Origin of the sequence: Flavobacterium taihuense (assembly GCF_019351435.1) — a bacterium.
Lineage (GTDB): Bacteria > Bacteroidota > Bacteroidia > Flavobacteriales > Flavobacteriaceae > Flavobacterium > Flavobacterium taihuense.
Genome location: NZ_JAHWYN010000007.1, coordinates 1 through 115,343, shown reverse-complemented (window position 1 = coordinate 115,343; position 115,343 = coordinate 1). Strand labels below are relative to the sequence as shown.

At 33.8% G+C, this 115,343-nt stretch carries 102 protein-coding genes (1 of these 102 running past the window's edge); 28 read left to right on the top strand and 74 right to left on the bottom strand.

Annotation, left to right across the window (positions count from 1 at the left end):
• Positions 1–31: the 3' end of a glycosyltransferase gene (locus KZH69_RS09855; RefSeq protein ID WP_219317273.1), read on the top strand. Its footprint begins 1,106 nt before the window's first position; 31 of the gene's 1,137 nt are visible here — the last part of the coding sequence; its start codon lies off the left edge, out of view; its stop codon occupies positions 29–31.
• Between the two features lie 11 nt (positions 32–42).
• Here the strand turns inward: KZH69_RS09855 and KZH69_RS09850 are convergent, their stop codons facing one another.
• Genes KZH69_RS09850 through KZH69_RS09840 form a run of 3 tightly spaced genes read right to left on the bottom strand, consistent with a single transcriptional unit; the run spans position 43 to position 3,801 of the window.
• On the bottom strand, positions 43–2,082 hold the full coding sequence (locus KZH69_RS09850; protein ID WP_219317272.1) for a glycosyltransferase: 2,040 nt from the start codon (positions 2,080–2,082) through the stop codon (positions 43–45).
• Positions 2,082–3,005 carry a glycosyltransferase family 2 protein gene (locus KZH69_RS09845; RefSeq protein ID WP_219317271.1) on the bottom strand — a complete coding sequence of 308 codons (924 nt, stop codon included), beginning with the start codon at positions 3,003–3,005 and terminating at the stop codon, positions 2,082–2,084. Before KZH69_RS09845 ends, KZH69_RS09850 begins: the two co-directional genes overlap by 1 nt.
• A gap of 1 nt (position 3,006) precedes the next feature.
• Complete coding sequence (locus tag KZH69_RS09840; RefSeq protein ID WP_219317270.1) at positions 3,007–3,801, bottom strand: glycosyltransferase family 2 protein; 795 nt, start codon at positions 3,799–3,801, stop codon at positions 3,007–3,009.
• A gap of 84 nt (positions 3,802–3,885) precedes the next feature.
• On the opposite strand from KZH69_RS09840, the gene KZH69_RS09835 reads away from it, so the two are divergent.
• On the top strand, positions 3,886–4,647 hold the full coding sequence (locus KZH69_RS09835; protein WP_219317269.1) for a Kdo domain containing protein: 762 nt from the start codon (positions 3,886–3,888) through the stop codon (positions 4,645–4,647).
• 4 nt (positions 4,648–4,651) lie between these two features.
• Here the strand turns inward: KZH69_RS09835 and KZH69_RS09830 are convergent, their stop codons facing one another.
• The 3 genes from KZH69_RS09830 to KZH69_RS09820 all read right to left on the bottom strand — a co-directional run bounded on the left by KZH69_RS09830 (position 4,652) and on the right by KZH69_RS09820 (position 7,556).
• Positions 4,652–5,425, bottom strand: a complete 774-nt coding sequence (locus tag KZH69_RS09830; RefSeq protein ID WP_219317268.1) for a glycosyltransferase family 2 protein — start codon at positions 5,423–5,425, stop codon at positions 4,652–4,654.
• The gene (locus tag KZH69_RS09825; RefSeq protein ID WP_219317267.1) at positions 5,422–6,393 is read right to left on the bottom strand and encodes a glycosyltransferase family 2 protein; all 972 of its coding nucleotides are present in this window, start codon (positions 6,391–6,393) and stop codon (positions 5,422–5,424) included. The genes KZH69_RS09830 and KZH69_RS09825 overlap by 4 nt, the downstream gene beginning before the upstream one ends.
• Positions 6,394–6,479: 86 nt before the next feature.
• A complete protein-coding gene (locus KZH69_RS09820) occupies positions 6,480–7,556 on the bottom strand; it encodes a glycosyltransferase family 9 protein (protein WP_219317266.1) in 1,077 nt (358 codons plus the stop codon).
• Positions 7,557–7,627: 71 nt separating this feature from the next.
• Here KZH69_RS09820 and KZH69_RS09815 point away from each other — a divergent pair, with 71 nt between their 5' ends.
• Together KZH69_RS09815 and KZH69_RS09810 are read left to right on the top strand one after the other, a co-directional pair.
• Complete coding sequence (locus KZH69_RS09815) at positions 7,628–8,341, top strand: polysaccharide deacetylase family protein (RefSeq protein WP_219317265.1); 714 nt, start codon at positions 7,628–7,630, stop codon at positions 8,339–8,341.
• A 148-nt stretch (positions 8,342–8,489) separates the two neighbouring features.
• Positions 8,490–9,242, top strand: a complete 753-nt coding sequence (locus tag KZH69_RS09810) for a glycosyltransferase family 2 protein (RefSeq protein ID WP_219317264.1) — start codon at positions 8,490–8,492, stop codon at positions 9,240–9,242.
• 106 nt (positions 9,243–9,348) lie between these two features.
• Here KZH69_RS09810 and KZH69_RS09805 read toward each other — a convergent pair whose 3' ends face one another.
• Positions 9,349–10,164, bottom strand: coding sequence for a 2,3,4,5-tetrahydropyridine-2,6-dicarboxylate N-succinyltransferase (locus tag KZH69_RS09805; protein ID WP_219317263.1), 816 nt, complete (start codon positions 10,162–10,164; stop codon positions 9,349–9,351).
• 305 nt (positions 10,165–10,469) lie between these two features.
• Between KZH69_RS09805 and ruvX the strand changes: the two genes are divergently transcribed.
• Both ruvX and KZH69_RS09795 read left to right on the top strand, forming a co-directional pair.
• On the top strand, positions 10,470–10,880 hold the full coding sequence (ruvX, locus tag KZH69_RS09800) for a Holliday junction resolvase RuvX (protein ID WP_116797640.1): 411 nt from the start codon (positions 10,470–10,472) through the stop codon (positions 10,878–10,880).
• A gap of 110 nt (positions 10,881–10,990) precedes the next feature.
• Positions 10,991–12,484 carry a malate:quinone oxidoreductase gene (locus KZH69_RS09795; RefSeq protein WP_219317262.1) on the top strand — a complete coding sequence of 498 codons (1,494 nt, stop codon included), beginning with the start codon at positions 10,991–10,993 and terminating at the stop codon, positions 12,482–12,484.
• Positions 12,485–12,728: 244 nt separating this feature from the next.
• Here KZH69_RS09795 and KZH69_RS09790 read toward each other — a convergent pair whose 3' ends face one another.
• On the bottom strand, positions 12,729–14,942 hold the full coding sequence (locus tag KZH69_RS09790) for an FUSC family protein (protein ID WP_219317261.1): 2,214 nt from the start codon (positions 14,940–14,942) through the stop codon (positions 12,729–12,731).
• 195 nt (positions 14,943–15,137) lie between these two features.
• Between KZH69_RS09790 and def the strand changes: the two genes are divergently transcribed.
• From def to mazG, 3 genes are all read left to right on the top strand, one after another.
• On the top strand, positions 15,138–15,725 hold the full coding sequence (gene def / locus KZH69_RS09785) for a peptide deformylase (protein WP_219317260.1): 588 nt from the start codon (positions 15,138–15,140) through the stop codon (positions 15,723–15,725).
• A 67-nt stretch (positions 15,726–15,792) separates the two neighbouring features.
• Positions 15,793–16,275: a DUF5606 family protein gene (locus KZH69_RS09780; RefSeq protein ID WP_219317259.1), complete on the top strand. Its 483-nt coding sequence runs from the start codon at positions 15,793–15,795 to the stop codon at positions 16,273–16,275.
• Between the two features lie 124 nt (positions 16,276–16,399).
• Positions 16,400–17,173, top strand: a complete 774-nt coding sequence (gene mazG, locus KZH69_RS09775; protein ID WP_219317258.1) for a nucleoside triphosphate pyrophosphohydrolase — start codon at positions 16,400–16,402, stop codon at positions 17,171–17,173.
• Positions 17,174–17,220: 47 nt separating this feature from the next.
• Here the strand turns inward: mazG and KZH69_RS09770 are convergent, their stop codons facing one another.
• On the bottom strand, positions 17,221–17,901 hold the full coding sequence (locus KZH69_RS09770; RefSeq protein ID WP_219317257.1) for a Crp/Fnr family transcriptional regulator: 681 nt from the start codon (positions 17,899–17,901) through the stop codon (positions 17,221–17,223).
• A gap of 108 nt (positions 17,902–18,009) precedes the next feature.
• On the opposite strand from KZH69_RS09770, the gene KZH69_RS09765 reads away from it, so the two are divergent.
• The 8 genes from KZH69_RS09765 (at position 18,010) to KZH69_RS09730 (ending at position 26,857) form a co-directional block, all read left to right on the top strand.
• A complete protein-coding gene (locus tag KZH69_RS09765; RefSeq protein WP_219317256.1) occupies positions 18,010–20,388 on the top strand; it encodes a heavy metal translocating P-type ATPase in 2,379 nt (792 codons plus the stop codon).
• A gap of 117 nt (positions 20,389–20,505) precedes the next feature.
• Complete coding sequence (gene ccoS / locus KZH69_RS09760; protein ID WP_100430019.1) at positions 20,506–20,685, top strand: cbb3-type cytochrome oxidase assembly protein CcoS; 180 nt, start codon at positions 20,506–20,508, stop codon at positions 20,683–20,685.
• Between the two features lie 63 nt (positions 20,686–20,748).
• Positions 20,749–22,926 carry a cytochrome-c oxidase, cbb3-type subunit I gene (ccoN, locus tag KZH69_RS09755; protein ID WP_219317255.1) on the top strand — a complete coding sequence of 726 codons (2,178 nt, stop codon included), beginning with the start codon at positions 20,749–20,751 and terminating at the stop codon, positions 22,924–22,926.
• 17 nt (positions 22,927–22,943) lie between these two features.
• Positions 22,944–23,111, top strand: a complete 168-nt coding sequence (locus KZH69_RS09750; protein ID WP_219317254.1) for a CcoQ/FixQ family Cbb3-type cytochrome c oxidase assembly chaperone — start codon at positions 22,944–22,946, stop codon at positions 23,109–23,111.
• A 28-nt stretch (positions 23,112–23,139) separates the two neighbouring features.
• Positions 23,140–24,072 (top strand): cbb3-type cytochrome c oxidase N-terminal domain-containing protein, encoded by a 933-nt coding sequence (locus KZH69_RS09745; protein WP_219317253.1) that lies wholly within the window; start codon positions 23,140–23,142, stop codon positions 24,070–24,072.
• Between the two features lie 86 nt (positions 24,073–24,158).
• Entirely contained in the window at positions 24,159–25,577 is a 1,419-nt protein-coding gene (ccoG, locus tag KZH69_RS09740) for a cytochrome c oxidase accessory protein CcoG (RefSeq protein WP_219317252.1), read from the top strand.
• 55 nt (positions 25,578–25,632) lie between these two features.
• On the top strand, positions 25,633–26,085 hold the full coding sequence (locus KZH69_RS09735) for a FixH family protein (protein WP_219317251.1): 453 nt from the start codon (positions 25,633–25,635) through the stop codon (positions 26,083–26,085).
• A gap of 70 nt (positions 26,086–26,155) precedes the next feature.
• Positions 26,156–26,857: a sulfite exporter TauE/SafE family protein gene (locus KZH69_RS09730; RefSeq protein ID WP_219317250.1), complete on the top strand. Its 702-nt coding sequence runs from the start codon at positions 26,156–26,158 to the stop codon at positions 26,855–26,857.
• A gap of 230 nt (positions 26,858–27,087) precedes the next feature.
• Here the strand turns inward: KZH69_RS09730 and hemN are convergent, their stop codons facing one another.
• The 8 genes from hemN to KZH69_RS09690 all read right to left on the bottom strand — a co-directional run bounded on the left by hemN (position 27,088) and on the right by KZH69_RS09690 (position 37,184).
• Positions 27,088–28,452, bottom strand: coding sequence for an oxygen-independent coproporphyrinogen III oxidase (hemN, locus tag KZH69_RS09725; RefSeq protein WP_219317249.1), 1,365 nt, complete (start codon positions 28,450–28,452; stop codon positions 27,088–27,090).
• 126 nt (positions 28,453–28,578) lie between these two features.
• Complete coding sequence (locus KZH69_RS09720) at positions 28,579–29,049, bottom strand: hypothetical protein (RefSeq protein ID WP_219317248.1); 471 nt, start codon at positions 29,047–29,049, stop codon at positions 28,579–28,581.
• A 112-nt stretch (positions 29,050–29,161) separates the two neighbouring features.
• A complete protein-coding gene (locus KZH69_RS09715; protein WP_219317247.1) occupies positions 29,162–29,509 on the bottom strand; it encodes a hypothetical protein in 348 nt (115 codons plus the stop codon).
• A 136-nt stretch (positions 29,510–29,645) separates the two neighbouring features.
• Complete coding sequence (locus KZH69_RS09710; protein ID WP_219317246.1) at positions 29,646–31,658, bottom strand: DUF349 domain-containing protein; 2,013 nt, start codon at positions 31,656–31,658, stop codon at positions 29,646–29,648.
• 288 nt (positions 31,659–31,946) lie between these two features.
• Complete coding sequence (locus KZH69_RS09705; RefSeq protein WP_219317245.1) at positions 31,947–32,696, bottom strand: shikimate dehydrogenase family protein; 750 nt, start codon at positions 32,694–32,696, stop codon at positions 31,947–31,949.
• Positions 32,696–34,093, bottom strand: a complete 1,398-nt coding sequence (locus KZH69_RS09700) for a tetratricopeptide repeat protein (protein WP_219317244.1) — start codon at positions 34,091–34,093, stop codon at positions 32,696–32,698. The genes KZH69_RS09705 and KZH69_RS09700 overlap by 1 nt, the downstream gene beginning before the upstream one ends.
• Positions 34,094–34,296: 203 nt before the next feature.
• Complete coding sequence (locus tag KZH69_RS09695) at positions 34,297–35,478, bottom strand: aspartate aminotransferase family protein (RefSeq protein ID WP_219317243.1); 1,182 nt, start codon at positions 35,476–35,478, stop codon at positions 34,297–34,299.
• Between the two features lie 74 nt (positions 35,479–35,552).
• Positions 35,553–37,184, bottom strand: a complete 1,632-nt coding sequence (locus KZH69_RS09690) for an OstA-like protein (protein ID WP_219317242.1) — start codon at positions 37,182–37,184, stop codon at positions 35,553–35,555.
• Positions 37,185–37,472: 288 nt separating this feature from the next.
• Between KZH69_RS09690 and KZH69_RS09685 the strand changes: the two genes are divergently transcribed.
• On the top strand, positions 37,473–39,344 hold the full coding sequence (locus tag KZH69_RS09685; protein ID WP_219317241.1) for an alpha-amylase family protein: 1,872 nt from the start codon (positions 37,473–37,475) through the stop codon (positions 39,342–39,344).
• Positions 39,345–39,402: 58 nt separating this feature from the next.
• Here KZH69_RS09685 and KZH69_RS09680 read toward each other — a convergent pair whose 3' ends face one another.
• The 7 genes from KZH69_RS09680 to rsfS all read right to left on the bottom strand — a co-directional run bounded on the left by KZH69_RS09680 (position 39,403) and on the right by rsfS (position 44,980).
• The gene (locus KZH69_RS09680) at positions 39,403–40,179 is read right to left on the bottom strand and encodes a superoxide dismutase (protein ID WP_219317240.1); all 777 of its coding nucleotides are present in this window, start codon (positions 40,177–40,179) and stop codon (positions 39,403–39,405) included.
• 13 nt (positions 40,180–40,192) lie between these two features.
• Entirely contained in the window at positions 40,193–40,459 is a 267-nt protein-coding gene (locus KZH69_RS09675) for an acyl-CoA-binding protein (protein ID WP_219317239.1), read from the bottom strand.
• Positions 40,459–41,112 carry a phosphatidylserine decarboxylase family protein gene (locus KZH69_RS09670; protein ID WP_219317238.1) on the bottom strand — a complete coding sequence of 218 codons (654 nt, stop codon included), beginning with the start codon at positions 41,110–41,112 and terminating at the stop codon, positions 40,459–40,461. The genes KZH69_RS09675 and KZH69_RS09670 overlap by 1 nt, the downstream gene beginning before the upstream one ends.
• Positions 41,102–41,953, bottom strand: a complete 852-nt coding sequence (locus KZH69_RS09665) for a phosphatidate cytidylyltransferase (RefSeq protein ID WP_219317237.1) — start codon at positions 41,951–41,953, stop codon at positions 41,102–41,104. Before KZH69_RS09665 ends, KZH69_RS09670 begins: the two co-directional genes overlap by 11 nt.
• A 1-nt stretch (position 41,954) precedes the next feature.
• On the bottom strand, positions 41,955–42,557 hold the full coding sequence (locus tag KZH69_RS09660) for an LUD domain-containing protein (protein WP_219317236.1): 603 nt from the start codon (positions 42,555–42,557) through the stop codon (positions 41,955–41,957).
• Positions 42,558–42,667: 110 nt separating this feature from the next.
• On the bottom strand, positions 42,668–44,593 hold the full coding sequence (gene ftsH / locus KZH69_RS09655; protein WP_219317235.1) for an ATP-dependent zinc metalloprotease FtsH: 1,926 nt from the start codon (positions 44,591–44,593) through the stop codon (positions 42,668–42,670).
• A gap of 15 nt (positions 44,594–44,608) precedes the next feature.
• Positions 44,609–44,980, bottom strand: coding sequence for a ribosome silencing factor (gene rsfS, locus KZH69_RS09650; RefSeq protein ID WP_219317234.1), 372 nt, complete (start codon positions 44,978–44,980; stop codon positions 44,609–44,611).
• Positions 44,981–45,076: 96 nt separating this feature from the next.
• On the opposite strand from rsfS, the gene KZH69_RS09645 reads away from it, so the two are divergent.
• Positions 45,077–45,805: a biotin--[acetyl-CoA-carboxylase] ligase gene (locus KZH69_RS09645; protein ID WP_219317233.1), complete on the top strand. Its 729-nt coding sequence runs from the start codon at positions 45,077–45,079 to the stop codon at positions 45,803–45,805.
• A gap of 75 nt (positions 45,806–45,880) precedes the next feature.
• Here the strand turns inward: KZH69_RS09645 and KZH69_RS09640 are convergent, their stop codons facing one another.
• Together KZH69_RS09640 and pyrE are read right to left on the bottom strand one after the other, a co-directional pair.
• Complete coding sequence (locus tag KZH69_RS09640; RefSeq protein WP_219317232.1) at positions 45,881–46,273, bottom strand: SRPBCC family protein; 393 nt, start codon at positions 46,271–46,273, stop codon at positions 45,881–45,883.
• 65 nt (positions 46,274–46,338) lie between these two features.
• Positions 46,339–46,980 carry an orotate phosphoribosyltransferase gene (pyrE, locus tag KZH69_RS09635; RefSeq protein WP_219317231.1) on the bottom strand — a complete coding sequence of 214 codons (642 nt, stop codon included), beginning with the start codon at positions 46,978–46,980 and terminating at the stop codon, positions 46,339–46,341.
• Between the two features lie 7 nt (positions 46,981–46,987).
• Here pyrE and KZH69_RS09630 point away from each other — a divergent pair, with 7 nt between their 5' ends.
• Positions 46,988–47,590: an NUDIX hydrolase gene (locus KZH69_RS09630; protein ID WP_219317230.1), complete on the top strand. Its 603-nt coding sequence runs from the start codon at positions 46,988–46,990 to the stop codon at positions 47,588–47,590.
• Positions 47,591–47,597: 7 nt separating this feature from the next.
• Here the strand turns inward: KZH69_RS09630 and KZH69_RS09625 are convergent, their stop codons facing one another.
• Positions 47,598–49,328 carry a M14 family metallopeptidase gene (locus KZH69_RS09625; RefSeq protein WP_219317229.1) on the bottom strand — a complete coding sequence of 577 codons (1,731 nt, stop codon included), beginning with the start codon at positions 49,326–49,328 and terminating at the stop codon, positions 47,598–47,600.
• Between the two features lie 128 nt (positions 49,329–49,456).
• Here KZH69_RS09625 and KZH69_RS09620 point away from each other — a divergent pair, with 128 nt between their 5' ends.
• A complete protein-coding gene (locus tag KZH69_RS09620; protein ID WP_219317228.1) occupies positions 49,457–50,806 on the top strand; it encodes a DEAD/DEAH box helicase in 1,350 nt (449 codons plus the stop codon).
• A gap of 288 nt (positions 50,807–51,094) precedes the next feature.
• Positions 51,095–51,535 (top strand): hypothetical protein, encoded by a 441-nt coding sequence (locus tag KZH69_RS09615; protein ID WP_219317227.1) that lies wholly within the window; start codon positions 51,095–51,097, stop codon positions 51,533–51,535.
• A 96-nt stretch (positions 51,536–51,631) separates the two neighbouring features.
• Here the strand turns inward: KZH69_RS09615 and KZH69_RS09610 are convergent, their stop codons facing one another.
• From KZH69_RS09610 to KZH69_RS09595, 4 genes are all read right to left on the bottom strand, one after another.
• Complete coding sequence (locus KZH69_RS09610; RefSeq protein WP_219317226.1) at positions 51,632–52,210, bottom strand: PhnA domain-containing protein; 579 nt, start codon at positions 52,208–52,210, stop codon at positions 51,632–51,634.
• Between the two features lie 139 nt (positions 52,211–52,349).
• Positions 52,350–52,814 carry a pantetheine-phosphate adenylyltransferase gene (coaD, locus tag KZH69_RS09605; RefSeq protein WP_219317225.1) on the bottom strand — a complete coding sequence of 155 codons (465 nt, stop codon included), beginning with the start codon at positions 52,812–52,814 and terminating at the stop codon, positions 52,350–52,352.
• A gap of 11 nt (positions 52,815–52,825) precedes the next feature.
• Positions 52,826–53,398, bottom strand: coding sequence for a TMEM175 family protein (locus tag KZH69_RS09600; RefSeq protein ID WP_219317224.1), 573 nt, complete (start codon positions 53,396–53,398; stop codon positions 52,826–52,828).
• A 76-nt stretch (positions 53,399–53,474) separates the two neighbouring features.
• Complete coding sequence (locus KZH69_RS09595; RefSeq protein WP_219317223.1) at positions 53,475–54,446, bottom strand: D-alanine--D-alanine ligase; 972 nt, start codon at positions 54,444–54,446, stop codon at positions 53,475–53,477.
• 117 nt (positions 54,447–54,563) lie between these two features.
• On the opposite strand from KZH69_RS09595, the gene KZH69_RS09590 reads away from it, so the two are divergent.
• Both KZH69_RS09590 and KZH69_RS09585 read left to right on the top strand, forming a co-directional pair.
• On the top strand, positions 54,564–55,184 hold the full coding sequence (locus tag KZH69_RS09590; protein WP_219317222.1) for a PASTA domain-containing protein: 621 nt from the start codon (positions 54,564–54,566) through the stop codon (positions 55,182–55,184).
• Positions 55,174–56,214 (top strand): RluA family pseudouridine synthase, encoded by a 1,041-nt coding sequence (locus tag KZH69_RS09585; protein ID WP_219317221.1) that lies wholly within the window; start codon positions 55,174–55,176, stop codon positions 56,212–56,214. The genes KZH69_RS09590 and KZH69_RS09585 overlap by 11 nt, the downstream gene beginning before the upstream one ends.
• A gap of 51 nt (positions 56,215–56,265) precedes the next feature.
• Here the strand turns inward: KZH69_RS09585 and KZH69_RS09580 are convergent, their stop codons facing one another.
• From KZH69_RS09580 to KZH69_RS09560, 5 genes are all read right to left on the bottom strand, one after another.
• Positions 56,266–57,507: an ATP-binding cassette domain-containing protein gene (locus KZH69_RS09580; RefSeq protein WP_219317220.1), complete on the bottom strand. Its 1,242-nt coding sequence runs from the start codon at positions 57,505–57,507 to the stop codon at positions 56,266–56,268.
• A 162-nt stretch (positions 57,508–57,669) separates the two neighbouring features.
• Complete coding sequence (locus KZH69_RS09575; RefSeq protein ID WP_219317219.1) at positions 57,670–58,644, bottom strand: DUF2167 domain-containing protein; 975 nt, start codon at positions 58,642–58,644, stop codon at positions 57,670–57,672.
• A 257-nt stretch (positions 58,645–58,901) separates the two neighbouring features.
• Positions 58,902–60,320, bottom strand: coding sequence for an amidohydrolase family protein (locus KZH69_RS09570; protein ID WP_219317218.1), 1,419 nt, complete (start codon positions 60,318–60,320; stop codon positions 58,902–58,904).
• Between the two features lie 194 nt (positions 60,321–60,514).
• Entirely contained in the window at positions 60,515–61,792 is a 1,278-nt protein-coding gene (locus KZH69_RS09565; protein ID WP_219317217.1) for an MFS transporter, read from the bottom strand.
• Entirely contained in the window at positions 61,792–62,316 is a 525-nt protein-coding gene (locus KZH69_RS09560; protein WP_219317216.1) for a GNAT family N-acetyltransferase, read from the bottom strand. Before KZH69_RS09560 ends, KZH69_RS09565 begins: the two co-directional genes overlap by 1 nt.
• Before the next feature lie 169 nt (positions 62,317–62,485).
• Between KZH69_RS09560 and yaaA the strand changes: the two genes are divergently transcribed.
• Positions 62,486–63,244 (top strand): peroxide stress protein YaaA, encoded by a 759-nt coding sequence (yaaA, locus tag KZH69_RS09555; RefSeq protein ID WP_219317215.1) that lies wholly within the window; start codon positions 62,486–62,488, stop codon positions 63,242–63,244.
• 318 nt (positions 63,245–63,562) lie between these two features.
• Here yaaA and KZH69_RS09550 read toward each other — a convergent pair whose 3' ends face one another.
• From KZH69_RS09550 to KZH69_RS09390, 33 genes are all read right to left on the bottom strand, one after another.
• Positions 63,563–65,146 carry an MDR family MFS transporter gene (locus tag KZH69_RS09550; protein WP_219317214.1) on the bottom strand — a complete coding sequence of 528 codons (1,584 nt, stop codon included), beginning with the start codon at positions 65,144–65,146 and terminating at the stop codon, positions 63,563–63,565.
• A gap of 58 nt (positions 65,147–65,204) precedes the next feature.
• Positions 65,205–66,284 (bottom strand): HlyD family secretion protein, encoded by a 1,080-nt coding sequence (locus KZH69_RS09545; protein WP_219317213.1) that lies wholly within the window; start codon positions 66,282–66,284, stop codon positions 65,205–65,207.
• A 14-nt stretch (positions 66,285–66,298) separates the two neighbouring features.
• Positions 66,299–67,618: a TolC family protein gene (locus KZH69_RS09540; protein WP_219317212.1), complete on the bottom strand. Its 1,320-nt coding sequence runs from the start codon at positions 67,616–67,618 to the stop codon at positions 66,299–66,301.
• Positions 67,608–68,234, bottom strand: a complete 627-nt coding sequence (locus KZH69_RS09535; RefSeq protein ID WP_219317211.1) for a TetR/AcrR family transcriptional regulator — start codon at positions 68,232–68,234, stop codon at positions 67,608–67,610. The genes KZH69_RS09540 and KZH69_RS09535 overlap by 11 nt, the downstream gene beginning before the upstream one ends.
• Before the next feature lie 223 nt (positions 68,235–68,457).
• Positions 68,458–68,931: a GyrI-like domain-containing protein gene (locus KZH69_RS09530; protein WP_219317210.1), complete on the bottom strand. Its 474-nt coding sequence runs from the start codon at positions 68,929–68,931 to the stop codon at positions 68,458–68,460.
• Between the two features lie 9 nt (positions 68,932–68,940).
• The gene (locus KZH69_RS09525; RefSeq protein WP_219317209.1) at positions 68,941–69,393 is read right to left on the bottom strand and encodes a GNAT family N-acetyltransferase; all 453 of its coding nucleotides are present in this window, start codon (positions 69,391–69,393) and stop codon (positions 68,941–68,943) included.
• Between the two features lie 126 nt (positions 69,394–69,519).
• A complete protein-coding gene (locus KZH69_RS09520) occupies positions 69,520–70,530 on the bottom strand; it encodes an XdhC family protein (protein ID WP_219317208.1) in 1,011 nt (336 codons plus the stop codon).
• A gap of 31 nt (positions 70,531–70,561) precedes the next feature.
• Positions 70,562–72,088 carry an alkaline phosphatase family protein gene (locus tag KZH69_RS09515; RefSeq protein WP_219317207.1) on the bottom strand — a complete coding sequence of 509 codons (1,527 nt, stop codon included), beginning with the start codon at positions 72,086–72,088 and terminating at the stop codon, positions 70,562–70,564.
• A gap of 281 nt (positions 72,089–72,369) precedes the next feature.
• Positions 72,370–73,419 (bottom strand): deoxyribonuclease II family protein, encoded by a 1,050-nt coding sequence (locus KZH69_RS09510; RefSeq protein ID WP_219317206.1) that lies wholly within the window; start codon positions 73,417–73,419, stop codon positions 72,370–72,372.
• Between the two features lie 123 nt (positions 73,420–73,542).
• On the bottom strand, positions 73,543–74,976 hold the full coding sequence (locus KZH69_RS09505) for a hypothetical protein (protein WP_219317205.1): 1,434 nt from the start codon (positions 74,974–74,976) through the stop codon (positions 73,543–73,545).
• A gap of 52 nt (positions 74,977–75,028) precedes the next feature.
• Positions 75,029–79,657 (bottom strand): molybdopterin cofactor-binding domain-containing protein, encoded by a 4,629-nt coding sequence (locus tag KZH69_RS09500; protein ID WP_255557786.1) that lies wholly within the window; start codon positions 79,655–79,657, stop codon positions 75,029–75,031.
• Positions 79,658–80,565: 908 nt separating this feature from the next.
• On the bottom strand, positions 80,566–81,327 hold the full coding sequence (trpA, locus tag KZH69_RS09495; protein WP_219317204.1) for a tryptophan synthase subunit alpha: 762 nt from the start codon (positions 81,325–81,327) through the stop codon (positions 80,566–80,568).
• Positions 81,328–81,384: 57 nt separating this feature from the next.
• Positions 81,385–82,122 carry a carbon-nitrogen hydrolase family protein gene (locus KZH69_RS09490; RefSeq protein WP_219317203.1) on the bottom strand — a complete coding sequence of 246 codons (738 nt, stop codon included), beginning with the start codon at positions 82,120–82,122 and terminating at the stop codon, positions 81,385–81,387.
• Positions 82,123–82,152: 30 nt separating this feature from the next.
• Complete coding sequence (locus KZH69_RS09485) at positions 82,153–82,473, bottom strand: gamma-glutamylcyclotransferase family protein (RefSeq protein WP_219317202.1); 321 nt, start codon at positions 82,471–82,473, stop codon at positions 82,153–82,155.
• Positions 82,474–82,564: 91 nt separating this feature from the next.
• On the bottom strand, positions 82,565–83,746 hold the full coding sequence (gene trpB / locus KZH69_RS09480) for a tryptophan synthase subunit beta (RefSeq protein ID WP_219317201.1): 1,182 nt from the start codon (positions 83,744–83,746) through the stop codon (positions 82,565–82,567).
• A gap of 23 nt (positions 83,747–83,769) precedes the next feature.
• Positions 83,770–84,405, bottom strand: coding sequence for a phosphoribosylanthranilate isomerase (locus KZH69_RS09475; RefSeq protein ID WP_219317200.1), 636 nt, complete (start codon positions 84,403–84,405; stop codon positions 83,770–83,772).
• Between the two features lie 73 nt (positions 84,406–84,478).
• Complete coding sequence (gene trpC, locus KZH69_RS09470) at positions 84,479–85,258, bottom strand: indole-3-glycerol phosphate synthase TrpC (protein WP_219317199.1); 780 nt, start codon at positions 85,256–85,258, stop codon at positions 84,479–84,481.
• 79 nt (positions 85,259–85,337) lie between these two features.
• Positions 85,338–86,330: an anthranilate phosphoribosyltransferase gene (trpD, locus tag KZH69_RS09465; RefSeq protein ID WP_219317198.1), complete on the bottom strand. Its 993-nt coding sequence runs from the start codon at positions 86,328–86,330 to the stop codon at positions 85,338–85,340.
• 110 nt (positions 86,331–86,440) lie between these two features.
• Positions 86,441–86,734: a GNAT family N-acetyltransferase gene (locus KZH69_RS09460; protein ID WP_255557781.1), complete on the bottom strand. Its 294-nt coding sequence runs from the start codon at positions 86,732–86,734 to the stop codon at positions 86,441–86,443.
• A gap of 159 nt (positions 86,735–86,893) precedes the next feature.
• Positions 86,894–87,733, bottom strand: a complete 840-nt coding sequence (locus tag KZH69_RS09455) for a c-type cytochrome (protein ID WP_219317197.1) — start codon at positions 87,731–87,733, stop codon at positions 86,894–86,896.
• A 40-nt stretch (positions 87,734–87,773) separates the two neighbouring features.
• Positions 87,774–88,340: an anthranilate synthase component II gene (locus KZH69_RS09450; protein ID WP_219317196.1), complete on the bottom strand. Its 567-nt coding sequence runs from the start codon at positions 88,338–88,340 to the stop codon at positions 87,774–87,776.
• 78 nt (positions 88,341–88,418) lie between these two features.
• Positions 88,419–89,819 (bottom strand): anthranilate synthase component I family protein, encoded by a 1,401-nt coding sequence (locus KZH69_RS09445; protein ID WP_219317195.1) that lies wholly within the window; start codon positions 89,817–89,819, stop codon positions 88,419–88,421.
• Positions 89,820–90,111: 292 nt separating this feature from the next.
• Entirely contained in the window at positions 90,112–90,678 is a 567-nt protein-coding gene (locus KZH69_RS09440) for a YceI family protein (protein WP_219317194.1), read from the bottom strand.
• Between the two features lie 297 nt (positions 90,679–90,975).
• The gene (locus tag KZH69_RS09435) at positions 90,976–92,253 is read right to left on the bottom strand and encodes a beta-helix domain-containing protein (protein ID WP_219317193.1); all 1,278 of its coding nucleotides are present in this window, start codon (positions 92,251–92,253) and stop codon (positions 90,976–90,978) included.
• A 253-nt stretch (positions 92,254–92,506) separates the two neighbouring features.
• Positions 92,507–93,073 carry a YceI family protein gene (locus tag KZH69_RS09430; protein WP_219317192.1) on the bottom strand — a complete coding sequence of 189 codons (567 nt, stop codon included), beginning with the start codon at positions 93,071–93,073 and terminating at the stop codon, positions 92,507–92,509.
• A 51-nt stretch (positions 93,074–93,124) separates the two neighbouring features.
• The gene (locus KZH69_RS09425) at positions 93,125–93,757 is read right to left on the bottom strand and encodes an NAD(P)H-dependent oxidoreductase (protein ID WP_219317191.1); all 633 of its coding nucleotides are present in this window, start codon (positions 93,755–93,757) and stop codon (positions 93,125–93,127) included.
• A 7-nt stretch (positions 93,758–93,764) separates the two neighbouring features.
• Positions 93,765–94,226 (bottom strand): MarR family winged helix-turn-helix transcriptional regulator, encoded by a 462-nt coding sequence (locus tag KZH69_RS09420; protein WP_219317190.1) that lies wholly within the window; start codon positions 94,224–94,226, stop codon positions 93,765–93,767.
• Between the two features lie 447 nt (positions 94,227–94,673).
• Entirely contained in the window at positions 94,674–96,071 is a 1,398-nt protein-coding gene (locus KZH69_RS09415) for a DUF2252 domain-containing protein (protein ID WP_219317189.1), read from the bottom strand.
• A 196-nt stretch (positions 96,072–96,267) separates the two neighbouring features.
• Positions 96,268–96,819: a MarC family protein gene (locus KZH69_RS09410; protein ID WP_219317188.1), complete on the bottom strand. Its 552-nt coding sequence runs from the start codon at positions 96,817–96,819 to the stop codon at positions 96,268–96,270.
• Between the two features lie 367 nt (positions 96,820–97,186).
• Complete coding sequence (locus KZH69_RS09405; protein WP_219317187.1) at positions 97,187–99,544, bottom strand: arylsulfatase; 2,358 nt, start codon at positions 99,542–99,544, stop codon at positions 97,187–97,189.
• 192 nt (positions 99,545–99,736) lie between these two features.
• Positions 99,737–100,348, bottom strand: a complete 612-nt coding sequence (locus tag KZH69_RS09400; RefSeq protein ID WP_219317186.1) for a hypothetical protein — start codon at positions 100,346–100,348, stop codon at positions 99,737–99,739.
• Positions 100,349–100,380: 32 nt separating this feature from the next.
• On the bottom strand, positions 100,381–100,863 hold the full coding sequence (locus KZH69_RS09395) for a hypothetical protein (RefSeq protein ID WP_219317185.1): 483 nt from the start codon (positions 100,861–100,863) through the stop codon (positions 100,381–100,383).
• A gap of 43 nt (positions 100,864–100,906) precedes the next feature.
• Positions 100,907–101,605 carry a hypothetical protein gene (locus tag KZH69_RS09390; protein ID WP_219317184.1) on the bottom strand — a complete coding sequence of 233 codons (699 nt, stop codon included), beginning with the start codon at positions 101,603–101,605 and terminating at the stop codon, positions 100,907–100,909.
• A gap of 255 nt (positions 101,606–101,860) precedes the next feature.
• Here KZH69_RS09390 and KZH69_RS09385 point away from each other — a divergent pair, with 255 nt between their 5' ends.
• A complete protein-coding gene (locus tag KZH69_RS09385; RefSeq protein ID WP_219317183.1) occupies positions 101,861–102,601 on the top strand; it encodes a helix-turn-helix domain-containing protein in 741 nt (246 codons plus the stop codon).
• Positions 102,602–102,664: 63 nt separating this feature from the next.
• On the opposite strand, the gene KZH69_RS09380 is transcribed toward KZH69_RS09385, so the two are convergent.
• The 5 genes from KZH69_RS09380 to KZH69_RS09360 all read right to left on the bottom strand — a co-directional run bounded on the left by KZH69_RS09380 (position 102,665) and on the right by KZH69_RS09360 (position 109,238).
• A complete protein-coding gene (locus KZH69_RS09380; protein ID WP_219317182.1) occupies positions 102,665–102,850 on the bottom strand; it encodes a YgaP family membrane protein in 186 nt (61 codons plus the stop codon).
• An 18-nt stretch (positions 102,851–102,868) separates the two neighbouring features.
• A complete protein-coding gene (locus KZH69_RS09375; RefSeq protein ID WP_219317181.1) occupies positions 102,869–103,174 on the bottom strand; it encodes a hypothetical protein in 306 nt (101 codons plus the stop codon).
• A gap of 172 nt (positions 103,175–103,346) precedes the next feature.
• Positions 103,347–106,538, bottom strand: a complete 3,192-nt coding sequence (locus KZH69_RS09370; protein WP_219317180.1) for an efflux RND transporter permease subunit — start codon at positions 106,536–106,538, stop codon at positions 103,347–103,349.
• 215 nt (positions 106,539–106,753) lie between these two features.
• A complete protein-coding gene (locus KZH69_RS09365) occupies positions 106,754–107,872 on the bottom strand; it encodes an efflux RND transporter periplasmic adaptor subunit (RefSeq protein ID WP_219317179.1) in 1,119 nt (372 codons plus the stop codon).
• A 55-nt stretch (positions 107,873–107,927) separates the two neighbouring features.
• Positions 107,928–109,238 carry a TolC family protein gene (locus KZH69_RS09360; protein ID WP_219317178.1) on the bottom strand — a complete coding sequence of 437 codons (1,311 nt, stop codon included), beginning with the start codon at positions 109,236–109,238 and terminating at the stop codon, positions 107,928–107,930.
• Between the two features lie 358 nt (positions 109,239–109,596).
• Here KZH69_RS09360 and KZH69_RS09355 point away from each other — a divergent pair, with 358 nt between their 5' ends.
• Both KZH69_RS09355 and KZH69_RS09350 read left to right on the top strand, forming a co-directional pair.
• Positions 109,597–111,612: a PAS domain-containing protein gene (locus KZH69_RS09355; protein ID WP_219317177.1), complete on the top strand. Its 2,016-nt coding sequence runs from the start codon at positions 109,597–109,599 to the stop codon at positions 111,610–111,612.
• A 230-nt stretch (positions 111,613–111,842) separates the two neighbouring features.
• Positions 111,843–115,151, top strand: a complete 3,309-nt coding sequence (locus KZH69_RS09350) for a PAS domain S-box protein (protein WP_219317176.1) — start codon at positions 111,843–111,845, stop codon at positions 115,149–115,151.
• Positions 115,152–115,343: the final 192 nt, after the last annotated feature.

Sequence of the window (115,343 nt, the reverse complement as noted above, 5' to 3'; positions counted from 1 at the left end):
TTATAAAAAAATTGATGCTATTTTTAATTAAATAGAAAAAGTTTATTTTATTGTTAAAAGAGTGTCTTTTAATATTTTTCTTGAAAAAGGCAATAAACTTTTTTCAGAGTTATCTTGTAGTTTTTTCCATAATTCTTTATTGTCATATAAGTTAATTATGGCATTTGCAAACCCCTCTTTGCTATCTTCAATCAAAGCATTTTCATTGTTTGTTAGATGCATTCCTTCAGCACCTATTGATGAGGTGACAACAGGTAGGTAATATTCAAAAGCTTGCCCAATTTTTCCTTTGACACCGGCTCCATATCTTAGTGGCGCAATCATAAATTTATTCGAAATAAAAAAATTGTCAATATTTTCAACATATCCCCAAAAGATAAAATTTGGGTGATCAATATCCTTTATTTCATTATCTACTGACCCAATAATATTTACATTTAAGTCAGGGATTTTATTCCAAACCAAAGGCATTATTTCGTTATATAAATAATAAAGAGCATCTACGTTTGGTGTGTGTGCAGAACCTATAAATAAGACATCTTTTCTTTCCTCAAATGGCAAAGTTTTATCACTATTTATTTTTGGATAATGAATATTTGAAATCGTTATTATTTTATTTTCATCACAGACAGATTTCATATAGTCCTCTTCAAATTTTGAAATAGTGATAACATAATCGGCTAATTTTGAGGATTTATATTCTAGGTTTTTGTAGCGAATGTATTTTTTTCTGAACGATATTTTAGTAGGCTCCAGCTCAATAGCTCTTTTGTATCTTAAATGATGAATATCTACCATGTCATAAACGAATTTAGCCATTGGAAATATTTTTTTAGCTACTTTATAAAAATCAATGAATTCCATTGGACTGTGAAACCAGGCAATAGATGCTTTTATTTTTTGATCGAGTAGATATTTTTCGAAACCCGTAAATTTTTTGTGCTCATAAAATACATTAACGCCCAATTTTTCATAAGCAGAAATGTAATTATTGTCTTTGTAAACAAATTTGCATATTAATGTTACGTGATAATCGAGTTCTATATAGCTGGTTATTATTTCTTTCAGTCTGTTGGAACCAGAATCTTTATCATATTCAGGAATTATTCCATTAAAAAAGACTATCGATTTATTTTCGTATATTTCTTGGATTCTACCTTCTATGGTAGTCTCTTTTATTTCTTGAAGCTGTTTGCTCCATTTCGTTTTGAATTTTTCTGAATTGGTTTTAAAAAGAGCATCTTTTTTTTCGTTTTGGCCTAAGACTTTATTTTTAAGAGAATTGTAAGTTGTTCCGTTGTAATGTACTACTTCTGAAAATGGAGTGTAGTATATTTCTTTTTTTTGTATATATTTCAAATTGAAACAAAAGTCAGTCTCTTCAAAATATGCTGGAGCAAATTGTTCGTCAAATAAATTAAGATTCCCATTGTCGTCCAATTTCTTAAATAGCAGACTGCAACCGGAACAATAATCTACTTTTACAATATAGTTTACCTCAGGATAGAACGTTTTCTTATTCGTAACAATTTGCCTAATATTAAAGTCCTTCATGAAAACTGAGCCCGCTTCTTGAAGACTCCAGTTTGGATTGATTAATTTTGATCCAACAGCACCAACATTTTTAAAATTCTCGAATACATAAAATAATTCTTTTAAAAAATTCTCCTGTACTTCAGTGTCATTGTTTAGGATATAGATGTACTCTCCTTTGGCTAATTGAATCCCTTTATTAATATTTTTTAAAAAGCCTAAATTCTCATTGTTTCTATGAATTGAAATGCCTTTTATTAAAGAAAAGTCATTTTTTTCAGTACTATTGTCATCAAATAACAAAATCTCAAAAGGGATTTCATTTGTCAAATATTTGTTTAAAAAAAGGAGGCAATTCCAAGTGTAAATCTCTTCATTATAAAATGGGATTATGATAGAGACTTTAGGTCTGTTAGATGAATCAAAGAACAAAGGTACTCGGTTTAATTCATCCAAAGGTTTAACCACTATTTTAGAATTCTCTTTTTCAAGCTGACTAACGCGTCGAATTCTTGTTAAATAATGTTTTATTTTTTTGGTGATTTTCATTATACTGTTATTATTTTTTGTTCTGTTTTTAATGATTTACTTATGGGAGCTCCGCTTAATAATAAAAGGAAAAGAGAACGGTTTTTTAGTTTAAAAACACTACTGATAAAGTACTTTAATATCAGGTAAATTAAAACGATTTTATATCCTAAGTAACCATAGTGTTTTCTTAATATATAGAGTAATGAAATTTTTAATTCTTTTTTTATCGCAATCGATTTTTCTGTGCTGGCACCATGTAAATGAATAAATTCAGCTTCTGGAATTAAATAGGCATATTTAGTTTTTTTGGCTAATCTTAAACATAAATCGGTTTCCTCATAGTAAAGAAAGATTGTGGTGTCAAAGCCACCAATTTCATTAAAATCAGTAGCTCTTAAGAACATAAAACTACCAGGTATAAAGTTAACTTGTATTGGAGCAGAATATCTTTTTTTTCTTTTAGGATGTTTTTTAGGATTGATGAATTCAAGGAAATTTCTACCAAGAATTTCCCTTGATGGTGAAGCAAAATGATCTAGCGAAATCATAAAATCTCTATTCTCTTTATATGCTTGAGCGCCAGCAATTCCAATACTTGGATTATTGTCTAAGGCGGTTTTAAGAATTAATAAGCAATCATTTAAGAATAGAGTGTCGTTATTAATAAAGGCATAATATTTTGCATTTGTATAGCGGAGTGCAAACATATTTCCTCCGCCAAAACCTGTATTTATGTTGCTTCGGTGGAGTTCAAGATTAGAAATAGATATACTATCACAAAAGGCTTTAAGGGCTAAATAATCTTCCTTTTTTGAGCAATTATCGGTTATGATAATTTGATAGTTTATTTCCTGGGAAGTCTTGTTTATAATGGATTGAATACAATTTATAGTATGTTCACTAGAATTATAATTAATTAGAATTATGGCTATGTCAAACATGTTATAAATATTGGTTGATTCCTTTTTCGATGAAAGTTAATTTTTTTTCGGTTGTTTGTTTTAAAATTTCATCATTAATGTCAAGTTGGCTCCTTGATTGTTCTTTGTGATAGATATGATAGGCAATTCCGCAATGTTTTAATCTTTTTCCTAGTATTCCAACATTATGCATGCGTTGTATCATTTCTGAATCGTCAATTCCCCATCCAACTAAGTTTTCATTAAACCCATTGATTTTTATAAAATCGTTTTTCCAAAAAGACATATTACATCCTCTTAATTTAGAGGAACGCTTAGTAACACTTTTAGAAAAACGCATTAAAAATGGTATTCTGATAGTTCTTCCTCTTTTTTTAATTCCTTTAGAAAGTAAGTTGAATTGAATCGTTTTTTTTGAAAATAATTCAGTTAAAAAGCTTTTTTTTATATTAACACGAGAACCAAATAGATAATGACCTTTTTTTGCAAAAGTTAAATGATCTTCTATGAAAAATTTGTTCATTATAATGTCTCCATCGATTTCAATAATATAATCACATTTTGCAGCAGCAATGGCTTTATTCATTATTGCTGGCTTTCTGTTTCTGATATCTTCGTGCCAAATATGAAGTAACGGTACAGGAAATGTTTTTTGAAATTCGGATATTATTTTTTTTGTATCTTCAGTGGAACCGTCATCAGCTATAATTACTTCGTTTGGCAAAACAGTTTGTTCTAATATGCTAAGAAGTAATAAGTTTAAAGCTTCGGGCCAATTATAGGTAGGAGTGACTAAAGTACAACTCGGGTAAATCATAGGTTGAAATTTGAGCAAAATTACATAAAATATTTGAAGTCTAGAAAGCAATACCTACTTTTGTCTACCTAACTATTTATTTTCATGAAATATATATTGTCTCCATCTGTTAAATCCATAGAAAATCAAATCTTAATTTTTATATCTGAATTCAAATACAGAGGGCAACTATTTGGCGATGGAAAAAGAAATACTATTAAGTTATTTGAAATTGACGGAAGAACAATCAATATCAAGTCATTCAAAGTACCCAATTTGATTAATAAAATTGCCTATGCTTATTTTAGAAAATCTAAGGCAAGACGTTCTTTTGAATATGCGACTCTTTTATTGAAAAAAGGAATTGGTACACCAGAGCCTATGGCATATCTTGAAAATTACAATTGGATAGGTTTAAAAGATAGTTATTATGCAAGCGAACATCTTCAATGTGATTTGACGTATAGGGAGCTGGTGGAAATTCCAAATTATCCTGATCATGAAAACATCTTACGTCAATTTACTAGGTTTTCATATAACTTGCATCAAAAAGGTATTGAGTTTAAGGATCATTCTCCCGGGAATACTTTGATTAAGAAAGTTTCTGAAGATAAATATGAGTTTTTTTTAGTCGATTTGAATAGAATGGAATTTCATAAATCGATGTCTTTTGAATTGCGAATGAGAAACCTTTGTCGATTGACACCTCTCAAGGAAATGGTAGCCGTGATGAGTAATGAATATTCAAAATTGTCTGGTAAACCAGAGAATGTAATTTTTGAAACACTCTGGAAATACACGTATGATTTTCAAGAAAAATATTATAGAAAAAAAAGAATAAAGGCAAAAATTAAATTTTGGAAGTGAGAAGTTAATTTTGGCTCCAAAGTTTTTTTAATTCTCGGTATCGAACAGTAATGGAATAGGCATTAAGGTAGCATATGATAATCCCTTTTTTACCATCAAGAATCCCTAACCTAATTACATAATTGTAAATGAAATTATAGGTGGGATGCAAAAGTTGATGCAAAAATGTAGGCTTAATTTTTTTTATGAATTTTTCTTTCGCTTTAAATTTCCCATACAAAATAATTTTCTCTTTGTAGTCTCGGTAGCTTGCATAAGAATAATGTATTAGTTTGTTTTTTAAAAAACCGATTTTGCCGTTTACTATTAATTTTTCATGAACGAGTCTTCTTTCGTCATATCTTACAAAATTTTTATCAAAAAGGCGAAATATTTTATCGGTCTGATTCCCGCTATATTTTAATATTGTATTCTCGAACATAAAAATTCTTTCAAAAAAGTAAGCAGAATAGTAATGGTTGTTATGTAACGTTTCAATAATTTCGTTCTTTAATTCTGGTGTTAACCGCTCATCAGCATCAAGAAATAATATCCAATCGTTTTTTGATTGTGAAATAGCAAAATTTCTTTGTTTGGAGAAATTTTCAAATCTATTTTGAATGAACTTTACTTTAGAAAATGATTTTGAAATAATCTCAGTATTATCTGTACTAAAGGAGTCGACAATTACTATTTCATCAGCAAAATCAAGATCAGATAAAAGAGCATTTAAATGTTCCTCTTCGTCTAAAGTTATGATTAGTACTGATAATTTTTTTGTGAGACTATTCGTTTTCATTTTTGATAGTTTACGGATCTTGGGCTCAACCAAGTCTGTTTTTTGGTGGCATTATAATAATAAAGACAAAGATTTCTAAGAATGTATTTGTTTGTTTTTAACTTTAAATTTAAAAAAAGAAATAAGCTTAAAAAAGACAAAATAATTTTTTCAGAAAGAATTCCGATTATTAGTAAAAAGTGCGATATGTTTTTATTAAAACTATTAAAATGGTTGTTTATATATACGTGATTAGAAATGATAACTTCAGTTTTGCTGATGCACTCTGTTTCAAAATCAATTCTTGATGCTCCTCCGTGCTCATGAAAAATTGTTACATCTCGAGTCACTGCAATTTTGCCTTTATTTTGAGCTATTTTTTTACAAATAGCTACATCTTCAAAGTACAGCCAATAATCGTCATCCCATTCGTTAACTTTTTGAAACCAATCTTTACTTATAAAAATCACTGAACCAGTAACCCAATCTGGGTAAAATAAATTGTCATGAGTGTTGAATTTTTTTTGTAATCTTTTTTTATTGAGTTTTCTATAAAAAAATCTAGTTATTCCTAAGACTTGAGTAAAAGAAGGGAAAATCTTTTTTTGATTAAAATAATGATTTTTTTTATCTATTTGCAAACATGATAAAATTCCTATTTCGGGATATTTTTTGTAAGTTTCATAGAGGATGCTTAGAGCATTAAGAGAAATTGTTGTATCGGTATTAAGGAAGAACAGATAGCTTCCTTTTGCATTTTTTGCACCAATATTGCAACCATTTGAAAAACCAGTATTACTATTGTTTTTGATAAAAATAAAGTTTGAATATTTGTTTACGAAATGGTCAAACAGTCCATCATTTGAAAAATTATCTACAATTATAACTTCAAATTTTAATTTTGGAGAGGTTATTTCTGAGATTGAATCTAAACAGACTTCTAATGGCTTCCAACTACGGTGGTTAACAATAATAATTGAAATGTCCATATAATATTGATGAGATTATTATTTTAGATTTAAGAGGTGTGATTTTAAAAAGGTATAATTAAAAACAAGTATATATAAACTCAATTTTATATACTAACTAGATTTTGTTCCAAGAAGAACTTAATCTGTTCCTTAAATAATTCTGGAGGAAATTGTTGATATACTGAAAATGCATTTTTCTTTATTTCATCATGGTGAACATCAACAATTAACTCGGGTTTGAAATCGTTAATATGAACTGATATGTTTTTTAAACCGTCTTCAAAAGTAGCCCAAATTTTCTTTTCTACAAAAGGGGAGAAAATCGTAAAGGAAGGCTTGTTTAATGCTTTGGCCATATTTATCGCTCCACCATCATTTCCAATAATTACATCACATTGGTTCATTATAGCAATGAACGATCTTAAATCGTCACCTAATAGGTCAAAATGTATTTTTTCTTGAGTGTCTTTTGAACAGGAATTGTATATTTTCTTGGCATCTTCAATCTGATTTTGAAAATAATTGAAAAGAATAGTCACATCGTTATTGTTAGCAACATAATCAACAACTCTAGCCATGTATTCTAATGGATATGTTTTGTTTTCCTCACTTCCCAACAAGCTTATCATTATGATTTTGTTGTTTTTGTTTACTCTATGTTGTTCAAAAAGAGAAAGAGTGTCCTCATTTTCTTTATCACTTACAAATAATTTTGGGTATGGATCTATTATGTTTTTATCAATGTTAAATGGTGCCAATAATAAAAGTCTATTTTCAATTGCAAGACCGTAGTTAGTGTTTTTTGTATTGTCAAACCGCTTTAAATTATGAGTGTAAAATAAAGAGGTGTACCATTTGTGATAGGCAACTTTTATATTAGCACCAGTAAATAAGGTGATTAGATTTGTTTCTAATTTATTGTAAACATCAATTACGGCATCGTATTTTTTGGCTCGAATTTCAAAAATAAATTTAAATAAAGAAAAGTAGGATTTTCTAACTTTATGGGATAAAACAATTACATTGTCAATGTTTTGATTTCCAATTAGTACATCAACGCTATTCGCATAACACATGAAATCTATTGTAGAATTAGGGTATTTTTTTTTTAAGTTATTGCAGATAATTGTACTAATCAATACATCTCCAACTCTTTTTTGTTGAATTACTAAAAACTTCATTATAGATAGGGTTAATTATAAAAAAAAAATTACTTTTGAGGGTTCAACAAAACTACAAAAAAAATATCTAAATGTCTAAGTTGCCCATTTTAATGTACCATAATGTTGTTGAAGATGACGCTAAATCTTTAAATTTAAATATTTCCATATCGAAATTAGAATCACAATTTAAATTTTTACACGATAATAATTATACAACATTCCATTTCAAGGATTTAGAAAAATTAGAAAAATTACCAAAAAAAAGTATTATTCTTACTTTTGATGATGTTACCGAATGTCAATTAATATATGCAGTTCCTTTACTTAAAAAATACCAATTAAAAGCTTCTTTTTTTATACCATTTTCTTTCGTTGGAAATTTTGATTATTGGATTGAAGGGAAAGAAAAAATAATGAGTGTAGAACAATTAAAAGAATTGGATAGCAATTTTATTGAATTAGGTTATCATTCATTTGAGCATAAAAGATATAGTTCATTGTCTAAAGAGGAATTGGAAATTGATTTTGTAAAGTGTAACGATTTTGTAAAAGATAATCGATTAAATATAAGACCTATTTTGGCATATCCTTTTGGGAACTATTCTAGAAAAAAAACTGAATTTGGTGTTTTTGAAAAAATAATGCGTGAAAATGGAATAAAATATGGTTTAAGAATAGGGAACAGAGTGAATGATTATCCGTTTAAAAATAATTATTTAGTAAAAAGAATAGACATAAAAGGAGAAGATAGTTTATTTAAGTTTAGATTAAAGTTAAGAATAGGAAAGCTAAAATTATTTTGAAAACAGCGCTTCTGTAATGAATATAATCTGAATGGATGGCAATTGAATATCATCGAATATCAAAATATTATAGTAGCCTATCTGTAAACAATGAATTAGATGATATGGTAATTACGGACTCAAATAGAAAAACAAATATTATCTACATATGAAAATTAGTGGACTAGTAATAACCTATAACGAAGAAAAACATATAGGAAAATGTATTGATGCGCTTTTTAGAGTGTGCGATGAAGTAATCATTATAGATTCACTAAGTACTGACAATACAATAAAAATTGCTGAAGAGAAAGGAGTAAAAGTTATATCACAAAGTTTTTTGGGAGATGGACCTCAAAGAATTTTCGGGCTTCCTTATTGTAAAAATGATTGGATTTTAAATCTAGATGCCGATGAGATTTTAGCTGAGGATGCTGAAGAATTTATTTTGTCTGGAAAGTTTGAAAACCAGAGTTTTGATGCTTATGCGTTTAGTATGTATAATTACATGGGCAATAAATTAATCGATTTTTCGGGCTGGTATCCTGATAGAACTGTACGTTTTTTTAATAAAAAAACGGCTTCTCCATCAAAAGATATGGTTCATCAAAAGGTTTTTGGGAAAAATAAAATTAGTGTAAATGTTCATATAAATCATTATGCTTGGGAGAGTCTGGGGCAATTAATTAATAAGAAAAACTTATACTCTACTTGGCACGCTCAACAACTTTATGATGATGGAAAAAGAGTTAATAGCTTTAAGCCAGTTTTAAATGGGTTGACTACTTTTATAAGATGTTATTTTTTTAAAAAAGGAATATTTAATGGCATTGATGGAATTACTATTGCATTAATTCAAGGTTTTTTTACTCATATGAAATATGTTAAACTCATTCAGATTCAGAATAAAAATAAAGAATAATTCTAAATTTTTGTAGTTCTAATTTTTTAAATTATCGCTAAATAAAAAATTCCAAATATCTATTTTAATAGAGACTTGGAATTTTTTTATTTAAGTATCAGGATTTTTACACCGCTACATCATATTCGCGTAAAGCGTTATTCAAAGATGTTTTTAAATCAGTAGATGGCTTGCGGGTTCCAATAATTAATGCACAAGGCACTTGGAATTCACCAGCTGCGAATTTCTTGGTGTAACTTCCAGGAATTACTACTGAACGAGCAGGAACAAAACCTTTCATTTCAACAGGAGTATCACCTGTAACGTCAATAATTTTAGTAGAAGCAGTCAAACACACATTAGCACCAAGAACAGCTTCTTTACCTACGTGAACACCTTCAACAACGATACATCTTGATCCAACGAATACACCATCCTCAATAATTACAGGAGCAGCTTGCAAAGGTTCTAAAACACCTCCAATTCCAACACCACCACTCAAGTGTACGTCTTTACCAATTTGAGCACAGCTTCCAACAGTCGCCCAGGTATCTACCATTGTTCCGGCATCTACATAAGCTCCGATATTTACATAGCTTGGCATCATGATTACACCGCTAGAAATGTAAGCACCATAACGAGCAGATGCTCCGGGAACTACACGAACTCCTTTTTCAGCATAATCTCTTTTTAATAACATTTTGTCATTGTATTCAAAGATTCCAGCTTCCCAAGTTTCCATTTTTTGAATTGGGAAATACATTACAACGGCTTTCTTTACCCATTCGTTTACTTGCCATCCATCACCAACAGGCTCGGCAACTCTCAATTTTCCTGCATCTAATAATGCTATAACTTCTCTGATGGCATCAGTTGTTGTTGTCTCTTGCAATAAAGCACGGTTTTCCCAAGCTTGTTCTATTATTGTTTGTAATGGATTCATATGAAGATAATATTTGTTTTTTTATTGGTCCCGATAGCTATCGGGGGGTATCGCCATTCTACCTGCATTTTTGATTGGGAATCATGGCAATTTTATTTTTGATGGATTCTTGGCAAAGATACCATTTTTAACCAATAGCAAAAAAGAGAATTTGTATGGAAAATGTTATAGATTTAACTTGTGGATGTTTAATTGTCTTAAATTGGGCAAACGAAAAAAAGGCAAGGTGTATAATACGACTATTCCTTTTTTCTTGTTGTTCAGAATTGGGAAATTAAAATAGTTACCTTTGATAAAAAAATAAAATGCCAAGAATACTCTCTATAGATTACGGACAAAAACGTACCGGAATAGCCGTTACCGATGAATTGCAAATTATTGCTTCGGGCTTGACTACGATTCCATCGCCAACTGCAATTGCTTTTTTGAAAGATTATTTTGCTAAAGAAAAAGTCGAAGCTGTTCTTATTGGCGAACCCAAACAAATGAATGGTGAACCTTCTGAAAGTGCTTCAATAATCAAAGGTTTTGTTACTCATTTCACCAATCATTTTCCAGATATGAAAGTCATTCGTGTAGACGAACGTTTTACTTCCAAAATGGCTTTTCAAACAATGATTGATAGTGGTCTCAGTAAAAAACAGCGTCAAAATAAAGGCCTTATCGATGAAATTTCAGCCACTATTATGCTTCAGGATTATCTGAATAGAAAATAGCAGCCTTAATTTAACAAACTGTTATGTCTTTTTGGTGTTTTGTAACCAAAAAATAATTTTTTTTTGTGGTTTTTAGAGTTAATTTTGCAACTTCTTAAAAAAACACAAAAATGTCCGATACAACAATACGATCCAATTCAGATGTAGTTTTAATTGGAGCTGGAATAATGAGTGCTACTCTAGGTTTAATTTTAAAAGAATTACAACCTGATTTAAAGATAGATATTTACGAAAGATTAGATGTTGCTGCCGCAGAAAGTTCTGATGCATGGAATAATGCAGGGACAGGACATTCCGCTTTTTGTGAACTTAATTATACTCCAGAAAGTGCTGATGGAACAATAAATCCAAATAAAGCAATTAGTATTGCTGAACAATTTGAGGTTTCAAGACAGTTTTGGGCTTATTTAGTTAAAAACGGAAAACTTCCAACTCCAGAAGATTTTATAAAAAGTATACCTCATATTAGTTTTGTTTGGGGTGATAAAAATGTGGAGTTTCTAAAAAACAGGTTCAAAGCTTTGCAGCCAAATCCTCTTTTTGCCGAAATGATTTTCAGCACTGATGTTTCTGAATTGCAAAAATGGATGCCTTTAGTAATGGAAGGCAGAAACCCAGATGAAAAAGTAGCGGCAACTTCAACGAAAATTGGGACCGATGTGAATTTTGGAACATTAACTAGAAATATGTTGGGATATTTGACAAAATTGGATAATGTTGCTATACACTACAGCCATGAAGTTAAAAAATTAAAACAGCGAGAAGACAAATCTTGGAGGATAAAAATCACTGATTTGGCTTCCGGTCAAAAGAAAAAAGTATATACCAAATTTGTTTTCATAGGTGCCGGTGGAGGTTCATTGCCATTATTGGAAAAAGCAAATGTACCCGAAGGAAAAGGATACGGAGGTTTCCCTGTTAGTGGTCAATGGTTAAAATGTACTAATCCCGAAGTAATAGCAAAACACCAAGCTAAAGTATATGGAAAAGCTAGTGTAGGTGCACCACCAATGTCTGTTCCTCACGTTGATACCCGAATGATTGATGGAGAGAGAGCATTACTTTTTGGACCGTTTGCAGGATTTTCTACGCGATTTTTGAAAAATGGTTCTTATTCAGATTTACCGTTGTCCATAAAAGCAGATAATGTAATTCCGATGATTGTTGCTGGTTATAAAAACATCCCCCTTACGAAATATTTAATTGAGCAAGTGCGTCAATCTCCAAAAGATAGAATGAATGCCTTACGCGAATATGTTCCTGGTGCAAGAACCAAAGATTGGAAACTGGAAAGGGCTGGACAAAGAGTTCAAGTTATTAAAAAAGACGAAGAGTTAATTGGAAAATTGGAATTTGGTACAGAAATTATCAATACAAATGATGGGACTCTGGCGGTTTTATTAGGAGCTTCCCCTGGAGCCTCAACCGCAGTTTCTATTATGGTTGAGTTGGTAAGCAAATGTTTTCCAGACCAATTTAATTCTCCAGAATGGCAGGAAAAAGTGAAAGCTATGATTCCTTCTTTTGGCCAGTCTTTAAATGAAAATCCAGAGCTATTGGCAACTATTAGAAACAATACAGCCGAAGTTTTAAAATTAAACTAACGGTTCTATTATTAATTTTTGGAGCAACAGCATAAGGCTATTTTAGTCACATAGAACCTGCTCTACACTATATCTTTGCTTTTTTAAAGAAAAAAGCAAAGGATGCCGTTACGATCAGGGCTAAAGATAAAGATTTGGCATTTTTGCAATGATTTTCAATTAGAATAGAATCAGGTTAATAAATATTAAATGACAGCTTTTGGTTTCGAATAGAAAGAACCGAAAGCTGTCATTCTATTTTTAATCAATCCTCCATTAGTTTTTTAGTGTTTTTTAAAATTCCCTCGGATAAATTGGTTAGCCAAATTAATTGCTCTATTACCAATTGTGCTTCCTGCATTTTTAAGGCAAAAGCTTCTTCGTCAATTGGATTTCCTTCTTTTAGTTCGTTTTGACGAATGTTTTTTAATTCTATAAAACGATTAGCTAACTCTTCTTTTGTAATTTCATTTGAATCATTAATCGGTTCTCCTTTTAAATAATCGATTGCTTGTTCCAGATTCTTAAGGACTTTCTCTACTACAATTGTTAATGCCTTGGATGAAGGCGTTGTTTTGTGGGATTGAATATAAGTCCCTAAAGAGGCCGTCGAGGAAAGTAAGGAATGATTAAGTTCTGTCAATTTATATAAAAGAACTATTTTCTTTTGCTTAGACTTCGGTTCTTGTGACATTCTTTGGAATGAAGCCATAAGGTTTCCAATTTCGATAAATGCATTTTTTCTTGCCAAACGATAAGAGGTAGTAACTTCGCCTTTTTTGGTATAAAAAATAAAAATCTGCTTCAAATAATCTCTATTGGCAATAATCGATTTTTCTAAATATTCTGGGGCTTTGATATATTCCCAAGATGGCCATAAAAAATGATTGGCAAGATAAGCTAATAAAGCTCCCGTTAAAGTGTCAGCAATTCTAAATTGGATAACATTTACAAAATCGGGCGATAATATTCCATGCAGGAATACAATATACATGGTCACAAAAGTAGCACTTACCGTATATTTGGTTTGTGCGAAAGAAAATCCAAGCAACATACAAAATATCGCCAAAATGCTTAATAAAAAATGTGTAGGCATTAAAGATAAAATACTGAATGCAATGATGCCGCCAATGACAGTACCAATAGCACGTTGTATGGATCGCTGTTTGGTCAATCCATAACCGGGTCTCATGATGATAATGATAGTCATCAAAATCCAGTATTCGTTTTGAAAGGCAAGAAATTTGCCTATAATGCCTCCTAGAATTAGCGCGACCGTTAATCGTAAGGAATGTCTAAATATAGTTGACGAAAAACTGATGTTTTCAATAAATGTGCTAATTGGATAATATTGGGGAGTTAAAAATTTTTCTAAATCTTTATCTTTCCCTTTGAAATCATAGGTGTTCGATACTGTTGTAAAGGCGCGCTCGATAATTTTAATTTTTTCAATTTGTTTCTCCGCGTATTCAAGCATGGTTTTTAGCATCAAAACACCTTCAGAAGCTTCTGCTTTTCCTAAATCATTTTCATATTCAATTATGGCAGTTTCTAAGGCTAATAAATGCTTGGATAATTTATGTTTCGGGATGTAGTTGGTTCTTTTTTCAATATTCTTGGATAATTGTTTTAATGTAGATGCTAGATTATAGGCCAAGTTTTGATAAGTATCCAGGATTTTTGGATTCTTTTCAAATTTTTGGTGTAATCGATTATGATCGAATGAAGTCGATAGCGCTAATTCCAATATTTCTACCAAAGAGATAAAAACGATGAGCATTTTTCGATTTTGATTGGAAGAAACAGCATTGATTTGTTTTCCAATGAGTACTCTTCGGATGTTATGGTGAATGTCGTTGAGTTCGACTTGCAAATGCAATTGTTTTTCTAGTATTACTTTTCTGTCGGCAATACTGTTCCATAAATCCCCTCTTAGTTTTAGGTATTTAGATGTTAATTTAATGCATTCGGCAACTTGTAATTCGGCATAACGATAGGGACTTATGTAATGAAAAAGTAATGAAATAACTAGGTAAAATAAACCTCCTGCAAGTATTAATGCAGAATGTTGAACCATTTCCATTCCAGTATGCAAATGTGAAAAAGATAAGGATACCGATAATAAAGCAGAAAAAGAGGTGAACGTAGCTCTTTGTCCATAAACGGATAGCATTGCTAAAACGAATACCAATAGGGAAAAAAAGGGATAAAAAATAAAAGGAATTGGATATGTAAGATTGATTAATAAATTGACTCCCGCTATCAAAAAAGCAGTGACAATAATTCCGTTTATCTTATGCTTTAAACTACTTGGAATGTCACTTGGATATGTTAAGAAAGCGCCAAGGGCAATGACAAAACCAATTTCAAAATGATCAAAATAAGTGAATACCAATACCGGAAGAACTGCTGAAATAGTTGCCTTTAAAGCATTAGTGAAATAAGTGCTATCAGTGAATCTTTCTATTTTGGTAATCATCGAATTTGATTTGATACAAAGATAAGTTATAAATGTCTTCGCAAGGTTTTGTTCAATCTATCTAATGCAATTTTACAAAAAAATGCTAATTATCAATTGGAGATTAATCATTATCTATTTTTTTACTACTTTTGCCAACTTAATTAAGTGGATTTTTTCCTTTATTTACGCTAGATATTAATAAAAATCAATCAAATGATATTACCGATTATAGGATATGGTGATCCTGTTTTAAGAAAAATAGGGGAGGAACTTACTCCGGGTTATCCAAATTTAAAAGAAATTATTGCAAACATGTATGAAACCATGTATAATGCAAGTGGGGTTGGTCTTGCCGCTGAGCAAGTGGGGTTGTCATTGCGATTATTTGTTATTGATACTACTCCTTTTAGCGATGATGAAGATTTGGAAGACAAAGAGCAAAATCAATTGAAAGGTTTCAAGAGAACTTTTATCAATGCCAAAATCATCAAAGAAGAAGGCGAAGAATGGGCTTTTAACGAAGGTTGTTTGAGTATTCCTGATGTGCGCGAAGATGTGTATAGAAAACCAATCATTACAATTGAATATTGTGAAGAAGATTTTGTCATGAAAACAGAAGTTTTTGATGGTTTGATTGCAAGAGTTATTCAACACGAATACGATCATATTGAAGGGATTTTATTTACAGATAAAATATCATCTTTGAAAAAGCGTTTGATTCAAAAAAAATTAAAAAACATCACCGAAGGGAAAACATTTCAGGATTACAGGATGAAGTTTTTTGCCAAAAAAGGAAGATAAATTTTAAGGTGTCAGTTGGCAGTAATAAGTTTTTAGATATTAAAAAGAATAAATAAAAAAAATAAAAATGAGTTTAGAGAAAATATTATCGATTTCAGGGAAACCAGGTTTATATGTTTTAAAAGTACAAACACGCACCGGTTTTGTTGCTGAGTCATTATTGGATGGAAAAAAAATTACAGTAAGTTTAAAAAGCAATGTAAGTCTATTGTCTGAGATTTCTATTTATACTTATGAAGGCGAGAAGCCCTTGGCAGAAATCATGCAAAACATTGCCAATAAAGAGAACAACGGACAAACGATTTCTCATAAAGAAGACAATGCTACTTTATTATCTTATTTCAGAGAAGTATTGCCGGAATATGACGAAGAAAGAGTATATGCATCTGATGTAAAAAAGATCATAAACTGGTACAATATGTTGCAAGAAAAAGGTTTACTTGTGTTTGATGCACCAGCTGTTTCAGAAGAAGCTGCTCCAGTAGCTGAAGAAGTTGTTGCCGAAAAAGTAAAAACGCCTGCTAAAAAAGCAAAAGCTAAAAAAGAGTAATTATCACAAATTCAGTATATTTATCCTGTCCAGATTTTTCTAGACAGGATTTCTTATTTTTGCAATAATGAGGTTTAGTGAAAAGCTAAACTTTCAAATCCAATAACCTAACTAAACTTTTCTAATGAACTCCAAACAAAATCAACTCGAAGCTTTCAAAAGATTGTTAGACATAATGGACGATTTGCGTGAGAAATGTCCTTGGGATAAAAAGCAAACTCTGCAAACGCTTCGTCATCTTACCATTGAAGAAACCTATGAATTGGGTGATGCTATATTGGATAATGATTTAAATGAGGTGAAAAAGGAATTGGGAGATTTGCTATTACATATTGTTTTTTATGCCAAAATAGGCAGTGAAACGAACGATTTTGATATGGCTGACGTGTGTAATGATATTTGCGAAAAACTCATTCACAGGCATCCTCATATTTACGGGGATGTTGTGGTTAAAGATGAAGAAGAAGTAAAACAAAATTGGGAAAAATTAAAGCTAAAAGAAGGTAAGAAATCAGTTCTTGAAGGTGTTCCCAGAAGTTTGCCAGCTCTTGTAAAAGCTAGTAGAATACAGGACAAAGTAAAAGGCGTAGGATTTGATTGGGAAGAATCTCATCAAGTTTGGGATAAAGTACAAGAGGAATTGCAAGAATTACAAGATGAGGTCGCTACCGGTGACCAGGATAAAATGGAATCGGAGTTCGGGGATGTTTTATTCTCGATGATAAATTACGCTCGTTTTTTGAATATAAATCCCGAAGATGCTTTGGAACGAACCAATAAAAAAATCATTAAGCGCTTTCAATATCTGGAAAGTAAGGCAGATGAATTAGGTAAACCTTTGATGGATATGACCCTTGCGGAAATGGATGTTTTCTGGAACGAAGCGAAGAAACTATAGTATTCAGTTAGCAGAGTAATCAGAAAACAGTAAAAAAAAAGATTGCTTTAATCAGCAATCTTTTTCAACTTATTAATGTCTTTCAAGACGATTTTTTTTCCTACTAATTCAATCAATCCTAATTTGTTAAAATCAGATAATAATCGGATGCAACTTTCAGTGGCGGTACCAATCATGCTGGCTAATTCATCTCTTGAAAGCTGAATTTTTAAAGTGCTGTCAGTATTTGTGCCAAAGGTTTCATGTAAATAAACCAAGGTTTCAGCCAATCGTTCTTTTACGGATTTTTGAGCCATATTAACCATATGCTCATCTGCAGATTTTAAATCTCCACAAATGGTTTTCATGACATTCATGGAAAACTGATTGTTTTTGTCAAAAAAACCTAGTATTTCATTTTTGGGTATAAAACATACCTGCATGTCTTCTAATGCTACTGCACTCAAATTAGCTGGTTCGTCACTTATCATAGAACGTTGACCTAATAATTCTCCTTTGGAGACCAATTTTACAATATGATCTTTTCCGTTTGGACTCAATTTGGTCAATTTGCAAACACCATCCTTAATACAAAATATGCCGTTTACATTTTCTCCTTCCTCAAAAATGTTTTCTCCTTTTTTGATGATTTTAGATGTTTTGCAATCAGAAAGTTTTATAAGTTCGTCTTTATTTAGTGCTTTTAAAGAACTAAATTCTCTCACGATACATTGTTCACATTTGCTCATAATGAAATAGGATTTGCGCTTACAAAGTTATACATTTATATGATAAATATCATTGTTTTTAGCATAATGAATTTGTAAAATTTGCACCCGCTTAATTACCCTTTATTTATGGAGAAAAATAACTGTTTTCATTGTGGTTTAGATATTGTAAAAGAAGAGGAAATTCTTTTTGATGAAAAAGAATTTTGTTGCAATGGATGCAAAACCGTTTATGAAATTTTCAGTCTAAATGATTTGACTTGCTATTATGATTTTGAGAAATCACCAGGTGCAACTCCACAAGATATTAACGGGAAATATGATTTTTTAGACAATGAAAGTATCGTTTCAAAGCTGTTGGAATTTCAAGAAGATTCGACCGCTATTATTTCACTTAACATTCCTCATATACATTGTAGCTCGTGTATTTGGATTTTGGAGAATTTACAACGCCTTCAAAAAGGAATAAATACTTCTCAGGTTAATTTTCCTGAAAAGAAAGTTCGGATCAACTATAATCCTGAGATTGTTTCACTCAAAAATATTGTTTATTTACTAAGCTCCATAGGCTATGAACCTTATATTAGTTTAGAAAATTACGAAACAGGCAAAAATAATGTAGACCGAAGTTTGACTTACAAACTGGGAGTTGCATTCTTTTGTTTTGGGAACATTATGTTGCTTTCTTTTCCAGAGTATTTTGAAGTAAAGGAATATTGGTTGGATAATTACAGGCCTTTTTTCAGGGGATTAATTTTTGCCTTGTCTTTGCCGTCTTTCTTTTATTCGGCTAGTGGATATTATGTTTCGGCTTATAAAAGTATTCGATCAAAAATGCTGAACATTGATATTCCTATTGCTTTGGGTATAATAGTGATGTTTGTTCGAAGTACCTTTGATGTTGTTATGGATTATGGTTCTGGTTTTTTTGATAGTTTGACCGGTTTGATATTTTTTATGTTATTAGGCAAAATGTTCCAGATCAAAACCTATAGTTTTCTTAGTTTTGAAAGAGATTTTAAATCCTATTTTCCAATTGCGATTACTAAAATAAATAACGACAGCACTGAGGAAAGTATTCCAGTTTATGAAATAGAAAAAGGAGATCGATTATTGATTCGCAACCAAGAATTGATACCTGTTGATGGAATTTTAATCTCCGATAAAGCTGAAATTGATTATAGCTTTGTTACCGGTGAAGCTATACCAATTACTAAAAAATCGGGGGATAAAGTTTTTGCCGGAGGTAAGCAAATTGGAAAGGTGATCGAAATGGAAGTGTTGCATTCGGTTTCCCAAAGTTATTTGACTCAATTGTGGAGTAACGATGTTTTTCAGAAAAAAGTGGAGCAAAAACACAAAACCATTACCGATAGCATTAGCCGTTATTTCACGCCAATTCTTTTATTAATAGCTTTTTCTGGATTTGGATATTGGATATTTTTTGATGCCAATACCGCTTTCAATGTTTTTACTGCTGTATTGATTGTTGCCTGTCCGTGTGCACTAGCATTGACCGCACCTTTTACAATGGGTAATATGTTGCGAATTTTTGGCAACAAACATTTTTACCTCAAAAATGCTTTGGTAATCGAACAATTAGCCAAAGTTGATACTATTGTTTTTGATAAAACAGGAACAATAACAACCAATACAAAATCGAATATTTCCTATGAAGGTGATAAATTAGATGAATCCAAATTGATATTGTTGAAAAGTATACTACGTGCTTCGAATCATCCTTTGAGCAGAATGTTATACGATTTTTTGCCAGAGACTAAAAGACTAAAATTAGACTCATTTGAAGAGCTTACAGGAAAAGGAATTCAAGCGGTAATTAATGGAATTTCAGTGCAAATAGGCTCTGCAGATTATGTGGAAAAAATGGAAAAAGACGAAATTCAGCAAACAGCTGTCCATATAAAAATAGATGGGATATATTACGGTAAATATTTTTTTAATAATGAATACAGAGAAGGATTATCCGAATTGTTTAGTAAACTCAGTACTCAATATCAAGTAAAAGTTTTGTCTGGTGACAATGAAGGAGAACGCAGCCTGTTAGAGTCCATTTTGCCTAAGGGTACTGAGATGATTTTTAATCAAAAACCCGAACAAAAATTAGAGTTCATAAAGAGTTTGCAGGAGCAGGGCAAAAATGTAATGATGGTTGGGGATGGGCTCAATGACGCTGGAGCTTTGGCACAAAGTAATGTAGGAGTTTCTATATCAGAAAATGTAAATGTTTTTTCGCCAGCCTGCGATGCTATTCTGGATGCAAAAGAGTTTAAAAAATTGCATTATTTTTTAAAATTAGCACAAAAGGCCATTACAACTATCAAAATGAGCTTCACTTTATCACTTTTGTACAATGTGGTTGGATTATCGTTTGCTATTACCGGAAACCTCTTGCCATTGGTAGCAGCGATTATTATGCCATTGAGTACTATTACGATAGTGAGTTTTGTCACGGTGATGAGTAATTATTATTCTCGAAAAATAAAATAGTTTAACAAGGAATTGTTTCTAATTTTTTCATATTTTTAACATATTGGATTAAATATGATAATTGTCATTTTTTGTAAAAAGTGATACCTATAATTTTGTTAACTTAATATTAGGATTATGAGTGTTATCTACTTGCTTATTGCTATTAGTATTTTCGTCGCCATTGGGTTTTTTATTGCTTTTGTTTTTGCAGTAAAATCAGGTCAATATGATGATGATTATACACCCTCTGTCAGAATGCTTTTTGACGATGAATTGATTAAATCCTCACAAAAGAAATCAGAAATTAAGAGTTAAATTACTCTTTAATCTTTTTATATAGTTTACCAATTTTAAACAACTTTAAAAACAATTATAAATATGGAAATGGAACAATTTTATTACGACAACAAAATTGTAAAGAAGTTCATTTATGCTACCATACTATTTGGAGTAGTGGGAATGTTAGTAGGTCTTATATTGGCCACTATGTTCCTTTTTCCAAACATGACCGAAGGTATTTCATGGTTGAGTTTTGGTAGATTGAGACCTTTGCATACCAATGCAGTAATCTTTGCCTTTGTTGGTAACGCAATGTTTGCGGGTGTTTATTATTCGCTGCAGCGATTGTTAAAAGCCAGAATGTACAGTGATTTCTTGAGTAACCTGAATTTTTGGGGTTGGCAATTAATTATTGTTGCGGCTGCAATTTCGCTTCCATTGGGATATACTTCATCAAAAGAATACGCTGAATTGGAATGGCCAATTGACATTGCAATTGCTCTAATATGGGTAGCTTTTGGAATCAACATGATTGGTACCATGTTAAAGCGAAGAGAACGCCATTTATATGTTGCCATTTGGTTTTACTTAGCCACATTTATTACGGTTGCCGTATTACATATTTTTAATAGTTTAGAATTACCTATATCTGCAATGAAGAGTTACTCTGTTTATGCAGGAGTTCAGGATGCATTAGTGCAATGGTGGTATGGTCACAATGCTGTTGCCTTTTTCTTGACTACACCATTTTTAGGATTGATGTATTATTTTGTGCCAAAAGTGGCCAATCGTCCTGTATATTCTTATAGATTATCAATCATACACTTTTGGTCATTAATATTTTTATATATCTGGGCTGGTCCTCACCATTTGTTGTATTCTGCTTTGCCTAATTGGGCTCAAAACTTAGGTGTTGTATTCTCTGTGATGTTGATTGCACCATCTTGGGGAGGTATGATTAACGGACTTTTGACTTTAAGAGGAGTTTGGGACAAAGTTCGTGAAGAACCAGTATTGAAGTTTTTTGTGGTTGCCATGACTGGTTATGGTATGGCTACCTTTGAAGGACCAATGCTATCTCTTAAAAATGTAAATGCTATAGCGCACTACACAGACTGGATTATTGCTCACGTTCACGTAGGTGCACTGGCATGGAACGGTTTTATGGCTTTTGGTATTATTTATTGGTTGATTCCAAGAATGACAAAAACGACATTATATTCTACTAAATTAGCCAATTTCCATTTTTGGGTTGGAACATTAGGGATTATATTATATGCATTGCCAATGTATTTGGCTGGTTTTCTGCAAGCTTCAATGTGGAAACAATTTAATCCAGATGGTACATTAACGTATGGTAACTTCCTTGAAACAGTTACTCAAATCATGCCAATGTATTGGATGAGAGCCATTGGAGGAACGATGTATTTGGTAGGAATGTTAACGTTAGTTTATAATATTATTCAAACAGTTAGAGCCGGAGAGGAAGTAGAGGATGAATTGGCAGAAGCTCCAGCATTGCAAACGATTAGTGAAGGAAGATTAAAAGGAGAGAAATACCACTCTTGGTTGGAAAGAAAACCAATCAAAATGGCAATCTTCGCGACAATAGCAATATTGATTGGCGGAATTATTCAAATTGTTCCAACAATTATGGTAAAATCGAATATTCCAACAATTGCAAGTGTTAAACCCTATTCTCCTTTAGAATTAGAAGGTCGCGATTTGTACATCCGTGAAGGTTGTGTGGGATGTCACTCGCAATCAGTTCGTCCATTTAGAAGTGAAGTGGAACGTTACGGACCACAATCCAAAGCTGGAGAATTTGTGTACGATCATCCATTTTTATGGGGGTCGAAACGTACTGGTCCCGATTTGTTAAGAGTTGGAGGGAAATATAACGACAACTGGCATTTTAATCACTTTTGGAGTCCTCAAAGTATTTCTGCAGGTTCTATTATGCCAAGCTATAAATGGTTGTTTGACAATAAAGCCATGGATATTTCCATGACCGAAAAGAAAATGAAAGCCATGGTTACTCTAGGTGTTCCTTATACCGATGCTCAAGTGGCAAACGGATTGAAAGATTTAAGAACTCAAGCCATTTCGATTGAAGAAAGTCTTAAAAATGACCCTGACTTTGTGAAAAGTTACGAAGACAGCAAAAAGAAAGCTTTGGCAAGAGGAGAGAAATTTGTTCCAATGAACGAAAGAGAAATTGTGGCAATGATTGCTTATATACAAAGACTGGGTACTGATATTAAAGTAAAAGAATAATAAAAAAAGGAAACGGTATGTTCGAACAGATAAAACACAATATGGAAACCATTGCAGGTGTTGCAATATATCCTGTAGTTTCATTGCTGATTTTCTTTTTCTTTTTCCTTGGTTTAGGACTTTGGGTCTATTCCTATAAAAAAGAGACAATTGACGAAATAAGTCAAATCCCATTAGAAGATTAAATTGTACAATTTCAAAAAAAATTAAATAATGAAAAAATTAGTTCCACCTTATATAAGAGTCCTTTTCATATTTTTCTCCGCTTTAGGATTAATGGAATATTTTATAGATTCCGGAGACCGTCCTGCTTTTATAAGATACCCAATGGTTGCAGTCTTTTTGTTTGTATTGCTTTTTCTTCTGATAGCAATAGAAATTACATTAAAGGCAGTTAATACAATTACATATCACTTGTTGTCAGATGAAGAGAAAACAAAACTAGCGCATGAAGAAAGTTTAAGTTTGAAAGACAAAAGTTGGTATAAAAGCATAATGCAACGTTTGACAAGAACAGTGCCAATTGAAGAAGAAAAACAATTGTTGATGGATCATGATTATGATGGAATCAAAGAATTGGACAATAATTTACCGCCATGGTGGGTATATTTATTCTATGCCTGTATTGTTTTCTCGGTTATCTATTTAGTTCGTTATGAGATTATGGGAGCACCAGATCAAGAAGCTGAATTGAAAGCTGAAGTGGATCAGGCTAAAATTGAAGTGGCTGAATATATGAAAACAGCTCCAGATTTAATGGATGAAAAAACAGTAACTTTACTAACTGATCCTGCAGATTTAACGAATGGGAAAACAATTTTTGAAACCAATTGTGCGGCCTGTCACCGTGCTGATGCAGGCGGTCAGATTGGACCAAATTTAACCGATGATCATTGGATTCTGGGTGGCGGAATCAAGAATTTATTCCACACTATAACTAATGGGGGCCGAGACGGTAAAGGGATGATTGCCTGGAAAGGTACTTTGAAACCAAAAGAAATCCAGGCTGTTGCTAGTTATGTGATTTCTTTAAGAGGAAGTAATCCGAAAGATCCAAAAGCACCAGACGGTGATATATGGTTAGAAGATGGGGCGCCAACAACTGCCTCTGCAGCTCCTGCAGCTGACAGTACTCAAGTAAAATAATAATTAACAATATATTAGAATAAAGAGCTTTGTCAAAAATTATTACTTTTGAGAAAGCTCTTTTTTAGTATTTTAAAAATAAAAAAATGTCAAGTAATCTAGACGAATCTTTCAGAGATACCATTGGGACTATTGATAAGGAGGGTCATAGAAAATATATTTACCCCAAAAAGCCTTCCGGTAAGTTTTACGAATATAGAAAATGGGTCAGCTATTTTTTATTGATTATTCTCATTGCCAATCCTTTTATAAAAATAAATGGGAATCAGTTCATGATGTTCAATGTTTTAGAACGTCGTTTTAATATTTTTAGTTTTCCTTTTTGGCCACAAGATTTTTATATTTTTGTCCTATTCATGGTGATTGGGGTTGTATTTGTTATTTTGTTTACGGTTATATTTGGACGAATATTTTGTGGTTGGATTTGTCCACAGACCATTTTTATGGAAATGGTTTTCCGTCGAATAGAATATTGGATTGAAGGGGACAGGGGAGCCCAAATCCGTTTGGAAAAGCAAAAATGGAATGGAGAAAAAATAAGGAAAAAAGCTCTAAAATGGTTTATGTTTTTGGTGATTTCGTTTCTAATTGCCAATGTATTTTTGGCCTATCTCATTGGTAGTGATCAATTATTTCGTTTAATTGAAGATGGTCCTCTGGCGCATTCCAGTACCTTTATATCGTTATTGATTTTTACCAGTGTTTTTTATTTTGTTTTTGCTTGGTTCAGAGAGCAAGTTTGTATTATCGCTTGTCCTTACGGTAGACTGCAAGGTGTTTTATTGGACAAAAAATCAATAAATGTTGCCTATGACTTCGTTCGTGGAGAGAAAGAAGTAGGGAGAGCCAAATTCAATAAGCAAGAAGACAGAGAAGCATCTGGAAAAGGAGATTGTATTGATTGTAAACAATGTGTGAATGTTTGTCCAACTGGGATTGATATTCGTAACGGAGTACAGCTCGAATGCGTGAATTGTACGGCTTGTATTGATGAATGCGATACTATAATGGAAGGTGTCGGATTACCGAAAGGACTTATTCGATACGCTTCGGAAGACGAAATTGAAACCAAAGCCAAATTTAAATTTACCGCCAGAATGAAAGGCTACACGGCAATATTGGTTATATTGATAGGTGTGCTTACTGGATTATTGTTTTTAAGAACCGAGGTTGAAGCTACTATTTTGCGATTACCGGGTCAGTTATTTCAGCATAAAGGAGATAATATCAGTAATATTTATACTTTCAAAATAATAAATAAAACAAATCATGATATTAATGATTTACATTTTAAATTGGTTGGAATTAAGGGTACTTTGAAGGTAGTTGGTGTTCAGGAATTAAAGGTTCTCAAACACGAAATGTCTAGCGGTACCATGTTTATTGAAATCAATAGGTTTTTATTGGAAAGTGATAGGACTAAATTAGAAATTGATTTGTATGAAGGAAATAAGAAAATTGAAACCACATATACTAATTTTTTAAGCCCGCGTAGTTTTGATTAATCTGTATTGTTTCATAAAATTAAAAAGAAATAGATAATAATATAAAATAGATAAAATGAAAATTAATTGGGGAACTTATGTCGTGATTGCTTTTGCTTTATTCATAAGCTTTATTTTGTATTTTGTTTTGAAAGTACAATCCGATAGTAAGTATGATAATGATTTGGTAATAGAAGAATATTATAAACATGATGTACATTTTCAAGATGAAATGGTACGCATCCAAAATGCTCATGATTTAAAGTCGAAGCCTGTAATTACTGTCGACGCTAATGGTATTATGATTGTTTTTCCTGCTGATTTCGAACCTGATGCTGTCAAAGGAACTGTCGCTTTATACAGACCCTCTAATAAGAAATTTGACTTTCAAGTACCTCTTTCATTTACGGATTCCGCTTCTTTGTTTATCCCGAAGAATAAGTTGGTAGGCGGTGAATGGGATATCAATATGGAATGGAAATACAAAGGAAAGTCTTATTTAACCAAAGAAGAGATTTATATTAAATAGAAAAGAAAATAGGGAAAACAAAAATTAGTTTCAAATCGTTTCACTCTAAAATCTGCAATCTAAAATCACAATGCTTTATACTGCTTTTTTATTTGGTTTAATCAGTAGTTTTCACTGCATAGGAATGTGCGGTCCTATTGCTATGATGTTGCCTGTAGAGCGAAATAATCCTGCCAAAAAAGCAATTCAAATTATTACCTATCATTTGGGACGGTTAACGGCTTATGGGAGTATAGGTTTGCTTTTTGGATTGTTGGGAAGAGGTTTGTTTTTGGCAGGAATTCAACAGCAACTTTCTATTTTTATTGGGGTTGCCATGATTTTGGTGATTCTGATTCCCGAAAAGATTTTTGCCCAATATAATTTTTCGAAACCGGTTTATGGTTGGATTTCAAAGATCAAGCAAAATCTTGGTAGTCATTTCAAAAACAAAAGTTTTAAATCGCTTTTTATTATTGGTTTGCTCAATGGTTTTTTGCCCTGTGGGATGGTTTATGTGGCTTTGTTTGGTGCAATTGCTATGCAAAGTCCTGGTTTTGGAGTGCTGTATATGTTGCTTTTTGGTTTAGGAACCGTGCCTTTGATGAGTTTAATGGTATATATTAATTCGTTTATCACTGTTCGCATTCGAAATAGAATTCAAAAAATAATTCCTTATGTTGGGATTGTAATAGGTGTATTATTTATTCTAAGAGGGCTTGGGCTTGGGATTCCTTATGTTTCTCCCTCGAATATGAGTTTGTTTGTACAAGAAAAAGCCAATTGTCATTAATTGGCCTTTTTTTTGTATCTCGAATAATATTGAATGTTTAACAATTTCCTGTTTTTGAGTGAGTGATGGCAGTGGAGCTCTTTTTTCGATTCCTTTTTTAAGGAATCAAAAAAAAGCGGGAACGTACAGCACGACCCGCAGTTTTTACGGAGGGGCACGCCCAAAAGAGCTTTAAAAAAACAGGTGAATCAAATTAAGATGTATTCTTTTAAGATATCCTTAGTTTTCTCTTAAATCGTCATTGAAAATAATGCCGTCTCAGGTGCTTTTCTTTTTAATCTTAAATCGAAGGCCATGCAGATATTACGAACATAGGGTTTTCCTTTTTCTGTAACTTGAATTTTGTCGCCATTTATGATTAATAAACCGTCTTTTTTCATTTCCTCAAGTTGAATTAAAATTTCAGGAATTTCTGGTACATAATTGCTCGAATTTTCCCAACTGGTTTCAAAATGACACATCAGATTCAAAATGTGTTTTCTAATGATTAAATCTTCAGTAGATAATAGATGCCCTCTATAAACAGGTAATTTATCCCACTCTAATAATTGGTAATAATCTTCCAGGTTCTTAACGTTCTGTGCAAAACTGTACCAGCTGTCGCTGATGGATGAAACGCCCAATCCAATCATTAATTGGGTTTTTGAGGAGCTATAACCCATGAAGTTTCTATGTAATTTTTTGTTCTCAAAGGAGTGGTATAAACTGTCCGATTTTAATGCAAAATGATCCATTCCGATTTCATAATACTCATTCTCAAAGAGTAATTCTTTTCCAACTTCATATAATTTCCTTTTGGCATCATCTTTTGGAATATCTTCATCATGAAACCCGCGTTGTCCGTTGCCTTTTATCCATGGCACATGGGCATAACTATAGAAAGCCAATCGATCGGGTTGTAAGGAGTTTGTTTTTTCTATTGTATCAACGATATCTTCAATTTCTTGGAAGGGCAATCCAAAAATAATGTCATGGCCTATGGAAGTATATCCAATTTCCTTGGCCCAAAATGTAACTTTGGCCACATTATGGAAAGGCTGTATTCTGTGAATCGCTTTTTGTACTTTTTCGGAATAATCCTGAACACCAAAACTCACTCTTCTAAAACCCAAATCATATAGTTTCTGTAAATGGGCGTGCGTAGTATTGTTGGGATGCCCTTCAAAACTAAATTCATAACCCTCTGCCTTTTCGGCAAGGGTGAAAATTCCATTCATTAAGTCTTCCAGACTTTTTATAGAAAAAAAAGTTGGAGTTCCTCCTCCCAAATGGATTTCTTTAATTTTGGGTTTATCGCCTAAAATTTTGCAATAAAGTTTCCATTCTTTTAAAACAGCTTCAATATATGGATTTTCAACATTATGATTTTTGGTGATGCGTTTATTGCAACCGCAAAATGTGCATAAACTTTCACAAAAAGGTAAATGAATATACAAGCTAATACCTTCTATATCGTTACTTTCTTGGAATGATTTTTTTAGCGTTTGCATCCAAATTTCATTAGTAAATCCTGACTCATCCCAATAAGGAACCGTAGGATAACTAGTATAACGTGGTCCAGGAACATTGTATTTTTGAATCAGTGAGGTTTTCATGATATACATTTTATATATAAGTCAAAATTAGTGCGACTTTTTACGATTTAAAATGATATTTATCATGTTAGATAATAGCTATATACAACCAAAGAGGTTCTTTCGGACCTCTTTGTAAAGTTATTATTAGAGACAATCATTAATTAAAGAGACCCATTTTTCAGCCAATTTATGGTCCTCATACAAACAATTAAAGTCGAGAAAATGATTGTCAATATTGTATATTGGAATCATTTCTTTTTTCATGGTGTCTTTATGTACCAGTTCTATTTCGACTTTTGAGATAGTACCTAATTTACTCATAGTGGTTACTAATAGATTGCATAAAAGAATATTTTTTAAATCGACAAAATAGGTAGTCTCCTTTTTGTAGCTAAAATCAATAAATAAAAAGCCTTTATTTTTTTTGTCAATTGAGATAATTTTCTTGTTTTGATTTTCACTTAATTCAAAATTGTAATGATTGTTTTGACTGTATTGGTTCTTTAACTCTTTTATTTTTGTTCTGTTCATTATGTTTGAACGGAATACTAAAGTCAAGGGAATGCCTATTAAGATTGTAAGGATAAGACCTATTATGGTTACGGATGTGTCCATTTTTTTATTTTTAGTAATTAGATATAATGATTTGCTTTCTTGGTTCAAATGGAATCAAGAAGGAGTTAAAAGTTGTTTTTAACTTTTTTTTAAACGGAATCAGGATATTAAATCACCAAAAATAATGGAAAGGAAAAAGTAATATCGATACTTTCGCACATCTGTCGATGTCTTGGTCTGATAAAACTATTTTGAGATTATTTTCTCTATAACTAGAAAATAAAGAAAGTAAAGTATAGCTGTCATTTATGTAGACAGGAATTCGAGTATTGTTTTTTTGGTCTGGAGTTCCCCGATCTATACTGGGTTGAACGAAATGGGAAACACTTAAGCTTTCTTTACTGAATGTAGTATCACTTTCTTTTTGAAATGAAATCGTAGCATCGTGATTTGCGCTACAGGCAAAACTGAACTGGATAAATAGGCCAGTAAATACGATAAATTTCCAAAAACTTTTCATGTTCCAAATTTAGAAAATAGGAAATAGATTTACGAGTTTATTATGGTAAATGAAAGTTAAAATTAGGACTTTTAGTATAATAAAAAAGCCTCAAACTTTTACGATTGAGGCTTATATGGATAGAGAAAATGAATTTTTATTCTTGATTCAAACTTCTCAGTTGCTTTAGTTTTTCTTTCCAAACATCTAGGCTCTCTTTATGGATAGCGATATTTTTGCGAACTTCTAATACTATTGAATTTTCTTTTTTAGCATTTTTGGTGTTGGTAAAAAACTGAATGTTATTTTCCAATTGGAAAATTTCATTTTGTACTTCTTCAATTTTACGCATCAAGAAAATCTTCTCATTATCGAGTTTTCTTGTGTCGTTGCTTTCAGATAAATGATCCATTCTGTTAGAAAAACGCATCATTTCGGTATCTTTTTTGCTTAAGCTTAATTTTTCAAATAAAGCATCTAGAATTTTATTGAATTTACCTTCGATATGTCTTCTAGGGAAAGGAACTTTACCGAAGTTTTTCCAAGTTTCAATATGCAATTTAATTGCGTCTAAATCAGTTTTGTGATCTCCAGTCAATTGGAATTCTCTCAACGTTTCTAAATAGGCTTTCTTCTTGTCAAAAGCTTCTACTTCGTCAACATTTTCGACACTTTTGTGCTCTTTCAATTTATCAAAATAGTGATTGCAAGCTTCTCTAAATTCGTTCCAAATTTTATCAGAGTATTTTCTTGGAACGTGACCAATTTTTTTCCACTCTTCCTGAATTTGCTTCATGATAGGAGTTGTGCTAGCAAAATCAACACTTTCCTGAAGTTCTTTGGCTTTCTTTACCAAAGCAATTTTTTTGTTCAGGTTGTCGTTTTGATCTTTTTTAATGTCTTTGTAAAAAGAATTTTTAAAGCTGTTGAAATTTCTAACGGCTGTTTTGAAAGCCGCCCAAGTAGCTTCGTTAACATCAGCGGGAACTTTTCCTGCTGAGAAAAATTCTGAACGTAAAGCTTCTACTTTTTCAATTTGGGCTAGCCATTGCGAATGTGCATTCACTTTTTCAGTAGCTAAAACTTCAATTTTGGCAATAATTTCTTTTTTCTTTTCTAAGTTTTCAAGCTCGGTTCCTCTTAAGTTTTCGAACAATACTTCACGCTTATCATGCATTTTTTTTGTTAGTTCACTAAATTGGTTCCAAATCTCATCGCGATGTTCTCTTGAAACTGGACCGATATCCTCTTTCCAAATTCTGTGCAAATCTTGAAGTTCTCTGAAAGCTTTGTTGATATCTGCTTCTTTAAGTAATTCTTGAACACGTGCAATGATTTTTAGCTTTTGCTCTAGATTGTATTTGAAATCAATATCTCTTGCTTCTCTGTCTAAGTGCAAATAATCATAAAAATTTTCTACGTGAAAATGATAATTATTCCAAACGTGATTGTATTTATCCTTCGGAATTGCGCCTGCATTTTTCCATCTTTCTCTTAATTCATTAAAATGATTTAAAGTGTCTTTGATGTTTGCTTGTGGATTGATTAATTCTTTTAGTTCTTCTACAATAGCCAATCTAACTTCCAAATTAGATTTCAAATTGGTTTGTAAACTCTTAAAGTGTACGTTTTTATTGTCTTTATAGATTGTGTAATATTGATCGAATTTTAATTTTAGTGGAGAATGATATTGGAATTCTTCGTTAGGATCTTGATTTTCCTGATTGAATTCTTCCCTTTTTTCTTCTATGAGGTGATTGTATTTGGCTAAAAATGCTTTTCGAATTTCTTCAACATGCTCTTTAATTGACATTACTTTTTCATTTGTAACCAAATTTTTCAATTCACTTACAAGTGTTTCCATTGGTAATGCATCATAATCGAGCATTGGAATATCATGACGTTCTTTTAGCGTTTCATCTTCACTTTCTTCAGCATTTGTTTCAGCTATGGCATCTATCACGTTTTGCTTTTCGTCTGTTTCGTTTTCATTCGAAATTACTGTTTCAGAAACGGGGTTTACCATATTTTCTTCTGCTACAGCATCACTGATTTCACTTTCTGTTACTACAGACGCTTCTGATTGAATTGTTTCTTGCAATTCATTGGCTGCTTTTCCATCTATCTCAGTTTCTTTTAGAGACAGGTTATCGTTCTTTTCTTCTAACATTTTGTAAATGTATAAGGTTTTTATTTTTTGAATGCGAAAGATACTAAAGGCGCGTCAAAATACAAAATAAAACTTTTGTTTATAATTGAATTTAGTAGATAAATCTTACTTAAATAATGTAATTTGAATTCTTTCTAGTTTGCTGACTTGTTTTTTTATTTTATTGTTGCTTTTTTATCACAGAACATTAAATAGAAAACCCTCAAAGGATAATCCATTTTGAGGGTTCAGTATTTTTATAATCGAAGAGTTGATACTATTGTAAAAGTAATATTAGAAGTAACTTTTTTATTTATTCCAAATCTTCCAGGCTTTCTCTGCTTGAAAAATAAGCATGTCCAAGCCATTTTTAATTTGAGCGCCATGTGCTTTGGCTTTACTAAGAAATTGGGTTTCGGCGGGATTGTAAATCAAATCGTAGGCGATGTGTTTCTCTGTAAAGAATTCATAAGGAATAAGCGGGAATAAATCGACATTCGGGCTTGTTCCAACTGGAGTACAATTGATTATGATTTGGTAGTTGTCAAATGTTGTGGCATTGATACGACTGTAATCAATACAATTTTGTTTGGCTTCGCGAGACACGAAAGTGTAAGTGATGTCCAATTGATCCAATGCAAAAGCAACACCTTTGGAGGCACCTCCAGTCCCTAGTATTAAAGCTTTTTTATGATGAGTTTGTAACAATGGTTCTAGTGATTTTTTGAATCCATAATAATCTGTGTTATAGCCTTTTAGTCTTCCTTTTTTGGTGAATTTTATAGTATTCACTGCTCCGATTTCGGTTGCGTTTTTGGATAATTTATCCAAAAACGGCAATATGGCCTCTTTATAAGGAATAGTAACGTTTAATCCATTAAGATCGGTATTGTTTTTTCTTAATTCAGTAAAATAATTAATTTCTGGAATATCGAAATTTTCATAAGTGCAGCCTTCAAAATGTTCTTTGCCGAACTTTTCTGTGAAGTATCCTTTTGAAAAAGAATAGTTGATATTGCGACCTAATAAACCAAAACGTTTTCTTAAAACTTCAATCATTATTGTTTTTTATGTTTGTCAATATAATTTCGTACTGTTTTTTTTGCCCAAACAACTGGGAATAAATCTTCCAATAGGATGTAGTTGTCATAATTCAAACGTAAAGCGTTACTCAAATGGAATTTTGCTTTGATATTGTCTGAAAGCATAAAATACAATCCTGCTAATCGATATTCTACTTCGTTTTCTTCTGGGAAGTACTCAGATGCTTGTAATAATGTTTGGATTGCACTTTCGAATTCGCCTAAAAACTGCAAAATGTCAACCCAAAATAACCAGGTGTCGAGTTGGTAATCGCCAAATTCTACTGCTTTTCTATATCCAAATTCTGCCTCTTCAAACAAGTTCATTTGTTTGTTGATGGCTGCAAATCGTTTCCAGTATAATTTATTTTGGTTGTCGATAGCCAAAGCTTTATTGACGAAAAACAATGCTTTTTGGAAGTTTTTTTGACGTACATAAAAATCGGTTATCGCAATCCAGCCTTTATCTAAAAGTGGATCTTCGTGTACCGTTTTGTTGAAATATTTAAGGGCTAAAACTTTGTTGCCTAATTTTTCATAACATTTTCCTATTCGAAGCAAGGCATAGGATGTTGCATCATCCAATTCGATTGTTCGATTGTAACTTTCAATGGCAAGGTCATACTTTTTTAGTCGTTCCAATGCTTTTGCTTTTTCCATAAAAGCACCAAGAAATTCATCGTCTATAAGAGTTGCATAATCAAAAGCACGTATGGCGTTTTCATATTCTTTTACACCATAGTACAAACGTCCCAATTGATGCCAAGCTATCTCGCTATAAGGGTTTTTGTCAATGTATTTGTTTATATATGCTATGGCTTCTTGGTTTTGATCCAAAAATTCAAAGCAATAAACCACATTGTATAGCGCTGATTGATCTTCAAAATCTTCTTCAAGACATTTGATAAAACTTTCTTTAGCCAACTCTAGATTATCCATAAAAAGATATTCCATACCGATTAAGTTATAAACATCGGCATAGTCATCAGTGTAGTCTAAAGCAATCTTAAGCATTTCTACTGCTTTTTCATGCTGATCCCTTTTGGAACAAATATTGGCTTTTTGAATGTAAATCTCTTCGTTTGTGGGTTCAATGGCATAAAGCTCATTCAATAGCTTTTCGGCTATTTCGAGTTTATCGTCATAAATAAGCATTTCTACTTGAACTAATTTTAGCCCACTGGATCTTGGGTGTTGTTCCAGAGCAAGTTTTAAAGCTTTTTTGGCCAATGCGGACTTGCCCATATCGAGATAATGAAGAATGATTTCTTCAAATTCTTCGGAGTCAAAAAAGAGTACTTTGTTGGTTTTCAACATGGACTCAAATTTGGATAGGGATAAGTTATAATCTTCTTCTTCGTTGCTTAATTGCATACTGTGTGTTTTTAAATTATCCTAAAATAAAATTAGGAAAACGTATTGTTGATATGAGGAAGAATTCTATTTGTTGTGAACAATTTAATTAACAGTTTTTTCAATGAAAATGGCAATATCAAAAATCAATTACAATGTCAAAAATCGATTTTCTTTGTTCTGTTTTCTAAAAATCTTAATTCTGCATTCTGCAACCTGAAATCTTAAATCATCATCTCGTTCATTACTTCAAGAATTATGGCACAGCCTTCTCTGATTTCCTCTTCTGAAATTGTAAGAGGAGGTGTTATTCTAATCGCGCATCCTTCAAAAAGCAACCAAAATAAAATTAAACCTCTGTCTTGACATTTTAGAATCACTTCATTTGTGATGTCAGCACTCGCTGTCATGGCAGCAAGCATCAATCCTTTTCCTCTTACTTCTTGTATCAAAGGATGTACCAAAAGCGATCTAAAGAGTTTTTCTTTCTCTAAAGCTTCTGTCATGATATTGGTTTCAGTTAATTCTTTCAAAGTCGCCAAACAAGCTGACGCAATGACAGGGTGACCTCCAAAAGTGGTGATATGACCTAATTTTGGATTTTCAGTCAGTAAATCCATCATTGCCGATGAAGCTGTGAAAGCACCTACAGGCATTCCTCCACCCATTCCTTTTCCCATAACAACGATGTCCGGTACAACATCATAGTTTTGAAATCCGAACAGTTTTCCTGTTCTTCCAAATCCCGGTTGGATTTCGTCAAGTATCATCATTGCACCTACTTCGGTGCATCTTGCTCTAACTTTTTTAAGGAAATCATTATGTGGCTCAATAAAACCAGCTCCTCCTTGTATTGTTTCGAGTATGATTCCAGCTGTTCTGGTGGTGATTTTTTGTAAATCAGTTTCGTTGTTGAAAGTTATAAAATCGACATCTGGAAGCAATGGACGAAAAGCTTGTTTGCGTTCTTCAAATCCCATAACGCTCATCGATCCCATTGTGTTGCCATGATAGGCGTTGTGACACGAAATCAACTGACTTCTTCCGGTAGTTCTTTTTGCTAGTTTTAAAGCACCTTCTATACCTTCTGTTCCTGAATTGACTAAATATGTTTTGTCTAAAGGGGCGGGAAGGAGTGAAGCCATTAATTTGCAATATTCAACCGCTGGGCTTTGAGAATATTCACCATAAACCATAACATGTGAATATTTATCTAACTGATCCTTTATAGCATCATTAACTCTCTTGTTTTGGTGTCCTAGCGTACAGGCCGAAACTCCTGCCACAAAGTCTAAATATTTTTTGTTATTGGTGTCAAAAATATAAGAACCAATAGCGTGAGAAACTTCCATGCCTAATGGATAAGGTGAAGTTTGAGCTTGGTATTTTATGAAATCAGGATTCACTTTTTTGAAAGTTTAAATTATTTAAAAGTTTAATCGTTTATGTTGCAATCTGCATTCTAAAATCTGCTTGCTGATTACTTCTTCGAATTCTTCTTATCGTAATTCAACGTTTCTTTTCGGATTTTCATTGGTGTAGCTTTTTTAGCTTTATCTTTTGTGGTAGCTTCAATGACTTTGAGTTCTTCAGTATTTTCTTCCTCGCTAAAAACGTCGTCTTTCGATTTTATTCTTTCATCTCCGCGCCATTTTAGTCCTTTTAGTGTTCTCGCGTTTTCGGGCAATTCGGATTCGGGATAAATATCACCATCCACTTGTTTGAAAAAAGTGATGGTTTCTATTGTATTTTTATCAAAAAGAATATTGATTTTACTGCTTACATTTTTGTTGATACCAATGAGTTCCTTGGCATCATTTCGCATATAATAAATCACTTCTGCATTTTTTATGATATCCACATCATGGAGTTTTCCTTCTTGAAATTTTCCAAATAAATTTTGCCCTTTTGTCTGATTAAATCCGTTGCCAAGAGTGTCCTTCGAGACTAGAAAAGTGTTGTTGAGTACTTTGAGGGAATCCAGTTTTTGAGTTTTTTTATCACCAATGAGATGCATCACATCACCTGTAATTTGACTTTCGCCGTTCCATAATATTGGGTTTCCAATCAATTTTGTTAGACCTATTTTGGAACTGGAATGGATTGAATCACATTTTCCGCTCATATCTGTTTTGTAAAAACGAACATTGTTGAAGGCACGAATGATTCGGTTTCCTTCTTTTCCAGTAACCATGAGTTTTTTGCCATGAATATAAACCGAGTCGTTATCTACAAAATTAACAGCCAAGGCTCTTTTAGTCACAAACATGGAGTCTTTCTTTTTGTATAATTCGGCATAATGTCCTCGAATTACTCCTCTATTAATAGAATCGGTTATTTTTACATTTCGTGTTGCAGAAGCAAATTCTTTGTTTCGGTCATAATACAAACTATCTCCTTTTATTACACGATCATCATACCTAATGTAAGATTTGTCTAGAAAATGGGCTAGATTTTTTTTGGTGTCATAAAACCCTTTTTCGGTATAAATATAATTGGATTTACTAGTTATTGTTGACGGTCCAAAAAGATACGAATGGCCCGAATTACTGTAATAATCTAAGTGATTTGATTTGATTTCGTATGTCTTATTTGTTAGGGTTACGGCCGTTAGGAATTGAAATTTTTTCTGGTTTACGTAATATCTTCCAGATTTACTTTTTAAGGTGTTGTCTTTGTTTACAATGGTTCCATTTGAATTATAATATACTTCTTGTACGTTTCGATCAAAGTTAATGGTGTCTGTGGCTAAAGTTGCATCTGGTGAACTCATAACCGCATTACCTGTTGCAAACGCTTTTTTTAATTCGCCACTGTATTCAGCATAATTACTGTTTAAATATAAAGTATCACCTTGGACTAATTGTACATTTCCAAAAGCTTTCAGATAATTTTCTTTTTGAAAAAAATAGGCCTTATTGCAGGTTAGAATTACACCGTCATGACTTACTCTTACGTTTCCAGTAAGTAAAAGTGCATCGGGAAACTTAAGTTGATCAACATCGGCAAAGTCAGATTGTTCAATAAGTATTTTTTTGGTAGCTTGTGCGAAAACAAAATTTGCACTAAGTAATACTAGGCTGTATATAATGAAAATTAAAGATTTCTTCAATGGTTTTATTTTTTTTGTAAATTTATGAAAAATGAGACAAACGCTATAGATATTAGGATTTATTTATAATAGTTTGTCATTTGAATTATAAGAGCAATTTTTGAAAAATATATTTATAAACAAAACGATTGGCTATTACGTTGTAGTGGTTTTTTAATTTGTAAACAAACCTGAATAGGCGTGGTTTGGTGATTGTTTTTTTGAAAAAAGCTTTAAATTTATGGATTGATACTACATACAAATATAGTGTCAATTGTATATTTTTAATTTTTTATAATTTAAAAAAAAATGATCACAAAAAAAATAGTAATAACAGGAATAAGTATTTTGCTTATAGCCACTGCATGTAAAACTAAAGATGTAAAAATGAGTGTACACAAGAAAGAAACCATTTCCGAAAATAAAGCAATAGTATATCAAGTCTTTACTCGATTATTTGGTAACAAAAACACTACAAATAAGCCTTGGGGAACGATTGAAGAAAATGGAGTAGGGAAGTTTAACGATTTTACAGACAAAGCGCTTCAGGAGATTAAAGATTTGGGTGCTACTCACATTTGGTACACAGGCGTTCCGCATCACGCTTTAATAAGAGATTATACTGCAATTGGAGTTTCAAATGATGATCCCGAAGTAGTAAAAGGAAGAGCAGGTTCACCTTATGCTGTAAAGGATTATTATAATGTAAATCCTGATTTGGCTGTCAACCCTGAAAAACGTCTGGAAGAGTTTGAAGCATTAATTAAAAGAACGCACAAGGCAAATCTTAAGGTAATCATTGATATTGTTCCCAATCACATTGCCCGTAAATATGAAGGAAAGAGTAATCCAAAAGGAGTAAGAGATTTTGGTGCAGATGATGATGTTAGTGTTGAATATAAAAGAGATAATAATTTTTATTACATTCCAAATACTCCATTTCAAATTCCAGATACTGACAAACCTTTAAATGGAGAAAAGAATCCATTAATAGACGGAAAATTTGATGAAAATCCTGCCAAATGGACGGGGAATGGTTCTCGTATGGCAAAACCGGATAAAAATGATTGGTATGAAACGGTAAAGGTAAATTATGGTATTCGCCCTGACGGTTCCAAAGATTTTCCTGAATTGCCAGTTGGTTTTGATAAACTGTCTTATAAAGAACATTTTGATTTTTGGAAAGACAAAAGCGTCCCTAGTTCTTGGACTAAATTTAGAGATATCGCGTTGTATTGGACTGCGAAAGGGGTAGATGGTTTTCGATATGATATGGCCGAAATGGTTCCTTACGAATTTTGGAGTTATATGAACTCATCCATAAAAAATGCTAATCCAGGCGCTTTTCTGATGGCCGAAGTGTATAATCCAAAAGAATATCGCAATTACATTCATTTGGGTAAAATGGATTATCTATATGATAAGGTAGAGACTTATGATAAACTGAAAGATATTATTCAAGGAAAAACGCCACCAGATGGACTTTCGTACATTCAAAGTGGTTTAGCTGATATAGATATTCATATGTTGAAGTTTTTAGACAACCATGATGAACAACGATTAGCAAGCCCTGAATTTGCAGGTTCTCCAGAAAAAGGTAAACCAATGATGGTGGTTTCCACTATGATAACCTCTGCACCTATAATGATATATTTTGGTCAAGAAGTAGGGGAGGCTGGTAATGAAAATGGAGGGTTTGGTTCTCATTCCAGAACATCAATTTTTGATTATGTAGGTGTACCAAATCATCAAAGGTGGATGAATGATGGAGCATTTGATGGTGGAAAATTATCGCAAAGCGAAAAAGACTTACGTGATTTTTATAAAAGATTACTGAATTTCTCTGCAAAAAGCTCGGCAGTAATGGGGCAATTTCAAGATCTTCAAGAAGTAAATCGTCAAGCGGCTTTAGGTTACGACCCTAATCATATTTATTCATTTGTTCGTTGGTCTGATAATCAAAAACTAATTGTGCTTGCTAATTTTTCATCAGATGCAACCAATAGTTTTGAATTGAAAATTCCAACGCATATAATTAGTAAATGGAATTTGAAAGATGGAAGTTATGCTCTAAAAGACCAATTGTATGGGAAAAGTACAATTCAGTTGCAGATTGTAAATGGTGAAGGCAAAGCTTCTGTCAGTATTAAACCATTGGAATCTTTTATTTATCAATTGTAAAATACTGAAAATAGAACCTCAAAAAAAAGCTGATACTTAAAATATCAGCTTTTTTTAGCTATTTTTTGAAAGTAGCTTTATAATTTTCGTTTACTTTTTCCCAATTTACAATATTAAAAAAAGCATCGATATAATTTTTCTTTTTGTATTGATAGTCCAAGAAATAAGCATGTTCCCAGAGATCAATTCCTAGAATTGGTGTTCCGTGAAATCCGATTACAGGAGCATATGTCATTAATGGATTGTCTTGATTTTGAGTGGTTGATAATTGCAATACTCCAGTTTTGTCGACTACTAACCAAACCCAACCAGACCCAAACTGTTTTGTTGCAGTGTCTTTAAAAGCGGTTTTGAAATTAGAAAAAGAACCAAAATCTTTAATAATTTTAGAAGCTAAAGTGTCTTTTGGTTCCCCACCTGCTTTTGGTCCAATGGATCTAAAGTACAGGCTATGGTTGTAATAGCCTCCTGCATTGTTGCGAATTATGGGGTCGTTGATGTCTAATTTATTTAATACTTCTTCTATGGTAAGATTTTCTTTGTCTGTTCCTAGAACTGCTTTGTTTAAACTATTGGTATAATAGAGATAATTTTTATAATGAGATTCTACTGTCAAAGCTGAAAAATCTGGTATTAAAGCGTCATAACCAAAAGGGAGTTTTTCAAATTGAAAAGAGCCTTCAATGGCTTTCAAGTCATCCGGACTGCCTATTTTTACTTTTTCTTGCACTGTTGGTAGTGGAACTTCGACAACTTCAGTCAATTTTTTTTCGTTACAAGAAATTAAAACCGTAATAAAGAGCAAATTGGCTACTATAAAAGTGTTCTTTTTCATAAGAATAATACAATTACTTTATTAGGGAATGAATTAGTTCAATATATTGTTGTTTGGCTTCATCTTGTGAAAGATGACTGATTTGGATCCAAGCGTTCGTTTTAAACGCATTTCTTAAATCTGAATTGTCTGAAGAACTAAACTTGCTTCTGTCAAATGTAGCATGCTTGTAAAAGGCATAAAGACGTAACTGGACATCTTGCGGTAAAGATGCTTGAGTCATAAAAGAAGCTATTTCAACTGCTTCTTGAAATTGTTTATCTAAATCTTTTTCAATCATTAAGATTTAATTGCAATTATAGTTTTTCCTCCAATTGCTTTTTGGTCGAGTACGACATTAATTGTAGTGCCTAAAGGTAAAAAAATATCTACCCTTGAACCAAATTTAATAAAACCAGCGTCAGTACCTTGAACAACTTGCATGCCTTCTTGCGCGTAATTTACAATACGTCTAGCTAAAGCACCAGCGATTTGGCGGTACAATATTGCGCCAAAAGTCTTGTTTTCTACAACAACGGTAGTTCTTTCGTTTTCTTCGCTCGCTTTTGGATGCCAAGCAACAAGAAATTTGCCAGGGTGGTATTTACTAAATTTAACGATTCCACTTATTGCATAACGGGTAACGTGAACGTTTATAGGAGACATAAATATTGAAACTTGAATTCTTTTGTCTTTAAAATATTCACCTTCATACACTTCTTCTATAACAACAACTTTTCCGTCAACAGGTGCGAGAATATGGCTCTCATTCATTTCTACTGTTCGTTTTGGATTTCTGAAAAATTGCAAAATGATAATTAATAAAAATAAAGTTGCTATTTCAATTGACATTCTAATCCATTCGGTATGAATAAAATGATCCGTTGCTAAAAAAACGACAGCAGTAAAAATGGTGCCTAATAAAATACTTTGAGTTCCTTCTTTATGAAACATAATTTAAAATTTGATAAAATAAAAATATTATTGGTGCTACAAAGATAACACTATCTAGTCGATCTAGAATGCCTCCATGTCCAGGCATTATGTTTCCGCTGTCTTTTTTTTCTGAAATCCGTTTAAATTTGGATTCGACTAAATCTCCTATTGTACCGAAAATTCCAACAATCAAAGCGATTATGATCCAAATGAAAGTGTTTTTTTCAGGAAGCATTAAAAAATATTTTGATATAAAATAACTAGCAATTACTGCAAATCCAATTCCTCCAAAAAAGCCTTCAATGGTTTTTTTAGGCGAAATCCTTTCAAATAATTTATGTTTTCCAATGGATTTTCCTACTAAGTACGCAAATGTGTCATTGGTCCATATCAAAATAAAAATGCTAATAAGAATGTTTGGATTATAACCCTTAATGCCAAATGGAATTTTTGTTATGATAATAAACGGAAGCATGATATAGCCAACTAAGTAGGCGAATTTCGAAAAGGCATCTACTTTTAAATTTTTATTGTCAAATAAAAATACAATGCATTTTAACGAAACAATCAGAGATAAAATAAGAACTGCTAAATCAAAGTTTTTACTATAACGTAGTATGTATAAAATTCCGTCTTCTTTTGTAGCTATTGCAATTTTATAAAAAAATAGATAGAATAAAATGGCTATTACTATTGGTGCGATTTTGTTTAAATGAACTAAATTGCAAAATTCAAGTACTGCAATTAATAAAAAAATACCAAATAGAATAAAAAATGTTTCTATAGAGTATTGTATAGAAGCTAGCAATAATAAAATGTAAACAGCTCCGGATATTGATCTTTTTAGTGTTTCATTCATTTTAAAGATCTTCTAAAAGCAATAAATATAAATTTTTGGCAGAGCTTCCATATTGAGTAAAATCTTCCTCTTTAGCTTTTTCAAAATATTTTATTGTTGTAATATTGGTAGGGTATTCTGTTAGGTATTTTTTTCGAATAGCACTAAGACCATCACTTTTTCCCTCAACTAACTGACTTGTATTTGCCAAAATAATAATATTAGTTGGTAAATCATTCGGTTTTTTTTGCTTGATTTGGTTAGATGAGAATAAAATGGAGCCCTCTTCAGCGACCAAATTTTCACAACCTGACAATAAAAATTTTGGATTTACATTTTGACCATAAGTAAGTTTGTTTTCGTCAAGCAAAAAAAATAGTTTTGGTTCGTAGCATAAGGCTTCTGATTCGAACCAATCGTTTTCTTCAAGTATATTTTCAAATTGCTCTTTTACTTCGTTTAAATTTTCACAGTATAAAAATTTTCCCCCATTTTTCTTGAAATTATAGATAAATTGTTCGTCCAAAGGGGAATTGATATCTGGATTTGGTCTGTCTGAATGGCCACTTCTAACTTCTTCTGAAGAGGGATTATTCGAACCAAATAATTTTTTAAAAAGATTCATAATTTGTTACTAATCGTTTTGTGTTACTTGAAAACGTTCAAAGATAAAAAAATCTTAATTCAAAACGGGATTTTGAATTAAGATTTTAAAAATTTGTGTTTTTTGTAAATTTAGGAAACTACTTCACCTAAGTTTTTGTCAAAAGTTCTTTGTCCAAAAATAGTTTCTAAATCGTCCTTGAAAATGACTTCTTTTTCGATTAAGATACTGGCAAGTTGTTCTAGTTTATCTTTATTTTCTTCCAGAATGGCTATTGCTCTTTGGTATTGGCTTTCTATAAGGTCAGAGATTTCTTTGTCAATTACTTTAGCAGTATCTTCTGAGTATGGTTTAGAAAAGCTGTATTCACTTTGACCGCTAGAATCATAATAAGTTACATTACCAATTTTGTCATTCAAGCCATAAACCGTTACCATGGCTCGGGCTTGTTTGGTTACTTTTTCTAAATCGCTCAAAGCTCCTGTAGATATTCTGTCAAAAGTTACTTTTTCAGCAGCTCGCCCTCCCATAGTTGCACACATTTCGTCTAGCATTTGATCCGTACGAACAATTAAACGTTCTTCTGGTAAATACCAAGCAGCACCTAAACTTTGACCACGAGGAACAATAGTTACTTTAATTAGCGGAGCGGCATGTTCTAGCATCCAACTTACAGTAGCGTGGCCGGCTTCGTGAATAGCGATTGCTCTTTTTTCTTCAACTGTGATGATTTTGTTTTTCTTTTCAAGCCCTCCAACAATACGGTCGACAGCATCAAGAAAATCTTGTTTATCTACTGCTTCTTTATTGTTTCTGGCGGCAATTAGTGCTGCTTCGTTACAAACATTAGCGATGTCGGCTCCTGAAAAACCTGGAGTTTGTTTCGCTAAAAAGTCAGTATCCAGTCCTTCTACTTTTTTCAAAGGCGCAAGATGTACTAAGAAAATTTCAGCTCTCTCACGGATGTCTGGCAAGTCAACAAAAATTTGTCTGTCAAAACGGCCAGCACGCATTAAGGCTTTGTCTAAAACATCGGCTCTGTTTGTTGCAGCCAAAACAATTACATTTGAATTGGTTCCGAAACCATCCATTTCAGTCAATAATTGGTTTAATGTGTTTTCTCTTTCGTCATTTCCACCTGACATATTGCTTTTTCCTCTAGCTCTACCTACAGCATCGATTTCATCGATAAAAATAATAGCAGGAGATTTTTCTTTGGCTTGTTTGAAAAGGTCACGTACTCGTGAAGCACCAACACCAACAAACATTTCAACAAAATCAGAACCAGATAGCGAGAAGAAAGGTACTTGAGCTTCACCGGCAACAGCTTTGGCTAATAATGTTTTACCCGTTCCTGGAGGTCCTACAAGTAAAGCACCTTTGGGTATTTTGCCTCCAAGATTGGTGTATTTTTCAGGGTTTTTAAGGAACTCTACAATTTCTTGTATTTCTTCTTTGGCTCCTTCCAATCCGGCAACATCTTTAAAAGTAGTTTTGATATCTGTTTTTTCGTCAAAAAGTTTGGCTTTTGATTTTCCAATATTGAAGATCTGACCGCCTCCACCACCAGGACCACCAGACATTTTTCGCATGATAAAAATCCAAACACCAATAATGATGATGATTGGCAATAGACTTACAAAAATATCAGTCCAATTGCTTTTTGGTAAAAAATTGAAATCTTTCAATTTTCCTTCAGCAACCGCTTTTTCTAATTTGGTTTGAAAAATTTGATCATTACCAATGTCAAACGCATAGTGTGGCCCTTTGTTGGGTCTGTCCAATACGTCTTTGGAAACTTTTTTGTGTTCAGGATCATTTAATGCTTTAGCATTTAAATAAACTTCGGCTTCACTTTTATTGTAAACAATTACTTTTTCGATTTGTCCTTTCTCTAAATAAGAATTGAATTTAGAAGAAGTTAATTGAGCAGGTTCTTGAAAGCTAGATCCACCAGTTGCAAAACTTATTCCTAAAAAAATCAAGAGTATTGCAGTGTAAACTAACCAAGGACTTACTTTAAATTTATTTGAATTTGGATTATTCTCTTTAGCCATTAGAAGATTATTTCTTTAATATTTGTTTTCGATTTTAGTGATTTTAGCATCACCCCAAAGACTTTCAATGTTGTAATATTCACGGATGTGTTTTTGAAATACATGCACGACAATGTGTACATAATCCATTAATACCCATTCGGCCACGTCAGAACCTTCAACATGCCAAGGTTTGTCTTTTAAATCTTTAGAAACTGTTTTTTGAATAGAATTGACAATGGCATTCACTTGAGTGTTTGAGTTACCATTGCAAACAACAAAATAGTCACAAACTGCTGTGTCTATTTCTCTTAAATCTAAAATATCGATATCACTTCCTTTTACTTCTTCTATCCCTTTTATAATGTTCGCCAATAGAACATCATTGTTTATAGTCTTTTTCGCCATTTAATTTTTTATATAAGTTTGTAAAGTTACCATTTTTTGTGATTAATTTTGAACCTTAACATAATATTAAATTATGTTTTACAAAAAAAAGTACACATGAAGCTAATCAAACTCGATGCCATAGATTCTACAAATGAGTTTCTAAAAGGATTGTCGAACAAACATGAGGTTCAAAATTTCACTGTAGTTACTGCGGAGAATCAGCTGAAAGGGAAAGGACAGATGGGGTCTAAATGGGATTCTGAGTCTGGTAAAAATCTTATAATGAGTGTTTTGATTAAAAATTTTTTATTTGACAATGAGACTGTTTTTAATCTAAATGTAGTGGTTTCATTGGCTGTAATCAGAACCTTAAAAAAGTATAATATACCTGAATTAAGTGTAAAATGGCCAAACGACATTATGTCAGCCAATAAGAAAATTGGTGGCATCCTGATAGAAAACAGTATAAAGGGTGAGGGAACGATTACATCTATTGTAGGGTTGGGGCTAAATGTAAACCAAGTACAATTTGAATATTTACCCAGAGCTTCATCATTGGCGTTAATTTGCAGTTCCTTTTTTGATAAAGAAGAAATTTTATTGGCAATCGTAGACGAAATGGAACTAATTACAGAAAATTATCAGATATCGGCTTCTCAATTGTGGAATGAATATACTAATGAATTATTTAGAGTTGGGATTCCTAGTGCTTTTACCGACGAAAATGAAAACAATTTTATGGGTATCATAAAAGGAGTGTCATCAATAGGTAAACTTCAGATTCTTTTGGAAGATGATAGTATTTGTGAATATAATCTGAAAGAAGTGCAAATGTTGTATTAAGTCAAAATTCGTTGTTATATCAAGAAAAAGCCTTTTAGTTTATAGCTAAAAGGTCTTTGTTCTTAATGATAAATATTAAAGTTTTGTCATGTTGTTTGCCAAGGTTTCGATGAACTTGCCGATTGGACCTTTTATCATCATGGCCATCATTGCATTAAATTCACCTTCAAAATCCAGTTTTACAGCACTTGAATTTTCTGAAAGAGTATCGATATTAGCTACCAAAGTAAATGGAAGTTTGTCGCTTGCAGCTCCCAAAACGATTTTGCTTGGAGCTACTTTTTCTTTCATCTTTAATTTGATTTCTGGCATTCCTTTTAATCCAAAAATAAAAGCATCTTCTCCGATAACTTCAAATTTTGCAATATTATCGGGCATTAATTTTTCGAAGTTTTTTACATCACTCAATAAATCGAATAATTCTTGGCTTGATTTCTCAACTGTAACTTTTGGACTTTCTAAGTTCATAATTGTATTTAATGTTTGTTATTTTATTTATTTAAATCCAAAATTTGTAATCTAAAGCCTGTACTTTAAATTCCCCAAGTAGATGGACTTACATTCCATTCTCTCAAAGTTTGCTCTTCTTTCTCTGTAATATAACTTTTGGCAACCGCCAAATTCAATAAATTTTGATAGTTGCTCAAAGTGTACAAATCAATATTGGAATTTTTGAAGTTCTGGTCTGCAACATCAAAGCCATAGGTAAATATTGCTGCCATTCCTTTTATAACTGCTCCTGCTTCCCGTAAGCCTTCAACGGCAAGCAAACTACTGTTTCCAGTACTAATTAAATCTTCTATTATTACTACGCTTTGTCCTTTTTGTAAAAAACCTTCTACTTGGTTTTGACGACCATGTTTCTTAGGTTCTGGTCGAACATATACAAAAGGTAATCCCATACTTTCTGCAACTAGCATTCCTATTCCTATTGCTCCAGTTGCTACACCGGCAATAACGTCTGGCTTGCCAAATTGTTTCTCGATGTTTTTAGAAAATTCATCTCGAACATAATTTCTTATGGCTGGAAACGAGAGTATTAAGCGGTTATCGCAATATATAGGCGATTTCCATCCAGAAGCCCATGTAAAAGGATTTCCTGGATTCAATTTAATTGCATTTATTTGCAAAAGCAATTCGGCTGTTTTTTCGGCTGTATCTTTATTAAAAATCATAATACAAATGTATAAAGTTTTTGTTAACGACAAACCACTTTTTTTGACAAATGAAATCTCTAAGGAGACAGATTTTCAACTTTTCTTGCTTGATAGCATTGATATTGAGCAGGTTATTGTCAAAATGTTTCAAAATAAAATTAAAAAAGCCTATCTCTATCACCCTGATGAAAGTGTGATTATGAAAACTTTGAAAGCAAAAATTCCTGTAAACAAAGCTGGAGGTGGATTGGTGTATAACAAAAAAGGTGAAGTTTTATTCATTTTTAGAAACGGGAAATGGGATTTACCCAAAGGTGGTATCGATAAAGGAGAACTAATAGAAGATACTGCTATGCGTGAAGTTGAAGAAGAAACTGGTGTAAATGAATTGAAAGTTATCAAGAAGTTACAGAAAACGTATCATGTTTTTAAGCGCAATGGAAAATATAAATTAAAAATAACACATTGGTTTGAGATGGAATCTACCTTCGAAGGAACACCAATAGGGCAATTGGAAGAAGGAATAGAAAAAGTAGCTTGGCTTAAACCGAGTGAAATTCCAGAGGCATTACAAAATTCATATGAGAATATTAAACTACTATTCGAAGAAGAAAAATTAATAAAATAAAACAATATTAGTTGAGTAATCTGTAAACCGGATATTGTAAATGTTCTTTTTCATAGAATTTGGAATGTTTATAAACCCAATCCAATTGTGCTTCGCTATTTTTTGCAAATGCAGGGTCATTATTGACTTTCGTTTCCAATTCTATTTTTAAACTAGGGTTGTCTTTTAAAATTTGGGCAGCCAAATCTTCAAAAACATATTCAGAATATCCTTCTTTTTGTTGTAAAATACTGTCGAAAAAGTTCCAATTGAAGAACGAATCAACAGCTTCTGGTTCTAAAGTTTCCAATAAATATTTTACAGCTTTTTGTTCAGTAGAAAATAAATAATCCCCTTTGGCAAATGATTTCTTCTCAATAGTTGCCGTCAATTTTGTGTTTCTATGGGGATAATGCCCTTCATAAACTTGACTCGAAGTTTTATAATCGGCAATTTTATAACTTTCGACTTCAATAATTGTATCTTTTTTTAATTGTGTGTATTTGCAATTATTACTTTTTAATAAATCAATTACATTCCAATAGCCTTTTGGGATAATGTAGGATTTCGGAATAATAACATCTTTAACTGATTTATATTCTTTGATATAAGGAACGTTCTTCTGGTATGGTTTAGTTCTGTCGTAAAATAATCGTTGACCAGTAGTGACTTCACTTTTTTTATAGGAAGCTTCAAAACCTGAAAATAAAAAGGTTGTAGCCTTAGAGCTGTCTATTTTCCATTCAACAGGATATGATTTTTTAGGTTTATATTGTTCTTCGTTTTTGGCACGTAATTCTTTTATTTTTTTATAATTCAAATCGATATAGTCAATTGTTGAGACCATATATTCGTAGGTCGCTTTTACACGATCAGCATATTTTTTGAGCATGTGAGTTTCAACAACAAAACCAATTGTATTGAATAATGATGTGTAACCAGTCGTGTACCTTGGGGTGTCTGAGAATTGCACGAAACCATTGTCTGGAGTTTCTTCAAATGCATTGACATAAGGTGTTGTAGGAATGTTTTTTTGTTCCAAATCTTTTACAATAAATGGCATCATTTCGGTATTAATGTAATCTCCTAAGATGGTTCCCAATTTATTGTGCTGTGTCATGATATAGGTCAGTTTGTATTGATAATCGGAACGATTGCTCACATGATTATCGATAAAAACATCTGGATTTATTTTATGATATATTTCGACAAAACTTTTGGTGTTTCGGGTGTCGGATTTAATCATGTCGCGATTCAAATCGTAGTTTCGGGCATTGCCTCGAAAGCCATACTCTTCCGGGCCTTCTTGGTTGGCTCTTGTAGTTGAATTTCGATTCAAAGCGCCACCGATATTGTAAATTGGAATCGTAACTATAACCGTGTTTTTGGGAGTTTTTATTTTGCCTAAAGCTAAATCACGAAACAATTGCATAGTTGCGTCTATGCCGTCTGGTTCACCTGCGTGAATTCCATTATTCAGGAATAATACTGCTTTGTTTTTTTGGATGTTTTCAAAATTAAAATTCTTTTCAGGATTGAAAGTAATCATGTATAATGGTTCGCCACTATCCGTCAATCCCATTTTTTCCATTTTGATAGTTTGAAAATCATGGGCCAAAAGAGTATAATAGGCGATTGTTTCTTGATAATTGGCTGATTTGTTTCCGTTTTCTTTTTCAAAGAAAGTAATATATTTATTATTATTTTGAGCAAAAACAGAAACTGTGATCAACAGGAAACAAAAGCGTATTAATTGCATGAGATTGATTTTTGATTTGGTTTCCAAATGTAATTATTTTTAATTTTAGTTGTTTATAATTTGATTTTACATTTTACACATCACTAAAAAGTGAATAATGAACACTTTTTTTAAACTACCTTTGCAAAATGAATAAGAAACACCATTCCAACAATATATTATTGAATTTAGGTATCAAAAGCCTAAATGAAATGCAAGAAGTTGCACAAGATGTCATCCTTAACGATAATAATGTTTTACTGCTTTCCCCAACAGGTTCAGGTAAAACATTAGCTTTTTTGTTGCCTATTTTTGAAATGTTACAGCCCGAAATTCTATCGGTTCAATGTTTGATTCTGGTTCCATCACGCGAATTAGGATTGCAAATTGAACAGGTTTGGAAAAAAATGGGGACTGATTACAAAGTAAATGTGTGCTACGGCGGACATTCTATTGATACCGAAATTAAAAACTTAAGTAATCCACCAGCTGTTTTGATAGGAACTCCAGGTCGAATCGCAGATCATATCGACAGAGGCACTTTTCGATTGGACAAAATCCAAACTTTGATTTTGGATGAGTTTGACAAATCGTTGCAGTTAGGTTTCCATGAACAAATGTCTTTCATTATTGGTAAACTGAGTAAATTAAACAAACGTGTTTTGGTTTCAGCTACATCGGATATTGAAATTCCAAAATACACTCGAGTTGTGAATCCAACAATCTTGGATTTTATTCCAACCGAAGAGGAACAGGAAAGTAACTTGGCTACCAAAATGGTTGTTTCTAAAGAAAAAGACAAACTGGGAAGTTTGTTTAATTTGATATGTTCTTTAAAATCCCAACAGGCGATTGTTTTTTGCAATCATCGTGATGCCGCCGAACGTATTAGCGATACCCTAAACGAAAAAGGGATTTATGCTACTTATTATCATGGTGGTATGGATCAGGATGAACGTGAAAGGTCGTTAATTCAGTTTCGTAATGGAAGCATGAGTTACTTGATCACTACTGATTTAGCAGCTCGTGGACTGGATATTCCCGAAATGAAACATGTAATTCATTATCATTTGCCATTAAAAGAAGATGAATTCACACACAGAAATGGTCGTACCGCACGTATGTTGGCATCTGGAACGGCATATGTTATTGCTCATGAAAGTGAGAAAAAAATGGATTACCTGGATTACGGAATGGAATTATTTAATGTAGAAAATTCAAATGCGTTACCAAAGCCACCAGAGTTTCAAACAATTTACATCAGTGGCGGAAAGAAAAACAAATTGAATAAAATTGACATTGTTGGTTTCTTTTCTCAAAAAGGAAAACTGGAAAAAGGAGATTTGGGTTTAATAGAGGTAAAAGATTTTATTTCGTTTGCAGCGGTAAAATTCAATAAAGTGAAAGATTTGCTTCATGCCATTAAAGATGAAAAAATGAAAGGCAAGAAGTTTAAAATTGAGGTAGCCAGAAAGGTAATTAAGAAGGAGGAGGAGTAGACTACAGGTTTTACACATATGACTTTAGATTTACTCAAAATCAGAAAAACATTCATGCTAAAAATAATAGTTAACAGTTCAATTTGCTATTAATAATTTTTTATAGTTTAATATTGTAAAAATTGGGATTGAAATGACGTCTTATGAGGGAAGGCTTTTATTTACAAACAAAATTTTTACTTTAATGTTAATAAAAAAAAACATCAACAAAGAAGTTGTTTTTTTTTATTATTATGTTTGCTGACAAATACTTACCTATTGAGTATGTCATTAAACCCTAAATAAATTATGAAAAAAGTTATTGCGATTGCTGTTTTGTTTATTAGTTCTATTGGCTTTAGCCAAATTAAAGTTGTTGAAACTGTGCCAGTTGAAAAATTGGGTAGAGTAAATAATAATTTTTATGTTCAAAAAATTGGAGATGAATTTACTTTTTTTTACACAACAGTTCAAAGTGATGATGAAGAAGCCGCTTTAAAGGCTTTTACATTCAAGAATGTTGATAATGCGTATCAAAGTCTTTATGGTATTATATCAAAAGGATTTACGTCTAGTCCTTTGAATGATGTAAAATTGGAATTACCTAATAATTTTGTCTGGTTACATTATATTGCCAGCTCTGATAAAACAACGGTACAGTTTATGGTTTCTAACAAAGAGGCGACTTCTACTCATATTTCTGAGCCATTGTCTAAAGAACAAGTTGAAAAATTATTTCAGAAAAGCTAAAAGCTAGAAGTCAGATTTCAGATTTCAGAAAAAATTGAAGTAAAAAAAAGTCCGATTCACCTTGGCGAATCGGATTTTTTTTGTTAAATCTGAAATCTATATTTTCTTCACGTATTGTGTGATAATTACAATTTGTTGGCCATCTACTTTTCCTTCAATGTATTCAGCATTTTCATGGTCTAATCGGATGTTACGTACCGAAGTTCCTTGTTTGGCAACCATACTAGATCCTTTTACTTTTAGATCTTTGATTAACACGACTGAATCTCCATGAGTTAGAATCACCCCATTCACATCACGGTGGATAATTTTGTTTTCGTCATCTTCACCTTCTCCTGTGGCTTGAGCCCACGCCAAGGTGTCTTCGTCAAAATACATTTGTTCCAATAATTCTTGTGGACAACCATTTTTGCGCAAACGACTTAATATTCTCCATGCAACAACTTGTACGGGAGTATGTTCACTCCACATGCTGTCGTTCAAACATCTCCAGTGGTTTAAATCTTCATGACCAGGATTTTCTATTTGATCGATGCAAGTGGCACAAGCAAAAATACTTTCGTCCAATCCTCCCTTTTTAGTAGGTAGTACTTGGAATTCTTTTAAGTTTTCGGTAGCAGCACATAATTCACATTGGGAACCACTGCGTTTATTTAATTCTCTTTCAAAACTCATTATAGGTGTGTGTTATTTTAGGTTGCGAAATTACGGTTATTAAGTAGGTTTTGCAAGTTTTGTTTTTAAGGGTGAGGTTATCATTTTGCAAATATCTATCAATTGTAGTGGTTTAGTTTCTCAAAATGACAAACAAAAACTATTTATGCAACTTGACTCTAACCGCTTCAGGAACCAGCATTTCGTATTCCCCAAAATTTCGGATAACGTCTCTCACTATGCTGGAACTGATATAGGAAGTTCGAGCTGCGGTCAGTAAAAAGACGGTTTCTATTTTTGACAATCGTCTGTTGGTGTGTGCGATGGCTTTTTCGAATTCAAAATCGGCGGGGTTGCGAAGTCCCCTGAGTATAAAATCGGCTTTGATTTTATGACACAAGTCAATAGTTAAACCTTCATAAGTGATAACGGTAACTTTGGGTTCGTTTTTGAAGGTTTCTTCTATGAAGCGTTTTCTTTCTTCGAGCGTGAACATGTATTTTTTTTCAGCATTTACCCCAATTGCAATTACAATTTCATCAAAAAGTGAAACACCTCTGTTGATGATGTCTTCATGCCCTAAGGTGATAGGGTCAAACGATCCTGGAAATATAGCTTTCTTCATTTCATTTCAATTTAGTTTAGTTGTTTTTCAATTCTTGAATCTGGAATAATCCAGAGCATCGCTACTGCAATATAAAGTAAACCAGAAATCCAAGGCGAGACAAAAGCTAAGGGAATTGCCAAAAGATACGCTAATGCTGATATTTTACCTTTTAAGTCCTTCTCGACTGCGCGGTGCAAAATCGAATCTTTGCCTTCTAATTTTATGATTTTATTTTGGAGCAAATTATAAGCAATAGCGCACATCAATAAAACAAAACCATAAATACTCATAGGTGTTGCAGCAAAATGATGTTCTCCGATCCAACTTGTTGCAAACGGGATCAAGGACAGCCAAAAGAGTAAAAAAAGATTGCCCCACAAAATAGAACCATTCACTTTTTTAACCACTTGAAACATATGATGATGGTTGTTCCAATAGATCCCGACGTAAATGAAACTCAGAACATAACTTAAGAAAACTGGGATCAAATGATTCAAAGATTCAAAACTATCTTTTTCTGGTGCTTTTATTTCTAGAACCATTATGGTAATGATAATGGCTAATACACCATCGCTAAAGGCTTCGATTCTGGTTTTATTCATTGTTTTAAGATTCTAAGATTCTAAGTAGCTAGGGCTCTATGAACTTAGTGTCTTAGATTCCTAGCTGCTTAGCAACTTAATTAAGTGTTAACTCAATAGCGTTTGTGAATAAATCTTCCAGAGAAATTCCAGCTGCCTTGGCTTGTTGCGGGATTAAACTTTCGGTGGTAAGACCAGGAATAGTGTTCATTTCGAGCATGTGCGGTTCGCCATCTACAAAGATGAATTCGCTTCTGGAGAATCCTTTCATTTTGAGTACTTCGTAGGCACGTTTTGCTGCTTCACTTACTTTTTGAGTCATTTCTTCGGAGATTCTGGCAGGAGTTATTTCCTGTGATTTTCCTTCGTATTTGGCTTCATAATCAAAGAAATCATTTTCGGAAACAATCTCGGTGATAGGCAAAACAATTATTTCTCCCTTATAGTTGATGACTCCAACTGAAACTTCGATACCGTCAAGGAAACTTTCTATGATTATTTCATTGTCTTCTTTGTAGGCTACTTCAATGGCAATTGGCAATTCGGCAACGGTTTTTACTTTTGAAATCCCAAAGCTTGAGCCGGCTTTGTTGGGTTTTACAAAACAAGGCAAACCTAATTTTTGTACAATTTCGTCCGTCTTGATAATGTCCCCTTTGTTTAGGTAATAGGAAGCGGCTGTTTTGATTCCGTATGGTTTTAATACCGATAATAAATCACGTTTATTAAATGTTAATGCGGCTTGGTAATAATCGCAGGCGGTTTGCGGAATGTTTAATAATTCGAAATAAGCTTGCATCAGTCCGTCTTCACCTGGTGTTCCGTGAATGGCATTGAAAACACAATCAAAAGTTTGTTTGGCTCCGTTTATGTTTACCGAAAAATCATTTCTGTCAATAGGGAATTCGGCATCATTTGCGTCTACATACACCCATTTTTCTTTAAAAATGTGGATGCGGAAGGCTTTGTATTTGTTTTTGTCCAAGAATTGGTAAACTACGTTTCCGCTAATAAGTGAGATCTTGTATTCGCTTGAATAGCCGCCCATGATGATGGCAATGTTTTTCATTTTATAAGTTTAATCGGTTAAACGTTTAACCGATTAGCCGATTAAACGTATTCTAAACAAAATTATCATTTTTTTTGAAACGAAATAGGTTTATCTTTGCGGGAAATAAAAATATTTATGAGCTTAAAAAAATATCTTACGAGTCGTGTATTTTTTGGACAAGTGGCTATTGCACTTGCTATTATTGCAGTTTTGGGTTATTTATTCATGCATTGGTTGACTTTTACAACCGATCATGGTCATGAAATAACCGTTCCCGATTTGAGAAAATTGACTGAAGAACAAGTGGAAGATAAGCTGGATGAATTGGATTTGGATTATGAACTTTTGGATAGTGTTGATTTTCGAGGTGATTTTCCAAAATACAGTGTAGTAGAGCAGGATCCGATGCCAGGTACAAAAGTAAAAGTAGGTAGAAAAGTATATATTAAGATTAATTCATCTGGGTTTTCGTCTGTTCGAATTCCAGATTTAATTGATAAAACATATCGTGAGGCAGTGCCAACACTTAAGGCGTTGGGACTTGAAGCAGGAACAATTACGTATGTGCCTAATTTAGGTAAAGATATGGTATTGGAAATGCGTTATAAAGGCAGAAATTTGAAAGTAGGAGACAGAGTATTGAAAGCCTCTAAAATTGATTTGGTTTTGGGCGATGGAAAAGAGAGTTATCAAGAAGAAGTAGTGGACAGTTCAGCTGCTTCAACACAAGAACAAACACCAACAAATGAACAATAATAGTGAACCAATAGAAGATTTAGACGAAGAATTATTTGAACATTACAAATTTGAGGTTCCCAAGGGTCAAGCGATTTTGAGAATAGATAAATACTTGATGGGTTTGATTCCAAATGCCACTCGTAATAAAATTCAGAACGCAGCCACCGAAGGGAATATTTTTGTGAATGATGCTACGGTAAAGTCGAATTATAAAGTAAAGCCTTTTGACGTTGTTCAGGTAATGCTGTCACATCCTCCTTTTGAAAACAGGGTTGATCCAGAGGATATTCCGTTAGAGATTGTTTATGAAGATGATGCACTTTTGCTAATCAATAAACCGCCGGGATTGGTAGTGCATCCGGGGCACGGAAATTATACAGGAACCCTAGTGAATGCGCTTGCATTTCATTTTGAGAATTTGCCAATGAACAGCAGTGAGCGTCCAGGATTGGTTCATAGAATTGATAAAGACACTTCAGGCTTATTGGTTATTGCCAAAACCGAAGCTGCTATGACGCATTTGGCCAAGCAATTTGAAGCCAAAACCTCCGAAAGAGAATATATTGCTTTAGTTTGGGGAAATGTAGCTCAAGAACAAGGAACTATTGAAGGGAACTTGGCGCGACACTTGAAAGATCGCATGCAAATGGCTGTTTTTGCTGATCCTGAAATAGGTAAGCCTGCCATAACCCATTATAAGGTTTTGGAACGTTTTGGGTATGTGACATTGATTTCATGCCGATTAGAAACAGGAAGAACACACCAGATTCGGGCACACTTGAAACATATTGGTCATCCGCTTTTTAATGATGAGCGTTATGGTGGTCACTTGATTTTGAAAGGAACTACGTTTACGAAATACAAACAGTTTATTGAGAATTGTTTCAAAGCATTGCCACGTCAGGCATTGCACGCCAAAACACTTGGTTTTGTACATCCAAATACTGGAGAAATGATGCGTTTTGACACCGAATTGCCTCAGGATTTTAAGGATTGTATCGAAAAATGGAGAGGTTATTCCAAATCACATCATGCCGAAGAAGATTAAAGATAGAATAAAAAAGCCCCGCATTTTGCGGGGCTTTTTTATGAATTACGGTTACTTTATTTCAGTTCCTAAATGATGTTTTATCACTCCCTTAGAACCTGTTTGGCTTGGGGTTAATTCCAAAACAAAATTTGGAGAAAGATTAGGCTCCACTCGATGAGAAACAAATAGAATTGTAATGTTTGTTTCTTTTCTAATCGTATTTATTAGTTGTATGACCATGGCTACGTTATGATCATCTAGTCCTTCAACAGGTTCGTCTAGAATTAATAAAGGAGGATGTTTGATAACTGCACGAGTGATAAGTGCTACTCTTTGTTGACCTACAGAAAGGCGATTGAAAATTTTGTTTTTCAGATGGCTCATTTCAATTACTTCCAGCCATTGTGCAACGATTCTTCGCTGTAATGTTGTAGGTTTAGTGTATAATCCGATGGAATCAAAGAAACCAGAGAGGATCATTTCTTCCAAGCTGTAACTTTTGTTAAATAAATCGGTCATGGAAGTGTTGAAAATACCAATTTGTTTTTTGATTTCCCAGATGCTTTCCCCGCTTCCTTTTTTTCTGCCAAAGAGTTCTATATCTTGTCCATAAGCTTTAGTGTTATCTCCAGAAATTAGCGATAATAGGGTGCTCTTTCCAGAACCATTAGGCCCAATAAGTTGCCAGAATTCTCCTTGTTTTATCGTCCAAGAAAGGGAGTCGATAATTGGTTTTTCATCATAGCTAACGGATATAGCGTTCATTTTTACAAGAACACGATCATTGAAAATTTCTTTGTGAATGGGTATTTTATAGCTGTCGTTTTCAAACAAATTATTTTCGATTGCATTTATGTTTTTCAATTCAAACGAATTATCCTTTATGATTGCTTTATTTGTAATAAAAGAAAGCAAATCGGCAGTTCGATTAACCAATTGAATAATGCGTACTGAATTTGAAATATTTTCGATTGCGATTGTTACTTCAATTCGGGAATTTTGATCCAGATGATCCAAAGGATTGTCCAGAATGATATAATCCGGATTTTGTTTAAGACAATACTTTAAAAACTCTTTTTTTCGTTCTCCAGATGAAAAACTACGTAAGTTTCGGTGGGGTTCTTTTGTAGCTTTAATCGAATCATGTTGGTATTCTTCTTCGATTAATTTTTGAATGGAAATGTCCGAATACAGAATTCCGCTTAGCATATTAAACACGGATAATTCTCCTTGAATTTCTCCTGATAATATAGTATCGATAAAGGTTTTTTTATCAACTTGATTGGATAAAAGAATGTCCCAATGTTTCATTTTGTGCATATTGAATGTAGAAAATCATATTTGGTGAAATTAGACATTATAATGGGAATTTAAAATTGGGAGAGTCTTAAATTTTAATTTTAAGCATTGTTTTTTATGAAAAAAAGCCCCAAAATAGGGGCTCATAATTGTTTTGAATAAAATGGATATTTGTTAAAGTCCTTTGTCTACAGTTTCAGGTTCTTCTATTTCTGTTGTTTCTTCAATTTGAGCTAATGGTTCTTCCAGTTCTCTTGGTTCTTCTTCATTTTCAGTATTCTTTCTTTTAGAAAACCACCCTTTTACTTTGTTCTTGAAAGCACCAAAGAAACCTAAAAGACCAAGTACAATTAGTTTTCCAAATTTAGCAATAACAGCAAAGAGGCCAACTTTGGCTAAAACCTTTCCAGCTACAAGGCCTCCAATGGTCCAAGCAGCAACTTCATCCACATTGGAATCAAAATCTTCGTATTTATAGCCATCATTAAATTGTACAATATCAAGTACTTTACTAATGTCTTTTTGTACAAGAGGCAATTCATTTTCGGTTGCAATAGCATTTAACACCAAAACTCCTTTTCTGCCCAAGATTCTAATATTATAGTTTAGCGTATTTATTGAACTTTTTCCAAATTTTATTTCTTTGGCCCAATGCAATATTTTCCTGTCTTTATCATAAAACGGTTTTGCCGCCCACCCTACAATTGTTACTGGATCATATCCTCCTTTTTGTCTCTCTTTGTTTTCTTCTACTGTTTCCTTTTGCATTTCGGCTAACAAATCATCATAATCTACATCATCTGCATCATCGTCCTCAACATGACCAATTTCATCGTATTGAATATTAAAAACATAACCGTTTTGGCTCATTACACCTTGATTTTCTGGTAATAATAAACCTAAAGTAAGATTCTCCCCTTTAGGATTTCCCCATAAGTCAACCAAAACTCTTTCCGCCTGAACTGGGTTCAAATATTTAAAACCATTTGGGATGTTTATTTTTCCAATTCCATTTTTTAAATTAATGGAGCCATGTTCATATCTGAAAGTTTTTTCAATGGAATCTATTTTCTTGTGCATTTCTTCTTCTTGAGAATACATGATAAAAGTGAGTAAACAAGAAATAATAGTTAAAGTAGTTTTCTTCATTTTGATCTGTTGGTTAAAAGGTTTGGTTAATTTTTTTTTTAAAAAGTAGTCAAAGGACTATTTATTTTTCAAATATAACTTTTGTTTTTAATAAAAGTTATATTTTTCAAATTTTTTTAAAATCAACACAAATTGTCTTTTTTTAAACAAATCATGTAAGAGTTTGATTAGGATGATAGGCAATTGCTGTTCAAAAATTGGCTTTAAATGATTTAATTCAATTGCTTGAATTTTGAAAGAGGCTATTTTAATTCGAATTATTTCATCGTAAAATTAGCCTCAAAAGTCTTAAATCTATTGTCTAAATCCTGCACTAATTGTTTTTTCAATACAGGATCTTGAATAAAACTATAGTTGATGCTATTGTACACAAATTGTTTGATATCGGTATAGGAAATGGTTTTGTATCTTTTGGCTAATAATACATATTGTTCAGTCATATTGGTTCGTAATATTCCGGCATCATCAGTACTGATAACGATGGGTACACCAAATTCTTTGTACAATAGAATAGGATGGCGGTTTTCTTTTATTTTCAAAATGAACTCATTACTAGTCAGGTTGATTTCGATCGGAATGTTATTTTTAGCCATATACCGCATTAAATCATAGCTTTTCTCTTCATAAGCAATATCAACTCCATGTCCAATTCTATTGGCACCAGCGGTATAAACGGCGGCGTTAATATGCCAAGATAATTCTTCTGGGCGCACAAGTCCTAAGGTAAGTTCTCCGGCATGCATTGCATATTTAACTTTAGGAAAACGGCTGTGGCAATACTTGAACATTAGCATGTGCAAGCCATAATCTTTCATAGATGTTTCACCATCTTCGGGAGATACAATATTTACTCCAGCCATCAATAGACTGTTATCGGATGACATAAAAGCAACGACTAGATTTTTAAATAAATCAACTGGTTCCATGAAGCGCAAAACAAAATTTTGGTAGCGCATCGTGAATTGATTGTCATCTATTTTAAGTGCTGCGTGCATTTTGGCAACGAAGTTTACATTAAAATCGGAGGCGTATTTTTTAGCCTCTTTTTGAATGAAAAGGTTATACAAGGAATCTAAAGATTGCATAACGGCTTTTTCATTTTTGTTAGCCATCATTTTTCTTAAATGAGTGTTGTATTTAGTTAAATCATCCGTTTTTATGGCGCAGGGAATAGTCGATAATTGGGTTTCGATATAGCTTACATTTTCTTTGATAGCCCTGTTTTTTAGTTCCAATAAACCGGCTTCAAAATTATTTTTTGTGGCAGGTTCAAACTTCATAAAGGATTCAAAAAATAATTTATCCGAAGGGTAGTCAACATTATTATAATCTTTGACAGACCATTTATGCATTATTTTTTGTTTGTAGACATCCAATTCACCATTTTTTTGCAAGGTAGAAAATAACACCCAGTCACTTCCATTCTGTTTTTCTTGGCTAACAGTCATGGTTTGAGTGTTGAGATAAAAATCTTCGGAAATGGCGTGAGTTAATAATGGTTCAGCATAAATAGAACCAGAATAATGGTGGTGTAAATCACCCCCTTTAGGCATTTGGGAAAAGAAAGCGGTAAGTTCGGCCTCGTTATTTCTGATTTTTTCAAAATACGTTTCGGCCGATTGGGCAAATCCTGCTTGGAATAAGGGAAAAAAAAGTAGGATGAAAAATATCTTCATGGTATAAATTTCATTCAAATATAATTCAAATATAATTGAAATAAAAATTGGTAACTCTGAAATTTTTTTGGAAGGCACTCTAATTTAGCGCTCAAAAAAAGATGCAGAATTACCTCTACTAAATTTTCAAGGTTTCGGAGGGAGGCTTTTTTGAATAATGTATTTCCGAAATATGCTTCAATAAAGACATTTTTTTAAATGAAATTTTCATTATTATTTTCGGTATAATCTAGGTCGGTATGAAAAGTTTCTTTCATTTTCCTAAGTGCCAATAACGAAACGATAGACAATAGGGAGCCAACAATCATTCCTGATTTGAGAATATCACCGTCAAAGAAACTGTCTCTAAAAAAACTATAAATTAAAATAATCAAAGGAAGCGAACCTCGCACAAAATTAGGAACAGTGGTTGTTACAGTTGCTCTGATGTTGGTTCCAAATTGTTCGGCAGCTATGGTTACAAATAGAACCCAATAACCAACTGAGAATCCCATTGTAAAGCAAAGCAAATAGAATGTTGCTGCAGATATTCCGTATGCATTTAAGTAAACAAAAACCATGATTAGATTAAAAATTAAAAACAAGCCCATGATTTTTTTCCTGCTTTTAAGCCATTGGCTCAATAATCCGCTGGCTATGTCTCCAAAGACCAAACCCGTATAGCAAAAGGCAATAGCTTTTCCAGCGGCAATGGTTTCGGCTTGCTGTACGCCAAGCGCTTTTGCAAATTCAGGTGAAAAAGTTATCAAAACACCAACCAAAAACCAAAGTGGAATCCCAATCAGAATACATTGAATGTATTTTGTAAATCTTTTGGAGTTGGTAAACAAAGAAAAAAAGTCTCCTTTCTTTTCATCACTTTGTTGTACTTGCTTGAACATCCCCGATTCGGCGATGCTGATTCTTAAAAACAATAACAAAATACCTAGACCTCCACCAGCATAATAGCAAAAACGCCAGTCCTGAAAAATTTGATAGACTAAATAGGCCGCAACTGCTCCTGAAACTCCAACTGAAGCTACAATCATGGTTCCGTAGCCGCGTTTGTCTTTGGGCAGGGATTCGGCAACCAATGTGATACCAGCTCCTAATTCTCCTGCAAGCCCAATCCCTGCAACCAATCTCCAAAACGCATAGCCATCAACAGTAGTTACCATTCCGTTGGCAATATTTGCTACAGAATAAAGTAAAATCGAACCGAACAAAACGGATATTCGCCCCTTTTTATCTCCTAAAACTCCCCAAAGAATTCCCCCGAACAGCATACCAAACATTTGCATACTGATAAGATATTCCCCTTGATTTCGAATGGCATCTCCTGTTATTCCAAGATCTTTGAGACTATCGGTACGAACAATTCCAAAAAGTAACAAATCGTAAATGTCAACAAAATACCCTAGCGCAGCTACAATTACGGCAGCATTGAGAATGGATTTCGAGTTTCTTGTTATAGGTGTAGGAATGCTATTCATTAGAATTTGGTTTTTATGGCTAGTTTCATTAATAAATCGGTTTGTTGGTCATTGCCTAGAATGAAAATATGTTTGTCGAATGTGACAAAACCATTTTTGGCATAAAATTGTAAAGCCTTATGGTTTTCTTCCCAAACGCCTAGCCAAATATAATCGACACGATATTCTTCTGCAACTTTTATGGCTTGGTCGAGTAATAGTTGTCCTATTTTTTTTCCGTGAAAAGCTTTTAAAACATAAATGCGTTGGATTTCGATTGTTTCGTCTTTTATTGTTTCGGTTTGTGCATTTCTTAGGTTTAATTTAAGGTAACCAACGGGTTCGTTATCACAAAAGGCGATGTAAAAAGGAGAATCAGGATTGTTTATTTCTAAAGTTAATTGTGATGTGTTGAAATTTTCCTGAAGGTATTTCTGCATATTTTCTGGAGTATTTATCTCCGAGAAAGTTTCGGTGAAACACTGTATGCCTATGTTTTGTATTGTGATAAGGTCTTCTAAATGGGCTCTTTTGATTTCAATCATTGCAATCTGTTTTATTTCTTTATAAAATCAAAAATAAGGAAAATAAATAGCATTCATTTTAAAAATCTATGATTGCATTAAACAATTCAATTCATTGTTTCCGAATTCTAGATTTCAATTTGTACTTTTGAAATTGCTAATAAAAAGAATTCGAAAGCCCATATCCAATATGAAAATTGTACTCTCTCCTGCCAAATCGTTAAACTTCGAACAAGAATTACCAACAACCCAACATACAGCCTCTTCTTTTTTAAAGGAATCCAGACAGGTTCATAAAGTTTTGAAACAACAATCACCTAAAAGCTTATCGGAATTGATGTCGATTTCAGATAAATTAGCCGATTTGAATTGGAAACGCAACCAGGATTGGAAAACTCCTTTTACTCCCGAAAATGCGCGTCCGGCAGTATATGCTTTTGATGGCGATGTCTATACAGGATTGGATGCTTACTCGATTCCGATAGATAAATTAGAACAGCTTCAAGATAGTTTACGAATTTTATCAGGTTTGTATGGTTATTTGAAACCATTGGATTTAATTCAACCTTATCGTCTTGAAATGGGAACGAAACTGCCTATTGGCGAAAGCAAAAACTTATATGAGTTTTGGAAAAAAAACATCACCAGTTCACTGAACAAAGAACTTAAAAAAGGGGAGTTGTTTATCAATTTGGCGAGCAACGAATATTTCTCGGCAGTGGATGTGAAGGCTTTGAAAGTTCCTGTTATTACTCCGGAATTTAAGGATTATAAGGATGGGAATCTGAAAATAATCAGCTTTTTTGCTAAGAAGGCTAGGGGATTGATGGTACGCTATATTTTGGACACCAATGCACAAACCCTTGACGATTTAAAAGGATTCAATTATGAAGGATATCAGTTTGATGCTAATTTGTCGAAAGGGAATAACTTGGTTTTTACGAGATAGAATTTAGTTAGCAGTTAGCAGGTAACAGATTTCAGATTATAGAGAAAGCAAAAAAAACTCTGAATTTCACTGATTAATAAGTGAAATTCAGAGTTTTTTTATAATTTGAAGTTGTTAATTTTTTTCGTTCCTAAAGTTCGCAAAAAAGCAAAATCTTGTCCTTTAGCCCCGATAGCAGTGGAAATCCTTGTGAGCCGGTGTTCGGCTTACAAGATTGAAGCTAATAGCGGGACCAATGCCGACTGAAAACGCCTAATTTTTCTGCTCCTAATTATTAGAAAACTCAATTCTGCCTTCTGCAATCTAAATTCTGTAATCTTAATGCATTGCCTCGGATGGATCAATTTTATTTTTTCCTTTTTTGATCAAAAGGATAAAAGGAATACACAGTAAGAATAGAATCCCGAGATACATAAAAATATCCATAAATGATAATACGGAGCTTTGTGACATTACTTTCAGTTCAAGTACTTTGTAAGCTTTAGACAACGCTTCATTGGCAGTATATCCTTTGGACATAAAACCCATTTGTAATTGATGAACTGTTTGTTGTACTTTATAAGATGACTGGTCAAGATAGGATATTAAATTCACGCGATGTTCCTGATTAAGTCTAGTGAGATAAGTGGTAATGATGGCAATACCGAAAGAACCTCCCAATTGTCTCATCATTCCTGTAAAGGCAGCACCTTCACCAATATGTTTCCCTTTTAGAGTAGACAATGACAAAGTGGTAATAGGTACAAATAGTAATCCCAAACCTACACCTCTCAGAATTAATGGCCAAAACATGTGTTCAACGCCAGTGTCTGGTGTCATTACACCACGCATCAAAAAGGTAAAAAGGAAAAATATCAGGAATCCTACTGCAACCATATAAGCTTGTGGGATGCCACGCTGAATCATTTTACCTATAAAAGGCATCATAATACCCGTTGTTATCGAACTTGGGATTAACAATAAACCGGCATCTGTAGCTGTCCATCCTAATATAGATTGGGTGTATATTGGAATGATAAATGTCGATCCATACAATCCGAATCCCATAATAAAAGACATGACGGTTCCAATTCTAAGGTTGGTGTCTTTTAATACTTTTAAATTCACGATAGGATGTTTATAGACAAGTTCTCGCCATATAAAAAGCACTAAACCAAAGACAAAAACTACACTTAAGGTCACAATTAAGCTATCATTGAACCAATCGTCCTGTTGCCCGTGTTCTAAAACAAATTGTAAAGAACCTATGAAAGTGGCCAAGAGTGCAATTCCCCACCAATCAACTTGGTTTGCTTTTAGTTTGTCTCCATATTTTGGGCTCTTTACATAGCCAATGGTTAGTAAAGTAGCAATAATACCAATTGGAATGTTGATGTAAAAAATGAAAGGCCATGAAAAATGATCCACAATATAACCTCCTAATGGCGGTCCCAATGTTGGTCCAACAATAACTCCCATTCCGTAAATGGCCTGTGCCATTCCTCTTTTGGCAACGGGATAACTTTCAGTGATAATGGTTTGTGCGGTTACTAACAAAGCACCTCCTCCCAAACCTTGTATGAATCGAAAAGCTACCAACTCCCAAATATTGGTGGCATTTCCGCACAAAAAGGAAGCCACTGTAAAAATAACAATGGATGTTGCAAAGTAATTGCGTCGTCCAAATTGCTGTGACAACCAACTCGTCATTGGGATTACAATTACGTTTGCAATAGCATACGCAGTAATTACCCAAGCCACATCGGTTAAGGTAGCACCGAGGCTACCTCTCATATTATTTAGGGCTACGTTTACAATCGTAGTGTCTACAATTTCGAGCAAAGCACACATGATACAGGTTATCGTGATGATGACCCTATTGATGCCGTATTCTACTAAATCGTCTTCTTGGTTTTGTACCATTTTGAATTTTTAATAAGTAATGGTTTAAATTCCTTTAATAAGTTTTTTCTAAAACTTATTATTTCAAATGAACATCTACATCAGCGTTCATACCTGGGCGAAGCAATTTAATTTTTTCAGGATCGTTTGAGGCATTCAAACTTATTTTGACAGGCAATCTTTGAATTGTTTTTACAAAATTTCCTGTTGCATTGTCAGGCGGAAGCAATGAAAAACGAGATCCAGTTGCTGGTGAAAATGAAGTAAGCGTTCCTTCAAAATCGTAATCAGGATAAGCATCTACTTTTACCGTTACTTTTTGACCGATAACCATTTTGTTTAATTGTGTTTCTTTAAAATTCGCCACAACCCATGCTTCATTGTTATTGATGATATAAAATAAAGATTGCCCTTGTTGAACCAATTGTCCTGGTTGAATGTCTATTTTTGAAACTTGTCCGTCAATAGCTGCGGTTACAACTGTGTAAGTCAAGTTTAACTGAGCTACTTCAAGTAATGCTTTTGCTTTTTTGATATTGGCGGCAGCAACATCTGTTTGTTTGTTAGAAACTCTTGATTTTGCTTCAATTACTGTTTTTTGAAAAGCACTTGCTTTTTCTTGTTGTTGTAAAATACGTACTTGGCTTTCCGCTTCTTGTTTGGCTGCCAATGCTTGTTCGTACTGTTGTTTGGTAATTGAATGATTTTTGTATAAATTTTCGTAGCGAACATAATCACTGGTTGCTCTTCCCAATCTAATTTTTGCAGTTTCAATATTTCCTCCTGCTGATTGTACATTGGCATCCGAAACAGCAATACTTGCTAATGAACTTCCAATATCTTCTTTGGCTACTTCAAATCCACCTTCTGCAGCTATAAAAGCAGCACTTGCTTCTTCTATTTTTAATTGGTAGTCTCTTTTGTCGATAGTAAATAAAGTATCTCCTTTTTTTACATAGTCATTGTCTTTAACATACACTTTGCTGATATATCCCGAAACCCTCGGGATTATCGGATTCATGTTTTTCTCTATCTGGGCATCATCTGTTTCTTCATGTCCTTGAGAATGGATGTATTTTGAAATTCCGTAAGTTCCTCCTGCTAGGATCAAAACCAATAGGATTATAATGAATTTGGCGTTTGTTTTTTTCTTTTCCATGATATTGGTAGTGGTTATATTTTTGAAAGGTTGAAGGTTTGTGATAGTTGACCAGTGACTGAAAGTAACTCGTAATATTTTTGAATAACATCAACTTTAGCAATGGTTTCGCTTATTTTTGATTTCAGCTGCTCTACATCAGCTTCCAGTAAATCATTAGTATCCGAAAGTCCGTTTTCGTATTTGTCTTTTACAATTCGGTAATTTTCCGAAGCTTGTTCAACAGCTTGGTTGTAAACAATATTTTGTTTAACGGCCAAATCATAATTGGTAATCGCTTGTTGTACTTGAACTCTAATATTATCTTTTAATAGTTCTTCTGAAGTTTTTACCTCAATTGCTTTACTTTCAGCAATTTTTACTTGAGTACCATTTTTAAGAATACCACTAATATCATAGGATAAACCAACTCCAAAAAACATTGCGTTTTCTAACGTAATAATATTGTTTAGGTTCAAAGCAGCATAGCCTCCTACCAAAGCAACATTAGGGTAGTAGTCACCTTTGGCCATTTTAATATTGTTTTGAGTTGCTTTTTCTTGATATTGCATTGCTGCCAAATCTTTGCGATTTTGAAAAGCAGGCTGCTCATCAGTAGGAATAGCGTTTTTAGGAAAGTTAATCAAATCATTTTCGTATACTACTAGTTTTGTTTCTGTTGGTAGTTTCAACAAAGTAACCAGATAGTAATTGATTATTTTTTCATTGTTTAAGGCTTCATCAAGTGTCAACTGAATTTTAGAAACTTGAAGTTGAGACTTCAATAAATCATTTCTAGGGATGATTCCGTTTTTTTCTAAAGCTGTAAAGTCAGTTACACGTTGTTCGGCACTTTTTTGATTTTCCTTTAATAATTCGATCGTTCTTTGTGCTTTGTATAAATTTGCATAATAGTCTATGACTCTCATTGTCACATCTTCTTTGGTTTGAGAGGCCATCGCATTTTCAGCTTGGTACAAATTATCCTGAAGTTTTATGCCATTTTGAATTTTCATTCCTACAAATACAGGTACTTTCAAACTCGCTTGACCAATAAGCAATTGATCAGGAACTGGCAGAACTGCCGACCCTGCATCAATTTTTAAGTCCACAGTTGCTTTTGTTAAACGAAGATATTGTCCTGTAATTTTAAAATCGGGGTATTGATTGTTCTTAGCCGATTGTAATTCTTGTTTCTTGGTTTCCACTTTGGTGTTGGCCAATGAAATTTCATTACTTTTTGTCCAAGCCAATTGTATAGCCTCTTCCAGCTTTAAATTGGTTTTGTCTTGGGCATTTATGGATGAGATCCCAATAAGGAAACCTCCAAATAGCATAAAATAACTAACTTTCATATGTCAAGAGGGCTTTAATGGTTTGTTGAATGTGCATTGTAAGAGTTGTTTTTATATAGGTATTGTATTCTTCTTCGGTGTTCAAGTGTAAAAGATTTTCATAAAATGGTCTATTCAAATGAAAATGGAAATAGGTGCCTAGAATAGTTGTCGTAAGGAGTGGAACAACAATGTCTTTCTTGAAAATTCCCTTTTCTTGTCCATCTTGGATAATGGATTCTATTGATTTTAAATTTCCTTTCTTTAAATCTGTAAAAGCTTGAAGGTTGATAACTCTTTGGCTTGAGGAAAATTCAAAATGCATGATTTTGTAGATGCATCTATTGCTGTTAATTTTATCTATATAAAGAGCTATAAGCTTATGTATTTTTTCAAGTGGATCTAATTTTTCTAGAGTCAAAATGTCCAACTGCAATTTAATATCTGTGATGCGGTTTAAAATAATGGATTCCAATAATTGTTCCTTGGAACCAAAATAATAGGAAACCATGGCAATATTTATTTTGGCTTCCTTGGCAATGTCTCGTATCGATGTCCCGTCAAATCCTTTTTCAGCAAATAGCTTTTCGGCCACTTGCAAAATTTGAATTTGTTTTTCGTTAAAATCCGTTTTCAATGGTGTCTTTTTAATTCGAAACAAAATTAAACAACTGTTTAAATTAAACGATTGTTTAATTTTATTTTAACTTATTTTTAACAATTAATAACAGAGATGAGTTGCAGTTAAACTTGAGGTTTAGACTAAAATAAATGGGAATTTGAATTTTGAAGAAGAAATGTTTTTTTAGTTTTTTTAGAAATAATTCAACAAAAAAAGAGTCTTTATTTTTGGTTAAGCGTTATAATTTCTCTTTAATTGGAATCCAAATTTCTTCTTCTGAGTTTGGGTCTTCTTTTTTATATTTAGCTCCCAAAATTTCAAAATGGGGTCTATGGTCTAAATCATATTTTGAATTGGGAATCCAATCTCTGAATATATGATCAAAAATTTCAATACTATGCCCTTTATGTTCGAAAATGGCATAAAGTCCACCCGACAAAGTGAAAGATTCCATCTCAATAGGAATATTTTCAAAGTCAGTAACCTCAAGTGTAGCCCATTTTTCAAATACAGAAATGGGATTGAACGCTTCAAAATAGGTTGGGTTGTATACTTGTATTGCGAATAGATCTGAACTTATGATATTTTGAATTTCGCCACGTTTTGGCATGAAACTTTGCCATAACTCTGAAGTTTTGTTATTTGCAAGCGACGTTTTAATATGTTTTCCAATTAATTTTTTTTCGGATAAAATTTCAATTCGGGGGCTCATTTTAATTATTTATCGAATGGATTTTTTTAAGCAAACACTGTTCTTAATATTTTCATATTGGCCATAATTAGGGATTATCTCATAACCTGATTTGTGGTACAATGCAATGGCTTGGGGATTGTTTGTGCCGGTTTCCAGAACACAATCTGTATAATTAAGTTCACTAGCCCAGACTTCTAATGCTGCCAAGACTGTACGGGCAACTCCTTTTCCTCGAAAATTTGAATGAACGAACATTCTTTTTATTTCGACAGTATTCAAATCAAATTCCTTGAAAGCACCACACCCAATGGCTATTTCATCTTGATAACAAACTACAACATTGTTGATGGTGTCCAATTTGTTGTATTGCGAATAAAAATCATGTTCTTCGCCATCTTTTATTTTCAAATCTACATCGAGTAAAACAACTAGGTTTTTAAAATCGGTATTTTCGGAAGTTGTTCGTCTAATGGTGGGCATATTTTGAGAATTTGCTTAAACTGGTTTTCGGACTAAATTAATTTAGATAATTTTGAATGTCTTGTCTGCAATGTAGTCCTTATATTTTTTGGTTACAAATTTAAACAAATTATCAGATTATTCCAGCTATTCAACAGTACATTTGAGTCCTTGATTCTCAGTGCTATTTTTTAAGTTGATTTTAAAAACACTGGTGATTTCTGCCATTATCGATAATGCTATTTCTTCTGGGGTTTGACTTCCAATAGGTAATCCAACCGGTCCGTGAATTTTGTCAAAGATACTATCATCAAGAAGCGTATCAGTATCAAGGATTGCATTGAGAAGTTTTTCCCTGCGGTGAACTGGGCCAAGAAGACCAATATATCTCACTTTTGAACTTATAATATGGAGTAAAAAGCGTAAATCTTTCGAGTAATTATGGCTCATGACTACAACGGCAGTGTTCTTGCAAAATAAACCTTGATCCAGATCTTCTGGTTTGACTGTCAAAACCGATTTTGCAAATGGAAAATCGCTACTATTTACAGTACTATATTCAGAACCTATGACTATGACTTCCCAACCTAAGAATGCTGCCAATTGGCTTAATTTATTCGAATCATGTTCTATTCCAAAGAGGCATAATCTGTTTAGAGGTTGTATTTTTTGTTCAAAAACTTGATTATTTGAGCGTTCCTCATAATCGGAATTATAAATTATAGTGTCTTTGAATTTAAAAGAAGTTCCAAAACCTGGTTTACTTATTTCATCTTTCACGAAAGAGCAGGACAAAAAAAACGGTTGTCTTTGCTGGATAGCATCTTCTATTAAATTGAGGAGTTTTTCGTTTGGATGAAATAATTCAATTAAAATATAAATACTTCCTTCGCAGCCTAATCGAAAACGTCCATCGTATTTAAAAACCTTTGGACAATTGGAAGAAAAGACGCTGCTGGATTGCCTGATAACTTCTTGTTCTACACAACCACCGCTTAAGGCGCCTGTAATGTTTTGACATTCATCAATAAGCATTTGGGTTCCTTCCTTGCGATAGGATGAGCCCTCTACATGAACAATTGTAGCAAGAACTGTTCGAAAATTCTTTTTGCTAGCCCTTTTGTATGAGTCTATTATTTTAAGAAATTCGTGCGTCATTTATTCTACGATTTAGGCTTTTTGAGAATGATTAATTATTCCCGAAAAGATTTTTATAGTTTAATTGAATGTATTCGAAAAGGTCACTTGATGAAGGTTTTGGATTGCCAGTCATGTCTTCGAGAACAGTAGCGATCAAATTGTGGAGATCATTTATGTGTGTTACTCCAGATTTCAAATCCCATTCTAATGGTTTCACAATTGGAATATCATCCTTACGGGCATATTCCAGTTCCAGCAAGCACGAAAAATCGGGTGCCGCTTTATCTCTTTCGGTAAGGTTACCTTCAAGATTAAAACAATTTTGAACGGTCTTGATGATGGACGAGTGATCAAATGGAGTATAGCCAGCTGGTCTTGCAATAAGCCCTTTTTTTATGTATGGATTAATCACTACACAAGGAACGCGTATCCCAAAACGATTGAAGAGGAATCCATCCTGTCCTGCTTGATTGTCTTCATGAGGGTTTTTGGCACCGCTTGGAGGCGGAACGTGATCGTAGGTACCGCCATGTTCATCATAAGTAATAATAAACATAGTATTGTCAAAAACTGGCGACGATTTTATTATATTGTAAATATCCGCAATGAGCTTTTCACCTGCTCGAATGTCGGTAGGCGGATGCTGGTCATTTTGCCCTTCTCCGCCGTAATTTGGTTCTAGGAAGGAGTAACTAGGCAAATTGCCCTCTTTACATTTTGCTTCAAAATCGGTCAGTGTCCCAAAATTATTGTTATATTTTAAATCGTGTAATTGTTTCATTATAAGTCGCGTAAGTGAGAAATGATTGTTTCCAAATTTACCGTCTTCATCCTTTGCGCTAGCGAAATCATTATTGCCAAAAATCCCCCAACTAAGATCGTTTCTTCCTCCATCTATGGCTTCTTGTATCTGATTAAAAATGGTTCGTGCATCACATTGTGCAACTGGACTGTTGTTTACATGTCCCGTTGATGTTGCCGCATGTACAAAGTCACGATTAGGAATAGTCTGGCTAGGCACTGAGCAATGATAATGATCACAAACAGCAAAACTCCTAGCCAACTCGCTTAGTACAGGAGTTTGTTCAGGAGTATAACACTTCATAATGTTGCGAGGGTTTGTAGGATCATCACCAAAACTGAAGGCTCCATACAACATAGCGTTTTGATAGTTTTGAACAAATCCCATGTTAATTGCTGGAGGCGCATATTGCTGTGCTACATCATATTTTAGGTACAATTGGTGATTGGTGTCTTTAAAACCCTCTCCTGGATCTGGATTTGGAAGGGTAAAATCCACTGGATTGGGGATAGCCTCGCCTCTACGTTTTTTGGGCTGACCGTTTTTCTCAATCATTACTTTCTCAATAAAAGGAATACCATCGGAGTCTATATTGTCAAGCGGATTCCAAAGGTCTTTTGTCAGTCCTTCAAATTGCTGATTATGTGGAGGTTCTTCATCACTATACAACCAACCTAATAAATTGTCGAAAGATCTGTTTTCCAACATTAGTACCACGACGTGCTTAATTGTTTGTTGTAATTTATCTCTATTTGGTGATAGGTATTGGTTCATCTTATTTGGTTTTTTGCTAGTGAATAGCGCTTTGTTTAGATATGGAAAGAAATGGTGTGCTAAAGAATTTGGAGCGAAAAATTAGGCATTATCAGCCAGTATAGTTCCCGCCATCATTCCTAAACTTATGAGTCTCATCTCGTCTTTGGAGACGAGACGAGGCGCATAAGGTTTATCCCTTCTGTCGGGGCTAAAAAGCCATTATTAGGAATTTTTGGAAGCTTCTAAGTCCCATTGATTACTATGTTTTAGTCCAATGGCTTCAGGCTCATTGCCGTTCATTATTGTGTTGCCTTAATTAAGTTCTGAGCATCAACTCTTGTATGTCCTGGGGGCGCCACAATAAGGTCTGTTTTTGATAAAGCAGTCCATAATATATTGTCCTGAAATGCAATGGTGCCACCACCGCGTTTTTCCTGAGAAATCATACGATTGATATCACCAACACAAACCCAGTCTGAGTCGACGCTAACCGCCCATTTGGCATGGTCGTGTGTTTCTGGCCAGTTCCATGGCACTCCAAGAGGGCTTAGGTCAATATATTTAACATCAAATGTTTTGTGTATGCCGTCACTGTCAAGTGTAGGCGGGATTTTACCTCGTATCCAGGTTTCAACATTAATATCTGTTCCAAGGGCAGGGCCAACGAGATCATTCCAGAAATCTTTGTTCCATGTTTTGTTCTTTGCAATAACTTTAAAATCAAATCCGCCTCGAGATTTATAGTCTATTACATCTGAATCGGCTACAGGATTTGAATTTAGGGTTTGACTAAGAATATTAAGTGGATCATTTTTATCCAATGAAGCTGGTATGCGTGGCAAATATACTTGTGGCACTTGATGGATTGCCATTTGAGCAGCAATTTTGCTCGCAGTTTCGATGTCTATTGAGATGCAAAGATAAGTTTGCCCATATTCCGGAGTAGGCATTGATGTTGCTCCAGGATCTGAAAACTTAGGCCATGAGTGGAGCAACCATAATGCTGTTTTGGTATCGGTATCAAAGGCAAGTACACCTTTTGTATGCCCATAAGAACTGCTGTCAGTTTTATTTGTATCGGGAGGCATTTCATCATTATAAAGAATCCATCCCGTAGTTGGAGCTGGTGTATCAAAAATGGACTTAAGTGTAAGATCAAGTGCTTCTTTTCCGTCTGTCAACAAATTAGGGGATTGGACAACCTTTTTTATATTAGGATCATAGTAAATGTATTCGTAACCAGTGGCTGTAGGTTCGTTTGCTGTTTTGCCAAGTTTTGGAACTTTATAGGCGAACCACCAATCTACTGGTTTACCACTCTCATCCAATGCTGAAATTGTATTAGCCATTTTATTTTTTTTTTAAGTTTTCTAATAAGTAAGTATATAGTATACCGATTCAAGTTTCTTTTCAGGACTTGAATCGGTATACTTCTTATTCATTGGTTTTGGATAACCGAATCTATTGTAAGATTATTTATTTGGAGCAATATCTCCACGGCGAATAGCAACTGGAATAGCCTTGTATTCGGATGAAAAACTTCCTTTTTCTGCTGCTTCCTTTGCTGTAAAAAAGTTTTGCAAAGCAATTGCAACCTGAAAGGAAAAATCGGTTGAATACACAGTCTGATTCATAGATGTGCCACATTCTATATTTTGAAACCATTTCATCCATTCGTCATTTCCACCTCCTTCAGGCGGAGTTTTGCCTCCATCAGGCGCCGCATTAGGCGGAACAAGAGATGTTACTGCAGGATACTCGGCTGCATTATGGCATGACATACAAGAAACAGTATTTAAATCTGCTGGTCCATCTAATCTTCCATTCCAACCAAGATGTTGAGGTGGAAGATTTGGACTTTCGAAAATTACAGTTTCTTTTAGTTCTTTGTTGACTTCGGTTTTAATTGGTGGATATGGAGACGTTTTGTTGATTCTGTTTTTAGGATCATTCCCCCACATAAGACCAACAGGCACAAGGTTCATGAGTTTGTTTTTCTTATTTAATTTTCCGTTGTAACAAAAAGTTCCAAATACCCAGCCAGTTCCTTCAGGATTGCTTGGACTTCTGTCTGCTCTTTGATCACGAACAGAAATATCCATTTGCAACAAATGCACATCGGAAACAACTCTTTTGCTTGATTTCCAGAAATTTTCAGTAATATATGCCTTCCATGTCAATGGATTTACGAGATAATCTACAAAGTCAGTTCCTTTTGGTGCATCGGTAAAAAGTAATTTTACAAAAACGGTTCCAACTGGAAATCCACCATCTTTGTATCGTTTATCCAATGTTTTTAGATTAGGATTTTCAGGGTCTTTCCACATTCTACCCATTGCATAACCCGCTTTATCATTAATTAAAGTAATGGCATATACAGAATAATCACCGTCGACTCCTTTAAGTCCAAGTCCTAATTGGTAAGGTCCTAATGGTGCTTCTTTTATAAGACCATGAAAACCTTCCGTACCGCCGTTTGGCGGATAGGCTCCCTCTCCTTCAACACTAGGATGTAACCATGGAATATGATACCAATTGCGTACCTTATTTTGGTATGGATTCCATTCTTCTGTATTTCCTTCAAAACCATAATCACGAACAGCTTCAATGTATTTTAAGGGCTCTTTTTTGAAGTCTATATCAAGAAAAGCAGGCATATCTTTTGGCATTTCTGTTGGAAAATCTGCTTTTAGTCGAAATATCGGTTGATCCGAATATTTTTCATTGTATTCCTCAGGACTTACCATATAACCGAAATCAGGGAATCCATTTTCCTCATAATTTTGACTCTCTAATAGGGTCATTTTATTTGGGGATTCTAGTTGTGTGTCTTGGTTTTTAGTCTTTTCAGAACAAGAGACGAAAAAGACGGAAGCTGCAATAATGAGTGGTTTTAACTGTTTCATAGGTTTATAATTAGTTTATGTTAATTGGTTTAAGAATAGATGTTTATTTTCTTTATTCGCCAAGATTTTTTGCAGTTACTTCACAAGCTCTGCGTACTTCCTGAACTGTTGCTGGTGCATCGAAGCGAAAAAGAGGGTTTAGTTTGCGTTCTTTTCTGGAAGCTCTTATGGCAGCTTTGATAGCAAAGAAAACACTGTTAGCCAAAACTAGGGGAGGTTCACCGACCTCTTTTGCCGAAAATATTTCATTAGAATCCTCAGGAATATTTATTACAGATTCCTCATTTCTAGGGAAAAGATAAGTATTCATTTCCAGCGGAATGGTTGTAATTGCAGGAATCTTGTAACGCCAAGTATTGGTAGAATTCAGTCTGCCTTTATTAACGCCTTCTGTTTCTGAAACTAATTTTTCGGTCAATAAATATCCAATGCCTTGAACAAAAGCACCTTCTATTTGCCCTATGTCTATGGCTGGATTCATGCTCCATCCCATATCGTAAATAATATCAGAACTAATTATTTTTACTTCACCAGTAAGGATGTCAACTTCTGTAACAGAACAAGCCACGGAATAAGTGAAACCAACAAAGGAATCAACACCACCACTAAGTTTCACGTCTTTCAGACGTTCTATACCAGGGATATTAGGCTGATCGGCTTCGGTTTTGAATGTCATTGCCGGTATTTGAACTTCACCGCCTTTTATTTTAGCATTAAAAGAAGCAATAAGATTAACTCTTTGTGAGGCTGCTTGATTGATTAAGTTTTGCCAAATCATTGATTCTTTTCCATCACTTCCTTTTATTTTTTTAGCCCAGCCTTTACCTTCTCCTGCACCGTAGTTCCAAAAGTCTATTTTTTTGTCAATGCACCACTTTTCACCATTTTCTTTAAGCATTTGGTAACCAAATTCCATAAGTCTGGATCGCATTTCTTCGCAAGTTTGTTTCACTGCTTCACAAGAATAGGGTGTTCCGGTTGAGCCACCGGTGCTTGTTGGATTTGGAGTAACACTTGTGTTTACATTGTCAATGAATATCATTTCCATTGGAATTCCCAATACATAAGCTGCGACTTGTTGCACCTGAGTGACCAAGCCCTGTCCAATTTCGACACCACCTTGATGAATAACAACAGTTCCGTCACCTGGCTGTATAACCACGATAGCGGCAGATTGTTCTAATGCAAGCAAATTGTATCCGGAACCATATTTTACGGGTATCATCGAAATACCTCTTTTATGCCATTTGTTTTCTTTGTTGAATTTTTTTACCTCTAGGCTCTTGGCTTCGAAATTAGAGACTTTCTTAGCATAAGCCCATACTTGTTTCATATAGCAATACGAGAGTGCTTGGCCAAATGGTGTAGCATCGCCACGTTCGTAAAGGTTTTTTTCACGTAAATCTTCGGGTGTCATTTCTAATGCAATTGCGGCATCGTCAATAGCATTTTCGACTATATTTTTGCCTTGTACATCACCAAAAGCACGCATTGCTGTACTTGGAGCTGTATTGGTTCGGCATACATCAATTTGACTTTCAAAATTTTTGATTTTGTAGGCATTGTCCGTTCGCAATTGAATACAGTTGGATACGATAAACGAACAGTCGTAGAAAGCACCACCATCTCCCCACATTTTTAGCTGGAATCCGTGGATAATTCCTTTATTATTTTTATTATGTAAACCAGTATCAACAGCAATTTGATATTCACCGTAGTAGGCATGGCGTTTTCCAATCATTGCCGTATCTTCATCACGAGGTACTGCAAGTCGGACAGGTCTTTTGGTTGCTTTTGCTGCAACAGCTGTTGGTCCTGCAATAAAACGGGTTTGTTCCGTTTTTCCTCCAAAACCTCCTCCCACTGGAGGTACTTCCACTTCAATTTGATTGTAATACATACCTAATGCTGTGGCAACAGTATCATGCATTCCTCCAGGACTCTGCACAGATGGCTGTACTTTGATGCGGTGCTCATCAATTGGTGTTACAATACAAGCTTGCGGTTCCATATAAAAATGGGCTTGCCCTCCGCAAAGCTGTGAGGAACTAACCATAGTACATGGAACGCTGTCTACAGTAACTTCTTTGGTGTCAATTTCTTGATCACGCAAAAGAACTTTAGGGGCAATAGAATCATCATTGGTTGCCCATTCAAATTGGCTGCCGGGGCGGGTTATCTTCCAGATGTGAGTAGCATAAGAAGCGGAAACCGGTGCGTCAGGGAAAATACTTCCTTTTTTAATAGCATCAAGTAAATCGATAATAGGTTCACTCCATTGATCTGTCCAAGGGCTTCCAGGCTTCGAGTACTGAATGCATTCTGAGGATACGTATGCCGCTATCTTAATTGCATCCTGCTCGGTTGGAGCAAGCACCATAGCAATAGATTGGCCAACATAACTAATCAATTGTTCAGCAAAGAGAGGCTGGTCATTTCCCATTCCTTGATTGTTACGACCTCCATTTTTAATGTTTTCATGGGTGATAATATCTGCAAAGGTTGGGAATTGTTCTTTTAGATATACTCTTAGTTCTGCTATTGTAATTGTATTTTTATCCTTTGGATTTATAAAAGTATAGTTCATCAGAGCACTTTGGCTTTGTACAAATGCACCGTTTAAAGTGAGTGGCGGTACAGCAAGTTCATGTGTGTAATGTGTCTGTCCAGAAGTCTGGTACATAGCGGTGACTTTGATATAAGGTTGCGCTACTGGAGCTTTATAATCCTGATTTTTGTAAGTTTGTATTCCGTCACTTACAGGCCAGTTGCCCCATTTGACTTCAGCTGTTGAAATCAGGTTCTCAGGTATGGAAGCACCTTTGATCTTTAAGGTGCTCACTATTGCTTTATAGAAAAAAGAAACGGCTAGTTGTGTACGGTATTCCGAAGTAAAGTCTTCGTTTGGAACCTCTTTCATTCTTTCTTTTTGGGCATCAAGTTCTTTGGAGACTTCCTTTTCGAGTATTTTTGAAAGGTTTTCGGCTTCTGCTAAGGTTAGTTTTTTATTCTTCAACGCCATCTCCGTTTCTGTCGCTCTCCAAGGATATGGTGCAATACCACCAAATACAAGCATTGCCGATTTGACGATGCATTCATCATTAATGTTTAAATTGGTAGTTGCATTAACTATACTGTGAGCGTTTACTTCGCGAAGGGCTACTTTTTGTGCAAGAACAACATCGTTTATATCCTTCAACGGAATTTCATAGGAAGCAAGTACAATTTCGTCTGCCAGTTTTGGGTCATTTTTTACTGCCTCAACAAGGGCTTCGGCTGTTTTTGTATGCTCCTTGAAACTGCCATTTTTTTCTAATTGGAAATAAGTAATTCTTGTTTCTACGGCAAAAAGAGCGGTAAAGAGATCAGAAGGGAATGGCTCTCCTTTGCCTAATGGGATATGTTTTAGTACCAGCATGGTGTTACCTCCAATTGTAGCTGCATTACGAACTATGCGACCAGCAGTACGGCGCGCCATATAGTCTAATGCTTTTAAGATTGATATATCAGATTGAGATGGCTTTTTATTAATGTATTTAAATCTATTGATACCTTCAGAGAGAATTTCGATAAGTTCACTGTATGTTGTGCTAGCTGCTATTTGGAGGTATCCATTGGTTAATTCGAAGCCAGTATTTAATTCGGGTATAAATCGTATATCAACAAAAGAAGTTGTGTCTAAATACTCATTTTTATAAATTCCATATGAGGTATTGGCATGCACAAGCCGGGCATTTTTGTTGTTTTTGAGAATTTCGGCCAGTTCTGATAGTGATGTTGGAGTTACCCAACGATTTGTTGAAACTCCCGAAGCAGGCTGTTGAGCGCCAATAGGAAATGGAATCTCCACATTGGAAGGAAGCTGTGCTTTTGTAGCTGGATCCAGTAGACATGGCATTCTGTTTTTTTCATCGGTAGCACTCCAGTCTGATGCAAAGGTCTTCATTCCGGTAAGTATTGATCGATACCCTGTGCAACGGCATAAATTTCCATCAAACGCTTGTTCGATTTCTTTTTTTGTCGCTTTTGGGTTATTATGTATGAATTCTGACATATTCATTACAAATCCCACACTGCAATATCCGCATTGGCTTCCGTTGTTTAGCGCAAGTTGGTATGCCACTGGATTCATACCAGTGTGGGTCAGTTCTGAAGGGAATTCCGAAATTTCTGTTACAATCTCTAATTCAGCAGTACAAGATCCATTTTGAAGATTTTTTGAGATTTCTTCCTGAACAGCCATACGTTTGACCTCGGCTTCTTTTTTTGCAGTGTCTAATACGGGAGATTTGTCTTCATCAATAGGGACACTACTGCGTGTTGAACTGGATTTTTGCATCAGAAATTCAGGATCTGGTTTACGAGTGGCTCCAGTTCCTTCAATCGTAGTTACAGAGAGTCCACCTATAGCACATATTGGTCTAAGACAAGAGTTGATTGCACGATGTTCAGCTTCATTTTTTTTGCCGTTCCATTCTGAAAGGATTACTGTACATCCTCCGCATCCTCCTTGTCCGCATGGTTTTTTTGGTCCAGAAAGAGCCACTTCTGGCGAACGCAAATAATCAATTAAAAGTAAATCTGGTGAAGGGTTTTCGATAGTTATTGATTTTCCATTCAGAAAAAAATTTACAGAATTTTTCATGTTTGTCTTAGAGGATTTGGTTAGATTTTTTGTCATAGAGCAAATAGTTTTTCAGCAATTAGGTCTCAATAATTCTTTTGTTTTTTGAAATAAAAAAATTACAGTTCTGTAAATATATATTATTTAACTTATAATAATAATTTATTTTGTAAATAATAGATTTAATTTTTAAAATAAACTTAATTTGTTATATTTTTTTTATAATAACAGTAACTATTTGGTAATTAATGATTGCCATTTAAAATTGAGCTTTTATTCGTGAAATTTTATATAAATACATTGAAAATTTGCTCAAAAAACAGTACGCCAATTTCTTTATGATAGCTTCTTCTTTTTGGGCGCTCAAATAATTCAGATGTTCTATTTTTATGGCCAGTAAATGAATTGTTTTTGTTCAGTTCTCGTTTTAATAAAATAGCAATCCAAATGTTTTAATCCTAATTGATAACGTTTAGTATTTCAAAGTTGATGAAATGATTTATTGGATTTGAAAAAATTATCATTAGCACTTAGTATTAAGTCATAAAGAAGATAATTAGGGTTATGAGTACAGAGTAGGTTGTTTTTTTAAAATCTGACAGTTTTGAGAAAATAATGAGTTTTTATTTCTACTGTTCGTATAGTACACAAATATTGGATTTTGTGCTATTTTTTGTGATGTATTTCAGTTTGTCTGATAATCTTTGTTTTGAGTTTTAACAAATTGATTCAGATGTGATATAATCGATTTGGATTAGAATTATATGCGTCTTGTGAAATGTATTTTAGTTTGAAAATTATACCATATAAGTTATATAGTTATTTGAGTAATTAAAAAATCACCAACTTGTATATCTTATATGGTAAATCTTTTTGCAGTAGTCTTTAAGTTATTTGCTTAAAAAAAAATTAAGGTAAAATGCTCTTGTTTAAGTAACTAATCATGTTTTACTTGTAAAGTTATACTATCTAATAGCTTTCACAAACTCCCCAATTTTACCAGTTCCATTCTCAGTTAAATGCGTGATAAAGGCACTTCCAATAATGGCTCCTTTGGCAAACTGAGTCGCTTGATTAAAGGTTTCCGCATTATTAATTCCAAATCCAATCACTTGTGGGTTTTTTAGATTCATGTCGGCTATGCGTTTAAAATAATCTTCTTGGGTACTACCAAAACCGGATTGTGAACCTGTTACGCTCGCCGAGCTCACCATATAAATAAAACCATTCGAAACACTATCTATAAACTGGATGCGTTCGTCTGAAGTTTGTGGTGTAATCAAGAACACATTGATTAATCCGTATTTATTGAAAGTGGCTTTGTATTGTTCCGCATACACATCTACGGGAAGATCGGGAATGATTAAACCATCGATACCTATTTCGGCACATTTTTCACAGAAACTCTCGACTCCATATTGCAAAATCGGATTGAAATAGCCCATAATCACCAACGGAATTGTTACGCTTTGGCGAATGGCTGTTAACTGTTCAAACAAAATTTGTGAGGTCATTCCGTTATGCAAAGCTTGTGTTGAACTTGCTTGAATGGTTGGACCATCCGCCAAAGGATCGCTAAAGGGCAATCCAATTTCGATCATATCTACGCCATTTTTCTCTAAATCTTGAATGATTTGTACGGTGTCATTCAAGTTAGGATATCCAGCCGAAAAGTATATGGAAAGTATCTTTTTGTCTTCTTGTAATTTTTGATTTATTCGGTTCATTTTTAATGTATTTTATCTTTGGATTTTAAAATCCTGTAGTTTTGTTTTTATATTTTATTAATCGTTGAGTATTTTGCTTGTCCAACCAGAATGCTGTTTTTGTACAAGTAATAATCCAGAACCTGAATCTTTCATTTGGACAATCAATTCCCCTTTGTTATTCCAAAAAGCAGAACGACCGCCTGACGGACTCCCGTAAGAGTCTCCACCAAAGTTAGCCATTAGGACATTCATTTGAAATTGGTAAGCATAGTTCTGTAGCGATTGATGTGCTTGCGGAATACCGTTTGGCGAAAAGAAAATACTGGCAATATAAGTGGAACTATTTCTTTTCCTTGCATTTTCAGGATGTTTCGGATGATCGATATCGGCACAAATGGCACAGGCAATGCGTTCATCTTCTATTTCGATTACGGGATTGTAATCAAAAGAAGGTTGGTAATACACTTCTTCACCTGTATGGAGAAATTGTTTAGTATATATGGAAACCGAATCGTTTGGGGCAATACAAAATTCACCCAAAAATAAATCTGATTGTATGCGTATCGGCGCTCCAGCGATGATGGTTATTTTATTTTCGGTCGCTAATTCTTTTAAATGATTCAATCTGAAATCATTTTTGTTAAAAGCCAATCGTACGGCATCTTCTCTTTCATAACCAGTAATGGACAATTCCGGAAACACGATTAATTGAGCTCCATTTATTGCTGCCAATTTGATTAGACGATAATGGTCCAAAAGATTGGTGTCGATATCCCCACGTTTTGGTTTTGTTTGAGCGGCTGCTAAAATCATTTTTTTATTTTAAATTTCTTTAACTGTTTTCTATATAGCCGCGCTATAAGCCCAAGCTTTTTGATTTGATTGCAATTGTACTTCGACTCTTTTATAATGCTTACCTTCATATAGATCGGCTTGATGAAGTTCGTTTACTGAAACTTCATATACTATTCCGCTAATGGTATCGTTTGAATCATTGGTTTCCATAATGATAGGATAGTGTACTATTCCAAATTCTTCTTCGATTTGAATTTCACTCAATTCATAGCCGACTAATGTTTCTGGAGTTCCTTCAAGAACACGCCCAAAAAGGCTTTCTTGAACATCTTTTTCTTGTAAAGTTCCGTAGGCGAATAATTTTTGCATAGATTCTATTTTTGGTTTAGTCAATAGTGGTTATACGGTGAATATAGCGGATTGCCCTTCCGATAGCTATCGGTATAGTGGCAACGCCCAACTATAATTTAAAATAATCAATATATGTGTTTAAATCCTTATCACCACGACCCGATAGGCTGATAACAACAATATCGGTTGGTTTGAATTTCTTTTCTTTTAGGACAGCTAATGCATGAGAGGATTCTATAGCTGGAATGATGCCTTCTAGCTGGCATAATTCGAGTCCGGATTCCATAGCATCATCGTCGGTTACGGAATAGAATTCGGCACGACCGGTTTGTGCTAAGTGAGAGTGCATTGGGCCTACACCTGGGTAATCGAGTCCAGCCGAAATGGAGTAGGGCTCTGTTATTTGTCCATCGAGTGTTTGCATCAACAGGGTTTTGCAACCGTGAATGATACCTACTTTACCTAGTTTGCTGGTGGCAGCGCTGTGACCGCTATTGACACCTTTACCAGCGGCTTCGACGGCTATGATGCCAACTTGCTCTTGGTCAAGAAAATGATAAAATGTTCCTGCGGCATTGCTTCCTCCGCCGATGCAAGCCACTACATAATCAGGGTTTTCACGGCCTTCTTTTTCATGTAACTGCCATTTGATTTCTTCGGAAATGATGCTTTGAAAACGGGTTACCATATCAGGATATGGGTGTGGTCCGATGGCCGAACCGATGATGTAATGAGTATCGACAGGATTGTTAATCCAATCCCGAATGGCCTCGTTGGTGGCATCTTTCAAGGTTCGAGATCCAGAAAGCGCAGGTCTTACAGAAGCACCAAGCATTTTCATACGGGCTACATTTGGTGCTTGACGCTGGATGTCGATTTCACCCATATATACAATGCATTCCAATCCCATCAAGGCACAAACCGTTGCTGTAGCTACACCGTGCTGACCTGCGCCAGTTTCGGCGATGATCCGTTTTTTGCCTAGTTTTTGGGCTACTAATATTTGACCAATGGTGTTGTTGATTTTGTGTGCACCGGTATGGTTGAGGTCTTCTCTTTTTAGATAGACTTTGGTTCCATATTTTTCAGATAACCTTTTGGCAAAATACAAAGGGCTTGGACGACCTACATAATCTTTGAGCAGTTGTTCAAATTCTTTAATAAAATCGGGCTCGGCAGTGATTTTTAAATACTGTTGACGTAATTCTTCTACATTTGGATATAACATTTCGGGAATATAGGCTCCTCCAAATTCTCCGTAATATCCTTTTTCGTTGACGTTGTAACTCATTTTTTTTATTTTAAATGATGAATTTAAATTTTAAATGCATCGATTATTTCAATTTTTAAATCATTCAATCTTTTAATATCTTTTAACCCTGGTTCAGTTTCAAATTTACTGTTTATATCGATGGCATATAGTGGTAAATTGGTTTTTGAAATTTCCTTTATGTTGTCCAATTCCTCGATTCCAATTCCACCACTAAGGAAGAATGGCTTTGTCGATGGATAGTTGCTTAATATTTTCCAATCAAAAGTGGTTCCGTTTCCACCGGGTAATTTTCCTTTGGTGTCAAAAAGAAAATAATTACAAATAGATTCATAGGGTTTTAAAACGCTAAAATCAAAATTTTCGTCCGCCGAAAACACCTTGATAACTTCAATTGCAGCACCAAATTTAGTTTTTAATTCCAAACAAAATTCAACCGATTCCTGACCGTGCAATTGAATGGCCTGTAAATTGTATTTCGCAATTTTCTCTTCAATTATTGGAATGCTTTCATTGACAAAAACGCCTGTTTTTTTAATTGATTTTGGTAATTCAGGCATTTCTCCTTCAAAATAGCGAGCCGATTTTTGCCAAAATATAAATCCCATATAATCGGGTAGAAGCGAGCCTACTTCGAGTATATTGTCGGGGTATTTCATTCCGCAGATTTTGAGTTTCATATTTGTTTTTTTGAGGCTCTCAGCTTTGGGCTTTGGGCTTTGAGCTGATAGCCCATTGCTCATTGCCCACAGCTCAAAGCTGATTAATAAATTCCGTTGCCGCTTTTCCTGCATTGTCGGTTTTCATAAAGTTTTCTCCAATTAAAAATCCTTTGTATCCATATGGTTTTAGTTCGTTGATAGCTTCGACGGAGCTGATTCCACTTTCGGAAACTTTTACAAAATCATTTGGGATTTTTGAGGCTAGTTCTTTGCTGAAATCCAAACTCACTTCGAAAGTTTTCAGGTTTCTGTTGTTGACGCCAATCATGTCCAACGTAGGCATAATTGATTTTTCCAATTCTTCTAAATTATGAACTTCCAATAATACTTCTAATCCTAAACTTTTAGCAAATTCGGATAATGATTTAATTTCGTCTCTTGTCAAAACTGCTGCAATCAGCAAAATCAAATCGGCTCCGTGGGCTTTGGCTTCCAGAATTTGATATTCATCTACGATAAATTCTTTTCGCAAAAGCGGAATGTTTACCGAGGCTCTTGCCAAAAGTAAATCGTCTAAAGAACCACCAAAATATTTTCCGTCTGTCAAAACCGAAATACCGCAAGCACCGGCACTTTCGTATCCTTTGACCACTTCTTCCACAGTGAAACTATAATTAATTTCAGCTTTGGAAGGTGAACGGCGTTTGTGTTCGGCAATGATTCCGGAGTTACTGTTTCGCAAATTTTGACTTAAAGAAATGGTCTTTTTTCCAAATAAAACCGAAGCCTCCAATTGTGAAACTGGAATGATGGATTTTTTGAGAATAACTTCTCTTTTTTTGTCAAATATGATTTTATCTAAAATATTCATTAATTTTTGTTTAAAGTTTTATTTGTTTTAAGGTTTAAAGTAGCGCAACATTCCAACAACTTTAAGCCTTAAACCTGTTTTATTTACTTAGTTCTTGTACTGTTTTCAAAGCTAGAAAACCTTTTCCGGATAATAAACTTTCTCTCGCTATTTGAAATCCTTCTAGAGTAGAACATTTTGTAACAGTAGCAATTGCTATTCCGGCATTGGCACATACTACATTGTTTTGGGCTTCATTCCCGTTTCCGGAGATGATATCCATAAACATTTCAGCCGATTCTTCGATGGTTTTTCCGCCTTCGATTTCGTTTTGTTCTAAAAGACGTACTCCAAAATCAGCGGGATTTAGCATTCCTTCCTTGGTACTGGTTATCATTTTTGTTGGACCAGTCAAAGAAACTTCATCATAACCATCTAAGGAATGTAAAATTGTAAAATTGACAGGGGTATTTTGGTACAAATAACTATACATTCTTGCCAATTCAAGATTGAATACACCAACCAATTGATTCTGTGGAAACGATGGATTTACCATTGGACCCAACATATTGAAAAAGGTTTTAACTCCCAATTCTTTTCGGATAGGTCCCACATTTTTCATGGCAGGGTGAAACAAAGGGGCATGTAAAATAGCAATCCCGGCTTTGTCAATGCATTTTTCCAGAAAATCTTTGTCGTTACTGAATTTTACTCCCAATTTCTCCATCACGTTACTGGAGCCCGAAATAGAAGAGACTCCGTAATTACCGTGTTTGGCGACTTTTATTCCAGCTCCAGCGGCAACAAATGAAGCTAAGGTCGATATGTTGAAAGTGTCTTTTCCGTCACCTCCTGTACCGCATAAATCGATGGTGTTGTAATCGGACAAATCTACTCGAATGCATAATTCTAAAAGTGCTTCCCTAAATCCTGCCAACTCTTCGATACTAATGCTTCGCATCATATATACGGTCAAAAAAGCCGAAATCTGACTTGGATTATAACTTCCGCTGGAGATATTTACCAATACATCTTTGGATTCTTCTTTCGAAAGAATTTCGTGATTGATTAATCTGTTTAATATATTTTTCATTTTTTTATATAGATGCTAAGATTCTGAGTGACGACCCCGATAACTATCGGGACTGAGTTTTTTGTTTCTAAATTTGACTGCTAACTAAATACTGAAGACTGTCTACTTTTTTAGTGTTCATTTCCTTGATAAATCCACATTGGTTCGGTATTTCCGGCACGTTCAAAACCATTTTTTTTGTAAAAATCTACTGCTTTTCCATCGGCAGTAAGCATTTGCATATGGAAGTGATTGTATTTCTCCTGCATTTTGTCAACAATCATTTTTCCAATTCCCTTTCCTTGATATTCCGGAAGGATCAATAAATGCGGATAATAGACCGTTAAATAGCCATCAGAAATAGCATTTCCAAGTCCGACTAGTTTTTTGCCTTCCCAAGCAGTTATCAATGTTTCGGAATTCAAAAGACCATTGTATAATAGTGTCGGTTTATTAGCAGAGCTTCATTCGTTTGCGCGATAAAGACTTATTATATCTTCAATGTTTAGCTCCCTTGTCTCGGAAATTGTAATGTTCATTTTAGTTTTTATTTTAAATTGAAAATTATGACTTAATACTATTCACTAATTGCTATTCACTTTTTTATGGTCTGACATGTATTTCAGGTACTCAACGATTTGCTGCGATTCCTGTTTTGTAATTCCCAGTGTCGGCATTTTTACTTTGTGTCGAAAAGATGCTGGATTGACAATGTAATTGACTAATTCCGTTTCTTTCCAATACTCAGTTACGCTTTTGGGATAATTTAATTCAGGTCCCATTTCTCCTCCAATTCCGTTTATAGCATGACAAGTGATGCATTGTTTTTGAAATAATGCAAAGCCTTTCATAGCTTTTTCATCGTCTTTTGGCTGTAAAGCTTCACTGTTTTTATTTTTCGATTGTAATCTAAATTTAATAACATTATAAGGCCATTTGTATTCCTGATCATCTGGTGAAACAGATGTGTAAACCAGATAAAACGGATCGGCATTCATCTCGTTTCCATTTTTGATAATTTTTTCCCAATTTGAACCTTTTGGGGCATCAACATCTTTGAATGCCAAATAGGGTTTTGCGTTTAAGAATAATTGTAAAGACATTTCAGGTTTGTAACCATCAATACATTCAAAAACAATTAGCGTATTTTTTATGTCAACTTTTGATAAATCAATTTCATTTTTTAAAAGAAGCAATGCATTTACAGCATGATATTTCTTTGTTTTATGATAAACGGGGTCATTACTGATATTGACAACGGTATCTTTTCCTAGTTTGTTTTTTGCTTGCAAAGCCAATAAATCAATTTCCATTTCGGGTTGATTAACTATTGGTGGTGTTTTTTCCTCTTGCTGCTTGTTACAAGAAATAAGAAAAAAAATAAAAAGGCAAGAAACAAAAAAATTGATTTTAACTGTTTTCATACTTTCTGACTCATCATTATAAATAATTGAACACTGAATACTAGTTCTTCAACCAGTTTTCCAATATCTTTTTCCCATTGGGAGTCAATACACTTTCAGGATGAAATTGTACGCCTCTTACATCGTAAGTTCTATGTCTCAAAGACATTACCTGACCGTTTTCATCAAAGGAAGTGGCTTCCAATACATCGGGTAAATTGGCATCCACCACCCACGAATGGTAGCGTCCCACTTCAAATTCATTTCCCAAACCTTCGAATAGAAGTTCGTCATTAACAGATGTTTTTACTAGTGTTGCCACTCCGTGATATACTTTGTCTAAATTAGAAAGTGTTCCTCCAAAAACTTCTCCTATGGCTTGTTGTCCAAGACATACGCCGAAAATGCTTTTGGTTGGCGCATATTTTTGGATAACAGCTTTCAATAGTCCGGCTTCGTCTGGGATTCCTGGTCCAGGTGAAAGCAAAATTTTATCAAAAAATGCTATTTCGTCAATATCAAATTCATCGTTTCTGAAAACGGTAACTTCGCAATCTAAATCTTCCAGATAATGCACTAAATTATAAGTGAAACTATCATAATTGTCTATGACTAGTATTTTTTTCATTTTATTTAATTTTTTGTTTAAAGTTTTAATTTTCAGGTTTTTCAACTGAATACTGAAATCTGAACACTGTTTACTTTTTTATATAGTTTCTGCCAAATCCAACGCTTTATTCAATGCCAGCAATTTATTATAGACCTCTTGCATTTCGCTTTCTTCGTTTGAGCTGGCTACAATTCCAGCGCCAGCTTGGGAGTGCAATTGGTGATTTTTACTCAAGAAAGTTCTAATCATAATAGCGTGATTAAAGTTACCTTCAAAATCCATAAAACCAATAGCACCTCCATAAAAATTACGGTTTGTTTTTTCGTAATCTTCGATCAATTGCATCGCTCTGTGTTTTGGTGCTCCACTCAAAGTTCCTGCAGGGAAAGTGTCTGCAACCACTTGCATCGTAGTCGCTTTTTCGTGTAAATGTCCTGTCACTTTAGAAACCAAATGAATGACATGAGAAAAAAATTGAACTTCTCTGTATTTTTCTACTTCTACACCATGTCCGTGTCGACTTAAATCATTTCGAGCCAAATCAACTAGCATCACATGTTCGCTATTTTCTTTTTTGTCTTCGGATAAATTTTTGGCCAGAACTGCATCTTTCTCGTCATTGCCTGTTCTTTTGAAAGTTCCTGCAATAGGATGAATTTCGGCTTTACGATTTTTGACAATAATTTGAGCTTCGGGCGAAGAACCAAATATCTTGAAATCACCATAATCAAAAAAGAATAGGTAAGGAGATGGATTGATACTTCTCAAAGCTCTGTAAACATTGAATTCATCACCTTTGAATCCTTGCGTAAATCTTCTGGATAAAACCAGTTGAAACACATCACCACGGAAACAATGCTTTTTGGCCAAAGCCACATTTTCTTTGAATTCTTCATCGGTTAGATTTGAAAAACCTTCACCTTCTTTGGAGAATTTATAAGAAGCTATGTTTCTGGATTGTAATAATTGTTCAATTTCGGATATGTTGTTTTTTCCGTCCAGACTGTGACAAAAAATATAGGCTTCGTTTTTGAAATGGTTGATGGCAATGATGTTTTGGTAAACCGCATAATACACATCGGGAATCGAGTTGCTGTTCTCTTTTTTGGCGATGGTTACTTTTTCGAAATAACGTACGGCATCATAAGAAATATAACCAAATAAACCATTGTTGATGAATTTAAAATCTGTTTTATTCGATTGAAATTGCCCTGAAAAATCTTGAATGATTTGAGGAATATTGGTGTTTGTCTCAATGGCAATAGTTTCGGAAGTTCCATCAGGGTATGTTTTATGGATGGTTTCGTTTTCTATTTTTATCGAAGCAATTGGATTGCAACAGATATAGGAAAAACTGTTATCGTTTCCGTGGTAATCACTACTTTCGAGCAATAAACTATTAGGAAATTTATCTCTGATTTTGAAATAAATACTCACCGGCGTGATGGTATCGGCGAGGATTTGTTTGTAGTTGGTTTGTAGTTTATAGGTTTTCATACTTTATGTTGCTTTTTGATACAATGAATTCTTTTCTTTAGTTATTAGCTTCATTTTGAAATAAAAAAAAGGCCTGTCGTGATGACAAGCCTTTTATATTTATAGTTCAAATAATACTATAGGAGCTTAGTTCACGACGATTGACGTAAATTATTCCACCACCAAGTATTGTTTGTTATTGTTTTCATGTTTTGTTTTGTTGTATGCAAATATATAAATGATATTTGGTCTGACAAAAACAAAAAAATAAAAAAAAAGATATTTTTTTTATTTTTTTGTTAAATTTTAAAAGTTAAAAAACTAGAACTACGTTTAATTCGAAATCATCGTAAATGGTTTTATCTCCCAAATCATCAAAATAACTGCCTGAGCCATATCGTATGTCATATTTGGTACGATTTACTTTTAATGCTGCCGTGGCCTTGTTTCCGTTGACAACCAAATCAAATTGTATGGAGTTTGTAATTCCTTTAATGGTTAAGTCGGCATTGATGAGGTAGGTGTTGTTTCCTTTATTGGCGATACTCTTAAATATTAAAGTAGATGTTGGGAAATTATCAATACTAAAAAAATCTTCTGATTTTAAATGACCTTCGAGTTTTAGTTTTGAACTGCCTGTTTGGTCTGTATTAGACAAAGTTGTCATATTTGCAGTAAAACTACCACCAGCTACTTTTTTGTCTTTGAAAACCAGATAACCATCTTTGAAGTTGATGGTGCCCTCATGTTGGCCTGTTATTTTTTTTCCTTCCCAATTAATGATGCTTTTACTAACATCAATTTTATAGGTTTGTGCAATTCCTTTGTGTAAGGAAAAAAGAACAAGTAGAATAATACTGACTGACTTTAAGTTTCTCATATTTTTTAGTAATTAAGTTAGTAAAACAATTAATAAAACGTAGGTTGATTTCATTTTGATAAAAAACAGGAAATCTATTTGAAATGGAATCTTAAATGATGATAAGCTAATTGTAAAAGATTTATAAAGTTAGTTCAAAATTTTGTATTTTAATTAATTTCAAATTATTTATTTAAATGCTGTTGTGTTTTCAATTGTTAATAAAGGAAAAACCTTTTCACAATAGTTTGTGTGATTTTTTTGCGCAAAAAAAGTCTGATAGAAATATCAGACTTTGTGTTTTGAGTCGGGAACAATTTATTTGACACTGGCCAAAGTGCTAGTGTTTTTTGCTCTAAAATCGGGCGATTTTTTGACATCCGACTGCATGAATAATTCTGCATTATTAAATTTAGAGAATTCTAATGAGAATGTATCGCTATTGTACCAGTTTGATAGCTCTGGATTTACTGTAGCATTTTCGCTTTGGACCACTCCGTTGCATCTATTAATTTGCAATCCTTGAATATTAATTTTGGCTAAATTGGCCGGTAAAACCCCTATTTTGTTTTCGAGTAAAACACAGCTGCTAAAGCCATCTATAATACTGTTGTTGATATTGAAATAACTTTTTTCTTTGATGTAAACGGCCTCTCTTACCAATCCTTGATTATTGTCTTCGGTATTGACCAATGTGATGTTATTGGCTGTAATTTTGGTTAACTTTTTGTTCACATCGGCATTTTCTATTTTATCATAAGAATCAATTTCAAAACAACGAGAACCTGAAATATCGGAAGAATATGGATTACGAATCGCTATACTATTTGATATCGTGCATTGAACTCCTTGGGTATAATCAAAATCATCGTCGGTTGCTCTGTAAGAAATCAAGTTATTGAAAACAACATCGCCTCCATAGGACTCAAATGAATCATCATTAGAAAAACTTATTTGGATGTATTCGAATTTAGTGCCTCTTCCAACACCAGCCATCGATAAACCGTTTAGTTCTTTGAGTGCATTTATTTTTCGACCAGAGTATTCAATGCGTACGTATTTTAAAATTCCGGAATTGTTAGTTGGATCTTGTCCACCGTAATAACTCACGGCAGGATCAAAGTTAAAATCCAGAAAACCAACGCCTCCAATTTTATTTATAGGTGCTTCTCCAAGTATAACAATTCCACCCCAATCTCCAGGTCTTCTTTCTGAAATATTATTGTTTGAAGTAAAAACTATTGGATTTGATGGTGTACCTTCAGCAATAATTTTGCTGCCTTTGGTAATCACAAGCGTTCCACAAGATTCTTTGTCACCTCTAATTACTGTTCCTGGCTCAATAGTTAGAACTGCTTTATTGATTACATATACTGTCCCAATTAATCGATAGGTGTTGTCTCTTGTTAGTTTTAAGTCCCTATCTATTGTGCCTGTCAATATTTGGTTGGCATCGTTATAATCTGTTGTGGCTGGTTTAAAATTAGTCCATCCTGTTAACCAATTGGTTTCTCCTGTAATTCCTTTTATTTGTTGTGCATTTAAGGCTATATTCGAAAGGAGAATTATAATGACAACGAATAGTTTTTTTTTCATAACGCTAGTAATTGTGGGTTTTTCTTTTTTTCAAAATTACCATTACAATGTTTTAAGCGTATTTTCTTAATATTATCTATTTATGACTTTTAAGTTAAGAATTAGATAGGTGAAGGAGAGTGGGAACGGGTAATGATTACTATAAAAAAATGCTTTTGGTGACCATCAAAGTACAAGTTTGCAGTTTCTTAATAAAAAAAAAGCACCCTCAGCAAAAAAATGCTGAGGGTACTTTCAACTAAGATTTCTAAAATTAAAATTTCAAGTTCACTGTTAAGTCGAAATCATCATAGATAGTTTTGTCACCTAAACCTTCGAAGAAACTTTTTGAACCGTATTTGATATCATATTTAGTTCTGTCAACTTTGAATGATGTAGTAGCAGTATTCCCTTTTACAGCGATGTCAAAAGTAACAGGATTTGTTTTTCCTTTGATTGTTAAATCAGCGGTAACAGTATATAAGTCATTTCCTTTAGCGGCGATAGTTTTGAAAACTAAAGTTGAAGTTGGGAATTTGTCTGTTCCAAAGAAATCATCAGCTTTCAAGTGACCGTTTAATTTTCCAAGGTATTCACCTGTAAGATCTGTAGAAGTAAGTGTTGTCATATCAACTGTGAAAGTTCCACCTGTTAATGCTTTTTTCTTGAAAACTAAAGCACCACTTTTTAAGGCTACAGTTCCAGAATGTTCTCCTGTCACTTTTTTTCCAACCCAGTTGATGGTACTTTTTGATACGTCTACTTTTTTAGTTTGAGCAGTTACTGCTAATGTAGATAAAGCCACTACGAACGCCAATGCAATTGATTTTAAATTTTTCATGTGTAATTTGTTTAATTTGATTTAATTGATTTTAATTTGAATTAGTAATTATTATAAAGTGATAAATAAGTCTTCCTGAGATTTTCTAACTTTTTTGTAAAATTGTGTAGCGTCTTCTTCGTGACGGTATCCAACAGTTGCAATAAGTGACGCATTAAGATTTAGTTTGTCTAATCCTAAAATTTCGTTTACTTGAGCAGGAACAAATCCTTCCATTGGTGTTACGTCTATTTTAAGTTCTGCAGCAGCATTCAACAAATTGCCTAATGCTAAATAGGTTTGTTTTGATGTCCAAACATTTTTGACAGCTGGTTCCAAAGTTGATATTTTAGATTTCATGAAATCGCCGTATCCTGCCAATGATTCCATAGGAGTTTCTCTGGTAACGCTTATTGTATTCAAATATTCATCGATTGCCTCATCACCGATATTAGTGTCATTGGCAAAAATGAATAGATGTGAAGCATCTACTATTTGTGATTGTCCCCAAGCGGCTTGTTGTAATTGTGCTCTTAATTCTTGATTTTCAACAATAATAACTTTGTATGGTTGTAATCCATAAGAAGAAGAGCTCAAACGAATCGCTTCTTTTAAAGTATTCAAGTCTTCTGTTGAGATTTTTTTTGTAGCATCAAATTTCTTTGTTGCATATCTCCAATTTTGGTTATTTAAAAAATTGCTCATAATAGTATTAATTTATTTTAGTTCTGTATTTTTCTAATAAGGTATTTAGTTGTATTAATTCTTCTTCATTCAGATTTTTCGAGAAAGATTCTTCATGTTCTTTTACTTTGGGGTCGAGTTCAGTTAATAGATCCAAACCTTTTTGCGTAATTAAAACTTCAATTTTTCTTCTGTTTTCTGGACAAACATTTCGAGTGACCAAATTTTTTAATAATAATTTGTCAACTAACCGAGTTGTATTACTTGTTCTGGCCAGCATTCTTTCCTGTATGATGCACATATTGGCAGGATGTCCTTTTTGTCCTCTCAATATTCTTAAAACGTTATATTGTTCACCTGAAATATCATACGGTTTTATGATTTCATTAAAACTATCAGCGATAACATTTTGTGTGTACATCAAATTTAAAACCACTCTTGTTGATTTATTATAATCAACCGTACTTTTTAATTCATCTTCAATCTTCATATTTGTAGGTATCTTATTTGTTGGTACAAATGTAGTATTATTTATATTTGTATATACAAATGTTATGTTATTTTTTTGTTAAATAAATTAGGAAGCAACGATTTGCAATGGAGTTTAATAATAAAATATCTATTATAATAGGGGGTTAAGTAATAATGAATTTCCTTTTTCAAGTGTAGTTAAAATAACTATAGTAAAGCATAATAATGAAATGTAAAAAGAGAAAAAGATTTTTTAATGGACATATAAGACTTGTTTGGGTTAAAACTTAATTTTTGTTGTTACTGGAAGATCTCTGTTTTGAACTATGAGTTCTTCGATATAATGGCAGATAAATTATAGTAGACAGCAATTAACTCTCCAAAAAACTAAGGAAGTTGTGGCTAAAAAAAACATTAAGTGTTGTTGATGTTTTTTGATTATAAGGAATCTGGTTAAATAGAGCTTTTAGGATTCTGCCCTTGCTACTTTAATTCGTCCGCTAGCAGCTGCTGCTACCAATGCTTGATAATCTTGCTCGGTCTGATCAGCATAAGCAAAGGCAAACTGAACCATGGCTTGATCAAATTCATCACTTTTTCCAAGATATCCAGAAATCATGGCGGCATTGCCTGATTTGGCATGAGCCAATGCTAAGACCTCTCCGCAAAGCTTGCAGTATTCAGGAAAGTTTTCAATGTTTACTTTATCAGGATCAAACTCGACACCCCCTTTCATATCTCGCAATTGACGCACATAAAAATGAATACCATCCTGCTCGCCCCAACCGATGAAAATATCAGGTGCGGCTTGCAGTAACCGTTGTCCTGCAACAACACGATGTCCGTGATTTGAATAAGCCGATTTTGAAACATAGGGTTCGAAAACAGAAGGTTGAGCTTCTTTAACTTGTAAGAACAAAGGATCCTCAGAATTGTTTCCTAACATAAAAATAATCCAGCATCGTGTACCTACACTTCCCACTCCAACAACCTTACGCGCTACATCAACAATGCGGTACTGTTTCAACAAGTGGATACGGTCGTCAGCAAGCGAGAGCATGTAGGATTCGAGAAGTAATCCTAATGCTTCGTCAATTGGTCTGCCACTTTGCGTATGTGTTTCGTGCACAATAAAAGGAGCATCATCCCGTAGGCGATATTTATCATGCACTATATTTGCGAGTTTATCAAGTACCTGAAAGTGGGTTCGTTCACGGGCTTTGTCAGTGATTTTTTTTAGTCCTTTTTGTACCGATGGTGGTAGTTTTTTCTGCAGATCTTTTTCGGTCATAGTGGCGTAAACTAATTCGATGTGTCCCATTGCGGAATAGTCTCTCATGCTTTTTTTATAAGAACTTACTGCTAACAAAACGCTCTCGGTGCATAAATTCTTTTTAGCGCCCAGAAACCTTCCAGATGCAACAATGCTTGCCACAAGTCTTTTTATGTCCCATTCCCAAGGTCCTGGCAAAGTTTCGTCAAAATCATTGATGCCAAAAATCAGGGTGCGTTCCGCTGATGCAAATAAGCCAAAATTAGCCACATGCATGTCGCCACAAGTCTGTACAAATATTCCTGTAGGTTTAGAGCCAGCTGCAAGATCAGCTGCCATTATCGCAGCGCCTCCTCGTAGAAAAGCGAAAGGAGAAGTGAGCATTCGGGCATATCGTATTGGTACCAATTCAGTGAGACGGGTTTTTGCTTGTTCTTCTAAAATAGAGATAGGATCGGCACGCTTGGGATCGGGTTTGTAATCTCCTTGCTCTTTTCTTGGAAATTTATCGCGTAGGGCTTTGCCTTCTGTAAAGCGTTCTTCAATCGTTTTTTGTTTTGATTTGAAGTAATTTATGGTCTTTTTATCCATGATTTTGTTCTTTATTAATTTTATACATTTACATTTTAACCTTGTTTTTTGATTTCTAACGTTAAAGAGTAGGTTAACAAAAGCGGAATAAATCAATCAATAAAAACTATATTTTTGTGGGTTGAAACCATTTTATAGTGTGTTATAAGGTCAAGATTATCTTGGGTTAAAGTAATAATCATGAGCCTAATGCTACTTAAATTATCCAGACAATTACACCAAGTAAAGCAAGAATCAAAGATGGGGGCCTAAAGAATCTCTTAGCTAAAAGGATTATAATTAAATTTAAAGTCATAATCCCTATAACGATTACACTAAGAGTTATTTTTGAATTTAAATTTGGGCCGATGGAAACAAAAACAATAAGGGCAGTAATTCTGTAAGGAACAAATATAGCAGGGAAAGTAAGCGAATTTAATGCCGTATTTAATGATGGAGTTGTTGCAAAATCCTTTTTTTTCGTCGGAAGTTCAAACTGCTTAATACCGTTAAGGAGTGCAACAACAAAAAAGATGATTCCACTAGATAAAGTCATAAATGACAAGGGAATGCTGTAAGTGGACATAATCCTTTGACTGAGAAAAGCCGTAATTAACAAGACTACACTTGAAAAAATGATTGCTCGAAATTCAATATTCCGAGAAAGTTCTGGAGTTGCATTCATAGTGATTTTAATGAATGGAACGATAACTTTGAAAGGCCCAAGCATCAGAAATAAAAAAGAAAATATTTGCATTTCAAATGACATCGCTTAATGATTTTAATATTTAAGTTGTCTGTCTGTCTTTAAATACTTTAAATTTTAAACTTGTTTCAAAATTCTAAGTATTAATTAGTGCTAAAGTCTAGGAATAGTTGTTTTTTTCTGTTTTTAAACAGAAAAAAAATGCATGTATAAATATACTGATAATTAGTGTTTTAATATGTTTTTTTTTAATAATTTTTTTCTTTTTTCATGAAAAAATCCATTTACAATACACAAGTAAATATTGGTTAAAAAAACATAAAACGAATTGTTTTTTTTAATTCAAGGCAAAAAAAAACCGAAACTTTTGTTTCGGTTTTTAACTGTTATTTTTTAATATAACCTGATAAGGTTTGACCTCTTTGAATAATTATTTTCTTTTTTCAATAGTTACGTACTCAATTTTACCATTGAATTTTGAGGACTTGCCATAATCAGCGACGTGAGTACCATCGTCTACACCGATATCAGCTAAGTCGTCAACAGAGAATAGTCCAGGCTGTGTTTTTTCAATTCTTTTTTCCGCAACTTTTTTTCCGTTTACGGAAATAGTTCCAATACCTCCTTTACCCATTCCTCCTCCATCATATTTGAAATCATATTCCAATTTATAATTTCCAGGTTTCAGAGCTTCAGGAGCTATTATTTGGGTTGATTCCATTCCCAAATAATTATAACTAAAAGCAGGTTTTCCATCTTTTATGTAAAAAGACAGACCGCCAAATCGTCCTCCTTGACATACAATAACACCGTTACCGTTAGTATCTACTGCTACTTCTGAAGTGATCGTATAGGCTGTATTTCTCAAATCGATAAAAATATCAACTCCCATTCCTTTCATGCCCTCGCCATAAGTTACGGTATTTCTATTGCCCATTACTGTTGGTCTGCCCATTAATTCGGCGTTGGTTCTCTCCAACAAACGGTCATCAAGAGGTAAGACATGGAATTTTTCGGCTTCTTTCATGAATAATTCCTGCATTGTTTTGAGTTTTTTATCATTTTTAGAAGCTAAATCAACATTCAAACTAAAGTCCTGTATGGTGTTATATAATTCCCATTTGTCTTCTTGAAGTGTGCTATTAGGTTTTTGTTGCCAAGCAGGTCTGTGAACGGTACGTGCAAACCATCCATCTTGGTATATTCCTCTGTTACCAAACATTTCAAAGTATTGTACTGTGTGTTGTTCTTTTGCTTTAACGTCATTAAAAGTATAATATAGGCTAGTTCCTTCTATAGGATCTTGTTGAATACCATTTACCATTTTTGGGGCAGGTATTTTTGTTGCCTCATAAATAGTTGGAGCGATGTCTATAACATGTCCAAATTGTGAACATACTTCACCTTTAGTTTTGATTCCTGCTGGCCATTGAATGATCATTCCGTTTCTTGTACCCCCAAAATCAGATGCTACTTGTTTTGTGTAAGAAAAAGGAGCGTCCATAGCAACTGCCCACCCCGCTGAAAAGTGTGGATACGTACTTTCAGAACCCCATTCGTCATAATGTTTCAACATATCTGGAACGGTTTCAGGAATTCCACTAAAATAAGTCATTTCACTAAACATCCCGTTCATTTGTCCTTCGGCACTAGCACCGTTATCACCGGCTATGAATACGATTATGGTATTGTCTAAAACACCTAATTTTTCAAGACTGGAAATAAGTCTTCCGGCTTCATAATCGGTTTGTTCTGCAAATCCTGCGTAGACTTCCATTTGACGTGAAAATAATTTCTTCTCATCGGCCGAAAGTTTATCCCAATCTTTTATAGCTGCAGGTTTTGGAGCAAGTTTAGTATCTGGTGGTACAACACCTAATTTAATTTGACGCTCTAAGGTTTGTTGTCTTACTTTATCCCAACCTTGGTCAAATTTTCCTTTGTATTTTTCGATCCATTCTGCAGGAACGTGATGCGGTGCATGAGTAGCTCCTGGTGCATAATACATAAAAAATGGCTTATCTGGTGATAATGCTTGCTGAAAACGTACCCAAGAAATAGCTTGGTTGGTCATATCGGTTGTAAAGTGATATTTAGGATCTTCGGGTGTTTCAACTAGTGTTACTCCATCATAAACTAAAGGTGCCCACTGATTGGTCTCTCCGCCTATAAAACCATAGAATTTTTCAAATCCAGAACGGGTTGGCCAACGGTCTTGTGGACCTGAATTGGAGATTTCCCATGGTGGAGTTTCATGGTATTTACCAAAAGCAGCGGTATTATACCCATTTTGGCGAAGCACTTCGGCCATTGGAGTAATGGTTTGTGGTCTTACAGATGTATATCCAGTAAAGGTGGTTGCAGCCTCTCCAATGCACCCCATATTATTACTGTGATGATTGTATCCTGTAAGTAATGCTACTCTTGTTGGTGAACAAAGTGATGTAGTATGGAATCTGTTGTATTTTAATCCATTATCAGCCAATTTATCCATGTTTGGAGTAGTAACAGGGCCTCCAAAAGCTTCGGAAACTCCAAACCCCATATCGTCAATTAGTATTACAACTACATTTGGAGCTCCTTTTGGCGCAGTAACATTAAATCGGGCTGGTGGTGTGGCATTACGTACATCAAGTTCTGTGTAGGTTTTTCGTACTGGCTCTTTTATGGGAAGTATGGAACGATCAAGTTCACTTGTCGTGTTTTGTGCTTTTCCCGATACTATTGCCATCAGTAAAATACAAAAGTGAATAGTGTAAATTTTTCTTAGTTTTTGTTTTACTTTCATTGGTTATTTGGTGTAAGTTAATATTTACTAGAAAAAAAATAAAGTCTCTAAATTTAACCATTTTTTTCCATTTTAAAAAATGTTTAAAGTATATTAGTGAGTTTTATCTTGTGAAACAGTAATGAAATTACTTTTAGAGAAATAAAAAGAGGCTGTACTTTATCAGACAGCCTCTTTTTATTGTTGTTGATCTTATTTTTTGAAGTTAAACCCAATTACAGCACCCAAACCAAATTGATAAGAGTAAGCATAGTCTTGTACCGTTATAGGGCCATAATATCCCCAATAAGTATCGGTACCTGCGGCTGCAATCATAGATTGAAGTGTCGCTTGTAGGCTTACAGAAACAATAGATTTAGTTTTTATTTTAACACCACCTTTAATCTCCCACGCAAAGTTAGTATCGCTTCCTCCAGAAGGACCTTCTGCAATACCCATACCAATTCCTCCACCTAAATATGGAACTGCATTATTACCATTGTCAAAATAATGATTTCCTCCTAATAGAATGTAGTTCATAGCTCCGTTTCCATTTCTATCGTCGATAGTTCCTGGTACATCAATTTTCATTGAACTGTCAACTCTTAAGTATTTAATTTCGACAGAAGACGATTTTTGAGGAAAAAATTCTAATCCAATTCCGTATTCAAAACCATCTCCAATGTATATATTTCCATAATCAAAATCCACTTTGTCAGAAAAAATATAACTTCCGTAAACATCAAGTACTACTGACCCTTTCTCCTGAGCACTCATACTTACAGAGAATAAAAAAGCAACTAGTATTAAGCTGATATTTTTCATAATTTTATTTATTTATTTATTTATTTATTTATTTATTTTGTTTTTGCCATATCTAATTCACCTACAAAAGGAATAGTATTTTGTATACTATTTCTAATTTCTGTTTCTAAATAAATTTCAAGTTGCATAAACTTTAGCGCATTCATGGCTCCAATTACTTTTTTGGTTTTATCATAGTAAGTAGAATGTAATTTTTCGAATGCTGCAATATTTTTTAATGATCCTTTAGCAAGTACGTCCGCTTTGTCATCTGTTAAAGTTGCGTAGTCTTTAGCATATTGATCAATTAGGTATATTTTTTCTTGTCCTAATTTTTTTCTTTCTACTTCATAAGCTTCATACACTTTTGTAAAATCGGTGGCTTGAGTTCCAGATAATGCCATATACTCAGTTACCAATTCGGCTTTTGATTTACCATAAAGCGATTGTACAATGTCAATATCATTTTTTGAAGTGTTTTGCGCAAATGTTGTAACTGAAAATGCTACTGCAAATAATAAAAATACTGTTTTCATAATTGTTTGTTTGTTTGTTTGTTTGTTTTTGTTTTAATGAAAATTATTTCACCCCTGCATTTTTAAATCCTGAATTTAAAATTTCTATTTTCAAGTTTTTTGCTGGCGCATCAAGGACTGTAGTTCCTGGGTATTGTGTTCCATCTGGAAGGCTGCTATAAGTAATGTTGAATACTACTTTTTCATTAGGGGTGTTCACAGAGGTGCTCACAGTGATAGAAATGATTTTTTGGTTAGCCATATCAAGACTTATAGCAAGTAAATCTCCTGTTTCATTGTAATCAGGGAAGCTAAGTTTGAATTTTTTATTAGGTTCTAGTACTTGAATGGCTACTTTTCCATCGGAATAAATTTTTTGAATTTTTTGAGAATCGGGGGGTAAGTAAGTTTGGATTTTTGCAATGGCTTTTTGTGCGTAATCAGACATTTCAGCCTTTTTGTTTTCAGCAATTTTGCCACGCAATCCTCCTGGTTTTTTAGCTTCGGCAGAACCACCAGTTTCAACTTTGGTGAGTTTTCCATCTAATGCATAATAACATTGTTTTTGAGTGACCCCTTTTTGTCCTCCATTCAAAAAGGTAGTGGTGGTTTCAATCCACTCATACTTTTTCATTGCCGCTTTACTTTCAGCAAGATTCTTTTTTATTATTTCTATATTTTTCTTTGTATCTTCTGTCTGAGCAGATACTTTAGTTGATACAATCAATAGTGCCAGAATAAGAAATAAATACATCTTCTTCATAATTATATTTTTAGGTTTATAAATATCTTCTAAATGGAGTGAAAAAAAGTTTCAAATAAGTTTTATTGTAGACTAGTTAATATGATAAGATATGGTTATTGATTTTGTATAAAATTTAAGTCTGTTTATTGGTTTTAAACTAATTATCGCAAATTTATATTTTTATTTTAACAAAAAAAATAGTTAGTAATCACTATTTTTTTTGTTAATTTAACATAACTTTAGAGCTCTATTTTATAAGTTAAACTTCATTTTATGCCAGACTATACTTTATTTCATGAATTCATTAAAACCTTTTCCCCAATTGGGTTCAGGGGGATAAATTTTGATGATTCTCGAATGATTGAACTCGAAAAGAGTATGGAAATCAATAATCAGTTTTTCTTTGTCTGTGATTTGATTCAAATGAAGATTTTGTTTACCAGTAAACTTAGTACTAAAATCATTGGAGTAGCACCTGAAAGTGTTACGCCATATCATTTTTTTGAAGCTACACATCCAGATGATATTGAGAGACATAGCTTAGGAAGAACCAAATTATTCAAATTGGCTCAGGAACTCTTTATTGCCAGAGAAGGAACAACGATGCTGTCATCGAATTTAAAAATACTGGGACCTGATGGGAAATATAAAAGTTTACTTTTTCAATGTTATTTGTTTTATAGAGAAGAACCAATCAAAACGGTTTATGTTCTTCAAATTCACACTCAGATTGATTGGTGGAAAAAAAATAGAAATCATTATTATGTAGGAAACGATTTGTCTTATTTTAAATTTCCCAATGAAAAATTATTGCAAATTGGGACTGTTTTTAGCAAGCGCGAATTGGAGATTATCAAGTTGATAGAATTGGGTTTGAGTAGTGAACAAATTGCTGAAAAATTATTTGTTAGCCTAAATACAGTTAATACCCATAGGGTAAATATCCTTAAAAAATCAGGAAAAACTCGTGTTTCAGAATTGATTCATGATCTTGTAGGACAAGGAATGCTTTGATTTTATAGCATAAAAAAAACCGAAACACTCGCTTCGGTTTTTTATAAAATTTTGTTTGAATTTCTAGTCTTTGACTCCCAATTTATCCAAGATTTGGTCCATCAAACACCATTTGGTAATAGACGATTGTAATAAATTGGCACCCACAAAGGCCGTAAACCACAACCAATTTTGATTGACATAGAGGGCTAATAGCAAACTTAATAATATGAAAGTACCTGCAACGGCTCGTACGATTCTATTTTTCATTGTTTTTTATATTTAAGATTAATTTGATTTTTCGATGTTAAGAACAGCAATATGAATGTGTGATAGCGATTCCTGCTCTCTATTGAAATATTCCACAAGTTCATATAGAGTGTCTACTTTTTCTTTTGCTGCAAAAGCATAAAAAAGGATGGACTCGGTTTCATTCATTTCGCTTCCAAACCAATTAGATTCAACTGCTTCTCCTGCACTGTTTTTGTATCCTTTTACCTCTTGATAGGAAAAGGAATGAACGGCTGCCTTTTTGAGCAATTGCTTGATTTCTTTTTCAAATTCTTTGACTGCGGTTATGAGTAGTAATTTCATTTTTTTAGTTTATTAGATTAAAATTAAACACATAGAAACATAGATTTTTTTATAAATTAGAATGTTTTAGAAAAATACATTTTACTCATAGTTCTATGAGAACTATCTTAAGCAAAGCGTCTTTTTTTGTTTCTATTATAATCTATGTTTCTATGTGTTTAAAAATTATTTTTTATTTCTCCCATTTTTTTCTCTCAGTGATATAGTAAATCAAAGGCACTACCAACAAGGTCAACACTGTAGAAACAATGGCTCCAAATACCAATGAAATCGCCAAACCTTGAAAGATTGGGTCAAACAAAATAATAGAAGCTCCAATAACTACGGCACCTGTGGTTAACAAAATAGGAGTAGTACGTACCGCACCAGCCTCAATTATGGCTTGTTTCAAGGGTACTCCCTCGTTGAGTCGGATTTCGATAAAATCGATTAGCAATACCGAGTTCCTCACCATCACTCCAGCCAATGCAATCATTCCGATGAAAGAGGTAGCTGTGAAATAAGCATTCAGTAACCAGTGACCAAACACAATGCCTATTAGCGAAAGCGGAATGGCCAACATCATCACCATTGGTGTTTTGAAGTTTTGGAACCAACCCACAATCAGCATGTAAATAATCACGATAACCACCATAAATGCGACTCCTAAATCACGGAATACTTCTAAAGTAATTTGCCATTCGCCATCCCATTTTACGGTAAAATCACTTTCGTCTGTTGGCTGTTCCATGTAGAGTTCGTTGACTTTATAGCCGCTTGGCAATTGCATTTTTGCCAGTTTTTCATTCATTCCCAAAATGGCATACACGGGACTTTCCAGCGCTCCAGCCATATCAGCGGTTACATAAACCACACGTTTTTGGTCTTTTCTGTAAATGGTTTTTTGTAAAGTGTCTATTTCTACTTTTACCAAATCGCTCACCGGAATCATATTCCCTTGGCTTCCTTTTATTTTTAGATTCTGAATATCCTGCAAACTCGTTTTGTCTTTGTCGTCAAGCGAAAGAACGATGCCTACATTATCATTGGAGTTTTCATCATACAAATTCGAAACCGGATATTCTTTCAATAAATACGTTAGATTACCTACCACTTGTTGAGGTGCAATGCCGTTTAGCATCGCTTTTTCTTTGTCGATTTTCAGTTTATATTCCGTTTGATTGTCTTCAACCATCCAGTCAACATCCACAATATCAATGGTCTTTTCCAGAATCGATTTTACTTGCTTGGCAACTTTTATTTGTTCCTTATAATTTGGCCCATAAATCTCGGCTACCAAAGTCGATAAAACAGGTGGTCCTGGCGGCACTTCAATGATTTTTACATTGGCTCCATATTTCTTGGCAATTTTCTTAATCTCAGGACGCATCTCTCTTGCAATAGCGTGACTTTGTAAATCACGGTCTTCTTTGTGCAATAAATTCACCTGTATGTCGGCCATATTGCTACCGCCACGTAAATCATAGTGACGCACCAAACCGTTGAACGTAATCGGGGCCGATGTACCAATATAATTTTGGTAATCCACCACTTCGGGTTTTGTCGAAAGATATTGAGCAATTTCTTTGGTAACGGCAGCCGTGCGTTCCAAGGTTGTTCCTTCGGGCATATCAATCACCACTTGAAACTCATTTTTATTATCGAATGGCAACATTTTTACCACTACCGATTTGGTAAAAAACATCAGTACAGATCCAAATAACAATACCACCGTTACCGCAACTAGAATGCGTCTTTTGGCACTGCTTTCCAAGAAAGGACGTTCCAGTTTGTTGTATATTTTATACACCCAACTCGTTTCCATTCCTTCGGATTCTTTGTGTTCTTGCTCTTCTTTTTCTTGTAATAAATGATATCCCAAATATGGTGTAACCGTCAAGGCCACAAACAACGATAATAACATTGCAATCGAAGCACCAATTGGCATCGGACTCATATAAGGTCCCATCATTCCAGATACAAACGCCATAGGAAGTATTGCCGCAATTACGGTAAATGTTGCCAAAATTGTTGGATTTCCCACTTCGTTAATCGCATAAATCGCAGCTTGTTTGAATGGCAGTCGCTTCATTTTGAAATGGCGGTGCATATTCTCGGCAATAATAATACTGTCATCGACTACAATTCCCACCACAAATACCAAGGCAAAAAGTGTGATTCTGTTCAGGGTGTAACCCAACAAATAATACGCAAATAATGTCAGCGCAAACGTCAAAGGAACCGAAAAGAAAACCACCAATCCACCGCGCCAGCCCATAGCAAGCATTACTAAAATGGTCACCGCAATAATTGCAATTCCTAAGTGCATCAATAATTCGCCCACTTTGTCTGAAGCCGTTTCCCCATAGTTTCGGGTTACTTCAACGTGTACATCATTTGGAATTAAGCTCTTTTTTAATTGTTCTACTTTGGCAATGATTTTTGCCGATATTTTCATCGCATCAGCACCTTTCACTTTCCCCACAGAGATCGTCACGGCAGGATATTCAGATTTAGCAGTTTTGAATTTTTCATTGGCTTTGCCATATCCAAATGACACATAACTTTTGGCTGTAGAGGGACCATCTTGCACTTTGGCGACTTGTTTTAAATAGACAGGCAGGTTTTTATTCACACCGACCACCAAGTTTTCCACATCTTCGGCATTCGATAAAAATTGTCCCGTGGTAACCAAATATTCTTTGTCCGCATTGACAAAACTACCCGATTGTGAACTGCCATTATTCGCCTGAATCATTTGCATAACGCCCAAAGCATCCACGCCATTTTCGGCCATTTTATCTTTGTCCAAAATCACTTTCAGTTCACGATTGTTTCCGCCAATTTCCTTAGTAATGGCGACATCCTTTACTTTCTCAATTTCCGAAGTCACTTCTTCGGCAAGCTGACGCAATTGAAAAGCATCTTGTTTCTCGCTCCAAAGCGTTAATCCCAGCATCGGCACATCATCAATCGAGCGGGTTTTTACCATCGGTTTGTACACACCTTGCGGAAACATATCTTCGTGTTTCGCCAATTCGTCATATAATTTTACATACGAACGCTCCACATCCTGACCCACAAAAAATTGTACAATCAACATCGCCTGACCGTTCATGGCCATACTGTGCACGTGTTCAACTCCTTTGATATTCGAGATTACTTTCTCCAAAGGCTTGATCACACGACTCTCTACTTCGGCTGGATTAGCGCCGGGATAACCCACCATTACGTCGGCCATCGGAACATTTATTTGTGGTTCTTCCTCCCTTGGGATTAGAAACGAACTGTACACTCCTATAATCATCAAAGCCACCATCAACAGTATTGTTAACTTCGAATTGATGAAAAAATGGGCTATTTTACCTGAAATTCCTTCTTGCATAATTTCTTTTATTTATTTGGGCGTGACCTGCTCTCGTCCCAAAAGACGAGATCGGGTCGGGCTATCCGTTTCAATCTTTTTATTAATAAACCCTATCGGGATTTATAGATAAAAAGGATTTCCACTATTATCCCTCACGCGGAATTAACATTATTTATTTGAACCTATTTAGTTTACCGCAATCTGCATTCTAAAATCTGCAACCTGCGATCTGGTTACTGGACACTAACTAAAGCTCCATTATACAATTTCCCTTCAGCCGAAACGATATATTGCTCATTTGCCGATAAACCAGACAAAACTTCTACTTGATTTCCAAAGTTTTTACCAATGCGCAACCATCTTAATATGGCGATATTTCCAGTTCCAATGGTATAAATTCCAGTTAACTGTCCTTGTTGCACCAAAGCGCTTTCAGGAACCAAAACTTTTTCGCTTGTTTTCGTTTGCTTCGCCTGTTCGCTATCGCTCGGGTGTATGGTATTGGCAACAGGAAACTGAACGTTTACGAACATTCCAGATAATACTGTATTGTCGGTTTTGTCCAAATTGATTTTTACCAAATATTGCCCACCCGTATTTTTTGCCGATAAACTTACTTCGCTTACTTTTCCGTTCAGAATTGCATTAGATGATTTTACCAAAACTTTTACCGCCATTCCTTTTTTGATAGCAGCAATGTCATTTTCTGAAACCATAGCCGTTACTTGCAATCTTGAAGCACCTTCTATACTTACCAATGGCATTCCTGGATTGGCCATATCGCCTTCTTTTACAAAAGTATTGGTCACCACACCCGCAAACGGAGCTGTGATATTAGAGTAGGAGAATTGCGCTATCACTTCGTTGCGCATTTGTTTGGCGCCTTCCAGACCTGCTTTTGCCATTTCATAACGAGCAGTCATATCATCCAATTCTTTTTGGGAAGCGCTTTGTTGTTTGAACAAATTCACAAAACGATCGTAATCTTTTTTTGCATTGTTGTAGCCAGCTGTTGCTTGTAGAATACTGGCATCCACTTGCGCTTTTTTGGCTTGCAAATCGGTGTTGTTGATGCTGACCAATAATTGTCCCGCACCAACTTTTTGACCCATCTGAACGTGAAGTTTGGTTACATAACCCATCATTCGAGTGCTTAAATTGGCGGAGTTTTCGGCTTCAATTTTACCGCTTGCTGTTACAAATTGTCCATTGTTGTTTTCAGACGCACCACTAACTTTTACCGCGATAGCAGGTTCTTTAATTACAGCTTCTTTCTTGTCGCCATTACAAGAGGAAAGCAGTAAAACGAATAGGGGAGTGATTATGGCTGATTTAAATAAGATATTCTTCATTGTATATTTTTTATAATTGATTTTAAAATTGAAATTGATTTTTGCTATTGAAATTTTATTTTGTCAAAAACTGCAAGTATTCCTGTGTGTAATTGTATTCAAAAACGGCTTGTAAATACTCCAATTCTTTTTGATACATCTGCGTTTCTGTGAGCAATAAATCCGTAGTTTTTTCTAGCCCTTGTGTGAAACGATTGCTTCTTATTCTATACGCTTCTTTGGATTGTTCCAAAGCCAGTTTTTCTAAATTCACTTTATTTTCGGCATCTCTAAGTTGTCTGTTGGCTTTGCTCAATTCCATTTGGCTTTGCGCTTTGTATTGTTGTGTTTCTATTTCCGATTTTTGAAAATCAGCTTTTGCTTTTTCCATTTTACCAATCGATTTATAGCCGTCAAAAGCATTCCAAGATAATTGCGCACCCACGACATATCCATTCGAATTGGATCCGAAAAGTTGCTGAGCATACATTTCGTAACTTCCAAAAGCGTTCAATCTTGGCAAGAAATTCATTTTACTCGATTGTAACATTTTGCCATACGATTCGGTTGTTTTGTTCATCGCCTGAATGTCTTTTCGATTATCAGATAAGGAAGTGTTAAAAGCATCAATTATGATCACATTATCCAATTCTTCAATAGGTTTGTACACTTTGTTTGCGATACCGTCATCTAAAAGAAAAGCCAAATAATCCGAGGCGTTTTGTACGTTACTTTTGGCGTATTGCAATTGATTTTGAACTTCATTGACACGCACTTGCATCGATAACAAATCGGTTTTTTGTAAAATTCCCTGATTGAAATAATTTTGTATCAATTTCAAATTGGCTTCCGCCGTGGCTTTTGCTTTTTCAATCACTTTAACGGCTTTGTAACTCATTTGCAACTGCATAAAAGCCTTGTTGATTTCGAGTTCCAAATACTCTTTGGTTCTTTCGGTTTGCAATTGATAAGCGTCCATTTTCGATTTGGCCGCTTGTCGTCCATACAATCCATCAACGTTGATAAGTGGTTGCAAAACATCAATTCTGGTCGCAAAATTTTGGGTTTGTGACGGATTGTTCAGTTTTGCAGGATCAAAGTCAGATGGTGTTAAAATCCCCTGATTCAATTTGGAACCAAAAGCCATCAATGGATTGGTCGTCGCCATAGAAGTATGCGAAGCCGAGATATTCGGCAAGAACAACGAATTTGATTGACGATAATCAGCCTGAGCCGATTTGAAATCTTGATTCGCCATTTTGATTTGCAGGTTCTTGTCAGTAGCTTTTGCCCAAATATCCTTTTTGGAAATTGCTATTGTATCTTGACTATATCCAAAATGGGTGATTGAAATAATTCCTAGTAGTATAAAATTGATTTTCTTCATAATTGTTTTTCTAAATTATGAGGCAAATTTAGAATGATGAAAAACGATAGTCAGTAACAATTGTCACAATGACCAATTAGAATGAAGAAAAAAATAAAAAACACCATTCAAGATGTCGAAACTAATTTTAGGTGGACTTGTTTTTAGTAGTCTGCAAAGGATTGTTTTTTTTTGCTAAAAGAAGTCTAATCAGGTTTTAAAAACAGGGTTCAAAGCGAATTTTTATTCATAATTGATTAATCTCTGAAAAATTAATAATTTTTTTCTTTTTTCATTAGGTGTTTTTTTTTCTGAAAGACTGTGCTATATTTATAAAAATTTTGGTGACATTAAAGACATAATTATTTAATTTTTGATAATGGAAAAGGCAAAAAAGCAGTTTACTTACGAAGAATTACTCCAGAAAGTAAAGGAGCAAGAAGAACTTATCAAAGAGTTAAATGATGAAAAAAATGCAATAACTAATTTTGAGTATTTCGTCAATGAATCTCCAGATTTAGTATGTATTGCAGATACCAATAGCTATTACAAAGTAGTAAATGATCGATTTGTAAAAATGTTGGGCTATTCAAAAGAAGAATTGTTATCCAGACCTTTTGTTGAATTTGTCCACCCTGATGATTTAGAAAAAACCTTTGAAGAAGTAAAGCTTTTAAGCAAAAACAGCCCTACTATTGATTTTGAAAATAGGTATGTAAAAAAAAATGGAGAATTGGTTTTTTTGCAATGGAGGGCTAACTTAAATAGCATCAATAACTTAATTTACGCCATTGCCAGAGATGTAACCGATATTAGAAAAACGCAAGAAAAACTTTTATCTAGTGAAAAATCGCTCAATGAAGCACAAAAAATCGCTAAAATTGGAAGTTGGGACTTTAATTTAATTACCCAGGAATTGAATTGGTCAAATGAATTGTATGAAATATTTGAAATTGAAAATATTGCAAATGATGCGCAACTCTATCCCAAATATCTGTCCTGTTTTTTACCCGAAGATGCAGAAGAATTAAATAAAAACATTTACAATACAATTTCTAATAAGATTCCTTATGAAATGGAACATCGGATTATATTGGAAAACAACAAAGAAAAATGGGTTTTTTGTACAGGAGTTCCCATATTGGATAAGAATGATAATGTAGTGGAGCTAAAAGGGGTCGTCCAAGATATTACCCAGAAAAAACAAATTGGAGACACTATTAAAGCCAAAGATAGAGCTGAAGCGGCTAATAAAGCCAAATCCGATTTCTTGGCCAATATGAGTCATGAAATTCGAACGCCGCTAAATGGAATTGTTGGTTTTACCGATTTATTATTGAAAACCAAAATTGATAATGATCAATTGGAATATCTTAAAACGGTCAATGAATCTGCAAATACCTTAATGGAAATCATTAATAATATTCTTGATTTTTCTAAAATTGAATCGGGTAAATTAGAATTAAATTTTGAAGAAATTGATGTGTACGAATTGACGAATCAAATTATAAATTTATTCAAGCATGAGGCCAATCATAAAAACATTAAACTGATACTAAATATTGATGAAGATGTTCCGCAGTTTATAATAGGCGATTCATTTAGGCTAAAACAAGTATTGGTAAATTTGTTAAGTAATGCAATGAAATTCACCTTTTCGGGACATATCAAATTGAATGTGGCTCAGATTGATGGGGATGAAGTTGCTTCAAAAATTAAATTTTCGGTAATTGATACCGGAATAGGAATTAAAATGAAAAACCAAAAGAAAATTTTTCATTCCTTTATTCAAGCTGATAATACGACTACCAGAAAGTACGGAGGGACAGGATTGGGATTGGCAATATCAAGTCAGCTTTTGGCTCTAAAAAATAGTGAATTGCAATTGTCTAGTACCTTTGGAGTAGGAAGCGAATTCTTTTTTACCGTTGCATTCGAAAAAACTGCTTATAAACCAAATGCGAAGGTTGTTATAAATGATTTGATTGACGATTATTCATCAAATATATCAAATTCTCTGTCCGATTTTAAAATATTAATTGCCGAGGATAATAAGATAAATATGCTTTTGGCAAAAACTCTGATTCATAAAATCATAAATAATTGTACTATAATAGAAACCTCTAATGGACATGACGTAGTATTTTTGGCTGAGCAAAATTTACCGGATCTGATTTTAATGGATATTCAAATGCCAATACAAAATGGTTATGATGCTACTTTAGAAATTAAAAAATCAGAAAAAACCAAGAATATTCCAGTGATTGCCTTAACGGCTGGCGTTTTGAACGGTGAAAAAGAAAAGTGTCTGGAACACGGAATGTCTGATTATATCACAAAGCCTATTGTCCAAAAAGAATTAGAAAAAATAGTACTGAAATGGTTAAAAAAATGACAGATAAATGCTAGTTATTTTTTGTCTTTTTTAAGTGATTTTTTACAGTTACGAAAAATCTTCCTTTATAGAATTTATAAAGGAAGATTTTTTTTTGAATATACCCATTGTGAACGGCTTATCTTCTAATTATTAGGTTGTTAGTGTGGTATATGAGATAATTTTCATATCTTTAGTTTCCTGTTTTTGTTACTTGGTTTTATCTATTAATTCAATTTTATTTTGTGATTATGAAAGAAACTATACTATCGGTTGAGGAATTGTTGCAAAAAGTAAAAAGACAAGAGCATAATATTTCGTTATTGCAAAAGAAAATAGATTCTATTGCTAATTTTGAATTTTTCACCAGAGAAACTTCAGATTTTATTTGTGTTAGTGATTTGAATAGTTATTTCAAAGAATTTAATCAGGTATTTATCACTAAATTAGGCTATTCTAAAAGAGAGTTGCTCTTAAATACTTATATCAAATACATTTACCCAGATGATGTACCCAAAACAAGGGATGCTTTACAGGAACTTTTAAAAGGAAATTCCCCTGTTATCTTCGAAAATAGAATTGTTACCAAAGAGGGAAAATTGGTGTCGGTGCAATGGACATCGATTATAAATCCTTCCAAAAATCTTGTGTATTCGATAGGAAGAGATATTACCGAAATCAGAAAAATTCAAGAGAAATTAATTGCTAGTGAGACCTTGTTGAACGATGCCCAAAGGATTGCCAAAATTGGTAGTTGGGAATTCAATTTAGCGACGAAGGAATTGATTTGGTCCAAAGAATTGTTTCATGTTTTTGAAATGCCCGATAGTAGTAATAAAAGTTTATATGAACGGTATTTGGAACATTTTACAGAAGAAGAAAAGGAAATCATCAACAAAATGATAGATGAATCTATCAAAACTGGTTTGCCTTATGAAATCACCCATAAAATGCAATTACCCAACAATAACTTCAAATGGATATATGGAACAGGAATTCCGATACTAAATGATAAAGGTAAAATTATAGCTTTACGAGGAGTTGCTCAAGATATAACAGAAAAGAAAAGAATAGAAAGTGAAATTTTAGCTAAAGAAAATGAAGTTGCAGCTATTAAAGAGAAAGAAATAGAGCGACTCAGTAACGCTAAATTTAGAAACTATGTCGAGAATGCACCAGATGGTGTAATGGTAGTTAATAAAGAGGGATATTTTCTTGAAGTAAATCCAGCAGCAACTATGATTACGGGTTATGCAAAAAATAAATTGCTAAAAAAAGCGCTTCGAGATATAACACCTCCTGATGCTATAAAAAAGATAGAATTTATTTTTGAAGCCCTTTTTTTGAAGGGGACTTCAAACGATATTGTTCCTTTTATTCATAAAAATGGTGTTATCCGTTGCTGGTCAATTGATGCAGTTAAATTATCAGAAAAAGAAATTTTGTTGTTTGTGAAAGACGTTACCGAACAAATTCAAACAATGGATGCATTGAAGGAGAAAGAAGAGCGTTTTAGAGTATTGGTAGAAAACGCACCAGAAGCTCTTGTTGTTATCGATTTTGAAGAACAAAAATTTGTTAGTGTCAGTCAAAGCGCATTGGCATTGTTTAAAATGACAGAGGAAGAACTGCTAGAAATTGGACCTATAAATTTAAGCCCAAAATACCAGGCCAATGGACGATTATCTGTTGACATGGCAGATGAAAAATTTGGAGAAGCAATAGCAGGAGGAAAACCTTCTTTTGAATGGATTCATGTCGATAGTGAAGGAAATTATCTTTTTTGTGATGTGCGATTGGTACGATTACCCGCTGAAAATAAAGTATTGATTCGTGCCAGTATTATTGATATAACCGAAAGAAAAAAAGCCGAAGCCAAACTCAAAGAAAGCGAACTTTTTCTAAAAGAGACACAGATTATAGGCCAATTGGGAACTTATAGCATTAATATGTATAACGGAAAATGGACACGAACCGATTTATTGAATACCATTTTGGGAATAGATGCAGATTATGATTTGAATGAAGAAACATGGACTGCTTTAGTTCATCCAGCGTGGAGAGAAGAGCTGGCTGTTTATTTTCAAGAAGAGGTAGTAACCAAGAGAAAACAATTCAATAAGGAATATAAAATCATAAGAGTTAACGATAATGCCGAACGTTGGGTACATGGGATAGGAACTTTAAAATGGGACGAAGGGAACAATCCTTCCGTTGTTGTTGGTACTATTCGAGATATTACTGATCGTAAATTATTAGAATTAGAATTAATAAGAGCCAAAGAAAAAGCGGAAGAGAATGAAAAAGATTTGTATGTAAAATACATTGAATATGAAGAGATTAATGAGCAATTAAAACAAACCAATAAGGAACTAAAAAAAGCTAAAATTCAGGCAGATGAAGCCAATAAAGCCAAGTCTGATTTCCTATCCAATATGAGTCACGAGATTCGAACTCCGTTAAACGGAATTGTAGGCTTTACCGATTTGTTGATGAAAACAAATCTCGAAAAAAATCAATTGGAATACATGTCAACCGTAAATGTTTCGGCCAATTCATTAATGGAAATTATTAATGATATTCTCGATTTCTCCAAAATTGAATCTGGTAAATTAGAATTGCATATTGAAGACATTGACCTTTTTAGATTATTACACCAAGTTATAGACTTGTTTAAACATCAAGCTAATTTAAAAAACATTGATTTATCGCTTACTATAGAAGAAAGCGTTCCGCAATATATTTATGCTGATTCGATTCGGTTAAAACAAATATTAGTGAACTTAATTAGTAATGCTTTAAAGTTTACTTCTTTTGGATATATAAGGTTAGATGTGGAGCAAATAAAAGAAGGGAACAAAAAATCGACAATTAAATTTTCCATCAAGGATACAGGTATTGGAATTAAGCAATACAATCAAAAGAAAATTTTCAATTCATTTGTACAGGAGGATAATGCTACTTCGAGAAAATTTGGCGGAACTGGTTTAGGATTGGCTATATCCAATTTATTGTTAGAATTAATGGACAGTAGTTTACAACTGAAAAGTAAATATGGAGACGGGAGTGATTTTTTCTTTGAAATAAAATTCAGGAAAGCAGTACCTTTAAAAGAAACTTTTGTAGAGCCAAGTAGTTCAAGAAAAATTCAAAAAATAAGTAAAGCAAAAAATTTAGATACGCTTCGTGTTTTAATTGTAGAAGACAATAAAATTAATATGTTTTTAGCCAAAACTTTAGTGAAAAGAATTATTCCAAATGCTGTTATTTTGGAAGCTTATGATGGAGAAGAAGGAGTCGAACAGTTTGGAATTAACAGCCCTGATTTGATTTTAATGGATATTCAAATGCCAATAAAAAATGGTTACGAAGCAACCGTTGAAATTAGAAATATGAGTAAAGGAGACATAGTACCTATTATCGCTCTGACAGCGGGAATTATGGTTGGTGAAAAAGATAAATGCATAGAATATGGTATGAATGATTATGTTTCAAAGCCAATAATAGAAGATGATCTGGATGTAATAATTCATAAATGGTTACCAAAAATGATTAATTGATTTGATAATGAATATCGTTTTAATTACTCTTGAATGTTAGTCAATTCAATGTGTGCTTTTTTTTAGGTAGTGTCTCACTAAGTGTGTAAGTTGAAAAGTTATTCTGAAAAATATTTGAGCTAATTTAAAAAGCTCAAAAATATTTTTTGGAAATAACTTTTTTGCTATTTTTAAAATTACATAGTTATGATT

What these genes read in the sequence shown, in the direction of transcription:
- KZH69_RS09565 (WP_219317217.1), bottom strand. Translation starts at nt 61,792, where the DNA reads ATGAATAGCATTCCTACACCTATAACAAGAAACTCGAAATCCATTCTC.
- KZH69_RS09560 (WP_219317216.1), bottom strand. Translation starts at nt 62,316, where the DNA reads ATGATTGAAATCAAAAGAGCCCATTTAGAAGACCTTATCACAATACAA.
- KZH69_RS09700 (WP_219317244.1), bottom strand. Translation starts at nt 34,093, where the DNA reads ATGCAATTAAGCAACGAAGAAGAAGATTATAACTTATCCCTATCCAAA.
- KZH69_RS09770 (WP_219317257.1), bottom strand. Translation starts at nt 17,901, where the DNA reads ATGAGCAAATGTGAACAATGTATCGTGAGAGAATTTAGTTCTTTAAAA.
- KZH69_RS09440 (WP_219317194.1), bottom strand. Translation starts at nt 90,678, where the DNA reads ATGAGAAACTTAAAGTCAGTCAGTATTATTCTACTTGTTCTTTTTTCC.
- KZH69_RS09620 (WP_219317228.1), top strand. Translation starts at nt 49,457, where the DNA reads ATGAATAAGAAACACCATTCCAACAATATATTATTGAATTTAGGTATC.
- ccoS (WP_100430019.1), top strand. Translation starts at nt 20,506, where the DNA reads ATGAGTGTTATCTACTTGCTTATTGCTATTAGTATTTTCGTCGCCATT.
- KZH69_RS09735 (WP_219317251.1), top strand. Translation starts at nt 25,633, where the DNA reads ATGAAAATTAATTGGGGAACTTATGTCGTGATTGCTTTTGCTTTATTC.
- KZH69_RS09745 (WP_219317253.1), top strand. Translation starts at nt 23,140, where the DNA reads ATGAAAAAATTAGTTCCACCTTATATAAGAGTCCTTTTCATATTTTTC.
- KZH69_RS09445 (WP_219317195.1), bottom strand. Translation starts at nt 89,819, where the DNA reads ATGAAAACCTATAAACTACAAACCAACTACAAACAAATCCTCGCCGAT.
- KZH69_RS09630 (WP_219317230.1), top strand. Translation starts at nt 46,988, where the DNA reads ATGTATAAAGTTTTTGTTAACGACAAACCACTTTTTTTGACAAATGAA.
- KZH69_RS09500 (WP_255557786.1), bottom strand. Translation starts at nt 79,657, where the DNA reads ATGACAAAAAATCTAACCAAATCCTCTAAGACAAACATGAAAAATTCT.
- KZH69_RS09425 (WP_219317191.1), bottom strand. Translation starts at nt 93,757, where the DNA reads ATGAGCAATTTTTTAAATAACCAAAATTGGAGATATGCAACAAAGAAA.
- KZH69_RS09840 (WP_219317270.1), bottom strand. Translation starts at nt 3,801, where the DNA reads ATGATTTACCCGAGTTGTACTTTAGTCACTCCTACCTATAATTGGCCC.
- KZH69_RS09520 (WP_219317208.1), bottom strand. Translation starts at nt 70,530, where the DNA reads ATGACGCACGAATTTCTTAAAATAATAGACTCATACAAAAGGGCTAGC.
- KZH69_RS09675 (WP_219317239.1), bottom strand. Translation starts at nt 40,459, where the DNA reads ATGATTGAAAAAGATTTAGATAAACAATTTCAAGAAGCAGTTGAAATA.
- KZH69_RS09510 (WP_219317206.1), bottom strand. Translation starts at nt 73,419, where the DNA reads ATGGCTAATACAATTTCAGCATTGGATGAGAGTGGTAAACCAGTAGAT.
- KZH69_RS09390 (WP_219317184.1), bottom strand. Translation starts at nt 101,605, where the DNA reads ATGAAGAAGATGTATTTATTTCTTATTCTGGCACTATTGATTGTATCA.
- KZH69_RS09580 (WP_219317220.1), bottom strand. Translation starts at nt 57,507, where the DNA reads ATGAAACATTGGGACATTCTTTTATCCAATCAAGTTGATAAAAAAACC.
- KZH69_RS09615 (WP_219317227.1), top strand. Translation starts at nt 51,095, where the DNA reads ATGAAAAAAGTTATTGCGATTGCTGTTTTGTTTATTAGTTCTATTGGC.
- KZH69_RS09355 (WP_219317177.1), top strand. Translation starts at nt 109,597, where the DNA reads ATGGAAAAGGCAAAAAAGCAGTTTACTTACGAAGAATTACTCCAGAAA.
- KZH69_RS09525 (WP_219317209.1), bottom strand. Translation starts at nt 69,393, where the DNA reads ATGCCCACCATTAGACGAACAACTTCCGAAAATACCGATTTTAAAAAC.
- KZH69_RS09410 (WP_219317188.1), bottom strand. Translation starts at nt 96,819, where the DNA reads ATGTCATTTGAAATGCAAATATTTTCTTTTTTATTTCTGATGCTTGGG.
- KZH69_RS09485 (WP_219317202.1), bottom strand. Translation starts at nt 82,473, where the DNA reads ATGCAAAAATTATTCGCCTACGGAACTTTACAAGAAAAAGATGTTCAA.
- ftsH (WP_219317235.1), bottom strand. Translation starts at nt 44,593, where the DNA reads ATGGCTAAAGAGAATAATCCAAATTCAAATAAATTTAAAGTAAGTCCT.
- KZH69_RS09640 (WP_219317232.1), bottom strand. Translation starts at nt 46,273, where the DNA reads ATGAACTTAGAAAGTCCAAAAGTTACAGTTGAGAAATCAAGCCAAGAA.
- KZH69_RS09350 (WP_219317176.1), top strand. Translation starts at nt 111,843, where the DNA reads ATGAAAGAAACTATACTATCGGTTGAGGAATTGTTGCAAAAAGTAAAA.
- KZH69_RS09450 (WP_219317196.1), bottom strand. Translation starts at nt 88,340, where the DNA reads ATGAAAAAAATACTAGTCATAGACAATTATGATAGTTTCACTTATAAT.
- trpD (WP_219317198.1), bottom strand. Translation starts at nt 86,330, where the DNA reads ATGAAAAATATATTAAACAGATTAATCAATCACGAAATTCTTTCGAAA.
- KZH69_RS09435 (WP_219317193.1), bottom strand. Translation starts at nt 92,253, where the DNA reads ATGAAAAAAAAACTATTCGTTGTCATTATAATTCTCCTTTCGAATATA.
- KZH69_RS09780 (WP_219317259.1), top strand. Translation starts at nt 15,793, where the DNA reads ATGAGTTTAGAGAAAATATTATCGATTTCAGGGAAACCAGGTTTATAT.
- KZH69_RS09665 (WP_219317237.1), bottom strand. Translation starts at nt 41,953, where the DNA reads ATGAATGAAACACTAAAAAGATCAATATCCGGAGCTGTTTACATTTTA.
- KZH69_RS09680 (WP_219317240.1), bottom strand. Translation starts at nt 40,179, where the DNA reads ATGAAAAAGAACACTTTTATAGTAGCCAATTTGCTCTTTATTACGGTT.
- KZH69_RS09430 (WP_219317192.1), bottom strand. Translation starts at nt 93,073, where the DNA reads ATGAAAAATTTAAAATCAATTGCATTGGCGTTCGTAGTGGCTTTATCT.
- KZH69_RS09830 (WP_219317268.1), bottom strand. Translation starts at nt 5,425, where the DNA reads ATGAAAACGAATAGTCTCACAAAAAAATTATCAGTACTAATCATAACT.
- KZH69_RS09365 (WP_219317179.1), bottom strand. Translation starts at nt 107,872, where the DNA reads ATGAAGAATATCTTATTTAAATCAGCCATAATCACTCCCCTATTCGTT.
- KZH69_RS09730 (WP_219317250.1), top strand. Translation starts at nt 26,156, where the DNA reads ATGCTTTATACTGCTTTTTTATTTGGTTTAATCAGTAGTTTTCACTGC.
- KZH69_RS09610 (WP_219317226.1), bottom strand. Translation starts at nt 52,210, where the DNA reads ATGAGTTTTGAAAGAGAATTAAATAAACGCAGTGGTTCCCAATGTGAA.
- KZH69_RS09375 (WP_219317181.1), bottom strand. Translation starts at nt 103,174, where the DNA reads ATGAAATTACTACTCATAACCGCAGTCAAAGAATTTGAAAAAGAAATC.
- trpA (WP_219317204.1), bottom strand. Translation starts at nt 81,327, where the DNA reads ATGAACCGAATAAATCAAAAATTACAAGAAGACAAAAAGATACTTTCC.
- ccoG (WP_219317252.1), top strand. Translation starts at nt 24,159, where the DNA reads ATGTCAAGTAATCTAGACGAATCTTTCAGAGATACCATTGGGACTATT.
- trpC (WP_219317199.1), bottom strand. Translation starts at nt 85,258, where the DNA reads ATGAATATTTTAGATAAAATCATATTTGACAAAAAAAGAGAAGTTATT.
- KZH69_RS09790 (WP_219317261.1), bottom strand. Translation starts at nt 14,942, where the DNA reads ATGATTACCAAAATAGAAAGATTCACTGATAGCACTTATTTCACTAAT.
- KZH69_RS09515 (WP_219317207.1), bottom strand. Translation starts at nt 72,088, where the DNA reads ATGAACCAATACCTATCACCAAATAGAGATAAATTACAACAAACAATT.
- KZH69_RS09400 (WP_219317186.1), bottom strand. Translation starts at nt 100,348, where the DNA reads ATGAAAAATATCAGCTTAATACTAGTTGCTTTTTTATTCTCTGTAAGT.
- mazG (WP_219317258.1), top strand. Translation starts at nt 16,400, where the DNA reads ATGAACTCCAAACAAAATCAACTCGAAGCTTTCAAAAGATTGTTAGAC.
- KZH69_RS09765 (WP_219317256.1), top strand. Translation starts at nt 18,010, where the DNA reads ATGGAGAAAAATAACTGTTTTCATTGTGGTTTAGATATTGTAAAAGAA.
- def (WP_219317260.1), top strand. Translation starts at nt 15,138, where the DNA reads ATGATATTACCGATTATAGGATATGGTGATCCTGTTTTAAGAAAAATA.
- KZH69_RS09750 (WP_219317254.1), top strand. Translation starts at nt 22,944, where the DNA reads ATGTTCGAACAGATAAAACACAATATGGAAACCATTGCAGGTGTTGCA.
- KZH69_RS09685 (WP_219317241.1), top strand. Translation starts at nt 37,473, where the DNA reads ATGATCACAAAAAAAATAGTAATAACAGGAATAAGTATTTTGCTTATA.
- KZH69_RS09710 (WP_219317246.1), bottom strand. Translation starts at nt 31,658, where the DNA reads ATGTTAGAAGAAAAGAACGATAACCTGTCTCTAAAAGAAACTGAGATA.
- KZH69_RS09810 (WP_219317264.1), top strand. Translation starts at nt 8,490, where the DNA reads ATGAAAATTAGTGGACTAGTAATAACCTATAACGAAGAAAAACATATA.
- KZH69_RS09705 (WP_219317245.1), bottom strand. Translation starts at nt 32,696, where the DNA reads ATGATTGAAGTTTTAAGAAAACGTTTTGGTTTATTAGGTCGCAATATC.
- ruvX (WP_116797640.1), top strand. Translation starts at nt 10,470, where the DNA reads ATGCCAAGAATACTCTCTATAGATTACGGACAAAAACGTACCGGAATA.
- KZH69_RS09715 (WP_219317247.1), bottom strand. Translation starts at nt 29,509, where the DNA reads ATGAAAAGTTTTTGGAAATTTATCGTATTTACTGGCCTATTTATCCAG.
- KZH69_RS09825 (WP_219317267.1), bottom strand. Translation starts at nt 6,393, where the DNA reads ATGGACATTTCAATTATTATTGTTAACCACCGTAGTTGGAAGCCATTA.
- KZH69_RS09530 (WP_219317210.1), bottom strand. Translation starts at nt 68,931, where the DNA reads ATGAGCCCCCGAATTGAAATTTTATCCGAAAAAAAATTAATTGGAAAA.
- KZH69_RS09360 (WP_219317178.1), bottom strand. Translation starts at nt 109,238, where the DNA reads ATGAAGAAAATCAATTTTATACTACTAGGAATTATTTCAATCACCCAT.
- KZH69_RS09645 (WP_219317233.1), top strand. Translation starts at nt 45,077, where the DNA reads ATGAAGCTAATCAAACTCGATGCCATAGATTCTACAAATGAGTTTCTA.
- KZH69_RS09385 (WP_219317183.1), top strand. Translation starts at nt 101,861, where the DNA reads ATGCCAGACTATACTTTATTTCATGAATTCATTAAAACCTTTTCCCCA.
- KZH69_RS09600 (WP_219317224.1), bottom strand. Translation starts at nt 53,398, where the DNA reads ATGAATAAAACCAGAATCGAAGCCTTTAGCGATGGTGTATTAGCCATT.
- KZH69_RS09835 (WP_219317269.1), top strand. Translation starts at nt 3,886, where the DNA reads ATGAAATATATATTGTCTCCATCTGTTAAATCCATAGAAAATCAAATC.
- rsfS (WP_219317234.1), bottom strand. Translation starts at nt 44,980, where the DNA reads ATGGCGAAAAAGACTATAAACAATGATGTTCTATTGGCGAACATTATA.
- KZH69_RS09415 (WP_219317189.1), bottom strand. Translation starts at nt 96,071, where the DNA reads ATGGATAAAAAGACCATAAATTACTTCAAATCAAAACAAAAAACGATT.
- yaaA (WP_219317215.1), top strand. Translation starts at nt 62,486, where the DNA reads ATGAAAATTGTACTCTCTCCTGCCAAATCGTTAAACTTCGAACAAGAA.
- KZH69_RS09815 (WP_219317265.1), top strand. Translation starts at nt 7,628, where the DNA reads ATGTCTAAGTTGCCCATTTTAATGTACCATAATGTTGTTGAAGATGAC.
- KZH69_RS09590 (WP_219317222.1), top strand. Translation starts at nt 54,564, where the DNA reads ATGAGCTTAAAAAAATATCTTACGAGTCGTGTATTTTTTGGACAAGTG.
- KZH69_RS09805 (WP_219317263.1), bottom strand. Translation starts at nt 10,164, where the DNA reads ATGAATCCATTACAAACAATAATAGAACAAGCTTGGGAAAACCGTGCT.
- KZH69_RS09380 (WP_219317182.1), bottom strand. Translation starts at nt 102,850, where the DNA reads ATGAAAAATAGAATCGTACGAGCCGTTGCAGGTACTTTCATATTATTA.
- KZH69_RS09420 (WP_219317190.1), bottom strand. Translation starts at nt 94,226, where the DNA reads ATGAAGATTGAAGATGAATTAAAAAGTACGGTTGATTATAATAAATCA.
- KZH69_RS09575 (WP_219317219.1), bottom strand. Translation starts at nt 58,644, where the DNA reads ATGAAGAAAACTACTTTAACTATTATTTCTTGTTTACTCACTTTTATC.
- KZH69_RS09720 (WP_219317248.1), bottom strand. Translation starts at nt 29,049, where the DNA reads ATGGACACATCCGTAACCATAATAGGTCTTATCCTTACAATCTTAATA.
- KZH69_RS09845 (WP_219317271.1), bottom strand. Translation starts at nt 3,005, where the DNA reads ATGTTTGACATAGCCATAATTCTAATTAATTATAATTCTAGTGAACAT.
- KZH69_RS09455 (WP_219317197.1), bottom strand. Translation starts at nt 87,733, where the DNA reads ATGAAAACAGTTAAAATCAATTTTTTTGTTTCTTGCCTTTTTATTTTT.
- KZH69_RS09370 (WP_219317180.1), bottom strand. Translation starts at nt 106,538, where the DNA reads ATGCAAGAAGGAATTTCAGGTAAAATAGCCCATTTTTTCATCAATTCG.
- ccoN (WP_219317255.1), top strand. Translation starts at nt 20,749, where the DNA reads ATGGAAATGGAACAATTTTATTACGACAACAAAATTGTAAAGAAGTTC.
- KZH69_RS09475 (WP_219317200.1), bottom strand. Translation starts at nt 84,405, where the DNA reads ATGAAACTCAAAATCTGCGGAATGAAATACCCCGACAATATACTCGAA.
- KZH69_RS09670 (WP_219317238.1), bottom strand. Translation starts at nt 41,112, where the DNA reads ATGTTTCATAAAGAAGGAACTCAAAGTATTTTATTAGGCACCATTTTT.
- KZH69_RS09820 (WP_219317266.1), bottom strand. Translation starts at nt 7,556, where the DNA reads ATGAAGTTTTTAGTAATTCAACAAAAAAGAGTTGGAGATGTATTGATT.
- KZH69_RS09595 (WP_219317223.1), bottom strand. Translation starts at nt 54,446, where the DNA reads ATGAAAAACATTGCCATCATCATGGGCGGCTATTCAAGCGAATACAAG.
- pyrE (WP_219317231.1), bottom strand. Translation starts at nt 46,980, where the DNA reads ATGATTTTTAATAAAGATACAGCCGAAAAAACAGCCGAATTGCTTTTG.
- KZH69_RS09540 (WP_219317212.1), bottom strand. Translation starts at nt 67,618, where the DNA reads ATGAAAGTTAGTTATTTTATGCTATTTGGAGGTTTCCTTATTGGGATC.
- KZH69_RS09625 (WP_219317229.1), bottom strand. Translation starts at nt 49,328, where the DNA reads ATGCAATTAATACGCTTTTGTTTCCTGTTGATCACAGTTTCTGTTTTT.
- KZH69_RS09505 (WP_219317205.1), bottom strand. Translation starts at nt 74,976, where the DNA reads ATGAAACAGTTAAAACCACTCATTATTGCAGCTTCCGTCTTTTTCGTC.
- KZH69_RS09490 (WP_219317203.1), bottom strand. Translation starts at nt 82,122, where the DNA reads ATGATTTTAGCAGCCGCTCAAACAAAACCAAAACGTGGGGATATCGAC.
- KZH69_RS09405 (WP_219317187.1), bottom strand. Translation starts at nt 99,544, where the DNA reads ATGAAAGTAAAACAAAAACTAAGAAAAATTTACACTATTCACTTTTGT.
- KZH69_RS09395 (WP_219317185.1), bottom strand. Translation starts at nt 100,863, where the DNA reads ATGAAAACAGTATTTTTATTATTTGCAGTAGCATTTTCAGTTACAACA.
- KZH69_RS09585 (WP_219317221.1), top strand. Translation starts at nt 55,174, where the DNA reads ATGAACAATAATAGTGAACCAATAGAAGATTTAGACGAAGAATTATTT.
- hemN (WP_219317249.1), bottom strand. Translation starts at nt 28,452, where the DNA reads ATGAAAACCTCACTGATTCAAAAATACAATGTTCCTGGACCACGTTAT.
- KZH69_RS09660 (WP_219317236.1), bottom strand. Translation starts at nt 42,557, where the DNA reads ATGAATCTTTTTAAAAAATTATTTGGTTCGAATAATCCCTCTTCAGAA.
- KZH69_RS09550 (WP_219317214.1), bottom strand. Translation starts at nt 65,146, where the DNA reads ATGGTACAAAACCAAGAAGACGATTTAGTAGAATACGGCATCAATAGG.
- KZH69_RS09545 (WP_219317213.1), bottom strand. Translation starts at nt 66,284, where the DNA reads ATGGAAAAGAAAAAAACAAACGCCAAATTCATTATAATCCTATTGGTT.
- KZH69_RS09570 (WP_219317218.1), bottom strand. Translation starts at nt 60,320, where the DNA reads ATGAAGATATTTTTCATCCTACTTTTTTTTCCCTTATTCCAAGCAGGA.
- KZH69_RS09795 (WP_219317262.1), top strand. Translation starts at nt 10,991, where the DNA reads ATGTCCGATACAACAATACGATCCAATTCAGATGTAGTTTTAATTGGA.
- coaD (WP_219317225.1), bottom strand. Translation starts at nt 52,814, where the DNA reads ATGAAGAAAGCTATATTTCCAGGATCGTTTGACCCTATCACCTTAGGG.
- trpB (WP_219317201.1), bottom strand. Translation starts at nt 83,746, where the DNA reads ATGAGTTACAACGTCAACGAAAAAGGATATTACGGAGAATTTGGAGGA.
- KZH69_RS09850 (WP_219317272.1), bottom strand. Translation starts at nt 2,082, where the DNA reads ATGAAAATCACCAAAAAAATAAAACATTATTTAACAAGAATTCGACGC.